At 63.8% G+C, this 110,595-nt stretch carries 113 protein-coding genes, 1 tRNA gene and 1 riboswitch (2 of these 115 cut by a window edge); of the genes, 58 read left to right on the plus strand and 56 right to left on the minus strand.

All coding sequences use genetic code 11. From position 1 onward, the window contains the following. The 6 genes from A6B35_RS01270 to A6B35_RS01295 form a co-directional block, all read left to right on the plus strand. A protein-coding gene (locus A6B35_RS01270) for a response regulator (RefSeq protein WP_006203858.1) crosses the window boundary here: on the plus strand, positions 1–581 show its 3' portion. The gene continues 214 nt to the left of window position 1, outside the view; 581 of the gene's 795 nt are visible here — the last part of the coding sequence; the start codon falls outside the window, past its left edge; the stop codon is at positions 579–581. Between the two features lie 191 nt (positions 582–772). After that, positions 773–937 carry a DUF1328 domain-containing protein gene (locus tag A6B35_RS01275; RefSeq protein ID WP_006203859.1) on the plus strand — a complete coding sequence of 55 codons (165 nt, stop codon included), beginning with the start codon at positions 773–775 and terminating at the stop codon, positions 935–937. A gap of 147 nt (positions 938–1,084) precedes the next feature. Continuing rightward, positions 1,085–2,119, plus strand: coding sequence for a sensor histidine kinase (locus tag A6B35_RS01280; RefSeq protein WP_040583266.1), 1,035 nt, complete (start codon positions 1,085–1,087; stop codon positions 2,117–2,119). A gap of 245 nt (positions 2,120–2,364) precedes the next feature. Next, the gene (locus tag A6B35_RS01285) at positions 2,365–2,538 is read left to right on the plus strand and encodes a hypothetical protein (RefSeq protein WP_006203861.1); all 174 of its coding nucleotides are present in this window, start codon (positions 2,365–2,367) and stop codon (positions 2,536–2,538) included. A 135-nt stretch (positions 2,539–2,673) separates the two neighbouring features. After that, positions 2,674–3,000 carry a hypothetical protein gene (locus A6B35_RS01290; RefSeq protein ID WP_006203862.1) on the plus strand — a complete coding sequence of 109 codons (327 nt, stop codon included), beginning with the start codon at positions 2,674–2,676 and terminating at the stop codon, positions 2,998–3,000. Positions 3,001–3,082: 82 nt separating this feature from the next. Then, positions 3,083–3,325, plus strand: coding sequence for a YMGG-like glycine zipper-containing protein (locus A6B35_RS01295; RefSeq protein WP_006203863.1), 243 nt, complete (start codon positions 3,083–3,085; stop codon positions 3,323–3,325). A 95-nt stretch (positions 3,326–3,420) separates the two neighbouring features. On the opposite strand, the gene A6B35_RS01300 is transcribed toward A6B35_RS01295, so the two are convergent. The 4 genes from A6B35_RS01300 to xylF all read right to left on the minus strand — a co-directional run bounded on the left by A6B35_RS01300 (position 3,421) and on the right by xylF (position 8,508). Further along, positions 3,421–5,040, minus strand: coding sequence for a CHASE domain-containing protein (locus A6B35_RS01300; protein WP_006203866.1), 1,620 nt, complete (start codon positions 5,038–5,040; stop codon positions 3,421–3,423). A gap of 130 nt (positions 5,041–5,170) precedes the next feature. Next, positions 5,171–5,971, minus strand: coding sequence for an ATP-binding cassette domain-containing protein (locus A6B35_RS01305; protein WP_006203867.1), 801 nt, complete (start codon positions 5,969–5,971; stop codon positions 5,171–5,173). A gap of 15 nt (positions 5,972–5,986) precedes the next feature. Continuing rightward, complete coding sequence (locus A6B35_RS01310; RefSeq protein WP_006203868.1) at positions 5,987–7,318, minus strand: sugar ABC transporter permease; 1,332 nt, start codon at positions 7,316–7,318, stop codon at positions 5,987–5,989. Positions 7,319–7,467: 149 nt separating this feature from the next. Then, positions 7,468–8,508, minus strand: a complete 1,041-nt coding sequence (gene xylF / locus A6B35_RS01315) for a D-xylose ABC transporter substrate-binding protein (protein ID WP_006203869.1) — start codon at positions 8,506–8,508, stop codon at positions 7,468–7,470. A gap of 270 nt (positions 8,509–8,778) precedes the next feature. On the opposite strand from xylF, the gene A6B35_RS01320 reads away from it, so the two are divergent. Beyond that, a complete protein-coding gene (locus A6B35_RS01320; RefSeq protein WP_065518135.1) occupies positions 8,779–10,023 on the plus strand; it encodes an ROK family protein in 1,245 nt (414 codons plus the stop codon). A 65-nt stretch (positions 10,024–10,088) separates the two neighbouring features. Here A6B35_RS01320 and phoB read toward each other — a convergent pair whose 3' ends face one another. The 7 genes from phoB to A6B35_RS01355 form a co-directional block, all read right to left on the minus strand. Beyond that, positions 10,089–10,778 carry a phosphate regulon transcriptional regulator PhoB gene (gene phoB / locus A6B35_RS01325; protein ID WP_006203872.1) on the minus strand — a complete coding sequence of 230 codons (690 nt, stop codon included), beginning with the start codon at positions 10,776–10,778 and terminating at the stop codon, positions 10,089–10,091. 16 nt (positions 10,779–10,794) lie between these two features. Beyond that, complete coding sequence (gene phoU, locus A6B35_RS01330; protein ID WP_006203873.1) at positions 10,795–11,505, minus strand: phosphate signaling complex protein PhoU; 711 nt, start codon at positions 11,503–11,505, stop codon at positions 10,795–10,797. Positions 11,506–11,543: 38 nt separating this feature from the next. Then, positions 11,544–12,368 (minus strand): phosphate ABC transporter ATP-binding protein PstB, encoded by an 825-nt coding sequence (pstB, locus tag A6B35_RS01335; protein ID WP_006203874.1) that lies wholly within the window; start codon positions 12,366–12,368, stop codon positions 11,544–11,546. Between the two features lie 15 nt (positions 12,369–12,383). Continuing rightward, on the minus strand, positions 12,384–13,700 hold the full coding sequence (pstA, locus tag A6B35_RS01340; protein WP_006203875.1) for a phosphate ABC transporter permease PstA: 1,317 nt from the start codon (positions 13,698–13,700) through the stop codon (positions 12,384–12,386). Beyond that, the gene (gene pstC, locus A6B35_RS01345) at positions 13,697–15,157 is read right to left on the minus strand and encodes a phosphate ABC transporter permease subunit PstC (protein ID WP_065518136.1); all 1,461 of its coding nucleotides are present in this window, start codon (positions 15,155–15,157) and stop codon (positions 13,697–13,699) included. Before pstC ends, pstA begins: the two co-directional genes overlap by 4 nt. A 98-nt stretch (positions 15,158–15,255) precedes the next feature. Then, positions 15,256–16,284: a PstS family phosphate ABC transporter substrate-binding protein gene (locus tag A6B35_RS01350; RefSeq protein ID WP_006200789.1), complete on the minus strand. Its 1,029-nt coding sequence runs from the start codon at positions 16,282–16,284 to the stop codon at positions 15,256–15,258. A gap of 547 nt (positions 16,285–16,831) precedes the next feature. Continuing rightward, positions 16,832–21,070: a response regulator gene (locus A6B35_RS01355; RefSeq protein WP_006200788.1), complete on the minus strand. Its 4,239-nt coding sequence runs from the start codon at positions 21,068–21,070 to the stop codon at positions 16,832–16,834. Between the two features lie 194 nt (positions 21,071–21,264). Between A6B35_RS01355 and A6B35_RS01360 the strand changes: the two genes are divergently transcribed. Further along, a complete protein-coding gene (locus tag A6B35_RS01360) occupies positions 21,265–21,615 on the plus strand; it encodes a hypothetical protein (RefSeq protein ID WP_085983145.1) in 351 nt (116 codons plus the stop codon). Positions 21,616–21,766: 151 nt separating this feature from the next. Here A6B35_RS01360 and A6B35_RS01365 read toward each other — a convergent pair whose 3' ends face one another. Beyond that, positions 21,767–22,003 (minus strand): hypothetical protein, encoded by a 237-nt coding sequence (locus tag A6B35_RS01365; RefSeq protein ID WP_006200787.1) that lies wholly within the window; start codon positions 22,001–22,003, stop codon positions 21,767–21,769. Here A6B35_RS01365 and A6B35_RS01370 point away from each other — a divergent pair. Both A6B35_RS01370 and A6B35_RS01375 read left to right on the plus strand, forming a co-directional pair. Beyond that, the gene (locus A6B35_RS01370; protein ID WP_065518137.1) at positions 22,002–22,298 is read left to right on the plus strand and encodes a hypothetical protein; all 297 of its coding nucleotides are present in this window, start codon (positions 22,002–22,004) and stop codon (positions 22,296–22,298) included. The two genes, A6B35_RS01365 and A6B35_RS01370, sit on opposite strands and share 2 nt — an antisense overlap. 46 nt (positions 22,299–22,344) lie before the next feature. Then, a complete protein-coding gene (locus A6B35_RS01375; RefSeq protein WP_006200785.1) occupies positions 22,345–22,560 on the plus strand; it encodes a hypothetical protein in 216 nt (71 codons plus the stop codon). A gap of 50 nt (positions 22,561–22,610) precedes the next feature. Here A6B35_RS01375 and A6B35_RS01380 read toward each other — a convergent pair whose 3' ends face one another. From A6B35_RS01380 to A6B35_RS01390, 3 genes are all read right to left on the minus strand, one after another. Beyond that, on the minus strand, positions 22,611–22,937 hold the full coding sequence (locus A6B35_RS01380; RefSeq protein ID WP_006200784.1) for a hypothetical protein: 327 nt from the start codon (positions 22,935–22,937) through the stop codon (positions 22,611–22,613). Positions 22,938–23,282: 345 nt separating this feature from the next. Further along, positions 23,283–24,149: a glutathione S-transferase family protein gene (locus A6B35_RS01385; RefSeq protein WP_006200783.1), complete on the minus strand. Its 867-nt coding sequence runs from the start codon at positions 24,147–24,149 to the stop codon at positions 23,283–23,285. A 23-nt stretch (positions 24,150–24,172) separates the two neighbouring features. Beyond that, on the minus strand, positions 24,173–24,754 hold the full coding sequence (locus A6B35_RS01390; RefSeq protein WP_006200782.1) for a VOC family protein: 582 nt from the start codon (positions 24,752–24,754) through the stop codon (positions 24,173–24,175). A gap of 312 nt (positions 24,755–25,066) precedes the next feature. On the opposite strand from A6B35_RS01390, the gene A6B35_RS01395 reads away from it, so the two are divergent. Next, entirely contained in the window at positions 25,067–27,613 is a 2,547-nt protein-coding gene (locus A6B35_RS01395; protein ID WP_006200781.1) for an AMP-binding protein, read from the plus strand. A gap of 32 nt (positions 27,614–27,645) precedes the next feature. Here the strand turns inward: A6B35_RS01395 and A6B35_RS01400 are convergent. The 3 genes from A6B35_RS01400 to A6B35_RS01410 all read right to left on the minus strand — a co-directional run bounded on the left by A6B35_RS01400 (position 27,646) and on the right by A6B35_RS01410 (position 28,615). Then, positions 27,646–27,720: transfer RNA gene (locus A6B35_RS01400), tRNA-Glu, on the minus strand. A gap of 90 nt (positions 27,721–27,810) precedes the next feature. Next, a complete protein-coding gene (locus A6B35_RS01405; RefSeq protein WP_006200780.1) occupies positions 27,811–28,218 on the minus strand; it encodes a VOC family protein in 408 nt (135 codons plus the stop codon). Positions 28,219–28,231: 13 nt separating this feature from the next. After that, positions 28,232–28,615 carry a hypothetical protein gene (locus tag A6B35_RS01410; RefSeq protein WP_006200779.1) on the minus strand — a complete coding sequence of 128 codons (384 nt, stop codon included), beginning with the start codon at positions 28,613–28,615 and terminating at the stop codon, positions 28,232–28,234. 26 nt (positions 28,616–28,641) lie between these two features. Between A6B35_RS01410 and A6B35_RS01415 the strand changes: the two genes are divergently transcribed. Together A6B35_RS01415 and rpoH are read left to right on the plus strand one after the other, a co-directional pair. Further along, on the plus strand, positions 28,642–29,697 hold the full coding sequence (locus tag A6B35_RS01415; protein ID WP_040582271.1) for an RluA family pseudouridine synthase: 1,056 nt from the start codon (positions 28,642–28,644) through the stop codon (positions 29,695–29,697). A gap of 213 nt (positions 29,698–29,910) precedes the next feature. Then, positions 29,911–30,822 (plus strand): RNA polymerase sigma factor RpoH, encoded by a 912-nt coding sequence (gene rpoH / locus A6B35_RS01420; RefSeq protein ID WP_006200777.1) that lies wholly within the window; start codon positions 29,911–29,913, stop codon positions 30,820–30,822. 139 nt (positions 30,823–30,961) lie between these two features. On the opposite strand, the gene A6B35_RS01425 is transcribed toward rpoH, so the two are convergent. The 3 genes from A6B35_RS01425 to A6B35_RS01435 form a co-directional block, all read right to left on the minus strand. Next, complete coding sequence (locus A6B35_RS01425; protein WP_006200776.1) at positions 30,962–31,621, minus strand: peroxiredoxin; 660 nt, start codon at positions 31,619–31,621, stop codon at positions 30,962–30,964. 188 nt (positions 31,622–31,809) lie between these two features. Further along, positions 31,810–32,175: a cell division protein ZapA gene (locus tag A6B35_RS01430; RefSeq protein WP_006200775.1), complete on the minus strand. Its 366-nt coding sequence runs from the start codon at positions 32,173–32,175 to the stop codon at positions 31,810–31,812. 4 nt (positions 32,176–32,179) lie between these two features. Next, the gene (locus tag A6B35_RS01435) at positions 32,180–32,452 is read right to left on the minus strand and encodes a DUF4164 domain-containing protein (protein WP_006200774.1); all 273 of its coding nucleotides are present in this window, start codon (positions 32,450–32,452) and stop codon (positions 32,180–32,182) included. A 258-nt stretch (positions 32,453–32,710) separates the two neighbouring features. Between A6B35_RS01435 and tkt the strand changes: the two genes are divergently transcribed. The 7 genes from tkt (at position 32,711) to A6B35_RS01470 (ending at position 42,183) form a co-directional block, all read left to right on the plus strand. Next, positions 32,711–34,702 (plus strand): transketolase, encoded by a 1,992-nt coding sequence (tkt, locus tag A6B35_RS01440; RefSeq protein WP_006200773.1) that lies wholly within the window; start codon positions 32,711–32,713, stop codon positions 34,700–34,702. Between the two features lie 156 nt (positions 34,703–34,858). Continuing rightward, positions 34,859–35,869 carry a type I glyceraldehyde-3-phosphate dehydrogenase gene (gap, locus tag A6B35_RS01445; RefSeq protein ID WP_006200772.1) on the plus strand — a complete coding sequence of 337 codons (1,011 nt, stop codon included), beginning with the start codon at positions 34,859–34,861 and terminating at the stop codon, positions 35,867–35,869. Positions 35,870–36,131: 262 nt separating this feature from the next. Next, a complete protein-coding gene (locus tag A6B35_RS01450) occupies positions 36,132–38,015 on the plus strand; it encodes a potassium/proton antiporter (protein ID WP_006200771.1) in 1,884 nt (627 codons plus the stop codon). A 104-nt stretch (positions 38,016–38,119) separates the two neighbouring features. After that, on the plus strand, positions 38,120–39,316 hold the full coding sequence (locus A6B35_RS01455) for a phosphoglycerate kinase (RefSeq protein WP_006200770.1): 1,197 nt from the start codon (positions 38,120–38,122) through the stop codon (positions 39,314–39,316). 140 nt (positions 39,317–39,456) lie between these two features. After that, on the plus strand, positions 39,457–40,482 hold the full coding sequence (locus tag A6B35_RS01460; RefSeq protein ID WP_006200769.1) for a class I fructose-bisphosphate aldolase: 1,026 nt from the start codon (positions 39,457–39,459) through the stop codon (positions 40,480–40,482). Positions 40,483–40,626: 144 nt separating this feature from the next. Beyond that, positions 40,627–41,367: a DUF899 domain-containing protein gene (locus A6B35_RS01465; protein ID WP_006200768.1), complete on the plus strand. Its 741-nt coding sequence runs from the start codon at positions 40,627–40,629 to the stop codon at positions 41,365–41,367. A gap of 84 nt (positions 41,368–41,451) precedes the next feature. Further along, positions 41,452–42,183: an SGNH/GDSL hydrolase family protein gene (locus A6B35_RS01470; protein WP_006200767.1), complete on the plus strand. Its 732-nt coding sequence runs from the start codon at positions 41,452–41,454 to the stop codon at positions 42,181–42,183. An 11-nt stretch (positions 42,184–42,194) separates the two neighbouring features. On the opposite strand, the gene A6B35_RS01475 is transcribed toward A6B35_RS01470, so the two are convergent. Beyond that, positions 42,195–42,356, minus strand: a complete 162-nt coding sequence (locus A6B35_RS01475) for a hypothetical protein (RefSeq protein ID WP_081482086.1) — start codon at positions 42,354–42,356, stop codon at positions 42,195–42,197. 203 nt (positions 42,357–42,559) lie between these two features. On the opposite strand from A6B35_RS01475, the gene A6B35_RS34140 reads away from it, so the two are divergent. The 4 genes from A6B35_RS34140 (at position 42,560) to A6B35_RS01490 (ending at position 44,415) form a co-directional block, all read left to right on the plus strand. Beyond that, complete coding sequence (locus A6B35_RS34140; protein WP_006200765.1) at positions 42,560–42,727, plus strand: hypothetical protein; 168 nt, start codon at positions 42,560–42,562, stop codon at positions 42,725–42,727. A 131-nt stretch (positions 42,728–42,858) separates the two neighbouring features. Then, entirely contained in the window at positions 42,859–43,224 is a 366-nt protein-coding gene (locus A6B35_RS01480; protein ID WP_006200764.1) for a VOC family protein, read from the plus strand. An 8-nt stretch (positions 43,225–43,232) separates the two neighbouring features. Next, a complete protein-coding gene (locus A6B35_RS01485) occupies positions 43,233–43,643 on the plus strand; it encodes a hypothetical protein (protein ID WP_006200763.1) in 411 nt (136 codons plus the stop codon). A gap of 52 nt (positions 43,644–43,695) precedes the next feature. Then, the gene (locus A6B35_RS01490) at positions 43,696–44,415 is read left to right on the plus strand and encodes a helix-turn-helix transcriptional regulator (RefSeq protein ID WP_065518138.1); all 720 of its coding nucleotides are present in this window, start codon (positions 43,696–43,698) and stop codon (positions 44,413–44,415) included. Between the two features lie 66 nt (positions 44,416–44,481). Here A6B35_RS01490 and A6B35_RS01495 read toward each other — a convergent pair whose 3' ends face one another. The 3 genes from A6B35_RS01495 to A6B35_RS01505 form a co-directional block, all read right to left on the minus strand. Beyond that, a complete protein-coding gene (locus A6B35_RS01495) occupies positions 44,482–45,180 on the minus strand; it encodes a DUF1013 domain-containing protein (protein ID WP_006203788.1) in 699 nt (232 codons plus the stop codon). Between the two features lie 318 nt (positions 45,181–45,498). Next, positions 45,499–45,639 (minus strand): DUF1127 domain-containing protein, encoded by a 141-nt coding sequence (locus A6B35_RS01500; protein ID WP_006203790.1) that lies wholly within the window; start codon positions 45,637–45,639, stop codon positions 45,499–45,501. Positions 45,640–45,855: 216 nt separating this feature from the next. Beyond that, positions 45,856–46,866 (minus strand): NAD(P)H-quinone oxidoreductase, encoded by a 1,011-nt coding sequence (locus tag A6B35_RS01505; RefSeq protein ID WP_040583251.1) that lies wholly within the window; start codon positions 46,864–46,866, stop codon positions 45,856–45,858. 109 nt (positions 46,867–46,975) lie between these two features. Between A6B35_RS01505 and A6B35_RS01510 the strand changes: the two genes are divergently transcribed. The 3 genes from A6B35_RS01510 to A6B35_RS01520 all read left to right on the plus strand — a co-directional run bounded on the left by A6B35_RS01510 (position 46,976) and on the right by A6B35_RS01520 (position 48,835). Further along, entirely contained in the window at positions 46,976–47,170 is a 195-nt protein-coding gene (locus A6B35_RS01510) for a DUF1192 domain-containing protein (protein ID WP_006203792.1), read from the plus strand. Positions 47,171–47,268: 98 nt separating this feature from the next. After that, entirely contained in the window at positions 47,269–48,516 is a 1,248-nt protein-coding gene (locus A6B35_RS01515) for an MFS transporter (protein WP_040583253.1), read from the plus strand. Positions 48,517–48,547: 31 nt separating this feature from the next. Beyond that, on the plus strand, positions 48,548–48,835 hold the full coding sequence (locus A6B35_RS01520) for an ArsR/SmtB family transcription factor (RefSeq protein WP_006203795.1): 288 nt from the start codon (positions 48,548–48,550) through the stop codon (positions 48,833–48,835). Positions 48,836–48,867: 32 nt separating this feature from the next. Here A6B35_RS01520 and A6B35_RS01525 read toward each other — a convergent pair whose 3' ends face one another. After that, positions 48,868–49,524, minus strand: a complete 657-nt coding sequence (locus tag A6B35_RS01525; protein WP_006203797.1) for a glutathione S-transferase family protein — start codon at positions 49,522–49,524, stop codon at positions 48,868–48,870. Between the two features lie 144 nt (positions 49,525–49,668). Then, positions 49,669–50,505, minus strand: a complete 837-nt coding sequence (locus A6B35_RS01530) for an alpha/beta fold hydrolase (RefSeq protein WP_006203798.1) — start codon at positions 50,503–50,505, stop codon at positions 49,669–49,671. Positions 50,506–50,605: 100 nt separating this feature from the next. On the opposite strand from A6B35_RS01530, the gene A6B35_RS01535 reads away from it, so the two are divergent. The 3 genes from A6B35_RS01535 to A6B35_RS01545 all read left to right on the plus strand — a co-directional run bounded on the left by A6B35_RS01535 (position 50,606) and on the right by A6B35_RS01545 (position 52,063). Next, positions 50,606–51,127, plus strand: a complete 522-nt coding sequence (locus A6B35_RS01535) for a winged helix-turn-helix transcriptional regulator (RefSeq protein ID WP_006203799.1) — start codon at positions 50,606–50,608, stop codon at positions 51,125–51,127. Positions 51,128–51,206: 79 nt separating this feature from the next. Beyond that, on the plus strand, positions 51,207–51,440 hold the full coding sequence (locus tag A6B35_RS01540; RefSeq protein WP_040583247.1) for a hypothetical protein: 234 nt from the start codon (positions 51,207–51,209) through the stop codon (positions 51,438–51,440). 191 nt (positions 51,441–51,631) lie between these two features. Next, positions 51,632–52,063 (plus strand): GlcG/HbpS family heme-binding protein, encoded by a 432-nt coding sequence (locus A6B35_RS01545; RefSeq protein ID WP_006203802.1) that lies wholly within the window; start codon positions 51,632–51,634, stop codon positions 52,061–52,063. Positions 52,064–52,080: 17 nt separating this feature from the next. On the opposite strand, the gene A6B35_RS01550 is transcribed toward A6B35_RS01545, so the two are convergent. The 4 genes from A6B35_RS01550 to A6B35_RS01565 form a co-directional block, all read right to left on the minus strand. Continuing rightward, on the minus strand, positions 52,081–52,482 hold the full coding sequence (locus A6B35_RS01550) for a hypothetical protein (protein WP_006203803.1): 402 nt from the start codon (positions 52,480–52,482) through the stop codon (positions 52,081–52,083). 255 nt (positions 52,483–52,737) lie between these two features. Beyond that, positions 52,738–53,679, minus strand: coding sequence for a phosphoribosylaminoimidazolesuccinocarboxamide synthase (locus tag A6B35_RS01555; protein WP_006203805.1), 942 nt, complete (start codon positions 53,677–53,679; stop codon positions 52,738–52,740). A gap of 154 nt (positions 53,680–53,833) precedes the next feature. Further along, positions 53,834–54,016: a 50S ribosomal protein L32 gene (gene rpmF, locus A6B35_RS01560; RefSeq protein WP_006203806.1), complete on the minus strand. Its 183-nt coding sequence runs from the start codon at positions 54,014–54,016 to the stop codon at positions 53,834–53,836. 152 nt (positions 54,017–54,168) lie between these two features. Continuing rightward, positions 54,169–54,876, minus strand: coding sequence for a transglycosylase domain-containing protein (locus A6B35_RS01565; protein WP_050900760.1), 708 nt, complete (start codon positions 54,874–54,876; stop codon positions 54,169–54,171). A 129-nt stretch (positions 54,877–55,005) separates the two neighbouring features. Between A6B35_RS01565 and A6B35_RS01570 the strand changes: the two genes are divergently transcribed. Then, positions 55,006–55,923: a polyprenyl synthetase family protein gene (locus A6B35_RS01570; protein ID WP_040583249.1), complete on the plus strand. Its 918-nt coding sequence runs from the start codon at positions 55,006–55,008 to the stop codon at positions 55,921–55,923. 279 nt (positions 55,924–56,202) lie between these two features. Then, positions 56,203–58,545 (plus strand): response regulator, encoded by a 2,343-nt coding sequence (locus tag A6B35_RS01575; protein ID WP_006203809.1) that lies wholly within the window; start codon positions 56,203–56,205, stop codon positions 58,543–58,545. A 51-nt stretch (positions 58,546–58,596) separates the two neighbouring features. Here A6B35_RS01575 and A6B35_RS01580 read toward each other — a convergent pair whose 3' ends face one another. The 4 genes from A6B35_RS01580 to A6B35_RS01595 form a co-directional block, all read right to left on the minus strand. After that, positions 58,597–59,148 carry a chloramphenicol phosphotransferase CPT family protein gene (locus A6B35_RS01580; protein WP_006203810.1) on the minus strand — a complete coding sequence of 184 codons (552 nt, stop codon included), beginning with the start codon at positions 59,146–59,148 and terminating at the stop codon, positions 58,597–58,599. A gap of 38 nt (positions 59,149–59,186) precedes the next feature. Next, a complete protein-coding gene (locus A6B35_RS01585; RefSeq protein ID WP_006203783.1) occupies positions 59,187–60,041 on the minus strand; it encodes a lytic transglycosylase domain-containing protein in 855 nt (284 codons plus the stop codon). A gap of 5 nt (positions 60,042–60,046) precedes the next feature. Next, positions 60,047–61,300: a flavodoxin-dependent (E)-4-hydroxy-3-methylbut-2-enyl-diphosphate synthase gene (ispG, locus tag A6B35_RS01590; protein WP_006203780.1), complete on the minus strand. Its 1,254-nt coding sequence runs from the start codon at positions 61,298–61,300 to the stop codon at positions 60,047–60,049. A 256-nt stretch (positions 61,301–61,556) separates the two neighbouring features. Beyond that, positions 61,557–61,736, minus strand: coding sequence for a YdcH family protein (locus tag A6B35_RS01595; protein WP_006203778.1), 180 nt, complete (start codon positions 61,734–61,736; stop codon positions 61,557–61,559). Between the two features lie 242 nt (positions 61,737–61,978). On the opposite strand from A6B35_RS01595, the gene A6B35_RS01600 reads away from it, so the two are divergent. After that, positions 61,979–62,182 carry a YdcH family protein gene (locus A6B35_RS01600; RefSeq protein WP_006203777.1) on the plus strand — a complete coding sequence of 68 codons (204 nt, stop codon included), beginning with the start codon at positions 61,979–61,981 and terminating at the stop codon, positions 62,180–62,182. Between the two features lie 30 nt (positions 62,183–62,212). Here the strand turns inward: A6B35_RS01600 and A6B35_RS01605 are convergent, their stop codons facing one another. After that, a complete protein-coding gene (locus A6B35_RS01605; protein ID WP_040583241.1) occupies positions 62,213–63,016 on the minus strand; it encodes an IclR family transcriptional regulator in 804 nt (267 codons plus the stop codon). 119 nt (positions 63,017–63,135) lie between these two features. Here A6B35_RS01605 and A6B35_RS01610 point away from each other — a divergent pair, with 119 nt between their 5' ends. The 8 genes from A6B35_RS01610 to A6B35_RS01645 all read left to right on the plus strand — a co-directional run bounded on the left by A6B35_RS01610 (position 63,136) and on the right by A6B35_RS01645 (position 69,580). Beyond that, positions 63,136–64,017, plus strand: a complete 882-nt coding sequence (locus A6B35_RS01610; RefSeq protein ID WP_040583245.1) for a transporter substrate-binding protein — start codon at positions 63,136–63,138, stop codon at positions 64,015–64,017. An 84-nt stretch (positions 64,018–64,101) separates the two neighbouring features. Continuing rightward, positions 64,102–64,767, plus strand: a complete 666-nt coding sequence (locus A6B35_RS01615) for an amino acid ABC transporter permease (RefSeq protein WP_006203774.1) — start codon at positions 64,102–64,104, stop codon at positions 64,765–64,767. Position 64,768: 1 nt separating this feature from the next. Then, the gene (locus A6B35_RS01620) at positions 64,769–65,419 is read left to right on the plus strand and encodes an amino acid ABC transporter permease (protein WP_006203773.1); all 651 of its coding nucleotides are present in this window, start codon (positions 64,769–64,771) and stop codon (positions 65,417–65,419) included. Between the two features lie 5 nt (positions 65,420–65,424). Continuing rightward, a complete protein-coding gene (locus A6B35_RS01625) occupies positions 65,425–66,213 on the plus strand; it encodes an amino acid ABC transporter ATP-binding protein (RefSeq protein WP_006203770.1) in 789 nt (262 codons plus the stop codon). A gap of 35 nt (positions 66,214–66,248) precedes the next feature. Next, on the plus strand, positions 66,249–66,710 hold the full coding sequence (locus A6B35_RS01630; protein ID WP_006203769.1) for a RidA family protein: 462 nt from the start codon (positions 66,249–66,251) through the stop codon (positions 66,708–66,710). Between the two features lie 24 nt (positions 66,711–66,734). Then, a complete protein-coding gene (locus tag A6B35_RS01635; protein WP_006203768.1) occupies positions 66,735–67,940 on the plus strand; it encodes an aminotransferase class V-fold PLP-dependent enzyme in 1,206 nt (401 codons plus the stop codon). Between the two features lie 69 nt (positions 67,941–68,009). After that, on the plus strand, positions 68,010–68,507 hold the full coding sequence (purE, locus tag A6B35_RS01640; protein WP_006203767.1) for a 5-(carboxyamino)imidazole ribonucleotide mutase: 498 nt from the start codon (positions 68,010–68,012) through the stop codon (positions 68,505–68,507). Next, positions 68,504–69,580, plus strand: coding sequence for a 5-(carboxyamino)imidazole ribonucleotide synthase (locus A6B35_RS01645; protein WP_006203766.1), 1,077 nt, complete (start codon positions 68,504–68,506; stop codon positions 69,578–69,580). Before purE ends, A6B35_RS01645 begins: the two co-directional genes overlap by 4 nt. Positions 69,581–69,588: 8 nt before the next feature. Here the strand turns inward: A6B35_RS01645 and A6B35_RS01650 are convergent, their stop codons facing one another. Further along, on the minus strand, positions 69,589–70,011 hold the full coding sequence (locus A6B35_RS01650; protein ID WP_006203765.1) for a lysozyme inhibitor LprI family protein: 423 nt from the start codon (positions 70,009–70,011) through the stop codon (positions 69,589–69,591). A gap of 253 nt (positions 70,012–70,264) precedes the next feature. On the opposite strand from A6B35_RS01650, the gene ykgO reads away from it, so the two are divergent. The 3 genes from ykgO to A6B35_RS01665 all read left to right on the plus strand — a co-directional run bounded on the left by ykgO (position 70,265) and on the right by A6B35_RS01665 (position 72,231). Then, positions 70,265–70,390, plus strand: coding sequence for a type B 50S ribosomal protein L36 (gene ykgO / locus A6B35_RS01655; protein ID WP_006203764.1), 126 nt, complete (start codon positions 70,265–70,267; stop codon positions 70,388–70,390). Positions 70,391–70,505: 115 nt separating this feature from the next. Then, positions 70,506–71,102, plus strand: coding sequence for a tetratricopeptide repeat protein (locus A6B35_RS01660; RefSeq protein WP_006203762.1), 597 nt, complete (start codon positions 70,506–70,508; stop codon positions 71,100–71,102). 70 nt (positions 71,103–71,172) lie between these two features. Continuing rightward, the gene (locus A6B35_RS01665; protein WP_040583243.1) at positions 71,173–72,231 is read left to right on the plus strand and encodes an alpha/beta fold hydrolase; all 1,059 of its coding nucleotides are present in this window, start codon (positions 71,173–71,175) and stop codon (positions 72,229–72,231) included. 80 nt (positions 72,232–72,311) lie between these two features. On the opposite strand, the gene pyk is transcribed toward A6B35_RS01665, so the two are convergent. Both pyk and A6B35_RS01675 read right to left on the minus strand, forming a co-directional pair. After that, entirely contained in the window at positions 72,312–73,748 is a 1,437-nt protein-coding gene (pyk, locus tag A6B35_RS01670; protein ID WP_006203760.1) for a pyruvate kinase, read from the minus strand. Further along, positions 73,745–74,305, minus strand: a complete 561-nt coding sequence (locus A6B35_RS01675; RefSeq protein WP_192182114.1) for a DUF1036 domain-containing protein — start codon at positions 74,303–74,305, stop codon at positions 73,745–73,747. The genes pyk and A6B35_RS01675 overlap by 4 nt, the downstream gene beginning before the upstream one ends. A gap of 179 nt (positions 74,306–74,484) precedes the next feature. On the opposite strand from A6B35_RS01675, the gene A6B35_RS01680 reads away from it, so the two are divergent. Together A6B35_RS01680 and A6B35_RS01685 are read left to right on the plus strand one after the other, a co-directional pair. Further along, a complete protein-coding gene (locus A6B35_RS01680; RefSeq protein WP_006203757.1) occupies positions 74,485–75,282 on the plus strand; it encodes an N-formylglutamate amidohydrolase in 798 nt (265 codons plus the stop codon). 13 nt (positions 75,283–75,295) lie between these two features. Further along, positions 75,296–75,604, plus strand: coding sequence for a DUF1244 domain-containing protein (locus tag A6B35_RS01685; RefSeq protein ID WP_006203755.1), 309 nt, complete (start codon positions 75,296–75,298; stop codon positions 75,602–75,604). A gap of 123 nt (positions 75,605–75,727) precedes the next feature. On the opposite strand, the gene A6B35_RS01690 is transcribed toward A6B35_RS01685, so the two are convergent. Further along, the gene (locus tag A6B35_RS01690; RefSeq protein ID WP_040583240.1) at positions 75,728–76,552 is read right to left on the minus strand and encodes a dienelactone hydrolase family protein; all 825 of its coding nucleotides are present in this window, start codon (positions 76,550–76,552) and stop codon (positions 75,728–75,730) included. Positions 76,553–76,918: 366 nt separating this feature from the next. Here A6B35_RS01690 and A6B35_RS01695 point away from each other — a divergent pair, with 366 nt between their 5' ends. Beyond that, the gene (locus tag A6B35_RS01695) at positions 76,919–78,100 is read left to right on the plus strand and encodes an MFS transporter (protein ID WP_040583238.1); all 1,182 of its coding nucleotides are present in this window, start codon (positions 76,919–76,921) and stop codon (positions 78,098–78,100) included. On the opposite strand, the gene A6B35_RS01700 is transcribed toward A6B35_RS01695, so the two are convergent. Continuing rightward, positions 78,058–78,972: a LysR family transcriptional regulator gene (locus A6B35_RS01700; protein ID WP_006203746.1), complete on the minus strand. Its 915-nt coding sequence runs from the start codon at positions 78,970–78,972 to the stop codon at positions 78,058–78,060. The genes A6B35_RS01695 and A6B35_RS01700 overlap by 43 nt on opposite strands. Positions 78,973–79,067: 95 nt before the next feature. Here A6B35_RS01700 and A6B35_RS01705 point away from each other — a divergent pair, with 95 nt between their 5' ends. After that, complete coding sequence (locus A6B35_RS01705; RefSeq protein WP_006203745.1) at positions 79,068–80,027, plus strand: SDR family oxidoreductase; 960 nt, start codon at positions 79,068–79,070, stop codon at positions 80,025–80,027. A gap of 26 nt (positions 80,028–80,053) precedes the next feature. On the opposite strand, the gene A6B35_RS01710 is transcribed toward A6B35_RS01705, so the two are convergent. The 6 genes from A6B35_RS01710 to A6B35_RS01735 form a co-directional block, all read right to left on the minus strand. Beyond that, positions 80,054–80,212, minus strand: a complete 159-nt coding sequence (locus A6B35_RS01710; protein WP_006203743.1) for a DUF3309 family protein — start codon at positions 80,210–80,212, stop codon at positions 80,054–80,056. Positions 80,213–80,310: 98 nt separating this feature from the next. Beyond that, on the minus strand, positions 80,311–83,487 hold the full coding sequence (locus A6B35_RS01715; RefSeq protein WP_006203742.1) for an efflux RND transporter permease subunit: 3,177 nt from the start codon (positions 83,485–83,487) through the stop codon (positions 80,311–80,313). Positions 83,488–83,563: 76 nt separating this feature from the next. After that, a complete protein-coding gene (locus A6B35_RS01720; protein ID WP_083209827.1) occupies positions 83,564–84,745 on the minus strand; it encodes an efflux RND transporter periplasmic adaptor subunit in 1,182 nt (393 codons plus the stop codon). Positions 84,746–85,053: 308 nt separating this feature from the next. Then, positions 85,054–86,475 carry a coniferyl aldehyde dehydrogenase gene (locus A6B35_RS01725; RefSeq protein ID WP_006202451.1) on the minus strand — a complete coding sequence of 474 codons (1,422 nt, stop codon included), beginning with the start codon at positions 86,473–86,475 and terminating at the stop codon, positions 85,054–85,056. Positions 86,476–86,609: 134 nt separating this feature from the next. After that, a complete protein-coding gene (locus A6B35_RS01730) occupies positions 86,610–87,740 on the minus strand; it encodes a patatin-like phospholipase family protein (protein WP_006202450.1) in 1,131 nt (376 codons plus the stop codon). A 215-nt stretch (positions 87,741–87,955) separates the two neighbouring features. Further along, positions 87,956–89,044, minus strand: a complete 1,089-nt coding sequence (locus tag A6B35_RS01735; protein WP_006202449.1) for a citrate synthase/methylcitrate synthase — start codon at positions 89,042–89,044, stop codon at positions 87,956–87,958. 93 nt (positions 89,045–89,137) lie between these two features. Here A6B35_RS01735 and A6B35_RS01740 point away from each other — a divergent pair, with 93 nt between their 5' ends. Beyond that, positions 89,138–90,283 carry a citrate/2-methylcitrate synthase gene (locus tag A6B35_RS01740; protein WP_006202448.1) on the plus strand — a complete coding sequence of 382 codons (1,146 nt, stop codon included), beginning with the start codon at positions 89,138–89,140 and terminating at the stop codon, positions 90,281–90,283. Between the two features lie 13 nt (positions 90,284–90,296). On the opposite strand, the gene phaR is transcribed toward A6B35_RS01740, so the two are convergent. Continuing rightward, entirely contained in the window at positions 90,297–90,911 is a 615-nt protein-coding gene (gene phaR, locus A6B35_RS01745; RefSeq protein ID WP_006202447.1) for a polyhydroxyalkanoate synthesis repressor PhaR, read from the minus strand. A gap of 302 nt (positions 90,912–91,213) precedes the next feature. Between phaR and A6B35_RS01750 the strand changes: the two genes are divergently transcribed. Beyond that, entirely contained in the window at positions 91,214–92,392 is a 1,179-nt protein-coding gene (locus A6B35_RS01750; protein ID WP_006202446.1) for an acetyl-CoA C-acetyltransferase, read from the plus strand. Between the two features lie 112 nt (positions 92,393–92,504). Further along, positions 92,505–93,230 (plus strand): acetoacetyl-CoA reductase, encoded by a 726-nt coding sequence (gene phbB / locus A6B35_RS01755; RefSeq protein ID WP_006202445.1) that lies wholly within the window; start codon positions 92,505–92,507, stop codon positions 93,228–93,230. Between the two features lie 100 nt (positions 93,231–93,330). Here the strand turns inward: phbB and A6B35_RS01760 are convergent, their stop codons facing one another. Continuing rightward, a complete protein-coding gene (locus A6B35_RS01760) occupies positions 93,331–94,581 on the minus strand; it encodes an FAD-dependent oxidoreductase (protein ID WP_006202444.1) in 1,251 nt (416 codons plus the stop codon). Between the two features lie 83 nt (positions 94,582–94,664). Between A6B35_RS01760 and A6B35_RS01765 the strand changes: the two genes are divergently transcribed. The 5 genes from A6B35_RS01765 to A6B35_RS01785 all read left to right on the plus strand — a co-directional run bounded on the left by A6B35_RS01765 (position 94,665) and on the right by A6B35_RS01785 (position 101,223). After that, a complete protein-coding gene (locus A6B35_RS01765) occupies positions 94,665–95,249 on the plus strand; it encodes a TetR/AcrR family transcriptional regulator (protein ID WP_006202443.1) in 585 nt (194 codons plus the stop codon). 691 nt (positions 95,250–95,940) lie between these two features. Further along, positions 95,941–99,381, plus strand: a complete 3,441-nt coding sequence (locus A6B35_RS01770; RefSeq protein WP_006202442.1) for a helicase-related protein — start codon at positions 95,941–95,943, stop codon at positions 99,379–99,381. Between the two features lie 12 nt (positions 99,382–99,393). Then, complete coding sequence (locus A6B35_RS01775; RefSeq protein WP_006202441.1) at positions 99,394–99,780, plus strand: RNA-binding S4 domain-containing protein; 387 nt, start codon at positions 99,394–99,396, stop codon at positions 99,778–99,780. Between the two features lie 149 nt (positions 99,781–99,929). Next, on the plus strand, positions 99,930–100,268 hold the full coding sequence (fdxA, locus tag A6B35_RS01780; RefSeq protein WP_006202440.1) for a ferredoxin FdxA: 339 nt from the start codon (positions 99,930–99,932) through the stop codon (positions 100,266–100,268). 373 nt (positions 100,269–100,641) lie between these two features. Next, positions 100,642–101,223: a CarD family transcriptional regulator gene (locus A6B35_RS01785; RefSeq protein WP_006202438.1), complete on the plus strand. Its 582-nt coding sequence runs from the start codon at positions 100,642–100,644 to the stop codon at positions 101,221–101,223. 47 nt (positions 101,224–101,270) lie between these two features. On the opposite strand, the gene A6B35_RS01790 is transcribed toward A6B35_RS01785, so the two are convergent. From A6B35_RS01790 to A6B35_RS01800, 3 genes are all read right to left on the minus strand, one after another. Beyond that, entirely contained in the window at positions 101,271–102,032 is a 762-nt protein-coding gene (locus A6B35_RS01790) for an amino acid ABC transporter ATP-binding protein (protein WP_006202437.1), read from the minus strand. After that, positions 102,029–102,709 (minus strand): ABC transporter permease subunit, encoded by a 681-nt coding sequence (locus tag A6B35_RS01795; RefSeq protein WP_006202436.1) that lies wholly within the window; start codon positions 102,707–102,709, stop codon positions 102,029–102,031. The genes A6B35_RS01790 and A6B35_RS01795 overlap by 4 nt, the downstream gene beginning before the upstream one ends. Positions 102,710–102,829: 120 nt before the next feature. After that, positions 102,830–103,603: an amino acid ABC transporter substrate-binding protein gene (locus tag A6B35_RS01800; RefSeq protein ID WP_006202435.1), complete on the minus strand. Its 774-nt coding sequence runs from the start codon at positions 103,601–103,603 to the stop codon at positions 102,830–102,832. 328 nt (positions 103,604–103,931) lie between these two features. Between A6B35_RS01800 and A6B35_RS01805 the strand changes: the two genes are divergently transcribed. After that, the gene (locus tag A6B35_RS01805) at positions 103,932–104,795 is read left to right on the plus strand and encodes an RNA polymerase factor sigma-32 (protein ID WP_006202434.1); all 864 of its coding nucleotides are present in this window, start codon (positions 103,932–103,934) and stop codon (positions 104,793–104,795) included. Positions 104,796–104,813: 18 nt separating this feature from the next. On the opposite strand, the gene A6B35_RS01810 is transcribed toward A6B35_RS01805, so the two are convergent. From A6B35_RS01810 to thiB, 4 genes are all read right to left on the minus strand, one after another. Continuing rightward, a complete protein-coding gene (locus A6B35_RS01810; RefSeq protein WP_006202433.1) occupies positions 104,814–106,283 on the minus strand; it encodes a M48 family metalloprotease in 1,470 nt (489 codons plus the stop codon). 277 nt (positions 106,284–106,560) lie between these two features. Beyond that, a complete protein-coding gene (gene thiQ, locus A6B35_RS01815; RefSeq protein ID WP_006202432.1) occupies positions 106,561–107,325 on the minus strand; it encodes a thiamine ABC transporter ATP-binding protein in 765 nt (254 codons plus the stop codon). Next, positions 107,322–108,932 carry a thiamine/thiamine pyrophosphate ABC transporter permease gene (thiP, locus tag A6B35_RS01820; protein WP_006202431.1) on the minus strand — a complete coding sequence of 537 codons (1,611 nt, stop codon included), beginning with the start codon at positions 108,930–108,932 and terminating at the stop codon, positions 107,322–107,324. The genes thiQ and thiP overlap by 4 nt, the downstream gene beginning before the upstream one ends. Positions 108,933–108,940: 8 nt before the next feature. Further along, positions 108,941–109,939, minus strand: coding sequence for a thiamine ABC transporter substrate binding subunit (gene thiB, locus A6B35_RS01825; RefSeq protein WP_006202430.1), 999 nt, complete (start codon positions 109,937–109,939; stop codon positions 108,941–108,943). 43 nt (positions 109,940–109,982) lie between these two features. Further along, a riboswitch (TPP riboswitch) is annotated at positions 109,983–110,097 on the minus strand. A gap of 133 nt (positions 110,098–110,230) precedes the next feature. On the opposite strand from thiB, the gene A6B35_RS01830 reads away from it, so the two are divergent. Beyond that, positions 110,231–110,595, plus strand: partial view of a thiamine diphosphokinase gene (locus A6B35_RS01830; RefSeq protein ID WP_006202429.1) — the 5' portion only. Its footprint extends 280 nt past the window's final position; only the first 365 of its 645 coding nucleotides appear in the window; the start codon lies at positions 110,231–110,233; the stop codon falls past the right edge of the window.

Here is a 110,595-nt window from a genome sequence, read left to right on the forward strand (position 1 = left end):
CGCAGGAGCATGCCCAGTCGGCATGGGAGCAGCGGGCGGCCGCCAATCTGAACGCGATCGCGCCGCGCCCGCGCCAGGCTTTCCTGCTGGTCGCCGTCGAAGGCTTCAGCGAGGATGAGGCGGCGGAAATCCTCGATGCCGACGAACAGGAATTTTCGGATCTGCTTGCCCAGGCGAGCAACGAGATTTCCCGTCAGGTGGCGACCGACGTGCTGATCATCGAGGACGAGCCGCTGATCGCCATGGACATCGAGGAGATGGTCGAGAGCCTTGGCCATCGGGTCGTTGGAACGGCGCGCACTCATGCCGAGGCGGTGACGTTATTCGGCAAGACGCGGCCGAAGATGGTACTGGCCGACATCCAGCTTGCCGACGGCAGTTCGGGCATCGAAGCGGTGAACGAGATCCTGTCGTCCACATCGGTTCCGGTGATCTTCATCACCGCCTTTCCCGAACGCCTGCTGACCGGCGAACGGCCTGAACCGGCCTTCCTCGTCACCAAGCCGTTCAATCCGGATATGGTCAAGGCGCTGATCAGCCAGGCGCTGTTCTTCGACAGGCAGGCCAAGGCAGCCGCATAGGCCGGGCTCGCGCCATCGGGCGCGGCCCGTTTCCCAGATCAATGACGTCTTGCGCCTCGGCCGCTCGACTGCTGCGCCGCACGGTTGAATTTCACGCTCTGAACGGTTTTCCAGGGATCGTCTTTTTCGGCAAATGGTGGAACAAACACCAACCAACCACGTTTTGCCTCAGCATTGGAAGGAGACGGATCATGCTCTACTGGGCGCTCGTATTTCTTGTCGTGGCGATCATCGCCGGCGCGCTTGGTTTCGGCGGCATCGCCGGCACCTCGGCCGGCATTGCACAGATACTGTTCTTCATCTTTCTCGCCTTCTTGATCATTTCGCTGCTTGCCGGCCTGTTTAGACGGGCGTGAAGGGCAGGCGACCGGACACTGGAAGCCGCACCCCTCAAACGGTTTCCAGCCACCGCCGGGCGGTGCACTCCAACGAGGTGCCGCTCGGCGGACCGTTAAGGGAACTCATTTTAGAGTGAACCGTTCAGCCTGGGTTCGGTGGCAAAAATGCGTTCCAGGGCCCCACACATGAACGACAGCCCGCGGAGTGATGAAATCATCGCTCTGCACCCAGCCGAAAGCGGAATGCAGCTTGGCCGGGCTCTTCTTCACGCGCTGCACAATGCCGGCATTTCGGTTCTCTATCAGGATCGCGAGATGAAGACCGTGTGGGCACGCAACATGCGCGCGCCATGGGCGTCCGACACCGGCGACGGCAACGGCATATTGCCGCCAGCGCAGGCAGAACGCATCGGCGCCGCCAAGCGCAACGTCATCGCCTCAGGCAATCCGGAGCGTCTCGAACTCGGTGTTCCCGCCGAGGACGGCATACGCTGGTTCCAGGTGTGGATCGATGCCGATCACGGCGAAAGCGGCGCCGTCCAGGGTGTCGTCACCACCATGGTGGAAACGACCGAGCAGAAACGCCGCGAGCAGACCTTGAAGACACTGCTGCGCGAGGTCAGCCATCGCTCGAAGAACCTTTTGGCTATCATCCAGAGCATCGCCACCCAGACCGGCCGCTATTCCGAGACACTCGGTGATTTCCTGACGCGCTTTCGCGGCCGGCTGCAATCGCTGGCCTCGTCCCAGGATCTGGTGACGTCCTCCAACTGGCGAGGTGCAGCCCTGCGCGAACTGGTCTCCGGACAGGTTGCGCGCTACGGCTCCGACCCGAAGCGCAGCTTGCGTTTCGAAGGCGAAAACCCGTACCTCAACCCAAATGCCGCCTTGCATATCGGCTTGGCGATGCACGAACTCGCCGTCAATTCGGTGAGCTACGGTGCTCTGTCGCGGCCGGATGGCTTTGTCGAGGTCACGGCCAAACTGACCGCCGCTTCCGCCGACAAGCCTGCTTTGTCTCTGACATGGGCCGAAGCGATCGGCGCCCGTGACCGGCAACCCAAGGAGAAACGTTTCGGCAGCGTTGCGCTCGAGCGCGTCGTGCCGACATCGTTGAACGGAACGGCGACGCTCGAGATCACCGGCGAACGTGTCGAATACCGCCTCGTCGTGCCGCACGGCAATTTCGAAACGGACTGACCGGATATCGCGTGCCCAACGCACGAGAAAGTTGCAGTTGTTAACCGGCTGTTCACCATAAAATTGGATGCTGTCTTGCCCGGATAACGCTGGAATCTGCGACCCGCCGGATGTCCCGCCGCGGTCGCAGCGCAACAGAGCAATTCCGGGAAAGCGCGCAGCGGTTTTCCGTTCGGAATTGCGCAAAAACAAATACTTGGAGCGGGCAGCGTTTCTATCAAAGCCGCTCTAAGGGAGGATTGGTCTTGACGGTTGCCGACATCAACAGGCTTGAGCAAGCCGCCCGCGTCTCGATGAGTGGATTCCAGGATCCCGAGGCCCCGCCCTCGGCTTCGCGGCACTTCCACCCTTTGCTTCACTTCACCGCCGTCGTGCTGGTCGCTGCCGTGGTGCTGGCGGCGGCATGGCACCTGACCTGAACCCGAACACTCTCGCGCTCGTCTGAAATCGCTGCGGGGCCTTTTGAACTGCTGCCTCCAATTGTTGGCTGCCGCGCCGCCGGCGCAGGAACTTTGGCTGATTTCGTCCGTTCTTATGGCGAGAGGTTTGTCGCCATGGAACACATCGCTGCTTTGCTCCTGGTAATCGGCTGCTCGAACACCATGACCGAGTGCCGTGAATTGTCCGTGCCGGTCAGCGTCTTCGAGACCGCCGCGGAATGCACCGCCGAAAGGCCTTTTGCCTTGACCGATGTCCAGGGCCAGGCTGCGCATATCGTTGCCGAGTGCCTCACTGTCGATCCGGCGCTGGAGGATGACTACGACCAGATCGTCTGGAACGTGCGCCCGGACGGCACGCTCGACGCCTCCTTGCAGGTTTCCAACCTGGTGGTTGCATCGAACGCTGCGCGCCCCGAAAAAGACTATCTTAGCCAACAGTAAAATCGGGCGGGCAAACGCCGTTGTTTCATGCTAAATGACGGCTGGTACTCGCTAAAATCAGGACAAAGTGAGGAGAGACTCTATGCGGAAAGTGATTATTGCCATGGTTGCCGTGGTCGCAATCAGCGGCTGCAGCACGACCGAGCAGGACGTAGGCGTCGGCGCCGGTGTCGGCGCATTGGCCGGCGGCCTGATCGGCGGCGGCAGGGGTGCGCTCATCGGCGCAGCCGTCGGTGCCGGATCCGGTCTGCTCGTGCGCAACCTGCGCAATGGCTATTGCCAGTACCGCGACAATCGCGGTCGTCTCTACACGGCCCGCTGCTGATCCGCTTCGGCGTACAAGCACAACAACGGAGACCGGTTCGTCCGGTCTCCGTTTTTCTGCGTGGCGCGGGATGGTCCGCTTGCCGCAGTAGCGATTCAGACCAGCGGGATCCTGATTTTCACCTTCAGCCCGTCGGCGTGAAAGTCGCGCTTGATCGTACCGCGCAATTCGCGCGTGACGTTGAGGTCGATCAGCTTGGTGCCGAAACCGGTCTTGGCCGGCGCTGCCAGTGTCTTGCCCCCTGTTTCACGCCAGTTGAGCGCCAGCGTCCTGTCATGCCCACGGCCCTCGACCGACCAGTCGACCTTGAGCGCGCCCACCGAATTGCCGGCCTCGCCATATTTCAGCGCATTCGTCGCCAGCTCGTGGAAGGTCAGGCCGAGCGCCTGCGTCGTCGTCTCGTCGAGCAGCACCTCCGGCCCCGACAATATCCCCTCGGGAAGCTCCTTGCCGAAGACCTGGCCAAGCTCGATGCGCAGCAGGTCGCCAAGATCGGCCTTCTGCCAGCGCGAGCGCGTCAGCATGTCCTGCGAAGCAGCCATCGCCTGCAGCCTGGCCGAGAAGGACGACGAGAACTCCTTCACGTCAGTGGCGTGCGACGCCGTCTGGCGGGCGATCGCCAGCACCCTTGTGATCGAGTTCTTGATGCGATGCTTCATCTCCTGCAGCATCAGGTCCTTTTCGAGCAGGCTCTTTTCGGTCGTCTCGTGCAACAGCGAAACCGCATCATAGGCCCGCTCCTGAAAGCGGGCCACTAGCGCAATGGCCCCGGCAAGCAGCAAACCGAACAGGCCGAGCATCACCGGAATGGCGCGCGAAGAGGGCTGCGAGAAGGCGCTTGTCGGCCTGAACAGGACGGTCCATTGCCGCCCTGCCACGACGAGCCTGCGGGTGACCAGCAGACGGTCGCCAAATATCGAAACCGGCGGCGTCTCGGACTGGAACAGAAGATTTCCGGCATCCACTTCGCCGTCATAGATCTCGGTGTTGACCGGCAGCAGCGGCGCGCGGCTGAGCGCGACCTGGAACAGGTCGCGGGCGCGGAAGGCCGCATAGAGGAAACCCGCTGTCGAGGCGCGCGTGGCATTGATGACGTCAGGCGCGGTCTCGACATTGAGCCGCACGAAAACCAGGAAGCCGGTGAAGGTCTGCGCGGCACCTGTCCCCTGGCCGAGCTGGATCAGGCCGCTTGCGTGCTGCTGGTCGTCGGCCATCGCCTTTTCGATCGCCGCCCGCCGCACCGGTTCGGTGAACATGTCGAAGCCGATGCTGGCCTGGTTGGACGGGTCCATCGGTTCGAACAGCACGACCGGCGTTCGCCATGGCTGCGTCGTCGCCGGATACACCGCATGCGCGACACCCTGGTCGCGCAGTATGTCGCGCTCGACCGCGGCCTCGTCGCCGGTCTTGGCCAGCCTGAGAAAGCCGATGCCGCGCAGTCCGGCGAAATTGTTGTCGACGTCGAGCGCGCTGAAGAAAGCCTTGAATTCGCCACGCGAGATGTCGCCATTGCGGGCGTCGAACAGCGCCTGGGTCGAGCGCAGCAGCGACAGATGCAGGTCGATGCGGCTCTCGATGCGGCTGAGCGCGTCATCCGCCGTCGCGGCGAACTTGATGCGCGCCGCCTCCTGCGTGGCGAAATACGCAAAACCCGCCATCGTCAGGCTGATCAGCGCGACGGCGATGAAGGCGACGATCGGGAAAAACTTCTTCAATGGATGGCGTTGCCCATGGCGATTCGGACCCTTTTATGGGCAAGTCCCCGCGCCAACACAATGGCGCGGCCAAACCATCATGACGGCTGGCATATCACTTAGAAGACAATTAGCCGGCTTACTTGATGTCTCAGGCGGCGATTTTCAGCGCGCCTGGCCCGGGAATGGCGCCGGGTGGGCACTTGCCGAGGATGATCATGCCGAGCACCTCGTCCTGGGTAACGTCGCTGGTGCGCGCCGTGCCGACGACCTGGCCGTTCTTCATCACGCAGACCCGGTCGGCAAGCTCGAACACGTCGTGGATGTCGTGGCTGATCAGGAAAATACCGATGCCGTCGGCCTTGAGCTGCCTGACCAGTTCGCCGACCTGGGCTGTTTCCTGCGGCCCGAGTGCGGCCGTCGGCTCGTCCATGATCAGGATGCGGGCGTTGAACAGGATGGCGCGCGCGATCGCCACCGACTGCCGCTGGCCGCCCGACAGTTTAACCACCGGTTCCTTGAAGCGCTGAAAGCGCGGATTGAGCCGGCCCATCACCTTGCGCGCCTCGGCTTCCATGGCGACATCGTCTAGCGTGCCCCAACCGGTCATCAGCTCGCGGCCAAGGAAGAGGTTGGCGGCGGCGTCGACATTGTCGGCCAGCGCCAGCGTCTGGTAGATCGTCTCGATGCCGTATTTCTTGGCGTCGCGCGGATTGGAGATCGAGGCCTCCTCGCCATTGACGAAAATCTGGCCCGCATCGCGCTTATAGGCGCCGGACAGGATCTTGATCAGCGTCGACTTGCCGGCGCCATTGTGGCCGAGCAGCGCCACTACCTCGCCTGGGAAGAGATCGATCGACGCATCGTCGACGGCGCGAATGCCGCCGAAGGCGATCGAGATGTTGCGCATGTCGATCAGCGGTGTGCCTGCGGGAGTGGTTTTCTCGGCCATTGTCCTTCTCCTCCCCTAGACGCGCTTGCGATAGACGGTGTCGAGCCAGACGGCGACGACCAGCACGGCGCCGACGACGATGCTCTGCAGCGGCGAGTCGATGCCGAGCAGCACCATGCCGGACTGCAGCGACTGCATCAGCAGTGCGCCGAGCATGGCGCCCAGCACCGTGCCCGAACCGCCGGCCAGCGACGTGCCGCCGATGACGGCGGCGGCGATGACCAGAAGCTCGTCCAGCGTGCCCAGCGCATTGGTCGAGGCATTGAGGCGCGCCGACGAGATCGCCGCGCTGATTGCCGCCAGCACGCCCATGATCATGAACACCTTCATCGTCACCCAGCGGGTGTTGATGCCGGCGAGTTCCGCCGCTTCCGGATTGCCGCCGATGGCGAAGACATAGCGGCCGAAACGGGTGCGCCTTGTGATGAAGGTCATGATGATGCCGACCGCGACCGCCATCAGCACCGGGATGGCAATGCCATGGGCGATGAACAGCCCGCCTTCGGGGATGGTGATGCCGTTCTGCTGCGCATACTGGCGCACGATGCCGACCGGCCACGGATAGGAATTGGCGACCCACACCGCGCCAAGGATGGCGGCGCAGGCGACCAAGCCGAGGAATGTCTCCGCCCATACCGGGCGCAGCGGGAAGTTGAAGCGTTTGCGCTGCGAGCGGCCGTTAAGCAGCGCGAAGGCGACTGCCGCGCAGGCCACGACACCGACGATCCAGCTGGCGGTGGCGCCGATCGAACCGCGTGGCCCGCCGCCCATCAGCTGGAAGGTGGCATCGAGCGGCGCGACCGTGCGGCCGCTGGTGATCAGCCACGCCATGCCGCGCCAGACCAGCAGGCCGCCCAGCGTCACGATGAAGGCAGGCACTTCCATATAGGCGATGATGAAGCCCTGGAATGCGCCGATCAGAAGGCCGAGCGCCACGCCGGCGGCGAGTGCGATGATCCAGAGCCAGGGATTGCCGAGCTGGAAGCCGATGACGCGAACGAGAAATTCGGCCTGCGCCACGCCCATGATCATACCGATCACGCCTTCGACGGAGCCGACCGAAAGGTCAATGTTGCGCATGACGATGACCAGCACCATGCCGGTCGCCATGATCGCCACCGACGAGGTCTGCACCGACAGGTTCCACAGATTGCGCGGTGTCAGGAAAAGCCCGCCGGACAGGATATGGATGCCGATCCAGATGACCAGCAGCGCACCAACCATGCCGAGCATGCGCGTATCGAGTTCGGTTGCCTTGAGAAAGCGCCCGACGGCGCTGAGCTCGGCAGCCCGCGCCCGATCCGCGGTCGCATTGGCGACCGGCGTGTTGGAAGCCGTATCGGTCATGATGTCCTCCCACCGGTCTGCCGTCTGGCGCGGTTGCCGGAAACATGATGCTATTGGCTTTCCCGGCTCAATTGAAGCGGAAAGCCCGTTTGAGAAACGCCGCGGCTTTGGGGCCGCGGCGCCGAACTCGCTACCGGTATCGGCCCGGCTTAGTTGCAGGCCGCGACGCTGCCTGCGGCAACGCCGGCGCAAACCTCGTCCTTCTTGATCCAGCCGGCATCGATGACGACGTTGAGGTTGTCCTTGGTGATCGCCACCGGGGTCAGGAACAGCGACTTGACGGTGTTGCCGCCCGGCGTCGTGAAGTCCGTGGCGCCGGCAATGTCGCCGGTCTTCTTGCCGTCGGCCAGTTGCGAGGCGATCTCGGCGGCGTTCTTGCCGAGTTCGCGCGCGTCCTTCCACACCGACACGGTCTGCGTGCCGAGCGCGATGCGGTTCAGCGCGGCGTGGTCGCCGTCCTGGCCCGAGACCGGAACGGTTCCGGCCAGTCCCTGCGCCGTCAGCGCGGCAACGACGCCGCCGGCGGTGCCGTCATTGGCCGCCACCACCGCATCGACCTTGTTGTCGTTGGCGGTCAGGAACTGTTCCATGTTCTTCTGCGCATTGGCCGGCAGCCAACCGTCGGTATAGGCCTCGCCGACATTCTTGATCTTGCCGCCGTCGATGGCTTCCTTCAGCACTTCCATGGAGCCGGCGAACAGGAAATCGGCGTTCGGATCGGCACCCGAACCCTTGATGAAGACGTAGTTGCCTTCGGGCTTCGCCTTGAACACTTCGCGGGCCTGCATGCGGCCGACTTCCTTGTTGTCGAAGGTTAGATAGAACACGTCCTTGTTCTCGATCAGGCGGTCATAGCCGACGACCGGAATGCCCTCGTCAAGCGCCTTCTGCACCGCCGGCCCGATGGCCGAGGCGTCCTGCGCCAGCACGATCAGCGCATTCGCACCTTGCGAGATCAGGCTTTCGACGTCGGTCAGCTGCTTGCCGGGATTGGACTGCGCGTCGGCGGAAATGTACTTGTCGCCGGCGGCTTCGATCGCTGCCTTCATCGCCGCCTCATCGGTCTTCCAGCGCTCTTCCTGGAAGTTCGACCACGACACGCCGATGACCTTGTCCTTCGCCTGCGCGACGGACGCCAGCGTCAGCGACATGGCGACACCCGCCAGCATGGCGACTGCAAATTTCTTCATGATATCCTCCCTGCGCCGCGCACGGCGCGACAAACTGACCCGAAGGCCGGCACAAGGCTCTATTTTTTCGAGCCTCGAAAAAATACTGATCCAACGCCGAAGCCCTGTCAACATCGATTCTGACGGTTTTTGATGGGCGTTCGAATTTTTTTCGAGTCTCGGAATAAATAAATGACAGGACTTCCCGATTCTGCCAATATTCAGTGAGCGCGTCGACGGCCTTCGACGTTCACGAAAGGCTGCGGCGGCGGCAGGGAGGAGACGCTGGCCATGTCGGTTGGAATCCGCCACGACGATCTACGCCGGCGCAACCGGGCGATGGTGATTTCGGCCGTGCGCAGGGCAGGCCAGCCGTCACGCACCGAGATCGCCGCGACCACCGGCCTCAGCCATTCGACCATTTCGGCGATCTCCTCCGACCTGATCCAGGAAGGCATCCTGACCGAGAGCAAGCCGAGCGAAGCGGCTTCACTGAAGCGCGGCCGGCCACAGGTCGGCCTCGGCCTCAATCCGGAAGCCACCGCGGTGATGACCGTGGTGCTGTCGCTCAACTTCCTCTCCGTCGCCGTCATCGATTATGCCGGACAGGTCATTGCCGAAGAGCAGCGCCGCCTCGACACGCTGACAATGCCGCGCGACGAGCTGATCGGCGAATGCACGGCGATAGTCCGGCGCCGGTTCGAGGATCCCGATCTCGATGTCCGCAGCGTCGCCCGCATCGCGATGGGCATCCAGGGCATCACCGACACCCATGCCCGCGCCATGCTGTGGTCGCCGATCACGCCGCTGACCGACATCCCCTTTGCCGACATTCTGGAAGCCGAGTTCGGCATTCCCGCCACCATGGAAAACGACTGCAACATGATGGCGGTGGCGCTGCAATGGCGCGATCCCGAACGCTACCGCGACGATTTCATCGCCATCCTGCTCTCGCACGGCATTGGCATGGGGCTGGTGCTGAAGGGCGAACTGTTCACCGGCACGCATTCGTCCGGCGGCGAGTTCGGCCACATGATCCACCGGCCGGGCGGCGCGCTCTGCCGCTGCGGACGGCGCGGCTGCGTCGAAGCCTATGCCGGCAACTATGCCATCTGGCGCAACGCCAGGATGATGAGTGAGGATGCCGAACCGACCGATGTCGGCGACGCCGACATGCGCGCGCTCGCCGCCCGGGCGCGCGAAAGCGACGGGCCGGAGCGCGAAGCCTATCGCAAGGCGGGCGAGGCGCTCGGCTTCGGCCTTGGCAGCCTATTCGCGCTGATCGATCCCGCACCCGTCGCCATGGTCGGCGTCAGCGCCGCCGCTTTCGATCTGATCGAACCGGCGCTGCGCGAGGCGATTGCCCAGACCGCCGGCGGCCAGCACTCGAAATCGATCTCCTTCGACACCGAGCCGAATGAGTTGCCGCTGATCCGCGAGGGCTGCGCCATGCGCGCGCTTGGCTTCGTCGACCAGGAGATTTTCGCGCCGGGCGTCCAGCAGCGAACGGGCTCGGCAGGAAAGAACGTGGCTTGATCGCGACTTGAGATGTGTTGAGAGGCCAGGCCGCGCCGTTCGTAGGCCTGAATATCAGCACATACCTAATCTTCCCGGATCGCGTAGCCTGCTCCGCGGATGGTGCGGATGACGTCAGGCATGCGACCATTGTTGACCGCCTTGCGCAGCCGGCCGACATGCACGTCGACCGTGCGCTCGTCGATATAGATCGTCTCGCCCCAGACATTGTCGAGCAGCTGGCTGCGCGAGAACACCCGGCCCGGATGCCGCATCATGAATTCGAGCAGCCGGAACTCGGTCGGCCCGAGCCTGATCTCGCTCTTCTTGCGGTAGACCCGGTGCGACTCGCGGTCGAGCACGATGTCGCCGACCTTGAGCATGCTGGACAGCACTTCCGGCTTGGCGCGGCGCAGCAGCGCCTTCACGCGCGCCATGAACTCCGGCGTCGAAAACGGCTTGACCAGATAGTCGTCGGCGCCGGTGGAGAGGCCGCGCACGCGGTCGCTCTCCTCGCCGCGCGCCGTCAGCATGATGATCGGCAGCCGCTCGGTCTCGGGCCGCATCCTCAGGCGCCGGCAAAGCTCGATGCCGGAAACCGCCGGCACCATCCAGTCGAGCACCAGAAGATCGGGCACGTTCTCCTGCAGGCGGATCTCGGCCTCGTCGCCGCGCGTCACCACCTCGACCTGGTAGCCTTCGGATTCCAGATTGTAGCGGAGCAGCACCCCCAGCGGCTCCTCGTCCTCCACCACCATGATGCGTGGCGCTATCATCAGTCGGTTACCCCTGTCATGCAGCCGGCGCGGACATCGCCGTCTCGTCCTGCTTGGGACGATTGGCGGGCAATTGCGTGCCTGTCAGCACATAGTAGGCGTTCTCGGCAATGTTGGTGACGTGATCGCCGATGCGCTCGAGGTTCTTGGCGCAGAACAGGAGATGCGTGCAGGCCGTGATGTTGCGCGGGTCTTCCATCATGTAGGTCAGCAGCTCACGGAACACCGACGTGTATTTGACGTCGATGCGCTCGTCGTCGTTCCGGAGCTTGGCAAGTGCCGCAGCATCGGCGGCGGCGTATTCCTCGATCACCCCTTGTACCTGGACCAGCACCAGCTGCGCCATCACATCGATGGAGTGCGACAGGTCGCGCGGCGTGACGCTGAGGCCGACGGTGCCGACGCGCTTGGCGATGTTCTTGGCAAGGTCGCCGATGCGCTCGAGATCGCCGGCCATACGGATCGAGCCGACCACGGCGCGCAAATCGTTGGCCATCGGCTGGCGCTTGGCGATCAGCGTTATGGCGCGGTCGTCCAGCTCGCGCTGGCGCGCATCCATGATGGCGTCGTCGGAAACCACGCGCTGCGCCAGCGCATTGTCCGAAGTCAGCAGTGCACGGGTTGCCCCGCCGACCATCGAGCCGGCCAGTTCGCCCATGTCGGAGATCAGCTTGCTGATCGCCCCGAGATCCTCATCGAAAGAGGCGACGGTATGATGTTCACCCATGATCCTGTCCTCGTGCCTGAAAGTTGCCGCCGGACCGCTCAGCCGAACCGGCCGGTGATGTAGTCCTGCGTGCGCTTGTCGTCGGGGTTGGTGAACATCTTGTCGGTGGCGCCCTCCTCGACCAGATAGCCGAGGTGGAACATGGCCGTGCGCTGCGACACACGCGCCGCCTGCTGCATCGAGTGCGTGACGATGACGATCGTGTAATTCTGGCGCAGCTCGTCGATCAGTTCCTCGACGCGGGCTGTGGCGATCGGGTCGAGCGCCGAGCAGGGCTCGTCCATCAGGATCACTTCCGGCGACACGGCGATGGCGCGGGCGATGCACAGGCGCTGCTGCTGGCCGCCGGAAAGGCCGGTGCCGGGCTCTTGCAGGCGGTCCTTCACCTCGTTCCAGATCGCCGCCTTCTTCAGGCTCGATTCGACGATCTGGTCCATGTCGGCCTTGCGCTTGGCCAGCCCGTGGATGCGGGGGCCGTAGGCGACGTTCTCATAGATCGACTTCGGAAACGGATTGGGCTTCTGGAACACCATGCCGACGCGGGCTCTCAGTTCGACGACGTCGATGTTCTTGTCGTAGATGTCCTCTTCGTCCAGGGTGATCTTGCCGGTCACCCGCGCCGAGTCGATGGTGTCGTTCATGCGGTTGAGGCAGCGCAGGAAGGTCGACTTGCCGCAGCCCGAAGGGCCGATCAGCGCCGTCACCTGATTGAGGCGGACGTCGAGATTGACGTCGAACAGCGCCTGCTTGTCGCCATAGAACACGCCGACCTTGTCGCCGCGCATCTTGATCACTTCGTTCGACTTGGCGTTCATCTTGTCGCCCACTGCATTTTCGAGGGACTGTTCGGTCATGATGTTCATACCAGATGCCTTCTTTTACCAGCGCCGTTCGAAGCGGCGCCGCAGCACGATCGCTGTGATGTTCATGGCCATGAGGAAGACGAGCAGGATGATGATGGCGCCCGACATGCGCTCGACGAAGGCACGCTCGGCCTCGTTGGCCCACATGTAGATCTGCACCGGCAGCGCGGTGGCCGGATCGAAAGGCGTCGTCGGATAATCGGCGACGAAGGCCACCATGCCGATCAGCAGCAGCGGCGCGGTTTCACCGAGCGCACGCGCCAGACCGATGATGGTGCCGGTGAGGATGCCGGGGGCGGCAAGCGGCAGGATGTGGTGGAACACCATCTGCATCTTGGACGCGCCAAGGCCGAGCGCTGCCGAGCGGATCGACGGCGGCACGGCGGCAAGCGCGGCGCGCGTCGCGATGATGATCGTCGGCAGAGTCATCAGCGTCAGCACCAGTCCGCCGACAAAAGCGGCCGAGCGTGGCATGCCGAGAAAATTGATGAACACGGCAAGCCCGAGCAGGCCGAAGACGATCGACGGCACCGCCGCCAGATTGTTGATGTTGACTTCGATCAGGTCGGTGAGGCGGTTCTTCTTGGCGAATTCCTCAAGATAGATCGAGGCGGCGACGCCGATCGGCAGCGCCAAAAGTAGCACGATCACCATCATGTAGAACGAGCCGATGATGGCCACGCCCATGCCCGACGTTTCCGGACGGCTGGAGGCGCCATAGGAGAACAAGCCGGTGTTGAAATGCTCGGCCATCACGCCGTCGGCCTTGAGCTTGTTCATCCAGGCGATCTGCTGGTCCGAGACCTTGCGGCGCGCCTCCTCGACACTGAGATCGATCTGGCCCTTGAAGGCGGAGTCGAGATTGGCGGCGGCGAGGATGTTGACGTCGCGCGTCGTGCCGATGACCGACGGGTCGGCGGCGACGATGTCGCGCAGCTGGACGCGGGCGCCTTCCGACAGGAAGCCCTTGAGCTTCATGACCATCGGCTTGTTGCTGGGATCGATGCCGAGCTTGGCGATCAGCGCGCTTTCGGCGAGCTTGGGATAGTTTGCCTTGATCAGCACGCTCGGATCGGTGGCGCGCTTGTTGGACGGATCGATCATCTTCGCGTCGAAATTGATCGGCAGCGTCACCGTCGTCTGCCAGAAGGCGGTGTAGCCCTTCGAGACGATGGTGATGAGCATGATGGCGAGGAACGCCAGGCCGACGGAGATCGCCAGCCCGCCATAGATGCGGAAGCGGCGTTCGGCGGCGTAGCGGGCTTTCAGGCCGATGTCGCGGCGCGGATGGGCCGCCGCCCGGACCATCGTATCCATGGGGATGTCGGTCATTCGTACTGCTCCCGGTATTTGCGCACGATGTACAGCGCGACGATGTTCATCACCAGCGTCAGCGCGAACAGCGTCAGGCCGAGCGCGAAGGCGACCAGCGTCTGTGGCGAATTGAACTCAAGGTCGCCGGTGAGCTGGTTGACGATCTTGACGGTGATGGTGGTCATCGCTTCGAACGGGTTGACGGTGAGGTTGGCGGCGACGCCGGCAGCCAGCACGACGATCATCGTCTCACCGATGGCGCGCGAAGCGGTCAGCAGGATGGCGCCGACGATGCCGGGGAGTGCCGCCGGCAGGATCACCCGCTTGATCGTCTCGGAGCGCGTCGCGCCGAGGCCGAGCGAGCCGTCGCGCATGGCGCGCGGCACCGCGGTGATGATGTCGTCGGACAGTGAGGACACGACCGGGATCAGCATGACGCCCATGACCAGGCCGGCGGTGAAGATGCTCTGGCCCTGGATGAAGGGCGAGCCGCCGGTCAGCGCCGCCGAGAGATCGCGCAGGAACGGCCCGAGCGTGACCACGGCGAAGATGCCGTAGACGATGGTGGGGATGCCGGCGAGCAACTCAAGTGCCGGCTTGACCACCCCGCGCACCTTCGCCGATGCGTATTCGGCCATGTAGACCGCCGACATCAACCCGATGGGCACCGCCACTAGAAGCGCAACGGCGGCGATGTAGAGCGTGCCGGCGAGCAGCGGGATAAGGCCGAACTGACCCCGGCTGCCGCCCGAACCGGCATCGGCGAAACGCGGATCCCACACCGTGCCGAAGAAGAAACTTATCGGCGATACGCTTTCAAAGAAGGTGATCGTCTGGAACAGCATCGACAGCACGATGCCGATGGTGGTCAGGATGGCGATGGTCGAGGCGGCGAGCAGCCCCCACAGCATCAGCGTCTCGACACTGTTCCTGGCGCGCGCCCGCGGTGCGATCTGCCTCAGCGCATAAAGGGCGCCGGCAATCGACAACGCAAGCGTGACGACTGCGCCGAACCATCCGAGCATGCCCTGGACCTTGTTCGTCTCGACGGCGATCGGGATCATGTAGTCCTGTGTATCCGATGCCAGCGCCACGCCCTTGGCGGCAAGCAGCGGCTGCAGCTCGGCAAAGGTGGCGGGCAGCGCGGTGTTGCCGTCGAGCTGGCGCAGGCCCCTGGCCAGGCTCTTCACCAGGCTGACATCAAGTGCCTCGCTGGCAACCTTGCTGTCGGCGGTGCGCTCCGGCAGGACGGCGTGAATGTGGCGGTCGAGATAGAAAGAGGAACCGATGTTCCAGACGGCAAGCAGCAGAAGGGCAGGCAGGACGGCAAGCAGGAAGGCCCACCAGCCGTGGTAATGGGCACGCGAGTGCGGCTTCACCGTGCCGTTTTCGTGCGCCGCGGCACGCTGCCGGCCGATCAGGAACGCAACCACGCCGATGGCGACGACGATGGCGAGTACGAGCAAGGACGACATGGACCCACCCCCGGGGAAGCTTTTAGTCGCCAGCGCCAATGCGGCAGGCGATAAAACCAGGGCGCGGACTTGGTCCGCGCCCTGGCCTGGAAGTTTGACTACATCGACTTTCCGGCGGCGAACGCGTCGCGCTGGGCCTGACGCTCGGCTTCCGGAGCAGCCACGAGGCCGTATTCGGCGAGCGGGCTTTCCGGGCCGACCATCTGGTCGTCGAGGAAGAATTCTACATACTCCTTCAGGCCGGGAACGACGCCGAGATGCGCCTTCTTGACGTAGAAGAACAGCGGGCGCGAAACCGGGTACTTGCCGCTGGCGATCGTCTCGGTCGAAGGCACGATGTCGTCAACGGTGGCGACCTTCAGCTTGTCGGCATTGTTCTCGTAGAAGGAGAGGCCGAACACGCCGACGCCGGTCTTGTTGGAGTCGATGCGAGCGAGCGTCTCGGTGTAGTCGCCGTCGATGTCGACAGCCTTGCCGTCCTTGCGGACCGCGATGCAGGTCTTGCCGATTTCCTTTTCGTCGGCAACGCCGGCGGCCTTGATGGCGTCCTTGTCGCAGCCGGCGTCGAGAAGCTTGGTCTCGAACACTTCGCGGGTGCCGTGCTTTTCACCGGGAATGTAGGCGGCGATGTCCCAGTCGGGCAGCTTCGGATTGACCTGGTTCCACTTGGTGTTCGGATTGTCGACCAGCTTACCGTCGACAACCAGCTTGGCGGCGAGCGCCTTGTAGATGTCGGAGGGAACCAGCGCCCAGTCCGGACCCTTGATGTCGGTGGCGAAGACGATGCCGTCATAGCCGATACGGACTTCCTGGACTTCCTTGACGCCGGCGTCGGCGCAGGACTTCAGTTCGTCCTTCTTGATCGGACGCGAGGAGTTGGCGATGTCGATGGTGTCTTCGCCGACGCCCTTGCAGAATTCCTTGATGCCGGCGCCGCTGCCGCCGGACTCGACCACCGGGGTCTTGAAGTTGGTGAAGGTTTCGCCGAACTGCTCGGCGACGATCTTGGCATAGGGTAGCACGGTCGACGACCCGGCGACCTGGATCTGGTCGCGCGCGGCGGCGAAGCCGGACGACGCGGCGAGCGCAAGCGCTGCGGCCGACGCCGTGAGGAGAAATTTGTTCATGTGGCCTGCTCCTGTTCGGAAGATGGTCTCTCGGCACCCTTGTCCTAGGCGCCCGGTGAGGCCAATAGCTCTCGATTATTACAGTCGCATGACAGTTTCATGTCAGCCCGGTAACGTCGGACGGCCATGTCGGAAACCGCCGGCTTCCAGCCTTGGCGGCGTATCGCAGGTTTGTCGCGGGAATCAGGGACTTGCGGGATTTTCCAGCCTCATCTGCCCTCGGCGGCACGAGCCGCGCCGCCGAGAAAAGAAAAGCCGGACGGAAACGCGTTGCCCGTGGCCAGAGCGTGTCATGGCCGAGCCATCGCCGAAAACAGGTCCGTTGGGGTAGATTGACGCTGTTCTAGTCGGCGGTCGCTGCTCCCGCCCGTAACCGAGGGAGCCAAATTCGATGCACCCATTTTCACGGCTGGTGGCCGGTTTTGGTATGGTGCGATCGCACCATACCTTTGGGTAACCCGGCGTTTCCGGGGCGCCGCGAGCAAATCGCGTGCGGCGGCGACCGCCCATCCAGGGACGGTGCACGGCCGCGCGCGGAGATAAGATGTTAGCCGGCGCTGCGCTGGACCTGACTGTCTGCGCCGATCCAGCGCTCAAGCTTTTCGAGCAGCGCCCTTGGGCTGATCGGCTTGGGCAGATAGTCGTCCATGCCGGCCTCCAGGCAGCGCTCGCGGTCGCCCTTGAGCGCATGCGCGGTGACGCCGACGATCGGCACATGCGTGCCCGTCTCTTCCTCGAGCCGGCGAATGGCGGCTGTCGCCTCCAGCCCGTTCATCTCCGGCATCGACACGTCCATCAGGATCATGCGCGGATTGAGCCTGCCGAAGGCGTCGAGCGCCTTGCGGCCATTGCCGACGATTTCGAAGCCGTAGCCGGTCTCGCCGAGAATCTGGGTGAACACCATCTGGTTCACCTCATTGTCCTCCGCGACCAGAATGTCGAGCCCGCGCTCGCCCGTGGCCCGGACGCGCGCCCGAACCGGCGGCGGTTGCAGTTGGGCCCGCACCGAGGCGGTCGAGGACGGCTGTGCCGTCGACAGCGCCTGAGCGCCCCCGCCGCTCGCCAGGGGCAGTACGCGGTTCGCCTCCTCACTGTGGTGGTGGCGCTGGATGGTGGCCACCAGCGTCTCCAGCAACACCGATGAGCGCGCCGGCTTGATCAGCTGGGCATCGATGCCGAGGTCGCGGTAGCTGGTGTTGGCGAGAGACTGGTCGACGGAGGTCAGCATGATGATCGGCGTATGGGCGAGACCGGCGGTGTTGCGCACGATCCGCGCCATCTCGGCGCCGCTCATGTTGGGCATCTGGTAGTCGAGCACGACGCAGTCGACCGGAACGCCATAGGCGGCGGCTGCGATCAGCACCTTCAGCCCTTCGGCACCGCTTTCGGCCGCGCAGGAATCGAAGGTCCACGACGCCATCTGCTCGCTCAGGATCGACCGGTTGACGGCATTGTCGTCGACGATCAGCACGCGTGCGCCGGTCACGTCCACCGGCATGATCCGTTGCCCGCCTTGCTGCTCTGCCCTGGGCAGCGTCACCGTGAACCAGAAGGTCGAGCCCTTGCCTTCGGCGCTCTCCACGCCGATCTCGCCTTCCATCAGCTCGACCAGCCGCGAGGTGATGGCGAGGCCTAGCCCGGTGCCTTCATGCCGCCTGGTCGACGAGGTGTCGACCTGGTTGAATTTCTCGAAGACGGCTTTCAGCTTCTCCTCGGGAATGCCGATGCCGGTGTCGGTGACCGAGATGGTGAGCTTCGTTCCCGCGGGAACCCGGACGCCGGTGACATCGACCAGCACATGGCCTTCATCGGTGAACTTCACCGCATTGCCAAGCAGGTTGGTAACGATCTGCCTTACGCGCCCGACATCGCCGATGAACTGGCTTTCGAGGCCGGGCTGGACACGCACGATGAGCTCGAGGTCCTTCTCCTTGGCGCGTGTCGACACCAGCGTCGCCACGTCCTCGATGGCCTCGGCAAGGTTGAAGGGCGCCGGGTCTAGCACGAGCTGGCCGGCATCGATCTTGGAGAAATCCAGGATATCGTTGATGATGGTCAAAAGCGCGTTGCCCGACTTGACGATGATGTCGGTGAACGTCTTCTGCTTCGGGTCGAGGTCGGACTTGGCGAGCAGCTCGGCCATGCCGAGCACACCATTCATCGGCGTGCGGATCTCGTGGCTCATATTGGCCAGGAATTCCGACTTGGCGCGGTCGGCAAGCACGGCGCGCTGGCGCGCCTCGCTGAGCTCTGCCTCGCGCTGCTTCAGCTCGGTGATGTCGGTGGTCGAGCCGATCAGGTAGAGCGAGCCGTCGGATGCGATCATCGCTCCCTTGCGGGCGAACTGGTGCCGCACGCTGCCGTCGGCCAGCGTCACTGTCTCCTCGATCTCCTGCGTCTCGCCCGTGCGCAGCACCGCGAGATCGCTGGCGACGAAGGCTTCGCCGTCCGGTCCGAATATCTCGACGTCGGTCTTGCCGGTCGCCTCGTCCTTGGTAAAGCCGGTGAGATCGCACCAGCCCTTGTTGACGTAGAACTGCCTGAGGTCGGAGCGCTTGGCGTAGATCGACACCGGCACGTTGTCGATGAGGCTGCGGAACACCTCGTTCTCGCGCATGCTCTCTTCCAGCGCCCGCTCGCGCGCCTTGACGTCGGTGATGTCGGTGCTGGAACCAACCAGATGCACCGACCCGTCGAGCGCCACCAGCCGGCTCTTGCGCGTCATCAATTGCCGCAGCGTGCCGTCGCGATGGGTAACGGGCTCCTCGACCTCCAAGACCTTGCCGGTGACCACCACCTCTGTGTCGTCATGGCTGTAGCTTTCGGCATCCTTGCTGCCGAACAGCTGGCGGTCGGTTCGCCCGATGACTTCCTCCTTGGCAAGGCCGGTCAACGCGCACCAGGCCTTGTTGACGAATTCGATGCCGAGATCCTGGGCCTTGATGAAGGCCGCCACCGGCAATTCGTCCATGACATGCCGGAACAGGTCGAGCTGGCGCATCGAGTCATGCAGCGCCTTCTCGCGGCTCTTGATATCGGAAATGTCGACGCGCACCCCGATGAAGGTGCCGTCGTCGGTCCGCATGTCGTAGACCTGGTACCAGCGGCCGTCGGGATTGAGGCGCTCGTAGGACGAGTTGGGCAGTCGGTAGCGGGCGAGGATGGCGTCCAGCCAGACGTCGATTTCGCCATCGTAGAGCCTGTCGATCTCGGCATCGCCGCTCAGCCGGAAATAGCCGGCCGAATGTCCCAGTTCCAGCGCCTCGCGGAAGCTGCGACCGGGCTGCCATGCCGGCTTCAGCGCCGGCAGCGTGTCCTGCAGCTTGCGGTTGGCGAAAACGAACTTGTCGTCGCGGTCGTAGATGATGACGGCGGCCGGCAGCGATTCCAGCACGGTGGCAAGGTTCTTGCGGGCCTCCTCTGCTTCCGTCTCGCGCCGCTTGATCACCGCCTCGGCCAGCCGCGATTTCTCCAGCGCCTCGGCGAGCTCGGCCTCGCGATCCTTCATCTCGGTGACATCGACATAGGAGATCAGCCGCTTGCCCCCGGCCAGCGGCGCCAGCGATGCAATCAGCGTACGGCCGTCATTGCGCGGCAATTGCCTGGAGCCTGCCACACCGGCCATGATTTCGGCCTCGCGCTCCACGATGTGGCTCTGCCATACCGCGTCGTCGGTGCCGTAGGGGTCCGTGTCGCGGCTGGCCTGCATCAGCTCGCGGAAACCGCAGCCCATCCCGGCGCGCTTGGGATCGATTTCCCAGAAGTCATAGAAGGCGCGGTTGATCACCTCGGCGCGCATGTCCGCATCGAGGACAAGGACGCCGATCGGCATCTGATCGACCATCGTGCGGAGATTGGCGAAGGTCTCGGTGATCTTGGCGTTGGCGCTTTCGATCTCGGCGTCGCGACGCTTGACCTCGGTGACGTCGTAGTAGGTCAACAGCCGCCTGCCGCCTGACAGGGTGGTGACCGAGAACATCATCGTCCTGCCGTTGGCGTGAAGAAACTCGCGTGGCGCGACGGAACCGGCGCGAATCTCCTCGATACGGGTGGCGAGGTAGCGCTGCCATTGCTGCTCGTCGAGGTCGCCATAGATGCCGTTGCGGCGGTTGAGCTCCATCAGCAGGCTGAACGGAGCACCGACGGTCACGGCGCCGTCCGGAATCCTGGAGAGTTCGCGATAGGCCTTGTTGACGATCAGCGTGTCGAGCCGGGCGTCGAGAAGCACGACGCCCATGTGCATGGCATCCATCGTCCGCTCGAGATCGGCGAGATGCTGTTTGCTGTCCTCGCCGCGTTGCACGCCGTTCTGCCCGAGTTCCTCGAAGGCGCTGGCGAGCGCCGTCACATTGCGGCCCACGCCACGATAGCCGGCAAAGTTGCCCTCGCCGTCGAAGCGTGGCAGGCCGGTGATCGAAACCCAACGGCAATCGCTACGGCCGCCCTTCAGCTCATAGACAAAATCGCGAAACGGCCGCTGCGCCTGCAGATCCTCCAGATGCGCAGCTGCACTTCGGCTGCCCTTCAGCACCTGCTTGAGGAAATCGAAGCGGAAGCGGCCGAGAACGCTGGCGGGTTCAATGCCGGTGGCCGCCTGATAATTGTCCGAAAGCCGGGAAAACCGCAGCTCGGCATCTGTTTCCCAGGTCCAGTCGGCGGCCGCGTCGAGCAGCGCCTCGGGCGAAGCCGCCTGCCCTTCGGGCGCTGCCGCGTCGTCGCCACGCGCAACCGCCTTGCGGGGAGCGTGCTTGCCAGCCGTCCCGACCGTCTCGTCCACTTCCGCCATGCCGCTCCCACCCCCAGGACCGAACCCCCTTCGCGGCCCGTCGGCGGAATGTGCCCGAGAAGCATTAACGGACCGCTAACCATAACAAATCGCAGCCGGCCTCCGGCTCGCATTCCGGACCGGCCCCGACTGCGGCATTGCATCGGTTGTCGGCCACGGCTCAGCCGCGTTATAAGTATATTGGGGTGTTGCTAATGTTCGGACGGTTCCTGCTTGTTTTCCTTTTCCCGGCGCTGCTTGCAGCGGGCGGGTGCGCGCGCAGCGGCGATGGCACCGTGGTCATCCCGAAGCCGCTCGACGTCAGGCGTATCTGGGACAAGCCTCCACCCCATGCGCAAACCAGCCAGTCGCAGGTGGGTGTCTTTCCGGTCGCACCACCGCAGGCACCAGCACGCTCGGCTGCCCGCAGGCTCGCCCCGCCGCCCACCCGGGCAAGACGGGTCACATCCGCTCCTGCGCCCCTCACGTCTTCCGACCCGGCCGCGGTGCTCGCCTGCAGGAATGTCAGCAAACCCGGCACGCGCTACCGCGTCGTCTGCGAATAGATTCGGCGAGCGAGACTTGCCCGAGAGTTTGACTGCACCCTGAAAGATGCAGCGGGTTTCCGTTCGGAGTTGCGCAAAGGACAGTCGCTACAGCAACTCCAGGAAAAGTGCGTAGCAGTTCTCCGTCCGGAGTTTGCGTAAAAACAAAGGGTTAGAGCGATGCCGCGCCCTTCCTGGGTTCCTTTGCGCCAAGCTTCTCCAGGGCGATGCGGACTTGCCGCAATTCGTCCTGCCAGCCGTCATCGTCGCCCATCGGTCCTTCCGATGCCGCGCGCTGCAACCCGCGCGCCTCGGATTCGATGTCACGAAGCCTGGCGATCTTCTGTTCGGTGGTCAGGGACTGGTCCTCGACAATCTCCTGCACCTTCATTTCCCTGAATGTGACCATGGCGATGGCTCCGGTTGGTCGTCTGTCACAACGCGGCAGCCGGCAAGCCGTTCCGGCGGGGAGCCCGCTCACCTGGATCGGGGTGACGGCCGGCCAGCCATCCGTCGAAAAGCCAGTCCGCTGGGAAAAAGGCCGGTCCGACCACCCGCACCGGCCGCGCGCCGGCCAGCTTCTCGATCGCACAAAACTACAGTTTCCTTTCAAGATTGAGACAGGCGAAAGGCAGTGCCGGCGCCACCATCTGCCGGCACGGTCAAGCGTGACCAATTTCACGGTGCTCGGCCGCTTCCTGTGAAACCTTTGTCCGACATCCCGCGTTGTAGGCAAAAAGGAGGGCGAAGATGTCTATCCACTTCACCGTCTCGGGGCTGACAAGGAACCTGATCCACTCGCTTGGACTGGATCATGAGTGGTGGCCAAAAGCCCTGACCCCGGAGCAGAAACTGTTGGTGGAATGCTATCTGGCCGGCCAGATTCCGGAATCGGCCTGGAACGACTACGTGTTCGAGATGCCCGAGCTGGAACGGCACGTCAACGCCAGGCGCGGACGCCATTGAGCCTGCATCGGCCGGTCGCGAAGCGAGCCGCCTGCGCCGGCAGGCGACCGCTATTGCTTCGGTGACTTGAACTGCAGCGTAAACACGTTACCCGCAACGCCCTTGGCAAGCGCCGGCGAAAAGGTCAGCGGCAGGCAGTTCTGCAACGCGGCAGTCGCGGCATCGACAAAGGCCTTGCGCGCCTTTTCGTCACCGGCCACCTTGATGGCCGTCGGCTTGGGCGGGCCGATGAGCGTGCCGTCGCGCCTGAAGCTGAAGCTCAATGTGACCGTCGAATTGCCGGCATCCGCCGGCGGCGTCCAGCACGCCTGGATCGCCGTTGCGACATCGTTCATGGTGTCGAGCGATGCGGCATTCGATTGACCGATTGCCGCCATCAATACTGTTCCCACAATCGTCGACAGTGCTGTGCCGCTTTTCATTTGCAGGTCCTCGTTTCTTCCACCGGTTGCCAGTCCGCACAGGACAACTGAAATCGATGATAGGGTCGGCGCCGGCAATGACAATATGTTTCGCAAGCACTTGATGCAGGCGCCGTTTCGCTGGCCTGCTCATACCTCTCGGGACAGGAACCTCTTGAAAAGCAAAAAGGCCGGCGCATGGCCGACCTTTCCTTCCACATCTCGATCCGCGCCAGTACATCCGTGGTCGCAGGCTGGAGGTGAATTGCCAATCAGTAGACAAGGCTTTGGTTAACGAATTCTTTCTTTCGAACCGCGCCATCACGTCTTGGCTTGCGATTTCACATAGGCGATATAGCCGCGCACGTCGGCGGCCGGCTCGGCATAGGCCTTGCCGAGCTTCTTTTCGACCGCCGCCACATATTCCTTTGCCCATTTGGGCAAGGCGTAGTCGATGACCGCCAGGAACTCGAGCGTTGCCGCCAGACGGATGTCGGCGATCGACGGGTTCTTGCCGCCGATGAACGGCTTGCCGTCCCGGAAGAAGCTGTGAAACACCTCCAGCGGCTCGGCGATCGCGGCCATCGCCGCCTTCTGGGCTTCGGACTTCTTGTCGGGATGGGCGTCGCTGTGGCCGACCTCGCCGGCATATTGCGGGAAGCCGAGGAACGGATAGGTGGCACGCGCCACATAGGGGTAGAGCGTGCCGACCAGGTAGAACATGGCACTGTCGATCATCGCCCGCTTGGCCGGCGCCTTGGGATAGAACTTCTCCAGCCCATGCTTGTTGGAGAGGTATTGCATGATGGCGCAGCTTTCCCACAGCACGCCCCTGGGAAGGCCCTTGTCCTCGATCATCGGCGTCAGATGCGCCGGGTTGCGTGCCATGAATTCCGGCGAGCGGGTGTGGCCCCAAGCGTCGGTCTCCGCGGCATCCAGCCCGGCCGCACGCGCAAACACCCGGACGGTCATGTTGTTGACGCTGGGCTTCAGCATGCTGAGTTTCAACGCGGGTTTCTTCGCCGGCTTGGCTTTTACCTTATGCGCGGCTTTTGCCGTCGCCTTCGCAGCCGGTTTGGCCGCGGCCTTCGCCGACACCTTTGCGGCAGGTTTTGCCGATGCCTTCGCCGGCTTTGCCGCTGTTTTGGCCGTGGGTTTCTTCGCACTCTTCATCGCTGTCTTGGCCATGTGTTCCTCCCTCTGTTTTTGTTTCAGTATGGGTTCTTCGGCGCCCGGCCGTCCGACAAGGTGGCGCGGGAGCGCTCGACCAGCGCCTGGATCGCGTCGGCGAGATGCACTTCCGCAATGTTGTAGTCGCCGCGCGCGACGCGGATCTTGTGCGCTTCCATCAGCACGTCGGCATGGGTGAAGCCTGCCGGCGGTTCGAAGCGGTAGGACGCCAGCTCGATCAACAGCCCAAGCGGATCCTCGAAATAGATCGAATCCATAAAGCCGCGATCCTTGACGCCGCTGTGCTTGATGCCACGCTCGTCGAGCCGGGCGACCGCCTGCAGGAAGGTGACGCGCGACACCGCAAACGCGATGTGGTGGACGCAGCCCGGATCGGTCGGCGTGCGGCGTTTTTCCGGCGTGCGGCTCTCATCGGTGAAGATGGTGATCAGCCTTCCGTCGCCCGGATCGAAATAGAGATGGCTTTCGCTGGCCTTGTCGAGGTTGGGCTGCTCGAAGATGAACGGCATGCCGAGCACGCCTTCCCAAAAATCGATCGAGGTCTGGCGCCCGGCGCCGACCAACGTGATGTGATGGACGCCCTGCGATTGCAGCTTCTGCATTTGGCCTTCCTCCCAGGGAGTTTCCTGCCTTGCCGGAACGCACCGCGTTCCGATTGGCACCTTCGGAACAAGCTCGGCAGCTCGCCCGGATTTGCTCCCCTGCGCCCCATATCCCGCGCACCTTGTGATGCTGCGGCCCGAGGCTTTCGTGACCCGATGCTAATTCAATCGGCCGGGATGCGCCAGAAGCGACCGACAATTGCGGTCGGCCAGTTTCAATAAAATATGATGATTTCAATCAACTAATGTAGTAGCGCCTTCCCGGACCGCGCCTCGGGGCGCGACCGACGGCTAGAATACAGGTTTGGCAAGATGGGATTCACGGAACGGTTTGAGAGCTTCGGCGCCAGTCCTGCGCTGATTTTCCCCGATCGCGAGCCCATCTCGTACCGCGGGCTTGCCCGCCGCGTGGCGGCACAGGCCGCCAGCTTCGGTAGTGAAAAGCGCCTGGTCGCCGTGGTCGCGGAGCCGAGCGAACATGCGGTCATCGCCTATCTGGCGGCTCTGCATGGCGGCCACGCCGTGGCTCTGTTGCCGCCTTGCAAGCCGTCGGTGCTCGATGACTTCGTTGCGGATTTCTCGCCCGATGGCGTATGCAGGTCGGTGGACGGCCGCTTCCGCTGCATGATGGGATCCACCAATCCAGACGGTGGCCTCCACGCCGATCTGGCACTGCTGCTCGGCACCTCGGGCAGCACCGGCAAGAGCCGATACGTCAGATTGTCGGCCGGCGCCGTTCAAGCCAATGCCAGCTCCATCGCCAGCTATCTCGAACTTGAGGAGCGGGACAGCGCGGCACTCATCCTGCCGTTCCACTATTCCTACGGGCTCTCGGTCCTGAATTCGCATCTGATCGCGGGAGCGAGCCTCTACTTCGCGCGCAAAGGCGCATCGGATGCAGGCTTCGCGCGAGAGGTTCGCGATGCCGGCTGCACCAACATCAGCGGCGTCCCCTATTCGTTTGAGCAGATGGATCGGGCGGGTTTCCTGGAGCACGAACTGCCCGCGCTGCGTTTCATGACGGTTGCCGGAGGACGCATGCCGCCGGATCTCGCCACGACATTTCACCGCCATCTCGCCGATCGGCAAAAACGCTTTTTCATGATGTACGGGCAGACCGAGGCGACAGCCAGGATCGCTTACGTCCCTCCGCACCGATTGGAAGGCAATGTCGGGTCCATTGGCATCGCGATCCCGGGCGGCTCACTGCGGCTGGTGGATGACGCCGGCAATTCGATAGAGCAACCAGGCCAGCCCGGAGAACTCGTCTACGGCGGACCGAACATTATGATGGGTTACGCCAGCCAACGTTGCGATCTCGCAAAGGGAGCCGGGATCGCCGAGCTGCGCACCGGCGATATCGCCACAAGGGACAAGAACGGCTTCTTCACGGTGATCGGCCGGCTGAAGCGAATGTCGAAGATTGCCGGCCTGCGCCTCAGCCATGAAGCGATCGAGGCTGCGCTCGACGAAGCCGGGATCGCGGCCGCCGTCGTGGGTGACGATGATCGCATCCTGGCGGTGGTGACATCCGAACACGCAGATGAACAGGTGCTGCCGGTCTTGATGGCGGCAACCGGCTTGCCGCGGCCGCATCTCGAGGTCGAAAGGACGCAATCCCTGCCGCGCCTCGCTTCGGGCAAGGTCGACTATGCTTCGCTGCATGCTCGCCTTCAGGCTTTGCGCCCGCCGCCCCGTGCCGGCGTGCTCGCGGCTTTTGCAAGCGCCTTTTATCCGAGACATGTCGGCGTCGACGACACATTCGAAAGCCTGGGCGGCGACTCCCTTCTCTACGTCCAGCTGTCGCTTGCCTTGGAACGCGAACTCGGCAGCGTTCCGCCGGGTTGGGAGACCATGCGGATTGCCGAGCTCTGCCGCGCCGGACAGCAGCCCGGCGAGCGTCAGTCGGTCGACAGCCAACTTGTCCTGCGCGCCGTCGCCACTCTGATGGTGGTCGTCCATCACGCCTCGCTCTGGCCCATCCCCGGCGGCGCCGCGATCCTGGTCATGCTGGTGGGATACAGCCTGGCGCGTTTCCAGCGACAGAGGCTGTTTGCCGGCGACGTTGCCGGCGTGTTGCGCCCGCTGGCACTTGTGCTCGTACCTTACCTGCCGATCGTGGCGGGGTTTTCGCTCGCCCAGGGTGAGATCCTGTGGCCGTCCTTTTTGCTGATCGGCAATCTTGGCTTCGTCCAGCCACCGCACATGATGCCGTATCTCTACTGGTTCGTGGAAGCCTATGTTCAGATCATGCTTGTCTGGGCCGCCATGTTCGGGCTCCCGAAACTGCGCGCCTTTGCCGGAAGCCACCCATTTGCCTTCGGAATGATCCTGTTGGCGGCCGCGACAGCGGCCAAGTTCCTCGTCCCCCTTCTCTGGAACATTGGCGGCCCGCAGATCTTCACTTTGCCCGACGTCTTCTACCTCACGGCCCTTGGCTGGTGCGTGCACTTCGCCACCTCCCGGCAGAAGCGGCTGACGTTGATCGTGGTGGTGACTTTGTTGTGCCCGGTGCTCGCCTGGATGGGGGGCAACTGGCTCGGCTCCTGGGTGAAATTCGCCTCGGTGTTCGGCGCCGTTCTCGTCCTCATCAACGCCCGGCGCATCGCGTTGCCGAGCGGACTGGTGCAAATGGTCTTGCCGATCGCCGCCGCCAGCTATCACATCTACCTGTTTCACAGGATCGTGCCGGAGTGGCTGCTGCCGAGCCCGGACCTCGCCGTCTCGCAGCCTGTTGTAACGATCGCCGCGGTCGCTATTGGCCTTCTATCCGGACTGGGAGCCTTCGCGTTGCAGCAGCAACTGACCAGATGGCTCGCCCTGCAACAGGCGCGCGCCGGAAGCCTCGCCTTCAATTGAAGACGCCAGGCTGCTGCATGTTCTGATTGTCTTGGTACGCCCAAGGGGAATCGAACCCCTGTTCCCGCCGTGAGAGGGCGGTGTCCTGACCGCTAGACGATGGGCGCGTTCAAGAACCGGCGATATAGGCTGACGGTTGGGAAAAAGCAACTGGGCTTCCGACGTTTGCCGAAAGCCGCGAAATGACTGTTGCAGGTCTAGCGTTTCGGCTCGATCAGGTCCCACAGATTTCCGTAGAGATCGGCGAACACCGCCACCGTGCCGTAAGGCTCATGGCGCGGCGCTTCGCGGAATTCGACACCCTTTTCCGTCATCGCCTGATGATCCCTGGCAAAGTCGGAGGTTTCGAGGAACAGAAAGACGCGGCCGCCGGTCTGGTTGCCGATGCGGCTTGCCTGCGCCGCGTCTGACGCTTCGGCCAGCAGCAGTCTGGCGCCTTCGCCGTCGGCAGGCGTCACCGTGACCCAGCGCTTGCCGTCACCGAGATCGACATCCTCGGTCAGGACAAAGCCCAGCCGCTCGACATACCAGTCGATCGCCTCGTCATAATTCCTGACGACGAGAGCGACTGTCGCCACCCTGCGATGTTCGGCGAACCCGGTCATCGTTGGGGCCCGGTCATTTGTTCCGGATCGCAAAACGGCCGATGATGCGGCGCTCGGCGATGTCGTAGACGAAGATGGTGCGGCTGCCGTCGGCAAGCTCGGCATCGATCGAGATGCGGTTGCCGGACAGCGACTGGCTGACCACCCTCGCGCCGACGGGCAGCACGATGTCGCCGCTGACTGGCTCGCCGGCCGGCACCTGGATGTCGCTGGCCAGCGGCGGGCTGGCGGGTGGCGCGTTGCGGGCTTTGTAGACAAGCGCTCCGATCACCACCATAAGGGCGAGCAACAACAGGCCGAGGTTGATGGCCATGAAGCGCAAGAGTTTCTTCCGCACGCTTTCGACTTCGGGGTCGAGCGGCTTTTCTTGTTCTTCGTCGGCAATTGGCCTGGCCATGGCAAAAATTCCGGAACTTTCTTTCGATGAGCGCTCATAGCGAAGAGGCCCCTGGATTGATAGAGGACCAATTCATAGAGGCCGCGCCGACCGTGCTGGAGGCCGGCACCGAGGCGGCCGGCCAGCGCCTCGACCAGTGGCTGGCCGGAATGCTCGGGCCGGAAATGTCGCGCAACCGGGTGCAGATGCTGATCAAGCAGGGCGCGGTCAGGATTGGCGGCAAGCCTGTCGACGAGGCCAAGCGCAAGCTGGCCGCCGGCGACGTGGTGTCGGTCGTCATGCCGGAGCCGGAGCCGGCCACGCCGCAAGGCGAGGCGATCGCCCTCGACATCCTCTATGAAGATGCCGAGTTGATCGTCATCGACAAGCCGGCCGGGTTGGTCGTCCATCCCGGCGCCGGCAACTGGACCGGCACGCTGGTCAACGCGCTGATCCACCATTGCGGCGACAGCCTGTCCGGCATTGGCGGCGTCAAGCGGCCGGGCATCGTGCATCGGCTGGACAAGGAAACAAGCGGCGTCATGGTCGTCGCCAAGACCGACCGTGCCCACAAGGCGCTGTCGGAGGCCTTTGCCGACCATGGCCGGACCGGCGACCTCCAGCGCGCCTATCTCGCTTTGGTCTGGGGCATCCCGCCGAGGCCGACCGGCAAGGTCGATGCGCCGCTCGGCCGCGCCGCCGACCGCGTGCGCCGCGCCGTGGTGCCGGAAGGCCGCGACGATGCCCGCCACGCCGTCACCCATTTCACCGTGGTCGAGCGCTTTGGCGAGCAGCAGCAGGAGTTCGCGACCGCCAGCCTGGTCGAGTGCCGGCTGGAAACCGGCCGCACCCACCAGATCCGCGTCCACATGGCCCATATCGGCCATCCCGTGGTTGGCGATCCCGATTACGGCCAGGCCTTCCGCACCAAGGCCAACCGTTTGCCCGAGCCGCTGCGAAGCGAGGTCAAGGCATTTCCGCGACAGGCACTGCACGCGCGCCTACTTGAATTTCGCCACCCGGTCACCCATCTGACGATGAGGTTCGAGGCACCGATACCGAGGGACATGGAGGCACTCGTTGGCGGGTTCCGCAAGCTCTGAACCGATCATCAAAATGCTTCAAACCAACCATCAAGAAACCTGACTGGCGTTGTTCACTTTGGCGTGACACACTGTTTCGTGTTGAACAAATGCCTGTCTTTTCTGGTTTTGTTCCTATATACACCAGTTGCCGCGAGCGAGCCTTTTTTGGTGCTCGCGTCACATGCCCGCCGCGTTTCGGGGGCATCACTCCAATAGAGAGGGGGCGCTACCATGGCCCAGTCACTACCCAGTATCGTTTCCGGCGAAGGCGGCCTCAGCCGCTACCTGGAAGAAATCCGCCGCTTTCCGATGCTTCAGCCGCAGGAAGAGTATATGCTCGCCAAGCGCTATGCAGAGCATGAGGACACCACGGCTGCGCACAAGCTCGTCACCAGCCATTTGCGGCTCGTCGCCAAGATCGCCATGGGCTATCGCGGCTACGGCCTGCCGATCGGCGAGGTGATCTCGGAAGGCAATGTCGGCCTGATGCAGGCCGTCAAGAAATTCGAACCGGAGCGCGGCTTCCGGCTCGCCACCTATGCCATGTGGTGGATCAAGGCCTCGATCCAGGAGTACATCCTGCGCTCGTGGAGCCTGGTCAAGATGGGCACCACCGCCAACCAGAAGCGCCTGTTCTTCAACCTGCGCAAGGTGAAGGGCAAGATCCAGGCGCTCGACGATGGCGATTTGAAGCCCGACCAGATCGCCGAGATCGCCACCCGCCTCAACGTGTCCGAGGCGGAAGTGGTGTCGATGAACCGCCGCCTGTCGGGCGACGCTTCGCTCAACGCGCCCATCCGGGCGAGCGAAGGCGAGTCCGGCGAATGGCAGGACTGGCTGGTCGACGACCACGAAAGCCAGGAAGAGATGCTGATCGAGCAGGATGAGCTGGAAAACCGGCGCGCCATGCTGTCCGGCGCTCTTGCCGTGCTCAACGAGCGCGAGCGGCGCATCTTCGAGGCGCGTCGCCTCGCCGAGGAGCCGCTGACGCTGGAAGAGCTGTCGACCGAGTTCGACATCAGCCGCGAGCGCGTGCGCCAGATCGAGGTGCGCGCCTTCGAGAAGGTGCAGGACGCGGTCAAGGCCGCCGCCAAGCGTCAGATGCAGGCGCTGCGCACCATCGAGGCGCAGCCGGCGGCGTAAGGCTGCCGCGCATCGAACAATAACAAAACGGCGGCACCAGGATCTGGCGCCGCCGTTTTTATTTTAGCTCAGCGTCCACGATTGGCGAAGGCGGCGAACCAGCCCTTTCTCCCCGTCTCTATACGGGGAGAAAGAAGGCTCACGCGGTCGGCTGCTTGGTCTTTCTCAGATAGGGCAGGATCGTATCGAAGGCGCCGAAGCGCTTGATCGCGTCTTCGTTGGAGACCGCGACGGTGATGATCACATCCTCGCCCTGCTTCCAGTTGGCCGGCGTCGCCACCTGGTGCTTGGCCGTCAGCTGGATGGAATCGATGACGCGCAGGATCTCGTCGAAGTTGCGGCCGGTGGTCATCGGATAGGTGAGCACCAGCTTGATCTTCTTGTCCGGGCCGATGACGTAGACCGACCGCACCGTGGCATTGTCGGCGGGCGTGCGGCCTTCCGAGGTCTCGCCGGCGCCCGCCGGCAGCATCTCGTAGAGCTTGGCGACCTTGAGTTCCTTGTCGCCGATCAGCGGATATTTCACCACCTGGCCGGTCGCGGTCTTGATGTCGTCCTGCCATTTGTCATGGCTCGAAACCGGGTCGACCGAAATACCGATGATCTTGACGTTGCGTTTTTTGAATTCGCCCTCCAGCCCGGCCATGGTGCCAAGCTCGGTCGTGCAGACCGGCGTGAAGTTCTTCGGATGGCTGAACAGCACCGCCCAGCCGTCGCCGATCCATTCATGGAAGCTGATTGTGCCTTGCGTGGTTTCGGCCGTGAAATCCGGCGCGATGTCGTTGATACGAAGACTCATGATGTGTCCCTACCCTTTGACTTGCCGCCGGCACAGTCAGCCCGCCGGCGCCGCCTGGTCTTCTTAGCACTGTAGGAGCATCCTTAAAACGCTGGCGGACACCGGCGGCCGGGACCTGCGGCGAAAAATTTTCGCCCATTTCGTGGAAATGCGGCAATTCTTCCGGGGCACCCTCAGCCGGGCAGTGCTCAGGCCTTCTTCACCGCCAGGGTGACCGCCAGATCCTCCATGCGCTGGGCCAGCGCACCAAGCGCGCTGGTCAGCACGGAATCGCTCTTGTCGGCCTTGGTCAGCGCCTCGTCGCGCGTCTTGCGCAAGGTCAGCACTTCGCTTTCCATGCCCTTGACGCGTTTTTGCAGCTCCGAGAGCTCGTCCATGACCATGATGCCGGCCATAACGGTCAGCCGCTGGTCGCCGATCTCGCCAAAAGAGTCCTTCAGATGCGAAACATAGCGATCGAAGCGCTCGGCAAGATCGATCAGGTGCTCTTCCTGGCCCTCGTCGCAGGCCATGCGATACTGCTTGCCGTCGATTGAAACCGTAACCTGTGACATGGGCCTACCTGTCCAGCACCGCGCGAATGGTTTCCATCGCGGTCACCAGCCGGCGCGAGACTTCCTTGTTGGCATCTTCCAGCCGTTCGGCGCGCGCTTCGGAATTGTCGAGTTCCTGCGCCAGCCTGGAGCGGTCGGCGTTCATGCGCTGCACCTCGGCCTCGGCTTCCGAATAGTCGCGCTCGTGCTCGAGCTTGGCCGCGACGGCGTTTTCAAGGCCCTCGATGGCTTTACCCAGCCGGGCTATGACTTCCTTGAGCGTCGTTTCCCCGGTCATGGCTTTGTCCTGTACCCTGCCCATCACCGAATCGTTTGCGTTCAGAACGCGTTATTCAGGAAAGATTAGGCGCCGTGTGAAGGCGACGTCAACAAAGCTCTCGCGACTGTCCCCTGCTAACGCTAATGTAGAGGGGTTACGGCATCACAAGCCCGGCAAAAACGCACCGATTTGTTGACTCAAGGGCCGCGCCTGCTATGTGTCGCGCACCCTTCCCAGGCCTCTCCCAAGGCCCCAAACCCCCACCCCGGAGGAAGCATGACCTCGCGTGAACAACATGATCGGATGGCCAATGCGATCCGTTTTCTCTCCATGGACGCCGTCGAGAAGGCAAATTCCGGCCACCCCGGCCTGCCGATGGGCTGCGCCGACATCGCCACGGTGCTGTTCACCCGCTTCCTGAAATTCGACGCCAAGGCTCCGCATTGGGCCGATCGCGACCGCTTCATCCTGTCGGCCGGCCACGGCTCGATGCTGCTCTATTCGCTGCTGCATCTGACCGGCTACGAGGACATGACCCTCGACCAGATCAAGAATTTCCGCCAGCTCGGCTCGAAGACCGCGGGCCACCCGGAATACGGCCATGCCGAGGGCATCGAGACGACTACCGGCCCGCTCGGCCAGGGCCTTGCCAATTCGGTCGGCTTCGCGCTCGGCGAGCGCATCATGAACGCCGCCTTCGGCAACGACCTCGTCGATCACTACACCTATGTGCTGGCCGGCGACGGCTGCCTGATGGAAGGCGTCTCCCAGGAAGCCATCGCGCTGGCAGGCCATCTCAAGCTCAACAAGCTGATCGTGTTCTGGGACAACAACAACATCTCGATCGACGGCCCGGTTTCGCTCGCCGACAACACCGACCAGGTCGCCCGCTTCCAGGCCTCCGGCTGGAACGCCAGCCACATCGACGGCCAGGATCCGGAAGCGATCGCATATGCCATCGAGGCGGCGCGCCATTCCGACAAGCCGACCATGATCGCCTGCAAGACCACCATCGGCTTCGGCGCCCCGACCAAGGCCGGCACCAACAAGGCGCATGGCTCGCCGCTCGGCGCCGAGGAAATCGCCGGCGCAAGGAAGTTCTTCGGCTGGGATTCGGCTCCCTTTGAGATTCCGGCCGACATCCTCGACGCCTGGCGCGCTGTCGGCAAGGCCGGCGTCAAGGCGCGCACCGACTGGGAAGGCCGCCTCGCCAAGGCCGACGCCAAGCTGCAGGCCGAGTTCGAGCGCCGCCTCAGTGGCAAGCTGCCATCGAATTTCGACGCCGTCATCGCCGACTACAAGAAGAAGCTCTCGGCCGACAAGCCGAAGGTCGCCACCCGCAAATCGTCGGAAATGGCGCTCGAAGTGATCAACGGCGCGGTGCCGGAGACCATCGGCGGTTCCGCCGACCTGACCGGCTCCAACAACACCAAGACCAGCCAGACCAAGAACATCACGCCGGACGACTACGGCCAGCGCTACGTCCACTACGGCATCCGCGAGCATGGCATGGCGGCAGCGCTCAACGGGCTGACGCTGCATGGCGGCCTCATCGCCTATGGCGGCACCTTCATGTGCTTCTCCGACTATGCCCGTCCGTCGATGCGCCTTGCTTCGCTGATGGGCATCGGTTCGATCTTCGTCATGACCCATGATTCCATCGGCCTTGGCGAAGACGGCCCGACCCATCAGCCGGTCGAGCATCTGGCGGCACTGCGCGCCATTCCGAACCACAACGTGTTCCGCCCGGCCGACGCGGTCGAAACCGCCGAATGCTGGCAGTTGGCGATCGAATCGAAAAAGACGCCGTCGACGCTGGCGCTGACCCGCCAGAACCTGCCGACGGTGCGCACCGAATACGCCGCCGAGAACCTCAGCAGCAAGGGCGCCTACGAGCTTGCCGCCGCCAGCGGCGAAGCGGCTGTGACGATCTTCGCCACCGGTTCCGAGGTCGAGATCGCGCTTGGTGCCCGCGACTTGCTGGAAAAGCACGGTCATCCGACCCGAGTCGTCTCGGTGCCCTGCTTCGAACTGTTCGACCTGCAGAGCGAAGATTACCGCAAGAAGACGATCGGCAACGCGCCGGTGAAGATCGCCATCGAGGCCGGCATCCGCCAGGGCTGGGATCATCTCATCGGCACCGACGGCATCTTTGTCGGCATGACCGGTTTCGGCGCATCGGGCACGATCGAGCAGCTCTATCCGCATTTCGGCATCACCGCCGACGCGGCCGCGAAGGCGGCGGAAGCCCGCCTGCACGGCAAGTAAGCCATTGAGGGCCGGCGCGCGATTTGCTTCGGGCGATTTCGCGGGCTGGCCCAACCTAATCGATTTAAATCCAGGCCTTGCATGGCTGGATTCTTCGCCCGTCCGCAGCTATGAAGCAGCGGACCCAATCGCCTTCCAGCTCCCAGGGAGAGAAAAATGACCGTCAGAGTTGCCATCAACGGATTTGGCCGCATCGGCCGCAACATCCTGCGCGCCATCCACGAATCCGGCCGCAAGGACATCGACGTCGTCGCCGTCAACGACCTCGGCCCGGTCGAGACCAATGCGCACCTGCTGCGCTATGACAGCGTGCATGGTCGCTTCCCGCATGAAGTGTCGGTGTCCGGCGACCAGATCACCGTCGGCAAGGAGACCTTCAAGGTCACCGCCATCAAGGACCCGACGCAGCTGCCGTGGAAGGAACTCGGCATCGACATCGCGCTCGAATGCACCGGCATCTTCACCGCCCGCGACAAGGCCGCCGCGCACCTGACCGCCGGCGCCAAGCGCGTCCTCGTCTCGGCTCCGGCAGAGGGCGCCGACCTCACGGTCGTCTACGGCATCAACCACGACAAGCTGACCAAGGACCACATCGTCATCTCAAACGCCTCCTGCACCACCAACTGCCTGGCGCCGCTGGCCGCAGTGCTGCACGACGCAGTCGGCATCGAGAAGGGCATGATGACGACGATCCACTCCTACACCGGCGACCAGCCGACGCTGGACACCATGCACAAGGATCTCTACCGCGCCCGCGCCGCAGCCCTCTCGCAGATCCCGACCTCGACCGGCGCCGCCAAGGCGATCGGCCTGGTGCTGCCCGACCTCAAGGGCAAGCTCGACGGCATCTCGATCCGCGTGCCGACCCCGAACGTATCGGTCGTCGACCTCAAGTTCATCGCCAAGCGCGCGACCACCGTGCAGGAAATCAACGAAGCCGTGATCGCCGCCTCCAACGGCAAGCTGAAGGGCATCCTCGGCGTCACCCATCACCCGAACGTCTCGATCGACTTCAACCACGATCCGCACTCCTCGGTCATGGCGCTCGACCAGACCAAGGTCATGGACGGCAACTTTGTTTCGGTGCTGTCCTGGTACGACAATGAATGGGGCTTCTCCAACCGCATGGGCGACACCGCCGTCGCTTTCGGCAAGACCATCGCCTGATCGCAAGGCTCTCTTTTCGAGACCTGAAACGCCCGGCTTTGCCCGGGCGTTTTTCGTTATGCACGACATGATCGTCGCAGCATTCCGGGCGACAGGGAATATCGGGCAGGGTCTGGCTTCCCCTGGATTGTGGCCGAGGCGCCAAACTATCCGGAAATCAGCGGCATAGGCCAAAAAGCCACCCTCCCGCCTTGCACTGGTCACGTCTTCGCCTCACTCTCCCGTAATTCGATGAGGACGCGAATGTGAGGGGCAAATTCGGATGGAGCATGCGATCTATCTCGCGACGCTGATCGGCACCGCGCTTGTCGTTGCCGCTGCGTTTTCGAGCCTGATCGCGTTCCGCTTCGGCGCCCCCCTGCTGCTGCTGTTCCTCTGCATTGGTCTCGCCACCGGAACCGATGGCCTCGGCATCGAATTCGACAATGCGCGGCTGGCTTATTTTGCCGGCTCACTGGCTTTAGCCGTCATCCTGTTCGATTCCGGTTTCGGCACGCCGCTCAACGCCCTGCGCCAGGCGGCCGGGCCGGCGCTGTCGCTGGCGACCTTCGGCGTCATTCTGACCACCGGCCTGTTCGGCGCCGCCGCCTATTACCTGCTCGACCTCAGCTGGCTGGAATCCTTCCTGCTCGGCGCCGCCGTCGCCTCGACCGACGCGGCTGCGGTGTTCTTCCTGCTGCGCGCCGGCGAGATCAATCTGCGCGAACGCGTGCGTGCGACGCTCGAAGTCGAATCCGGCACCAACGATCCAATCGCCATCTTCCTCACCATCACGCTGGTCGAGGTCATTGCCGCCCACGCCAATCCCGAGACCCATGTGCTGGTTACAGACCTGGTGCTCGGCTTCGTGCTCAATATGGGTCTCGGCGCTGTCGTCGGCGGGCTTGGCGGGCTGGCCATCGTGCGCCTCGTCGACCGGCTCAACCTCGACCACGGCCTGCTGCCGATCTTCGTGCTGACCCTGTCGCTGATGGTGTTCGCCGCCGCCGGCGCCATCGGCGGTTCCGGTTTCCTGGCGGTGTATCTGGCGGGGCTGGTCGCCGGCAATTCCGACATCCGCGCCGTCACCATCCTGAAGCGCTTCCAGGACGGCATGTCGTGGCTGGCGCAGATCATCATGTTCCTGATCCTCGGCCTGTTCGCCACGCCCTCGCAATTTCCGGCGATCCTGGTGCCGGCGGTGCTGCTCGGCCTGTTCCTGATCTTCGTCGCCAGGCCGATCGCCGTCTGGCTCTGCCTGATCCCGTTCCGCCTGCCCCGTCCCGAGATCGCCTTTGTCTCCTGGGTCGGTCTGCGTGGCGCGGTGTCGATCCTTTTGGCCATCACGCCGCTGCTCGGCGGCCTGGAAAACGGCCGCACCATTTTCAACACCGCCTTCATCGTCGTGCTGGTATCGCTTGTCATCCAGGGCTGGACCGTCGGACCTCTGGCGCGCCGCCTCGGCCTGATCGTGCCGGCCCGACTTGGGCCGCTGGACAAGGTCGAACTTGAACTGCCGGGCTCGGCCCATCACGAACTGCTCGCCTATCGCGTCGCGCCGGGCAGTCCGGTGGCGCGCGGCGAACGCATCCCGCGCTGGGCCAGGCCCTCGCTGGTGCTGCGCGACGGCCGCTCGATGCGCTTCCAGGACATGGGCCGGCTTGCCGCCGGCGACCACGTCTACATCTTCGTGCCGGATCGCTATCCGCGCCTGCTCGACAAGCTGTTTGCCAGCCGCGCCGTGGTCGACCCCGAGGATGCCGACTTCTTCGGCGCCTTCGCCGTCGATCCGACACGCTCGGCCGCGGAACTGGAAGCCGCCTATTCGCCGGGCCTGACGGAGGCCGAGAGCAAGCTGACCATCGGCGCCCTGGTCACAGAGCGCCTTGGCAACCATGCCGAATATGCCGACCGTGTCCTGCTCGGTCCGATCGAGCTGATCGTGCGCGACGTCGACGACAAGGGCAAGATCACAGGCCTTGGCCTGTCCTTCGAACCGACCGCACCGATGGCGCGCGTGCCGGTGTTCCTGAGCGCCGGCGAAATCCGCGACCGCCTCGCCGCCTTCGTCCGCAGATGGCGCAAGCCGGCCGAAATACCTGCTGCCGAGCTTCAGACGGAGGACGCACCGGGTCCGGCCAATGAAAAGGCCGCGAGCGAAAGCTGATCTTTCGAGGCGACATCATTTTTGCGCGCGCGCCTTCACGCGGGCCTTGCATCGTCGTCGGTGCGGGGTATGGTCCCGGCGATTTTTCGCAAAAAGGGATCAGCATGGCCGGCTTCAAGACACTGGACGACATCGGCAACATCTCCGGCAAGCGCGTGCTGGTGCGCGTCGACCTCAACGTTCCCGTCGCCGACGGCAAGGTCACCGACGTCACCCGCATCGAGCGCATCGCGCCGACCTTGGCCGAATTGTCCGGCAAGGGCGCCAAGGTCATCCTGCTTGCCCATTTCGGCCGTCCCAAGGACGGCCCGACCCCGGAGTTCTCGCTGGAGCCGATCGCCAAGGCGACGGCGGATGTGCTCGGCCGTCCCGTCGGCTTTGCGTCCGACTGTGTTGGTGACACCGCCGCAAGCGCCGTCGCCGCCATGAACAAGGGCGACGTGCTGCTGCTCGAAAACACCCGCTTCTACAAGGCCGAGGAGAAGAACGACCCGGCCTTCACCGAAAAGCTCGCCGCCAATGGCGACATCTTCGTCAACGACGCCTTCTCCGCTGCTCACCGCGCCCATTCGTCGACCGAAGGGCTGGCGCATCTCTTGCCGGCCCATGCCGGCCGCACCATGCAGGCCGAGCTCGACGCGTTGGAGAAGGGCCTCGGCAATCCCGTTCGCCCGGTCGTCGCCATCGTCGGCGGCGCCAAGGTGTCGACCAAGATCGACCTCTTGATGAACCTGGTGAAGAGGGTCGACGCGCTGGTCATCGGCGGCGGCATGGCCAACACCTTCCTCGCCGCGCGCGGCACCGCTGTCGGCAAATCGCTGTGCGAGCACGACCTAGCCACCACCGCCAAGCAGATCATGATCGAGGCGGCCGAAGCCGGCTGCGCCATCATCCTGCCGGTCGACGGCGTCGTTGCCAAAGAATTCAAGGCGGGCGCCGCCAGCGAAACCGTCGCCATATCGGAGGTGCCGGCCGACGGCATGATCCTCGATGTCGGCGAAAAGACCGTGAAGACCGTCGCCGACTGGATCGACCGTGCCGCGACGCTGGTCTGGAACGGCCCCCTCGGCGCCTTCGAGATCGAGCCCTTCGACCACGCAACGGTGGCGGCGGCCAGGCACGCGGCGGCCCGCACCAAGGCCGGCAAGCTGGTCTCGGTGGCCGGCGGCGGCGATACGGTGGCCGCGTTGAACCATGCCGGCGTGGCCGACGACTTCACCTATGTCTCGACCGCCGGCGGCGCCTTCCTGGAATGGATGGAGGGCAAGCCATTGCCGGGCGTCGAGGTGCTGAAGCGCTGAGAGCGTCTGGCTTGGACGATCAATACTAGGAGAGCGCGCCGGGGCGGCCGCAACTTTCAATCGATTCGAGCTTTCCGGCGTCATTTCTTTGGCGGTAATGTTCTGCTGGCGCGGAAACAACACCGTCAAGGAGAAGCAAAATGAGCGAACGTCTCGAAGACATTGCCGCCGCGATCGTCGCCGACGGCAAGGGCCTCTTGGCCGCCGATGAAAGCTCCGGCACAATCAAGAAGCGTTTCGACGTCATCGGCGTCGAATCGACCGCCGACAGCCGCCGCGACTACCGCGAGATGATGTTCCGCGCCAAGGACGCGATGACGAAATACATTTCCGGCGTCATTCTCTACGACGAGACCATCCGCCAGAAGGCCGTCGACGGTACGCCTCTGGTCGACATCATCAAGGCCTCGGGCGCCATCCCCGGCATCAAGGTCGACGCCGGCGCCAAGCCGCTGGCCGGTTTTCCCGGCGACACCATCACCGAAGGCCTCGACGGCCTGCGCGAGCGCCTCGCCGAATACTACAAGATGGGTGCCCGCTTCGCCAAATGGCGCGCGGTGATCGACATCGACGTCGCCAAGGGCGTGCCGTCGGCCACCTCGATCGGCTCCAACGCCCATGCGCTGGCCCGCTATGCTGCACTTTGCCAGGAGGCCGGCATCGTGCCGATCGTCGAGCCGGAGGTGCTGATGGACGGCGCCCACGACATCGACACCTGCTACGAGATCAGCAAGGCGACGCTGACGAAGCTCTACACCGAGCTCTATGCGGCCCGCGTCGTCCTCGAAGGCACCATCCTCAAGCCCAATATGGTTTTGGCCGGCAAGAAGTCGGGCAAGGTAAGCAGCCCGGAGGAAGTCGCCGAACGGACCATAAAACTGTTCCGCGAGACGGTGCCGTCGGCGGTGCCGGGCATCGCCTTCCTCTCCGGCGGGCAATCGGACGAGGAAGCCACCGCCAATCTCAACGCCATCAACGTCATCGGTCCGCATCCGTGGAAACTGAGTTTCTCCTACGGCCGCGCCTTGCAGGCCGCCCCGCAGAAGGCCTGGAGCGGCAAGGCGGAAAATATTGCCGCCGGCCAGGCCGCCTTTGCTCATCGCGCGCGCATGAACTATCTGGCGGCGCTCGGACAATGGCAGCCGGCGCTGGAAAAGGCCGCCTGACCACACCTCGTCTGTGTTGATCCGGACCCGGGCCGTGTGCCCGGGTTTTGTTTGCCCGGTGGTTGCACGCCTTAGAAAGAACTGGCGGTCATGTCGGTTTGCACCGGTGCCGAACGTCCTTGGAGGGAAAACAGGGAGTGGTTCATGCCAAACAACAAGATCGTTTCGCGGGAAGACTGGTTCGAGGCGCACAAGGCACATCTGGTGCGCGAAAAGGAACTGACGCGCTTTCGCGACCGCATCGCCGCCGAGCGCCGCGATTTGCCCTGGCTCAAGATCAGGAAGGACTACGTCTTTGAAACCGGGCAGGGCCCGAAGAAACTGGCCGACCTGTTCGCGGGCAACAGCCAGCTGATCGTGTATCATTTCATGTTCGGGCCGGGCGCCGACTACCGCTGCGAAGGCTGTTCGTACCTCGCCGACCACATCGACGGCGCCAACCTGCATCTCAAACACCACGACGTGTCGCTGGTCGTGGTGTCGCGGGCGCCGCTGGCCGAACTGCTGCCCTACAAGCAGCGCATGGGCTGGAAATTCGACTGGGTGTCGTCCTACGCTTCGGATTTCAATTTCGACATGCAGGTCTCCTTCACCGACAAGCAGATCGCGGCGGGTGACACCACCTACAATTTCGAGACGCGTCCGCGGACATCGAAGGATCTTCCCGGCGCCAGCGTGTTCTACCGCGATGCGACCGGCGACATCTTCCTGACCTTCATGACACGCGCCCGCGGTGGCGACCCGCTGATCGGCGCCTACCACTATCTCGACATGACGCCCAAGGGCCGCAACGAGACTGGTCCCTACAACGGGCTGATGGACTGGGTGCGGCTGCATGACGAATACCAGGAGGGGCCGCAGGCTGAGCACGATTGCTGCCGCTGAAGAGAGCGGCAGGCGCGCAAGCCCGTTCACCTGTGCCGCCGCATGCGCTAAAGGGCTGGTTGTAATCCGTTCAATGGTATCGCCATGCGTTTTCCAGCCCTCCTCACCTGGCTCGCCTTCCCGGTCTATATCTGGCAGGGGCTTGGCGTGCGCCGCCGCACCACCCGCATGCTGCCTGCGCAAGGGCCGGTCATGCATGAAATATCAGGCAGGCAGCCGGCAATCTCGTTGCTGGTACTGGGCGATTCCTCGGCCGCTTCGGTCGGCATCGGCAATTCCGAGGACGGGCTTGCCGCGCAGCTGGCCGCGTTGATCTCGAAAGGCACCGGCCGCGTCGTCCGCTGGCGGGCGGCCGGCTTCAATTCGGCAACGTCGGGCCAGATCCGCGATCATGTCCTGCCCAATCTGTCGGCCGATTCCTGGACGCATATCGTGCTGGCCATCGGCACCAACGACACCAAGAACTTTCATTCGGTGCCGCGCTTCAAGAAGGAGTTCGGCGGCCTGCTCTATGCGCTGCGCGCCAAATGGCCGGAGGCGCGCGTGGTGTGGTCGCCAGTGCTGGAGTTCACCCGCGCGCCTGCCATGCCGCCACTGCTCGGCAAGATCCTCGAAATCCGCGCCACCGAAATGAATCGCATGGGCGAGCGCCTCTGTCTCGAGCGCGGCGCGGTGCCGGCGCCGCGGCTGCCGATCACCAACCCGGAGGCCGGCTTTGCCTCCGACGGTTTTCATGCCTCGGAGGCGGGTTACCGCGCCTGGGCCGAGCATCTGGTCGGCCTGGTGTTGGCGGAAGGGCAAGGCGTGGCGCTGTAGCGGTTGCGCTCCTACCCCCAATGGCCGAGCAGCGCCGTTATCGAGATCGCCGCCATGGCCAGCACCGCCAGCTTCCAGAAATCGCTGCGCCGCCTCAGCCCCGGCCAGCCGAGCGGCTTGATCAGCTGGATTGCCATGATGCCAATGATGACGAGCGCGAGGAGTTTCGACATGCCGCTTTTGACCAGCATCGCGCCCGGCTGTCAAAGCGGTTCTCCGTCATCTCAGCCGGCCGACTCATTCCTGACAAAAGGCCCATTTCCCGGGCAGCCGCACGCCAACCCAAAACCTTCTTCAGCGGCCTGACATCCTCCTGACAGACTGCTGTCAGGAGGGGTGTGCGATGATGCTCTCATCAAAACAGAGGAGAGTCGTCATGAACGGTTTTACGATTTTGCACAGCGTCCAGCACTATGTCGGCAAGATCCGCACGATGCGCAACGAGATCCGCACCCAGCGTTTCATGAACGGTCTGCCGGCGGACATCCGCAAGGACATTGGCTGGCCGGACATGTATGCCAACGGCCGCCACATCGATAGCTGAGATGTTTTTTTGCGCGCCGCGCTTGGCTGCGGAGGCAGTGGCGCCCAGATGTAAGTCGCGGGGCTGCTGAAGGCTCCTGACAGTATGCTGTCAGGAGCGATGCGATAAAGCGGCAACATCAGGAGAAAGATATGGCCTTCATCCCTGCAAAAGCCTCGGCCTGGTTCGAGATTCCCGTCACTGACATGGACCGTGCACGCGCCTTCTATGCGTCGGTGCTGCAGAACGATCTGGTGCTCGAGGAGAGCGGCCCGAATCCGATCGCCATGTTCAGCGCGCAGGAGCGTATGGCGTCTGGCCACGTCTATCCCGGCAAGCCGGCTGTGCCGGGAACCGGCCCGACGATCCATTTGTCGGTGGCCGCGCCGATCGAGGATGCGATGGAGCGGGTAACGCAAAATGGCGGCCAGGTCGTCTCGCCGGCGATCTCCATTCCGGCCGGCACATTCGCCTATTGCCTCGACCCCGACGGCAACAGTTTCGGCCTTTTCGTCTAGGTACGCGCATGGTGAAAAGCTGGAACGACAGGCTGAACACAGCGGGCATCAACGGCATCAAGCCGTCGCCGCGCACGGTGGCCGACGTCGTCGAAGGCCAGTCGATGCTGGTGCCGACGGCGCGCCAGGTCGACGATTTCATCCGCTCCATCCCCGAGGGCGTCGAAATGGATGTCCGTGCCCTGCGCACCGCTTTAGCCATCGAGCACGGTGCCGAAGTGACATGTCCGGTCACCATCGGCTATCATCTGCGCACCGTCGCTGAGGCCGCCAATGAGGATCTGGAGCGCGGCATGTCGCTGAGTGACGTCGCACCGTTCTGGCGGGTGATCGACGCCAGGACGCCGACAACGAGGAAATTGTCCTTCGGCGCGGAGTTCGTCGCCGCGCAGCGCAAGCGCGAAGGGCTGAAACCATAATGCATGTCGCCCGACCACGACATGCATAAAGACAACGCCGAGGGACCATACGATGCGCCGTGCCGACAGGCTCTTCCAGATCGTGCAGCATCTGCGCGGTGGCCGTCTGGTCACTGCCCAGAAGTTGGGCACCTGGCTCGAGGTTTCCGAGCGAACCATCTACCGCGACATCGCCGATCTGCAGTCGACCGGGGTGCCGATCGACGGCGAGGCGGGCGTTGGCTACATGATGAGGGAGGGTTTCGACCTTCCGCCGCTGATGTTCACCCGTGACGAGATCGTGGCACTGGTCGCCGGCGCCCGCATGGTGCGCGCCTTTGGCGGCGCCGCCATGGCCAGGGCCGCCGATGAGGCGCTGGTCAAGATCGGCGCCGTCCTGCCCGACGCCGAGAAGGACCGCATCGCCCGCACCGAGATCCACACGCCGATGTGGGTGGTGAGCGATGCCGCGCGCGAGGCGATCGACCTGATCGAGCGCGCCGTCGAGAAACGCCAGGTGCTGACCATCGATTACTCGGACGAGGCCGGGCGCGGCACCGCGCGCGACATCCGGCCGCTCGGCCTGTGGTTCTGGGGCAAGGTATGGACGCTGGTCGCCTGGTGCGAGATGCGCGACGATTTCCGCGCCTTCCGCATCGACCGCATCGCTTCGGTGGTGATCGCCGGCCGCATCTTCAAGCCGGAACGCGGCAAGCAGCTGGCGGATTTCTACCGGGCGGTGGAGCGCAGCGAAGACTACGGCATGACGCCGGATCGGGCGGCGCGTAGCTGAGCAGCGCGAGACAACCAACAAAAAAGCCCGCTCGAAAGCGGGCTTTTTTGTTGGTTGCCGAGAAGCTTACTCCTCGTCCGCTTCCTCGTCCTTGTCTTTCGACTTCAAGGCCGAAAGCTTGGCGAAGACGGCGTTGGCGTCGAGCTCGGCATCCTCGTCCTTGGGCTTTTCCGGCGCCGGCACCAGCCGTTCGGTCAGCGCCGCCGGCAGCAGCGTGTCGCCGACAGGCTGCGCCTGCTCGCGGCCGCGCGAGGCGCGATTGACTTCCATGTCGAGGTCGATCTGCGAGGCCAGACCCAGAGTCACCGGGTCCATCGGCTGCAGATTGGCCGAATTCCAGTGCTTGCGCTCGCGGATCTGGTCGATCGTCGACTTGGTGGTGCCGACGAGGCGCGAGATCTGCGCGTCCTTCAGCTCGGGATGGTTGCGCACCAGCCACAGGATGGCGTTCGGCCGGTCCTGGCGCTTCGACAGCGGCGTGTAGCGCGGACCCTTGCGCTTGGATTCCGGCACCCGCACCTTGGGGTCGGAGAGCTTCAGACGATGGTTCGGATCCTTCTCTGCGCGCGCGATCTCGTCGCGGGTCAGCTGGCCGGTCATGATCGGGTCCATGCCCTTGATGCCTTGCGCCGATTCGCCGTCGGCGATCGCCTTGACCTCGAGCGGATGCAGTCCGCAGAATTGCGCGATCTGCTCGAAGGAGAGCGCGGTGTTGTCGACCAGCCAGACGGCGGTCGCCTTGGGCATCAGCAGCGTATTGGCCATTTCAAAAATCCTTCTCGTTCGCCCGCGTTCCCGCGCGGGCGGTGGTTTTAGAGCCACCAAAATGGGAAATTCGCGGCCTGTATAACCGCTCCGCTGCCATTTCGCAATGTTTTTGGGAGAGTCGCGGCAAGAGCGGCGACAGAGTAAGGGAACGGCCGATCAGCGATCGGCGGTCATTGCCGCCGCAAAGGGCGGTCCACAAAGACAAAACCCGCCGGACAGGGTCCAGCGGGCTCGGAACCGGCGACGCAAAACTGTCAGCGGCGGCTCTGGCTTCTTTCGGCGGGTCCGGCCTTTCGGGCCGGACCCGCCGGAAAATCAAATCGCCTGGCGGGCGATTCTCTCGATGTCGCCACGGTTGATGCCGAGGTCGTGCAGCTGACGGGCGTTGAGCTTGTTCAGCTCGCGCACGGTTTCGTTGTACATGCGCCAGTTACGGAAAGCGCGGATCGGGTTCATGGTAGTCCTCCATTTGTTGGATCAATTGTTTCGATGCCGCTTAGATAGGCATCGTTGCCCAAGAAATGAACGGACGCTTTTGCATGGCCGCAATGCAATTGTGCATTGCAGCATTAAGCCTTTGTTCAGCTTGTCGGGCCGCCGACACGCACGCCCCCAGGATGTGCCCTGCCGTTCGCAGGCCGCAGGCCGGCATCACCTGAATATCGATACATCCTAGCCGACGTCGAGCACGATCTTGCCGATATGCTCGCCCTCCTCAATCCGCTCATGCGCCCGCCAGGCATCCGTGAGCGGGTAGATCATGTCCATGACCGGCGCTATCCTGCGGGTGCCGAGCAGCGGCCACACCTGCGCCTCGAGCGCGGCGGCGATTGCCGCCTTGAATTCGACGGTGCGTGGCCTGAGCGTCGAGCCGGTATGGGTGAGCCGCTTGACCATGATCTTGGAGAAATCGGCGCTCGCCACGGCGCCGCCCTGCAAGGCGATCTGCACGATGCGGCCTTCTATCGCCGCCGCCTCGTAATTGCGCGCGATGTAGTCGCCGCCGACCATGTCGAGGATCACATTGGCGCCCTTGCCGGCGGTCGCGTCCTTGACCGCGGCGACGAAATCCTCTTCGCGGTAGTTGATCGCCCGGTCGGCACCGAGCTTGAGGCAGGCGTCGCATTTCTCCTCGCTGCCGGCGGTGGTGATGACGTAGGCGCCGAAGGCGGATGCCAGCTGGATCGCCGTGGTGCCGATACCGGACGAGCCGCCATGGACGAGCAGCGTCTCGCCGCTTTTCAGGCCGCCGCGCTCGAAGACATTGTGCCAGACGGTGAAATAGTTCTCCGGCACCGCCGCCGCCTCGGTGTGGGTGAAGCCGGCCGGCAGCGGCAGCACGCTGCCGGCATGCACCTTGACATATTCGGCATAGCCGCCGCCTGGCGTAAGCGCGCAGACCCGGTCGCCGATGCGCCAGCGCGATATCTCGTCGCCAAGGGCCGCCACTTCGCCCGACGCTTCGAGGCCCGGCAGGTCGGACGCGCCGGGTGGCGGCGGGTAGGCGCCCTTGCGCTGCTGCACGTCGGGCCGGTTGACGCCGGCAGCGCGAACCCGGATCAGGATCTCGCCCGGACCGGGCATGGGTACGTCGCGCGTTTCCGGCTTCAGCACCCGTGGGCCGCCGGGCTCGGAAATCGCAATGGCCGTCATCTTCGCCGGAATTTTCTGTGCGCTGGCCATGAACTGTCCCATCATTGGGCCGGTCTTCGCCGGCTGTTTGCATCAGCACCCTTGCCCTATGTATGCTGATTGCCAGATCAGGCAAATGCTGAATCAGGGAGGAGCGACGATGGCGATCTTCGACGACGAACCCAAAAAGAAGGCCCGTCCGCACGAGATCGGACAGGATCTGGCACTGCTTTCGGTCGATGAGTTGTCGGAGCGGATCGGCATCCTGCGCGACGAGATCGCCCGGCTGGAAACCGAGCTCAAGAGCAAGAGCACGACCAAATCCGCTGCCGAGGCACTGTTTCGCCGTGGATGATTTCCACCGATAGGCCTTTCGGGGCGGCAACGCGCCGCTGAAAAGCCCGAATGCCACTGTCTTCAGGGCTGCGCCCGAAATTCCAGCCGGATCAAAACATGTTCGCAACCTACAGGCCGATCCTTTCGCTGCTTCGCGGCACCGCCTTCCTGCTCGCGGCGTCCGGACTGCACGGACTGCTTCTGCCGCTGCGTGGTCAGGTGGAAGGGTTTTCAACGGCATCGCTCGGCCTGATGGGCACGGCCTGGGCAGGCGGCTTCGTCACCGGCTGTTTCTTTGCGCCGCGCATCGTGCGGCGCGCCGGCCATGTCAGGGCCTTCGGCGCCTTTGCCGCGTCGGGAGCTATCGTTGCGCTCCTCACCGGCCTCGTCATCGACGAATATATCTGGATCCTGCTGCGCGCCTTCACCGGCTTCACCATGGCCGGCGCCTTCATGGTCATCGAAAGCTGGCTGAACGAGAAGGCCACCAACGAGAACCGCGGCACCGTCTTCGGCCTCTACATGATGGTCACCTACGCCTCGATCATGGGCGGCCAGATGATCGTTGCAGGCGGCGACGTGAAATCGGCCTCGCTGTTCATGATCACCGGCATATTGTTCTGCCTGTCGCTGATCCCGACCGCCGTCTCGTCGGCTTCGCACCCCAAGCCGCTGCAGGACGTCAAGCTCGACGTCAAAGGGCTCTATGCCAATTCGCCGGTTTCGGCGATCGCCTGCCTGCTGATCGGCATCGCCAATGGCGCCTGGGGCACGCTGGGCGCCGTCTATGGCGCCCGCATCGGCATTTCCACGGCCGAGATCGCGCTGATGATGAGCCTCGTGGTCGTTGCCGGTGCGGCCATGCAGCTTCCAGCCGGGCGGCTTTCCGACAAGACCGACCGCCGTTTCGTGCTGGCCGGCGCTGCCTTCGGCGCGGCATTGTTCGCCATCCTGATCTTCCTGTTCGAACCGCGCTCCAGCCTGTTCGTCATCGTCTTCACCGCCGCCTATGGCGCATTCGCCTACACGCTCTATTCGATCGCCGTGGCGCATGCCAACGACCACGCGCGCGCCGAGGATTTCGTCAAGGTCTCAGGCGGCCTGCTGCTGCTCTATGGCTTCGGCACCATGATCGGCCCCCTGCTGGCGGCCGGCTTGATGGGCTGGTTTCGTCCCGAGGGACTGTTTCTTGCAACCGCCCTCGCGCATCTTTGCCTGGCCGCCTACACGCTGCTGCGCATCAGCCGCCGCGCGCCGGTGCCGATCGAAGATCGCGACGCGTTCACGACGCAACCGGCCGACCGCTCGGTCACGCCGGAAGCCTTGCGGCTCGATCCACGCAGAAAGAATGAAACCAACGGTTGAGATTTCGGGAACTTTGCCCCACAAATAAGGCATGATCTTTTCCGACGCCTTCATGGCGATCGCCGATCCGAACCGGCGCTACCTTCTCGAAGAGCTCCGGCGCGGCCCGAAGACCGTCAACGAACTCGCTGCCGGGCTGCCAGTGTCGCGCCCGGCCGTTTCCCAGCATTTGAAGGTGCTGCTCGACGCGGGCCTGGTCAACGCCAAGGCCGAAGGCACCAGGCGCGTCTATGCGGTGAGCAGCGCCGGCTTCCTCAGATTGAACGTCTGGCTCGACCAGTTCTGGGAAGCCGGGGAGCTTGGGTCGCCCGGAAGCTGAGGCATCGTCGGCCAGGTTTTCGGCGATCGGCGCTAACCGTTGTTGTAGGGAAACAGCTTGAAATAGGGCTGCGCTTCCTCGATCACGCGGGCCACCGACGGCCGCGCGAGCAGGCGGTCGTGGTAACGCTTTACTGCCGGATAATTGTCGCCGAACGGCTCGACCTTGTTGGCATAGAACAAGGCCGGCGCCGCGGCGCAGTCGGCCATGGTGAAGGCATCGCCCACCGCCCATGTCCGCGACTGCATCTCCCGTTCGATGATGGCGTAGGAGCCGCGTAGCTGGGCGCGGGCCTGCTCGACGCCGAACGGATCGGTCTTGCCTTCCGGCCGCAGGCGGTCGCCGACGACCTTCTGCATCGGCTCCTGCACATAGAAATCGTAGAAGCGGTCGGCCAGGCGAACCTGACGGGCAAGATCGATATCGGCCGGGATCAGGTCGACCGGTCCGGGGTAATGCGCGTTGAGGTATTCGATGACGATGGTCGACTCCGGCACCGTATGACCAAGCGCCTCGTCCTGCAGCACCGGCATTTTGCCGGCCGGCGACAGCTTCAGGAAGGCGGCACGCGACTGCTCGTTACCAAGATCGACGATGACGGAGTTGAACGGCGTGCCATTCTCGTAGAGCGCGATGAGCGGCTTCCAGCAGAAGGACGCCAGCGGGTGGAGATGCATGGTCAGGGACATTGTCTGCTCGCTTCTTTCTTAGAGCAATTCCAGGATAGAGCGGTCCTGCGTTTCCGTGAAACGGTGAACCGCTTCGGTCATCGATTTCAATAGTGAGGCACGTGCTTACCTATCGCCGCAAGTCCAACCTGACAGGGACCGCGCTCAGCCTGCCTGGCTATGCGTGGCGATGGCGGCGACGATTTCCGGCCAGTCGTCGGGATGCATCTCATGGCCGCCGCCTTCGATCCGCACCAGCCTCGCGCCGGCAACCGCCTCGGCAAGAGCGGCACCATGCTCGACCGGAAAGATCGGGTCCGCCGTGCCGTGGATGACGAGGAGCGGAGCCTTCATGTCATGCAAGCGGCCCGTCCGGTTCTCACCACCTTGAAGCATGAAGTGGTTGGTCGCGCTCAAAAGGCCACCGGAGCGGTCGTAGTCCTGCTCGACGAACGCCCTCGTCCGTTTCTCGTCGAACGGATGCGCAATGCCGGCGATGGCGCGCGCGTCACGGACCACGAAGCCGATCACCTGGTCACGATCCGCCCAATCGACCTTCGCGCCTTCGGCCGAATGCTCCCGATAGGCATCGGTCGCTCCAGGCAGATGGGACGTGTCCACGCCCATCGGCGAACTGCTGACGACCGTAAGCGTCGCGACGCGCGATGGGTGTTTCAGCGCCACAAGCTGCGCGATCATGCCGCCCATCGACATGCCGACGACATGCGCTCTCTCGACACCATGATCGTCGAGCACACGGATGGCATCATCGGCCATGTCGTCGAATGTGTAGGGTGGCTCGCCCGGCGCATATTTGGTCGACAGCCCGGTATCGCGGTTGTCGTAGCGGATCACGAAGCGGCCCGCATCGGCGAGCTTCCGGCAGAACGCCTCCGGCCACCAGAGCATGGAAGCCATGGCCCCCATGATCAGCAGCACCGCCGGATGCGCCGGATCGCCAAACGCCTGGGATACGATTTCGGGTTGCTTGTCCGTGCTCATGGTTCTCCTCCACTGCATTCAAATCCGATTGCATTTTGCAATCAGTTGCACGATAATAAAACTGATAAGATAATGCAACCAGTTTTTACTGGAGAGTCGCATGAACACCGATCATCGGTCCGGATGCCCGATCAACCTGTCGCTCGAAGTGTTCGGCGACCGCTGGAGCCTGATCATCCTGCGCGACATGATCTTCGGCGGCCGGCGCCATTTTCGCGAACTGCTGAACGGTTCGATCGAGGGCATCGCCTCCAACATCCTTGCCGACCGGCTGAAGCGGCTGATGGAATTGGGCATGCTGACCAAGGCCGACGATCCTTCCCACAAGCAGAAGGCCATCTACAGCCTGACCGAAATGGCGATCAGCCTGGTGCCGATCCTGGCGCATCTCGGCGCCTGGGGCCGTGTCTGGCTGCCGGTCACTGAGGAACTCTCGATCCGCGCCGAGCTTCTGGAAAAGGGCGGCCCACCGATGTGGGAGCAGTTCATGGATGATTTGCGCCACGAGCATCTGGGCGCGCCCGGCCGCGCATCAGGCCCCACCGTGCGCGCAATCTTGCAGGCCGGCTACGAAGCGGTGGTCGCCCGCAAGGCGCTCGGTGCCGTGCGCGACCCGGCCTGACCAACTTATTTTCCCAATTGCGGGCCGGCTCTGCTATCAAGGGCCTGAAAACAATAATTTATGGGATTGGACAACGCTCTTGGTCGAGAACTCTAAGGATACTGCCCGCGCACGGGCAGATTTGCGTTTCAAGAAGCAGGAAGAGGCAGCCACGGTCCGCCAGAAGGCGATGGCTGAATATGTCGCCGAAAGCGACGCCCGCCAGGCCAAGACCAACAAGCTGAGGGCGCTGCGTCTGGCCAAGGAAGCCGAAGACCTCGCCAATGCGGCAGCTGCTCCCGTCAAGAAGCCGGCGCGGGCCAAGAAAAAATAGCCTTTCCTCACCAGCGGTCCGGGAGCGACCGCACGGCGATGGCCATATCGGCGCGTGCCGGTCGCCGGCTCGTTGCATGGTGGCCCTCGCCTTCCATTTCGCCTTTTCACGCGAAGCAATTTCAACCGCAATCGGGATTTCGCATCTCCTGCGGCCGGTCGATGATTGACGCGTTTCAACAGGAGACTGCCATGACCGTACTGACGCTCGCCAAAGCCATCGAGATCATCGGCGCCGCCTTCGCCAAAGGTGCCGAGCTCGAGCTCAAGCCGCTAGGCGTATCGGTCCTCGATGCCGGCGCCCATCTTGTCGCCTTCCAGCGCCAGGACGGCGCATCGTTCCTGCGTCCGCAAATGTCGGCCGGCAAGGCCTATGGAGCACTGGCGATCGGCATGGGCTCGCGCCGCGTCGAAGCCTTCGCCAAGGAGCGGCCGCATCTCGTCGCCGGCATCTCCGACGTATCGGGCGGTCGCGTGCTGCCTGTCGTCGGCGGCGTGCTGATCCGCGACACATCGGGCACCGTCATCGGCGCAGTCGGCATTTCCGGCGACACGTCGGACAATGACGAGGCGGCTGCAATCGCAGGCATCGAAGCAGCCGGCTTCACAGCCGATCCGGGCTGAGGCGCCGGAGCCTGCTTCTAGTTGAGATTGATATCCCGGCTTGCCGAGCGCATCGACACAGAGAAGCCGGCCAGTACATCGAACAGCGCAATCACCATCAGCGTGAAGAACACGGAGTGCGCCGCGCCCTTTACCAACAGGAACTCGACCAGGAAGGCAACGAAGACCAGCGTCGACAAGAGATGATCCAGGATCGAGGCATTCGTCGTACGAACCGCCTTCACCATTTCGGCGAACAGGAAGACCAGCGCGATCAGCACCATCAGGTCGCCAAGCGTCATCGAGAACACCCCGCCCGACATCATGCCGATCGAGAACATCTCGGTTGCCCACGGGTCGTCGCCGCTGCCGAAGATTCCGAGAAGTCCGAGATTGTAGAGCACGAAGGGCAGGATCAGCAGCGGAATGGCACCGAACATTGCGGGTCTCCGGTTGGTGCGTGTCGCCCAAAGGCGGGCTTCGGACAGCGATACGCACGGAAACAACAACTCGAGATGCGCCGCACAGTGCCGCTCAGATACGGCGCGCTCTGATCTCTCACTAGCAGCGCCCGGGCCATTGTCGTCAAGATTTTTCGCGCGCGCAGCGAACACGGACAAAGACCGTCCGAAACAACGGCGTCAGCAGCAACCGGGCTACCAGGTTGCCGTACCCGAAGGGGACTCACCTGGTCGTCAAAAATATCGCTCAAGGTTCGAGCGGATGCGATCCAGCACGGTGTGGCCGGAAGTGTCGGGAAGGAATTTCTTGCCGGTGATTGCCTCATAGGCCTGCGCATAGACGCGCGAAGCCTGGCTGACGACCTCGTCCGGTATCTTCGGTATCGAATCCCTGTAAGGATCGCACCGCGCCGAGACCCACGACCTGATGAAGTCCTTGTCGAAACTCTCCGGCCGCTTGCCGCTTTCGAAGGCTTCTTCGTAGCTCGCCGCGATCCAGTACCGGCTGCTGTCCGGCGTATGGATTTCGTCGGCAAGAATTATGGTGCCGTTCTTGTCGGTGCCGAATTCGTATTTGGTATCGGCGAGGATCAGGCCGCGTTCGGCGGCGCGCGCCTGGCCCCTGGCGAACAACTGCAAGGCGTAGCGCGATACGGTGTCCCACTGCGCCTGCGTGAGAAGGCCCTGTTCGATGATCTCGGCCTTGGACAGAGGTTCATCATGAGCACCGTCCAAGGCCTTGCTGGTCGGCGTGATGATCGCCTCAGCCAGTTTTTCGTTGTCGCGCAAGCCATCAGGCAGGCTGATGCCATACAGGTCCCGCTCACCCTTCCGGTACTTGGTCAATATCGAGGTGCTGGTGGTTCCCGCCAGATAGCCGCGCACGACGATCTCGACCGGCAGGATATTAAGCCGGGTGCCAACGACGACATTTGGGTCGGGGTACTCCAGAACATGGTTCGGACAGATATCGGCGGTTTCCTCGAACCAGTACCGGGCCGTCTGAGTCAGGATCTCGCCCTTGAACGGGATCGAGGTCAGGATGATGTCGAAGGCGCTGAGCCGGTCAGTGGCGATGATGATGCGCCTGCCGTCCGGCAGGTCGTAGTTCTCGCGGACCTTGCCCCTGTAGTGGCCCGGCAATTCGGGAATGAAGGCATCGGACAGAGTGCGCATCGGATCTCCTGCCTTCCGAAGATTGGTGGATTCCATCATCGCATAAGCCCTCGACCCTCAGCATATCAAGCGCGAATGGTGAGGCTTGCCCGACAATGCAAAAAGACCGGCCATTGGCCGGTCTTCTGGGTAGGCGCAAAACCGTGAAAGCTTCTCAGCTTTCCTTCGGCTCCAGAACCTGGCGGCCGCGATACATGCCGGTCTTCAGGTCTATATGGTGCGGACGGCGCATTTCGCCGGAATTCTTGTCCTCGACATAGGTCGGGGCCTTGAGGGCGTCGGCCGAGCGGCGCATGCCGCGCTTGGACGGAGAGGTTTTTCGTTTCGGAACGGCCATGGATATGCTCCACTAGATGGTCAAAATGCCCCGGCTGCCCTCGTGAAAGGGCCGCGTCAGGGGCCGGAATCTGAGAAAGTCGGGTGCCTATACACGCCCTGCGCCGTTTTGGCCAGCACTACCGAGAATTTTTTTAGGCCGAAACAAAGCCGCTAATCCAGGCAGCCGACATAAGCGCCCGACCTACCCGCGCGCCGCTCGATCAAAGAGGCCAGCCGTCTTAAGCCGGGCCCGGGCTTGGCCGGGTTGCGGGCGATCGGGTTGGGCAAGGTGACGGCAAGCAATGCCGCCTGCCGGCGCGACAGCCGTTTTGCCGAAACGCCGAAATGGTGCTGGGCGGCGGCCTCGATGCCATAGATGCCCGGCCCCCACTCGGCGATGTTGAGATAGATCTCCATGATGCGCCGCTTCGACATCACCGCGTCGAAATAGACGGCCAAAGGCAGCTCCACCACCTTGCGCACAGTGCCCAGCGGCTTCGACCACAGATAGAGGTTCTTCACCGTCTGCATGGTGATGGTCGACGCGCCGCGCGTCGCTTCGCCGGCCAGCGCATCGTCGACGACGCCGCGCAATTCGCCGAGATCGACGCCGCGATGGGAGCAGAACTGCCCGTCCTCCGACATGATCACCGAATTGGCCAGCACCGGCGCCACGTCGTCGATCGAGACCCAGCGCCGGTCGTAGCCGGAGAACGTCGCCAGATCCTTCAGCATCAGCGTCGACACAGGATGCACGAAGGACGGCAGATAAAGGAAGGTCAGCACCACGGGTATCAGGGCCAGCACGGCGGCCACGACAATGCCACGCCGGCCCAGGCGCTTGAGACCGGCGCGGTTCAAGCGCCTCGGTCGCGCCATGTCCAGCCCTTCGGTTTCATGATCGACGATCGGTTCCGTCAAGCCGCCCCACCTGCGCTATCAGCTCAACCGGCATAATGGCGAGAGGCTTCTTGCGCAATGTCTGAGTGTCGGCTACCGCTCCCGGGCATGACGAAAGACGACCAAATGGGCTTCGAAATCGTGCTTTCCGCGCGGGCGGCGCCGCTTGAGGCGATGTTGAGGCAGCTCCTCGACGCCCGCACGCTTTCGGGCGAGATCGCCCGGCCGGAGCGGCTGATGGCGGCCATGCGTCACGGCGTGCTGAATGGCGGCAAGCGGCTCCGTCCTTTCCTGGTCATGGAAAGCGCAGCACTCTTCTCCGCCGACGGCGAGGCAGCATTGCGCGTCGCAGCCGCGCTCGAATGCGTGCATTGCTATTCGCTGATCCATGACGATTTGCCGGCCATGGACGATGACGATCTGCGCCGCGGCCAGCCGACCGTGCACAAGGCCTTCGACGACGCCACCGCGATCCTTGCCGGCGACGCGCTTCTGACTTTAGCCTTCGACATCCTGGCCGATGAGGCAACGATGCTGCCGGCGGAGCGCAGGGCAGCCCTGGTGCTGGCGCTTGCCCGCGCCGCCGGTGCCGGCGGCATGGTCGGCGGCCAGACGCTCGACCTCGAGGCCGAGCGCAGCAGGCCGGACGAGGCCGGCATCATCCGGCTGCAGGCGATGAAGACCGGCGCGCTTATCCGCTTCGCCTGCGAGGCAGGCGCCATCATCGGCGGTGCGGCACAAGAGGATCGCGAGAGGCTGGCCGAATTCGGCTCTGCGATCGGGCTCGCCTTCCAGCTTGCCGACGATTTGCTCGACCTGACGGCGGACGCGCACCAGATGGGCAAGGCGACCGGCAAGGACGCGGCCGCCGGCAAGGCGACGCTGGTGGCACTGCACGGCGCCGGCTGGGCGCGCAGCCAGCTCAACGGCCTCGTCGGCCAGGCACATGCGCTGCTCGAACCTTACGGCGAACAAGCGGTGCTGCTGAAGGAAGCGGCAAAGTTCGTGGCGAACCGCAACAGCTGACGTTGCGGCCAGCTGGATGCGCTTAGTCCGGGTTCTCCAGGGTGAGATCCACCTTCTTGGCTGTTTCTGGCCCGTCGTTTCCGTGAAAGGGTGACGACCCGACTGCTCAGAATTGATGCGCCTATCGCCCGGTAGATAACTGTTGCGGCGGCATAGGATCAAAAGCTTTCATTCATCGACATGCAGCCTCGACATCGACGTCCCCGCACGAACGAAATTTTAATGTAAATCAAGCGTAATCCCGACCATTATAATGATGCGTATGTGTTGGGGTTGCGCATGCCGGAATATTCTTCCTTCATCCGGTCGATCCGGGTCCGTTATCTGTCGGGATTGCTGATCTTCGCGCTGGCCTCCGCCGCGGTCATGTTCGCGCTCAACCGCGTCAATTCCTTCCGTCACGACGTCGATGCCCTCAGCGGCAATTTCGTCATCTTCGGCCGCGACCTGCGCAACGCCACCAATTTCGCCGAGACCACCGGCACCGCCTGGCGGGCCGAAACCCGCGACGGGCTGGTGGCGTCGGCCCGAGGCCACTCCGAGCGACTGGCCGGCGAGATCGCGACCCTGACGGCCCAGCTGGCCGCCATAAGATCACGGCTTTCGAAAGACACCCTCAACGAACTCGATTCCGCGTCCGTGAACGGGGACCTGTTCTGGTCGGCGCGCGACATGGTGCGCAACTTCAACCTGATGTCGGTGGCGCAGAAGGTCGATGAATGGAGCTATCGCGAAATCCGCAACCAGAACGACCTGTTTGCCCAGCCGATGCTGGTCCGCGTCCGCACCGCCATGGATGCCGAACGTCATCTGGCGGATGCCTCGAGCGACAGGCTGCTGTTGTGGGCGAGCGGCCTGTTGTTCGCCGTCCTTGCCATTGTCGCCATGTGGGTCTTTCGGCCGATGGAAAAGGCGATCCGCCGTGCCTTCGCCGAATCCGCAGAGTCGCTGTTCAAGGCCGAGGCCGCAGATCGCGCCAAATCCGAATTCCTGGCCAATATGAGCCATGAGATCCGCACGCCGATGAATGGCGTGCTGGGCATGGCCGAGCTGCTGGCCAAGACCGACCTGACCTCGCGCCAGAAGACGTTTACCGACGTCATCGTCAAATCCGGCAATGCGCTGCTCACCATCATCAACGACATCCTCGATTTCTCCAAGATCAACGCCGGCCAGCTGACCCTCGACCCAGCTCCCTTCCGCCTCTCCGAAGCGGTCGAGGATGTCGCGACGCTGGTGTCGGCGCGCGTCGCCGAAAAGAACCTCGAACTGATCGTGCGCGTCGACCCGCGCCTGCCCTCCTTCGTCGTCGGCGACGCCGGCCGTTTCCGGCAGATCATCACCAATCTGCTCGGCAATGCGGTCAAGTTCACCGAAAAGGGCCATGTTCTGGTCGATGTCGGCGGCGACGTGGTCGACGGCGTCATCCAGCTCAAGGTCCGCGTCGAGGACACCGGCATCGGCATTCCGGCCGAGAAGCTGCAAAACGTGTTCGAGAAATTCGCGCAGGTCGACGGTTCCTCGACGCGCCGCCATGAAGGCACCGGGCTCGGCCTGGCCATCGCCGCCCGCCTCGTCGACCTGATGGGCGGCAAGATCGGCGTCGAAAGCGAGATCGGCCGCGGCTCCGTCTTCTGGTTCGCCGTGCCGCTGCCGGCGCACCAGCAGGCCGCGAGCGATGAGATCGTGCCGGTCGATGTTACCGGTGCGCGGGTACTGGTCATCGACGACAACCCGGTCAACCGCGAGATTCTGCTCGAGCAGCTGAAAAGCTGGAGCTTCGACTGCGCGGCCGCCGAAAGCGGTGCCGTCGGCCTGGCCTTCCTCGACCGCGCCAGCCAGCTCGGCGCCTCGGTGGATTGCATCATCCTCGACTACCAGATGCCCGGCATGAACGGCGCCGACGTCGCAAGGGCGATTGCCGCCGACAGCCGCCTTGCCGCCATTCCGGTCGTGCTCTTGACCTCGGTCGACCAGGTCGATTTCGGCAAGATGGTCATCGATTTCGGCATCGCCGCGTATCTGACCAAGCCGGCGCGCTCGGCCATCCTGCTCGGCACCGTCATCTCGGTCATCCAGAAGGCCCGCGCCCAGGTCGGCAAGGCGCGCTTCGTTCGCGAGCCGGCCGCGCCGCAGGCGACACCAGCGGCCGCACCCGCCTTCACCATCATCCGCGGCCCGGCAATCCCGGCGCCGGCCGCGCCGGAGTCGGCCGCGGCAGCCAATGGTCCAATCGACATCCTCATCGCCGAGGACAATGACGTGAACCAGCTGGTGTTCGGCCAGATCCTCAGCGGGTTGGGACTGAGCTATCGTATCGCCGGCAACGGCCGCACCGCGGTCGAGATGTACCGGGCGTTGCGACCGAAGCTGATCCTGATGGACGTTTCGATGCCGGAGATGAACGGCTACGAGGCGACCGGCGCCATCCGCGCGATCGAACAGCAGAGCGGCAGCCATACGCCGATCATCGGCGTCACCGCGCACGCACTGAAGGGCGATCGCGAAAAATGCATCGAGGCCGGCATGGACGACTATCTGCCGAAGCCGGTCTCGCCCGACCGCCTCGGCACCAAGATCGGCACCTGGCTCAGCGAGACGGTGGTGGCGAAGACGGCCTAGCCACGCCATTCATGCCTCGGAGGGGCACCCTTCGCCCAATTTCATGACCGCCTATAGCCGAAATTCCTGTTGGATGCGACGGGCGCATTCGATCGGCGAGAGCAAGCCGGTGTCGATCTCGAGATCGTAGCGGTTGCCCTTGTGGACACGGTCGTATTGCCAGCGCGCCAGGCCAGGCAGCCTGTCGGCACGCTGGGCCTCCCGCGCCTCGAGCAAGGCCAGCGGCGCGAAGACGCCGACCACGTGGAGATCGAAGCCGGACAGCAGCGCCTGATACTCCGACATCTCGTCATCGCAAAGCACGTCATCGACGATGAGGTTGTTGCCCTGCCCGGCCATGGCGGCAACGGCGTGCCGCATGCCTTGCATAGCTCGCCGGCCGACCGGACCTGCCTTGATGACGACGGACGGTTTGCCGTCCTGCCAGACAGTCTCGAAGCAAAAGCCTTGCGCATGGTCCTGCAGCGTCTCGGGCAGCATCTCCAGAAAGGCGTCCATCTGCACATGCAGGAACGGCTCGGCCGTGATCGTCTGCAGCGCCCTGGCGATCGAACTCTTGCCGGCGCTGCCGACGCCGTTGAGCAGGACAATTTTGGCTGTCACGTCAGAACCCCTCCTAGCCAGGATTTGCGATCCACGACCTACCGGTTCCGCACCACGATACAGGCGCCGCCGACGCTTTGCAGTTTCTGGCAAATGACGTTGGCGGCGGCGCGATTGTCGACACCGATGCGGACCGCATAGATGCCGCGCCGCCCGATCGGCGTGCGCACCCGGCTGACGACCGGGTCATGGCCGGAGAGCAGGGCCGGAAACCGGCCCCTCACCCGCAGCCATTGATTGATCGCAGCACCCCGGCGGAAATTTCCAGCCACCTGAACGCCCCATGGCTTGACGTTGATCGAGGCCATCGCCACGGTTCTCGACATGATCACCGGCAGTTTGCGGCAAGCGACGGCGAAGCTCATCTTCTTGTCGAGCGGCTGGATGGTGCCGGCATAGGTGGTGTCGGTGAACTTGTCGGCGGGTTCACCCATGATGTCGAAGACGTAGCTCTCGGTCTCCATCGGCAGGAAGCCGCCGGAACTCAGCCAGCGCGACACGCGGCTCTCGCCGGCATTGTAGGCAGCCGCCGCCAGGCCGAGATTGCCGAAGCCGACCTTCATTTCGGCGAGATATTTGGCGGAAGCCGGGATCGCCTGCTCGATGTCGAAGGAGTTCGCCAACCCTCGCATCTTGGCGGTCCCCGGCATGAACTGGGCGATGCCTTCCGCCCCGACCGGGCTCACCGCATTCGGATCGAAGCGGCTTTCCTTCCAGATCAGGCGGGCGAAAAAGTCCTTGGGCAGGGCATTCTGGTCGGCATGCGCCTCGATCAGGTCGCAGACCCGGTTGATCAATCTCTTGGCGGCGGATTGCGGCGGATCGGCCTCGACAGCCGTCGTCCAGCCCAATCCGCAAAGCAGGACCAGCGTCGCCCTGAGGAAACGCCGCATCAGACCTACTCCGCTGCAGCCTTGCCGTGTTGCCCAAACCGCTGCTCGATATAGTCGGCGACCATCTTCTCGAAATCCGCTGCGATCGAAGGGCCGCGCAGCGTCGCCGCCTTCTTGCCGTCGACGAACACCGGCGCCGTCGGCGTCTCGCCGGTGCCTGGCAGGGATATGCCGATATCGGCATGCTTGGATTCGCCGGGGCCGTTGACGATGCAGCCCATCACCGCGACCTTGAGGTTCTCGACGCCGGGATATTTCTCGCGCCAGACAGGCATGTTCTTCCTGAGGTCGGCCTGGATGTTCTGCGCCAGTTCCTGGAACACGGTCGACGTCGTGCGGCCGCAGCCTGGGCAGGCGGCGACGATCGGCACGAACTGGCGGAAGCCCATGGTCTGCAGCAATTCCTGCGACACCTGCACTTCGCGGGTGCGGTCGCCATTCGGCTCCGGCGTCAGCGAGATGCGGATCGTGTCGCCGATGCCTTGCTGCAGCAGGATGCCCATCGCTGCGGACGAGGCGACAATGCCTTTCGAGCCCATGCCGGCCTCGGTCAGGCCGAGATGCAGCGCGTGGTTGGAGCGGGTGGCGAGTTCGGTGTAGACGGCGATCAGGTCCTGCACGCCGCTGACCTTGGCCGACAGGATGATCTTGTCACGGCCAAGGCCGATCTCCTCGGCCATCTCGGCCGACAGGATCGCCGACTGCACGATCGCTTCACGGGTGACTTCCTGGGCGGTGAGCGGAAAGCCTTGCGCCTGGTTTTCGTCCATCAGCCGGGTCAGCAGCTCCTGGTCGAGCGAACCCCAGTTGACGCCGATACGCACCGGCTTGTCGTATTTGATCGCCATCTCGACGATCGCCGCGAACTGGCGGTCCTTCTTGTCCTTGAAGCCGACATTGCCCGGGTTGATGCGGTATTTGGCCAGCGCCTCGGCGCAAGCCGGATGATCGGCCAGGAGCTTGTGGCCGATATAGTGGAAATCGCCGACCAGCGGCACGTTGATGCCGAGCCGTTGGAGCCGGTCGCGGATGGCCGGCACGGCGGCGGCGCTCTCGTCGCGGTCGACGGTGATGCGCACGATCTCGGAGCCGGCACGATGCAGCGCTGCAACTTGCGCCACGGTCTGGTCGATATCGGCCGTGTCGGTATTGGTCATCGACTGCACGACGACAGGCGCAGCGCCGCCGACGACGACGCCGCCGACGTCGACGCCGACCGACGTGCGGCGCGGGAAAGGAGAGGAAAAATACCCGGTCATGGCCGGCCGCCTCTTAGCTAGAAGGTCCAGGCATGAGGTGGAGGAGCAAAGATGGCTTGTCAATGGCAAGCAGTCGCGGCAAATCGCCGGGAGGCCAGGAAAGCCTGGCGTTCACGAGAGTCGCATTCCGGCTTCGCCGGTGACGACAACAGCGGGATGTTGGATTTCAGAACAAACCACCAACCCCGGCGGCATGACTGCCACCGGAACGTTGATTGCGCACCGAAGGGGGCGCGCGCTGTTTGCTAGTGGAGCGTCAGTGCGTCGTCGGTTTTGCCTTCAGCTTTTCAATCTCGTCCTTGATTGCCAGCTTGCGCCGCTTGAGATTCACGATCTCGAGGTCGTCGACCGAAGGATGGTTCATCGCGTCGGTGATTTCGCGCTCGATGTCGCCGTGTTTCCGCTGCAACTCATCAAGATGGGATGCAAGAGACATGATTGGTTCTCCCTTTCATGGTTTTCCTCGATTGCAGCCGCCAAAATGCGTCCACCGCCAGTTCGCATCTGTGACAGCGCGATGACACTCTGCCACCATCCGCCGTCGATGTCGAATGCCCTGTGGTAGCATTCCACGACAATGTGAAATGTGATAAGGCCTGCGCACCGGTGGCAAAATCCCGCCGGCCCCGCCCAATCAGGCCCATCCTTTGGGCGCCGCTTACGTGCAGACGGTAGATTATGTCCGAACAGGAACAGGCTGAGATCCGCCTCGAATATTCCCGCCTGAAGCAGGAACACGCCGATTTCGACGCCGCCATCAACGCTATGATCGCCATGGGCTGCGACCCGCTGCAGATCCAGCGCATGAAGAAGAAGAAGCTCTTCCTCAAGGATCGGCTGATGGCGCTGGAAGACCGCATCATTCCCGACATCATTGCCTGAGCAGCGTCCGAGCCTCGCGGCTCAAACGCCTCACGCCGCGATGGACAGCCGCGCCGCGCGCTGGCGCAGCAGGACAAGCAGTTCGTCGGTCTTTTCCCTCGACGTGTCGATCGGAACCACCAGGCACATCGTCGCCTCGACCTTGCCCGGAGCCGAGAACACGGGTGCGGCCAGGCATTTCGTGTAGGCGTCGACCAGGCCCGAAGTCACGCAGTAGCCGGTCGATCTGGCCGTCGCGATGTCGGCGATGAAATCGTCGAGCTTGAGCCTGCGTCCGTCCGGCAGCACGAGGTCGTCTTCGGAGACCATGTCCTCGATATCAGCTCTTTCGAGACCGGCCAGCAGCAGCCGTCCGGAAGCCGTCCAGGGCAATGGGATCTGCAGACCGGTGGCCGAGCTGATTCGGAACGGCCTGGTGCCCGGACTGGAATGGACGATCGTGTAGCGGCCGCTTTGCAGCATGCACAATTCGGAGGTCTCGCCGGTCTGGCGCGACAGGTCGTCGACCTCCTGGCGGCCACGCCGGAGCAGGTCGTTGCCGCGCACATAATCCATTCCGTAGAGATAGAGCTTCTTGCCGAAATAGACCCGGTTGCCGTCGCCGGCCATTTCCAGCAGGCCCGCATCCACCAGCGAACGTACCAGCGTATAGGTCGTCGATCGGGGCGCGTTGACGCCCTTGGCGAGGTCGCCAATGCCGATCGCACGCTGCGTCGTATGCAGGAACTCAAATATCTCGAGCACCCGGTTGAGGCCCTTCTCGCGAGAGCCCGGGGTCTTGTCCTCGGTCGGGCTGATGTCCGGCCTATCTGTAACGCCAATACCGTCTTGCATTACTGATTCCTGATGTTAGTATCTGTCTTGTACAAGGTACAGACGTCTTTTGTAAGAGACAAATTGTCAAAAGACACATGTATCTGAAAGGGGAACACAACCACGAAAAGGAGGTCGCCATGAACGATACATCCAAGAGACGTGATTTTCTGAAATTGGGAATGGCCGGGCTCGCCACGGCCGGAGTAATCGGCGCAGCCGCCTCGGTCGATGTCCAGAAGGCGGCGGCACAAGCCGCACCCGACAGCCTGCTGCGCACCGTTCTCGAGCGCGGCAAGCTGATCGTCGGCACCGGAAGCACCAACGCGCCCTGGCATTTCGAAAACGATGCCGGCGAACTCGTCGGCATGGACATCACCATGGGCCACATCCTGGCCAAGGGGCTATTCGACGACCCGACCAAGATCGAGTTCGTCATGCAGGACCCGGCGCAGCGCATTCCGAATGTCACCACCAACAAGGTCGACATCACCATCCAGTTCATGACCATGACCGCCCAGCGCTCGCAGCTGATCAACTTCTCCAGGCCCTACTACGTCGAAGGCGTCGCGCTGCTGACGCTTCCGTCAGCCGAGAACAAGACATTCGACAAGCTGCTCGCCGGCGGTTCGGCAACACGCATTTCCATCCTGCAGAACGTCGATGCCGAGCAGAATGTCCATCTCGTCCTGCCGCAGTCACAGGTGATGCAGATCGACACCCAGGCCAACGTACTGCAGGCGCTGGAATCGAAGCGTGTCGATGCGGCCGCCGTCGATCTCTCGACGGTCCGCTGGCTGGCCTCGCGCAATCCCGACAAATATTTCGATGCCGGCAAGAGCTGGTTCTCGATGCTTTACGGCGCAGCACTGCGGCAAGGCGATCCCGACTGGCTGGCCTTCGTCAACACAGCCTTCGCGACGGCGATGTTCGGTCATGAAACGGCGCTCTACGACGCCGCATTCAAGGACTATTTCGGGCTGGAGCCGCCGGCGCGGCATCCCGGTTTCCCGGTTATCTGACAAAAGCCGGCGGAGGGGCAAGCACGCCCTTCCGCCTCCTTCTCCTCGACAGCGTGATGCCACGCTGGCTATTGAGGCGGACGCATGGGCTATACGCTCAACTTCAACCTGATCTGGCGGCATTTCGACAAGCTCTGGGGCGGGCTGCTGCTCAGTCTTGAGCTCGCCGTCATCTCGATCGCCATCGGCATCGTCATCGGGCTCGTGCTGGCGGTCTGGTATGTTTCGGCCGGGCGCGTCGTGCGGTCGATCATCGCCGCCTATGTCGAATTCATTCGCAACGTGCCGCTGATCCTGCTCGTCTACCTCGTCTTCTACGGCCTGCCGACCGTGGTCGATATCGCCTACAGCGCACCGACCTCGTTCGTCGCCACGCTGTCGCTCTACAGCGGCGCCTATCTGGTCGAGGTGTTTCGCTCAGGCCTCGAAGCCGTGCCGCGCGGACAGCTGGATGCCGGCAAGGCGATCGGCCTGACGCCCTGGCAGCGGCTCATCCATGTACGCCTGCCGACGATGCTGCGCATCACGCTGCCGGCGCTTTCGAACACCTTCCTGTCGCTGTTCAAGGACACCTCCGTCGCCTCGGTCATCTCGGTGCCCGAGCTCACCTACGGCGCCCAGTGGATCAATTTCAACACCTTCCGCATCGTCGAGGTCTATCTGGTGACCACGGCAATGTATCTGCTGACCGGCTATGTGCTGCTTTTCGCGCTCAGGCTCGTCGAGCGTCGGTTCAGGGCGGCGCGCTGACATGCTGGGCCAGATCATCTACGCCTTGCCGTTCCTCGCCGAAGGCTTCGCCGTGACGCTGTGGGTGTCGCTGCTGGTCGTGGTCCTGTCGCTCGTGGCCGGTGTCGTGCTGGGCGTTGGCCTCGTCTACGGTCCGGCGCCGGTGCGCTGGGCAGTGCGCATCTTCAGCGACACCATCCGCGGCATCCCGATCCTGGTGCTGATCTTCTTCGTCTATTACGGCCTGCCGGCCGTCGGGATTCACCTGCAGTCCTTCTGGGCGGCGGTGCTGGCGCTGACCTTGTTCAAGACGGCGCAGGTCGTGGAATATCTGCGCGGCGCCGTCGGCTCCATTCCCAGGGGCCAGTCCGAAGCGGCGATGGCGATCGGGCTGACCTTCCGCCAGCGGCTGGCCTACGTCATCTTTCCGCAGGCCTTCAGGCGCTTCCTGCCGCCCTGGATCAACGGCGTCACCGATGCGGTCAAGGGCAGCGCGCTGGTCTCGCTGCTCGGCATCACCGACCTGATGCAGGCCATCAACCAGGTCATCGGCCGCACCTACGAGGCCATGCCGCTCTATATCCTCGGCGCGCTGGTCTACTTCGCGGTCAACTACGCGCTTTCGCTCGCCAGCCGGCGTCTGGAACAGCGCTTCGCCTTCATTCGGGAATAGCAAGAATGTCCGATGCCTCCAATGCCGCGCTGCTCGATGTGCGTGATGTTTCCAAGGCCTTCGGCACTGTCGAGGTGCTGCGTGCCGTCAGCCTCGAGGTGAAGCGCGGCGAGGTGGTGACCATCATCGGGCCGTCGGGCAGCGGCAAGACCACGCTGCTGCGCTGCGTCAACTTCCTCGAAAGCTACGACAGCGGCTCGATCCGCATCGACGGCAAGGAGGTCGGCTATCGCGATGCCGGGACACGCCAGCACCGCAGCGAGCGCGATCTGGCGGCGATGCGCGCCGAGACCGGAATGGTCTTCCAGAGCTTCAACCTGTTCCCGCATCTGACCGCGGCCGGCAACATCATGCTCGGCCTGCGCAAAGTGCGCGGAAAGAGCGAGGCCGAGGCGCGCCAGATCGCCGAGCACTGGCTCGGCCGGGTCGGCCTCGCCCACAAGGCCGACAGCCTGCCGGCCGAGCTTTCCGGCGGCCAGCAGCAGCGCGTCGGCATAGCCCGCGCGGTCGCCATGGAGCCGAAGATCCTGCTTCTCGACGAGATAACCTCCGCACTCGATCCCGAACTGGTCGGTGAGGTGCTGGCCGTCGTGCGCAGCCTGGCCGAGGACGGCATGACGATGCTGATGGTCACCCATGAAATGGCCTTTGCGCGCGATGCCTCGAGCCGCATCGTCTTCATGGCCGATGGCGGCGTCAGCGCTGTTGGCCCGCCGGCCGAAATCCTGGCGGCGGAAGCGTCAAACGAACGCCTGCGCAGCTTTCTGGCGCGGTTCCGCGCCTCGCATTTCTGACACCGGACAGCGAAAGCTGCCGCAAGGAGCATTTGATGACGCCTTACATCCGGCTCGCCGAGCTGGGCCTGATCCTGCCCGAGCCACCGACGCCGATCGCCAACTTCGTCACCCATGCCGAGAGCGGCCGGCTGATCTTCCTCTCGGGACAGGGGCCGCTGCGCGCCGACGGCACGCTGTGCACCGGCAAGGTGGGCGAAGACGTGACCGTCGAGGAAGCCTACCAGCATGCCCGCCTCACCGGCCTCAACCTGCTTGCCGTCATGCATGCGGCGGCGGGCGACCTCGGCCGCATCGTGCGCGTCGTCAAGCTGCTCGGCTTCGTCAACGCCATCCCGACCTTCAGCGACCATCCAAAGGTGGTCAATGGCTGCTCCGATCTTTTCGCCGAGGTCTTTGATAGGATCGGCGGGCATGCCCGCTCGGCGATCGGCGTCGGCTCGTTGCCGGGCAACATCACCGTCGAAATCGAGGCGGTCGTCGAGATCGCCACCTGATTTGTTAGAAATGGATCTGCCGAGATGAACACCTATTCCGCTGACCGCTCCAACCTGCCAATCCGCGACCGGCTCGGCCTGCGCCCGATCATCAATGTCTCCGGCACCATGACGACGCTCGGCGCCTCGATCATCGTTCCGGAAGCGATCGCGGCAATGGCGGAAATCGCCTCGCAATGGGTCGAGATGGACGATCTGCAGCGCGCCGCTAGCACGGTGATCGCGCGCCTGACCGGCGGCGAGGCCGGCTTCATCACCGCCTGCTGCGCCAGCGGCATCACCATGGCGATCGCCGGCGCGATGACCGGAACCAACCTTTTGGCGATCGAGCGCCTTCCGGACGACACCGAAGGCCTGAAGTCCGAGGTCGTCATCCAGCTTGGCCACATCGTCAATTACGGCGCGCCGATCGACCAGTCGGTCCGGGTGGCCGGCGCCAAGGTCGTGCCCGCCGGCACGGTCAGCGTCACCCAGGACTATCATGTGCGCGAGGCGATCAACGACCGTACGGCCGCCGGGCTCTACGTCGTTGCGCACCACACCGTGCAGTACGGCATGCTGTCGCTGGAGGAATTCTGCGAGATCTGCCACGCCAAGGGCGTCCCGGTGATCGTCGACGCGGCTTCCGAATACGACCTGCGCAGCTTCCTTGCGCGCGGCGCCGACATCGTCGTCTACAGCGGCCACAAATTCCTCTCGGGACCGACCAGCGGCATCGTGACGGGACGCAAGGACCTGGTGCGCACCGCCTATCTGCAGAACCGTGGCGTCGCCAGAGCGATGAAGGTCGGCAAGGAAAGCATCGCCGGCACCATGGCGGCACTCGAGGCCTGGGAGCGGCGCGATCATGCCGGCATTCGCCGGCGCGAGGAAGCAGCGCTCAACCTGTGGCAGGACGCGCTGCAGGGCCTGCCCGGCATCACCGCGCGCATCATCCCCGACCCGACCGCCAATCCACTCGACCGCCTGCAGATCTTTGTTGCGCCCGAGAGCCGCTTCACCGCCGCCGGCCTCGCCTCGGCGCTTGCCGCCGGCTCGCCGCCGATCATCGTGCGCAACCACGAAGTCGAGCGCGGCCATTTCTTCCTCGATCCGTGCAATCTGCATCCCGGCGAGGCGGAAATCGTCGCCGAACGGCTGCGCGCCGTGTTGAGCGCGGCTGAGCGCCCCGCGGATGCCATGAGGCAACCCCGCAAGGAGTCCTCCGGCGCCTTGCGGTGGCCGGATTAGATGCTTCCCGATCCTTGCGACCCTTGGCGAATTCCGCTAAGGCGCGCCTTTGCCGCCGGGAGCAAGCGCTTGAACGATCACCGCGCCGACGTCGCCATCATCATGGGCAGCCAATCCGACTGGGCGACGATGCGCCATGCCGCCGAGACCTTGGAGGCGCTGGGCGTTGCGCACAAGCGCCTGATAATCTCGGCCCACCGCACGCCGGACCGGCTTTATGACTTCGCCAAGGGCGCCAAGGCGGCAGGCTACAAGGTGATCATCGCCGGCGCAGGGGGTGCCGCGCACCTGCCCGGCATGACCGCGGCGATGACGCCGCTGCCCGTATTCGGCGTGCCGGTGGAATCGAAGGCGCTGTCCGGCCAGGACTCGCTGCTGTCCATCGTGCAGATGCCGGCGGGCATTCCCGTCGGCACTTTGGCCATCGGCAAGGCCGGTGCGGCCAACGCGGCACTTCTTGCCGCCGCCGTGCTGGCATTGCACGACGAAGAACTCGCCGACCGGCTGGATGCCTGGCGCGCCGCCCAGACCGCCAAGGTCGCCGCCGAACCCACGGACGCGCCGTGAGCCTGCCGGCGGGATCGACCATCGGCATCATCGGCGGCGGCCAACTCGGCCGCATGCTGGCGATGGCCGCGGCACGCCTCGGCTACCGCACGGTGGTGCTCGAGCCGCAGGCCGATTGCCCGGCGGCCCAAGTCGCCAATCGGCAGATCACGGCCGCCTATGACGATGCCGCCGCACTCGCCGAACTGGCGGCGGCCAGCGCCGTCGTCACCTATGAATTCGAGAACGTCCCGGTCGTTTCAGCCACGGCACTGGCCGCCAAGGTGCCTGTCTATCCGCCCGCGCGGGCGCTGGAAGTGTCGCAGGACCGTTTGGCGGAAAAGAATTTCCTCAACGGCATCGGTATTCCCACGGCGGATTATTGTCCCGTCGACAATGACGGGGAGCTGACGGCGGCGCTGAAGAAATTTAACGGCAGCGGCATCCTGAAGACGCGGCGAATGGGCTATGACGGCAAGGGCCAGCGCGTTTTCCGCAACATGGAAACCGGCGGCTTTGCCGGCACCTGCGAGGCGATGGGCAATGTGCCGCTGATCCTCGAATCCTTCGTCGCTTTCGAGCGTGAAATCTCGGTGATCGCGGCGCGTGGGCTGGGCGGTGGCCTTGCCGCCTACGATCCGGCCGAGAATGTGCATCGCAACGGCATCCTTCACACCTCGACCTTGCCGGCCGCGATAAGGCCTGAAACCGCGGCCGTGGCGCAGGCTGCGGCCGCAAAGATTCTCACGGCGCTCGATTATGTCGGCATCATCGGCGTCGAGTTCTTCGTCCTTGCCGATGGTTCGCTGCTGGCCAACGAGATGGCGCCGCGCGTCCACAATTCCGGCCATTGGACCGAAGCCGCAGCAACCGCCTCACAGTTCGAGCAGCATATCCGCGCCGTCGCCGGCCTGCCGCTGGGATCGCCTGCCCGCCATTCCGACTGCGTCATGGAAAACCTGATCGGCGACGACATCCTGCGCGTTCCGGCCCTGCTCGCCGAGCCCGACCTGATGCTGCATCTCTACGGCAAAGCCGAGGCGCGGCCCGGCCGCAAGATGGGCCATTTCACGCGCGTCAGCCGCCGCGCCTGACGTTTTGTCTATTGGGGATCGTCGCCCTCGTCCTCGTTCGGACTGTCGCAACTCACGTCGCCTTCCTGGCAGTTGGCACCGGAGGTGAGCTGCTTGATCCGCTCATTGGTCAATTCCGTCAGGCATTGCGAAACCTCCATCGGATGGATGGAGCCACCCTCGCTGTCCGCGGTCGTGTACGCGCATTCCGCGTCGCGGAAAGTGATCCAGGCGCGCTGGGCGGTCTGCAGCAGCTTGTTGGACTTGTCGTCGTTGCGGCCGACAAGGTCCTGGTAGGCCGCGTTGAGCTTCGCGTCGGCCGCCTGGTAATCGGCGCCGGCGCAGATGGTCATCATCGACTGGCTGTCGTCGCTGCGGTCGCATTCTTGTGCTTGCGCGGCTGACCCGGCCGCAAGGACCACGAGACAGGCGGACAAAAGAAGGCGGCGCATGGTGTTCTCCGATTTGCTTCGCGGCGACGGCACCATTCCAGCCGGACCCGTATCGCGCAATGCCGCTCGGTGCGGATGGCGAATATTTGATGGGCAAGGTCACTTGCCGCATATCGGAAGCGCTGTTGTGGCTGACTTGCGGTTGACATAGGCAAGGCTCCTCGTTTATGAGCCACGCACAAGTTGAAAGGCGCGTCTTCGGGCGCGCCTTAAAAATTCGGCCCGGACCGGGCCCAGACCGACGGGCAAGACCATGAAGATCAAGAATTCGCTCAAGGCGCTGAAGGCGCGTCATCGCGACAACCAACTGGTTCGTCGCAAGGGACGCATCTACATCATCAACAAGACCGCCCCGCGTTACAAGGCGCGCCAGGGCTGAGTTTTTGCACGCGCGGCTCATGTTGCCGCGCCTGCATGATGTTAATTGCCGGCCTGCCGGCCCTTTCACGCTAAAATCACTTTGACGATCCGCCGTCCGGGGCTAGATTCCGGCGATGCGGATTCTTTTTGCATTGATCCCGGCCCTGCTGCTTTCCGGCATCGCCTTGCCGGCCGCCATCTCACCGGCCTGGGCGGACGATCCTGTCGCGCCTCCGGTTGCCGCGACCAAACAGGCACGCCTCGACCAGCTGTTCGTCGACCTGAGGCGCGAACGCAATGAAAAGGCCGCCGAGCGCATTGCCGGGCGCATCTGGAGCGAATGGTTCCAGTCCGGCAGCGCCTCGATCGACCTGATGATGCAATGGTCGCAGAAGGCCATGGAAAACCAGAAATACGACGTCGCGCTCGATTTCCTCGACCAGGTGGTGACCTTGCAGCCGGCCTATGCCGAAGGCTGGAACCGGCGCGCGACGGTGCATTTCATGATGAAGAACTACGGCAAGTCGATGTCCGACATCGACCGCACGCTGCAACTCGAGCCCCGCCATTTCGGCGCGCTTTCGGGGCTGGCGCAGATCATGGCCGAGACCGGCCACAAGCAGTCGGCGCTTGAAGCCTGGCAGAAGGTGCTTGCCATCTATCCGATGATGCGCAGCGCCCAGGACCAGGTCGGTACGCTGTCGGAAGAGCTTGCCGGCGAAGGCATTTGATGCGCAGGCTTGCAGCACAAAAACCGCTGCGCCCCTGAACTATTTCCGCTCCGCTCCGTACTTCCTGCTCATGAACCTCATCTACGCCGCGTTTGCTTTCCTCCTGGCGCTGGTCTTCGCCTTTGCCGGCGTCACCCGCGCCGGTGCATGGCTGATCGAGCGGCGCAATCCACCGGCCGGCGACTTCGCCGATATCGGCGGCGCGCGCATCCACTATGTCCACGTGCCGGCGCCGGCCGATGCCGACCTGCCGCCGATCGTCTTCATTCACGGCGCCAGCGCCAATCTTGCGGATCAGATGCTGCCGCTGAGGCCCCTGCTCGAAGGCCGCGCCGAGATGCTGTTCCTCGACCGTCCCGGCTTCGGCTGGTCAGGACGCGGCAACAACGAGACCCCGTCGGCGCAGGCCAACACGATTGCGGCGCTGATGGATCGCCTCGGCATCAAAAAGGCGATCGTCGTCGGCCATTCCTTCGGCGGCGTGGTCACCGCGGCCTTCGGGCGCGAGCATGCCGACAGGACGCTTGGCCTGGTCTTCCTTTCGCCCGTCAGCCATCCCTGGCCGGGCGGCGCGACCGCCTGGTACTACAAACTGACGACGGTTCCGGTCGTCGGCCGGCTGTTTTCCGAAACGCTGGCCTATCCGGCGGGAACGCTGCAGATGGACGCCGCCACCACGTGCGTCTTTTCCCCCAACAAGGTGCCGGACGGCTATGTCGCCGCGGCCTCGATCCCCCTGGTGCTGAGGCCCGCCGCCTTCCGCGCCAATGCTGTCGACGTGGCGGGTCTCTACGACTATGTGCTCGACGCCGCGCCGCGCTACCACCACATCAAGGCGCCGACCGTGATCATCTCGGGCGACCGCGACAAGATCGTCTACGCGACGGTCCATTCGGTTGGCCTGGCGCGCGACATTCCCGGCGCCGAACTGGTCTGGGTGCGCAATCTCGGCCACAAGCCCGATTGGATCGCCCCCGATCTCGTCATCGGCGCGATCGGCAAGATCGCCGGCAAGGATCTGGACCTGCAGGCAATGGCAAGGACCGTGGAAGCACGCATCGCCGGCGACACGCAAGGCGCCAAATGTCCCGATCTAAAGGTGCCGGAAGCCGAACTCGCGCCGACCTAGAGCATGATCCCGAAAAGTGGAAACCGGTTTTCGGAAAAGATCATGCTCGAACAAAGATTTCGCAATCGGACAGCCCAGCCTTAGCGGCTCGGCTGCGTCTCCGACCCGACATAGGCGATACGAAGCATATTGGTCGAGCCCGGCGTCCTGAGCGGCACGCCGGCGGTGATGATGACGCGGTCGCCCGGCTTGGCGAACCCTTCGTCGATGGCGATGCGGCAGGCGCGATCGACCATGTCGTCGAGGTCGACCGCATCGGGCGAGACGACGCAATGCGTGCCCCACAGCAGCGACAGCCGCCGCGCCGTATTGAGGATCGGCGAGAGTGCTACGATCGGCACTTGCGGGCGTTCGCGCGCAGCGCGCAGGCCGGTGGTGCCGGAGGCCGTATAGGTGACGATCGCCGACAGTTTCAGCGTCTCGGCGATCTCGCGGGCGGCGAGCGAAATGGCGTCCGCACCCGTCGCTTCCGGTTCAGAACGCTGCGCATTGATGATGCCGGCATAGGTCGGGTCGGTTTCGACCTTGGTGGCGATCCTGTCCATCATCGCCACAGCCTCGACCGGATAGGCGCCGGCCGCCGATTCGGCGGAAAGCATAATGGCGTCGGCGCCTTCGAACACCGCGATCGACACATCCGAGACCTCGGCGCGGGTCGGCACCGGTGCGGTGATCATCGATTCCAGCATCTGCGTGGCGACGACCACCGGCTTGCCGGCGCGGCGCGCCGCGCGCGTGATCTGCTTCTGGATGCCGGGCACGGCTTCGAGCGGCATCTCGACGCCGAGATCACCGCGGGCGACCATCAGGGCGTCGGAGAGCTCGATAATCTCCGACAGCCGGGCGACGGCCTGCGGTTTTTCGATCTTGGCCAAGATCAGCGCCCGGCCGCGCGCGATCTTGCGCGCTTCGGCGAGATCCTCCGGCCGCTGCACGAAGGATAGCGCCACCCAGTCGACGCCGGCACCCAGCACCGCGTCGAGATCCTTGCGGTCCTTCTCGGTCAAGGCGCCGACCGGCAGGTCGGTGTCGGGCAGGCTGACACCCTTCTTGTCGGAAATGGTGGTGCCGGCAACGACCGTGCAGACGATCGACTTGCCGTCACTCTTCACCGCCCTCAGCTCCAGCTTGCCGTCGTCGATCAGCAAACGGTGACCGGCCTCGACCGAGCTCAGGATTTCGGGATGTGGCAGATAGACCCTGCTCGACGTGCCGGGCTCCGGATTGTCGTCGAGCGTGAAGGTCTGGCCGACGGCCAGCACCTCCTTGCCATTGGCGAACTTGCCGACGCGCAGCTTCGGCCCCTGCAGATCGGCGAGGATGCCGATGGGACGACCGACGGCTTCCTCGACAGTGCGGATGCGGCCGACCAGCGTGCGCATCAAATCGTGGTCGGTATGGCTCATATTGATGCGGAAGACATCGGCACCGGCTTCGAACAGCTTCTTCAGCATCTCCTCGGAGGAGGAAGCCGGACCGATGGTGGCGAGGATCTTGACCTTGCGGTTGCGTCTCATTGACTGTTTGTTCCCGGGGCGGGGGTCGCCGGAGCGCCTCCCGTTGCGGGCTCGTCGGTCAGCTGGACCATCCAGCTTGCCTGCTCGCCCGTGTCATATTCCTGAAATCCGGCGCGCTGGAAGCCCCGGGCGACGCAATCGGTTACGCCGGCGATCTTGAACTCTTTTTCGGCCACGCACATGTTGATCGGGCCATCCCAACGCCCGCCGCGCTCGGCGTCTTCTGCATAAAGATAGTAAAACCTTGATGACAGCGGCCCTTCGATCAGCGTCTTGCAGCTCGACCCTTCGATATGCCACCAGCCCTCGGTGATCCAGCCGGCCTTGGCGCGGTAGCCGATGCCGACGCCGACCAGGTTCTGCGTGGCGTTGCAAACGCGGAAGTCGGCGCGGGCGGGCGAGGCCGCAACCATGGCGGTGAGGCCGACGGTGACGATCAGGACCGGCAAGGCAAAGGCACGGCGCATGCGCGGCCTGCCGGCGAAACCCATCCTGAAACCCCTCAAGAACCACATCTGCATCTCTCGACGCCCCTTTTCGGAAAACTCCGGGCGCATGTCAACGCGCCGTTCTGTCCAATTCCAATCGATTTAGAAAGCCCCCGCGGACGATCTGTCGCCTTGTGTCGGATTTTTCGCAGAAACCGTGGCCAAACAACGGCATTGCGCCTGCGCCCTCTTCGTGGAATGACGATACCACCCTCCCCGGAAGCCAGCGACCAGACCATTTTCAGACAATGACCCGATCCACAGTTTTCGCGCCGTTCGATATCGTCGAAGGCGACCGCAAGCGAGGCATCGTGCTTCTTGGCGATCACGCCCGCCGCGAACTGCCGGAAGAGTATGGCAGCCTCGGCCTGCCGGCTAAGGAGTTCGAGCGCCACATCGCCTACGATATCGGCGTCGAGGCCGTGACGCGCGAGCTGGCGGCAATGCTCGGCGTGCCGGCGGTGTTGGCCAATTTCTCGCGGCTCTTGATCGACCCCAATCGCGGCGAGGACGACCCGACGCTGATCCGCCAGCTCTATGACGGCACCATCGTGCCGGGAAATTACCCCATGGCGGCGGAAGAGCGGGAGAGACGGCTCGACAGTTTCTACCGGCCCTATCACGATGCCGTAGGCGCCATGATCGCCTCGGTGGCGCAGGCGTCCGCGAAAGCGCCCTTCATCTTCTCCGTGCACTCCTTCACGCCGGCCATGCAGGGCATCGAGCGCCCATGGCATGTCGGCATATTGTGGGATCTTGACGACCGGGTGGCGCGGCCGCTGATCGACATGCTGGCGGCCGACAAGAGCCTCGTCGTCGGCGACAACGAACCCTATGACGGCGCGTTGCGCGGCGACACAATGTTCAGGCACGCCATCGTCAACGGCTTTGCCCATGCGCTGATCGAGATCCGCCAAGATCTGATCGCCGACAGCAAGGGCGCAATGCAATGGGCCGAACGGCTGGCCCCGATCGTTGACGTGATCGACCGCCGTCCCGATATACATCGGGTGAGAATGTTCGGCTCGCGCACCGGGCCGCTGTGACGGAGAGCCGACAATGACCGAACTCAGCGACGAACAAAGACGCGATTTCGAGGCCGCCGCCTTCCGCCGGCTGGTGGCGCATCTGCGCGAACGCAGCGACGTGCAGAACATCGACCTGATGAACCTCGCCGGCTTCTGCCGCAACTGCCTGTCCAACTGGTATCGCGACGCCGCCGAAACCGAGGGCGTTGCCCTGTCGAAAGACCAGTCGCGCGAGATCATCTACGGCATGCCCTATGCCGAATGGCAGGCGCTCAACCAGACCGAGGCTTCCGACGCCAAGAAGGCGGAATTCGAGGCAAGACGTCCCAGGGATCACTAGAGCAATTCCAGGAAAAGCGCGCAGCGGTTTTCCGTCCGGAATTGCGTGAAAACAAAGAGATAGAGCAGTTCTGCGTTTCCATGAAACGTTGTACCGATCGAGGTCAGCGAACGACGCACTGACTTAGTTCACAAAAACTCCTCGTAGAAAGACACGAACGTCGCTTATCGATTGATCGGCCGCAGCCGCATTGTACTCTTCCCGGTGACCATAGTGCTCGGTGCCGGTCTTGAATCCTGGGGAGACAAATGCGTGACGAGCGCCCTTGAAGACGTCAAGCTGCACGGGGCTTCCCTTGCCGCTGCGATGCGCCATCATCTCCTGGCATTTCTTGGCGGGGGTCCAATCGTCAAGTTCGCCTATCAGGATCAAGGTCGGGACCGCCATGTCGCCATTCGCGGCCGAACAATTCGGATAGTAGGCAATCGCTGCCTTGAACTTGCCCTCCATAAGCCGCTCGGCGCCACCAAGTTGCACGGCCTCGAGCGTTGTGATCCCGCCAGCGGAGAACCCCATCAACGCTATGCGCTGCGGGTCGACAAAACTGTATTTCGATAGGAACTCCAAGGCGCCGTAGGCGTCATAGACGCGATCAACAAAGTGGAGGCCATCACAGGTCTCCTTTATGCCGCGCGTGCTGAAGCTATCGACAACGAGGACGACGTAACCCCAGGAAGACAGCCGCTCGGACCAGGTTTTCTCTCCACCTGGGAATAGACCCGAACATCCGTGGAGGACCACGACAGCCGGGAACTTCCCCTCACCCGGCGGCCGCGTCAGATACCCGTTCAATGGCGTGCCGGGAATGGCTTGGACCACATGCCCGTTTTGTTGCGCAATGCGGACCTGAAACGGCGTTGGCTTCACAGCCGCGCTTTCAAATTGCACCGGCTGGCCAGCATCTGCATGTACGACATAAAGATAGCTGCCAATACAAAGGCTAGCCACACAAACAACCTTTTTAACAGCCTCAAAGGTTTTCTCCGCAATTATTCCGCAGGAGCACGACTGTCTCTTCTCCAGAGGATGAGCGGTTTCGTTATTTTAGTCCACAACTTGCACTCCCATGTCGCGTGATTGTGATCCTGTTGTGATCTCCTTGAGGGACCGCGCGGCTTTCAAGCAGATCCGACTGGGTTTCAGCTTTGCTTACAACGCATGCTGCATGGCTCGCCGGCGCGCCAGGCGACGGGAGGTCCATGACGGCGCTCATGGCGCGGCTTGGCCCAAACACTTTCGGTCCCCGACGCTTGACTGAAAATTGAATCGATCTAATTTCCCGCTCAAAGCCATTTTTGTACCGGATTCTCGACTATGGACGCGCAAAGCCTCATGCAGGCTGCCATTCGCGGGCGGTGGGCTGTGGCCGGCATCTTCCTCGCCAATGGCTTCCTGACCGGCAGTTGGGCGCCGCAGATTCCGGTGTTCCTGACCCGGCTCGACATCTCGAAGTTCACGCTCGGCCTGCTGATCCTGCTCTTCGGCGCCGGCGCGGTGACCGCCATGACCTGGTGCGGCCATCTCATCTCCAGGCATGGTTCGCGCAGCGTGCTGCGCTGGTTCGGCCTGTGCGGCAGTCTCGGCCTGCTGGTCGTGGCGCTGGCGCCCAACGTGCCGCTGGCGTCCATCGCCATGTTCATCTTCGGCGGTTCGATCGGCGGCATGGATGTCGCCATGAACGCCAATGCGGTGGCCGTGGAAAGAAGGCTGTCCCGCGCCATCATGTCGTCCTCGCACGGTTTCTGGAGCCTCGGCGGTTTCGCCGGCGGTGCGCTCGGCGGCTTCGCCATCCAGAACTACGGCCATCTTGCCCATGCGACAGTGGTGACGGTGCTGGCCTTCGCCGTGATCGCGCTGGCTATCGGCTACCTCATCGCTGAGGACAAGCCCGCGGTGGCCGAGCACCAGAAGTTCTCGTTGCCCGGAAATCCGCTGGTCTATCTGGTCGGACTGATGGCCCTGCTGACCATGATTTCCGAGGGCGCAGTGCTCGACTGGGCGGCGCTCTACCTGCAACAGGAACTTGGCGCCGACCTTGCCATCGCCGGCCTCGCCTATGCCGCCTTTTCCGGAGTCATGGCCGTCATGCGCTTCCTTGGCGACGGCGTGCGCAACCGCTTCGGCGCGGTGGCGACGCTGCGCGGCTCAGCGCTTGTCGCCGCCGCCGGCATGCTGGTCGCCGGCCTGTCGCCCTCGCCCTGGCTCGCCATCGCGGCCTTTGCCTTTTGCGGCTTCGGCATCGCCAACATGGTGCCGATCATCTTCTCGGCCGGCGGCAACCAGGAAGGCATGTCGTCCGGCACCGGCATGAGTGTCGTCACCACGATGGGTTACTCAGGCATTCTGGTGGCCCCGTCGGCGATCGGCTTCGTCGCCGAGCATTCGAGCTTCGGACCGATTTTCGTCGCGCTGTCGGGATTGCTTGTCATCGTGCTTTTGATGGCGGGGCTTGCTCACCGTGCCGAATTCGCGCCGGAGCCGGCACCGGCCGAATAACGCTTCAGTTCCTCGTAGAGGAAATCCGCGACGCGGCGGATGCGTACGCTGCTGCGCACATCGCGGTGCATGGCCAGCCATACCGGCAGCACCGGCAGCGTCAGCTCCGGCAGTATCTTCTCCATCATTGGATCGCGGTCGATCAACGGCCCCTGGCCAAAGCCAATGCCGTTTCCCGCCCGCACCGCCTCCCACAGCACGATCTGGTTGTCGGTCCTGAAGCGAAAGGCATTGCGCGTGAGCGAGATGCCGAACTGGGTAAAACCGCGAATGATCTCGTCGCTGCGGTCGAAGCCAATCAGGTCATGCCCGACAAGATCGCCGGGCTCGAGCGGCCGGCCCCGCCGGTCGAGATAGGATGGTGCCGCGCAGAGGCAGAGCGGAATATCGGCGACCTTGCGCGCCACCAGTTCGTTCTGCGCCGGCTTGACCATGCGGATGGCGATATCGGCATCGCGGCGCAACAGGTTCTCGACCTGGTTCGAAGCGACGATCTCGACCTCGATGCCGGGTTCCTCGACACCGAGCCGCGCCGTCATCTGCGGCAGCACACAGGCCGCCACCACTTCGCTGGCAGCGATGCGCACCGTGCCCTCAATCGCCTCGACTGATCCCAGCGCCAGCAGCGAAAAGGCGCTCGCCTGTTCGCTGACGGCCCGACCACGCTCGTAGAGCGTGCTGCCGGCCTCGGTCAGTGCGTAGCCGCGCCGCCCACGCCGGAACAGCGTCACCCCAAGCGCCTGCTCGAGTTCCGCGATATGGCGACCAAGCGTCGGTTGGCTCGCCGCCAGCTTCCGCGCGGCGGCGGACAGGCTGCCGGTTTCAGCCACAGTGACGAAACTCTTGATCAGGTTCCAGTCGATGTCAGTCATTCAAAATTGAATATCAGATCGCCGATCTCAGTCAATTTCCATTCGTTTGCAAAGGCTCCACATTTGGGTCCTCAACGCAAACACGGAGACGAAAAATGACCAAGATCGCAATCCTCGGCGCCAATGGCCGGCTCGGCCGCGTGGTCGCCAGCGCCTTCATCGACGCCGGCTACGACGTCCGCACCGTCACCCGCAGCGGCAAGGTGCCGGCGGAGCTCAAGGGCGCCACGGCTGTCGCCGGCGATGCCCTCGACCGCGACGCGCTGATCCGCGCCACCGAAGGCGTCGACATCATCTTCAATGGCCTGAACCCGATCTACACCGACTGGGGCAAGTGCCTGCCGATGGCCGAAAACGTCATGGCCGCCTGCCGGGCAAATGGCGCCCTGCACCTTGCTCCGGGCAATGTCTACAATTTCGGCTCGCCCATCCCGGCGGTGATTTGGGAAGACACACCGTTCCACCCGACGACCGAAAAGGGCCGCATCCGCATCGCCATGGAGGAACTTTTTCGCCGTGAGGCGGACACTGGGCGTGTACGCACCATCCTGCTCAGGGGCGGCGATTTCTTCGGCGGCACCGGCAGCGGCTCCTGGTTCGATCTGATCGTCGCCGCCAAGATGAACAAGGGCATCTATACAGCACCTGGGCCGGTCGATCTCGTGCATGAATGGGCCTATTTGCCGGATATGGCCAAGGCCTTCGTCGGCCTGGCGCGGAACCTCGACAAGCTCGGGTCCTACGAGGCACTGAACTTTCCGGGACATGCCGTCACCGATCTGGAGATCAAGGCGGCGGCCGAGAAAGCACTCGGGCGTACGCTCAGGCTGACGTCGATGCCATGGTGGGTGCTGCGCGCCGGCAGCCCGTTCGTGGCGATGTGGCGCGAGATCGTCTCGATGTCCTACCTGCGCTTCGAACCGCACAGGCTGGCCTCGGCAAGGCTGGAAGGCATCATTGGTCCGATCCCGCATACGCCGCTGAAGACGGCCGTTGCAGATGCCCTCAACGACATCGGAATTGCGACCGTCGGGGAGAACCGCAAGGCGGCCTGACCACGCCCGCCAGTGGTCGCTTCGGCTCAGATCCTGCCCATCAGCAGCAGGATCAGCAGAACCACCAGAAGAACGCCGACGATGCCCGACGGGCCATAGCCCCAGGCGCGCGAATGCGGCCATGCCGGCACCGCGCCGATCAAAATGAGGATCAGAATGATGATGAGAAGGGTGCTGATCGTCATGAATAGTCTCCCGCCTTGAAGGCCGATATGATGGGACAATGCAAAAGGCCGCCCGTTGTTCCCGGGCGGCCCTTTTTGGTTCGGCTAATCAAATGCAGCTATTCGGCGGCCTTCGGGAAGGCGATTGCCGGTTCGTCGCCCAAGTCTGGTCCTGCCCCCTCAACCGAAATCTCACCCTTGCCGCGTCGGAACAGGCGGCTGAACCAGCCGCGTCGCGCGCCGGGTTTCACCTTGGCGCGGGTGAACACCATCAGCATCGACGGCGTCACCACCAGCGTGAGCAAGGTGGCGAAGGACAGGCCGAAGACGATCGCCGACGACAGCGAAATCCACCATTGCGTCGACGGCGCGTTGATCGTCGTCTCGTGATGGAAGATTTCGAGGCCGAGGCCGAAGGCGATCGGCAGCACGCCGAGGATCGCCGACACCGCCGTGAGCACCACAGGGCGCGCGCGTTCACGGCAGGTCTGCAGCACCGCCTCGACTTTGTCCCAGCCCTCTTCGCGCAACCGGTCGTAGGTGTCGATCAGCACGATGTTGTTGTTCACCACCACACCGGCCAGCGCGATGACGCCAATGCCCGACATGACGATGCCGAAGGCTTCTCCCGTCAGCAGCAGTCCGAGGAACACACCGATCGTCGCCATGACCACGCAGGACAGCACCAGCCAGACACTGGTGAACTTGTTGAACTGCGCGAGAAGCACGAGGAAGATCAGGAAGATCGCGGCACCAAAGGCCTTGCTGAGGAAGGCGCTGGCCTCCGCGCTGTCCTCGTTCGAGCCGGCAAGCTTCCAGCGTATGCCGCTGCCGAGGTTCATGTCGGAGACGGCCTTGGTGACCTCCTGCTGGACGGCCGCCACCTGGGCGCCGGCGGCGACGTTGGCCTGGACGACCACCGTGCGCGCGCCGTCGATGCGGTTGAGCACACCGACCGTCGGCTCCGGCTTGCGGACGACGAAGTTCGAGATCGGCACCGCCCCTTGCGAAGTCTGCACCCTGAGTTCGTCGAGCGTCGACAGCGTGCGTCGGTCCTCTGGCAGGCGCAGCCGGATGTCGACGGCGTCGTCGGCGCCCGCGGGCCTGTATTCGCTGAGCTTCAGCCCGTTGGTCACCAGCTGCACCACGGTGCCGACGGAGGTCGGACTGATGCCGTACTGGGCCGCCTTGGCGCGGTCGACATCGATCGCCCAGTCGACGCCGGGCGGCGGCAGGCCGTCGGAAATGTCGATGACGCCGGACACCTTGGCGATCCGTGCAGCGACGGCCCGCGCCTTATCGTCGAGCCCCTCGGGATCGGCGGCCGAAAGCCTGATCTGGATCGGCTTGCCTGTCGGCGGGCCGGCTTCAGGCACGCGCACTTCGACATCGACGCCGGGAATGCCGGCCATGACGCCGCGCAGATCGTTCAGGATGTCGTTCGCCGATTTGCGTTCGCGCCAGTCGACGAACTCGTACTGGATCACGCCGACCACATCCTCCGGGATGTCCTGGCCACCGCCTTGCGTCTTGCCGACGCGGGTGTACACCGATTTCACGCCCGGCCAGCCGAGCAGTCGGTTCTCCGCCTCCTTGGTCGCGGCGTCCATTTCGGCGAGCGAAAGATTGCCGCGGGCGTGCACGTAGAGCAGACCGTAATCGGGCTCGACATTGGGGAAGAACTCGACGCCGGCGCCGAATTTCGAATAGGCGAAGCCGACACCGAACAGCAAAGCGACGGTGAGCACGAGCACGGTGATGGGGAAGCGAACCGCCTGCTTGACCACGGCCATGTACCAGCCGTCGCGGTTGTCGTCCTCGTGATGTTTCGGCGCCTTGGCAAAGATCGCGCCCAGCGTCGGCGCGAAGACCAGCGCATAGAGCATCGAGGCCGACAGCGTGACGATCAGCGTGATCGGCATGTATTTCATGAAATCGCCGATGATGCCGGGCCAGAACAGCAGCGGCGAGAAGGCGGCGATGCGCGTCATCGTCGCGGCGATCACCGGACCGGCCATGCGCCTTGCAGCAAGCGCGAACGCCTCTTCCTTGGGCATGCCTTCGCTCATCCGCCGTTCGGCGAATTCGGTGACGATGATGGCGTCGTCGACCAGCATGCCGACCGCCAGGATGAGGCTGAAGAGCACGATCATGTTGATCGTGTAGCCCATCATGGCAAGCAGCAGGATGCCGATCAGGAAGGACGATGGAATGGCCAATCCGATCAACAGCGAGGCGCGGCCGGACAGCGCGTAGAGAATGACGATGAACACCAGGATGACGGCGATCATGACGTGGTTCTGCAGGTCGCCGAGCAGCTGGTTGACGAAGACCGACTTGTCCTGCGTGTAGGTGACGTGCATGCCTTCCGGCATCGACTTGATGAAGGTATCCGACACCGCTCGGACATTGGTCAGCGTGTCGATGAGGTTGGCGCCGATGCGCTTCTTCACCTCGATGGCGATGGCCGGCTTGCCGTCGAGCCGGGTCACCGTCTCGGCATCCTTGAAGGTGGAGCGGATGGTGGCGATATCCCTGGCCCGGACGACCGCGTCAGGCGTGGCGACCACCGGCAGATTGGCAACGTCCTCAGGCTTTTCGATCAGCGACGGCACCTTGACGGCGTATTTGCCTTCCGAGCCTTCGATGTTGCCGGCGGCAACCAGGCTGTTGGAGGCAGCGACGCCTTGCACGACCTGGTCGAGCTGCAGCCCATAGGATGACAATTTCATCGGATCGACGACAACTTCGACGAGATCGTCGCGCGCACCCTGCAGCGAGCCTTCGAGCACGCCGGGCACCTCCTCGATGCGGTCGCGCAATTCACGCGCCGCCGCCGTCAGCACCCGCTCCGGCACTTCGCCTGACAGCGTCACCACCAGCACCGGGAATTCGGAAACGTTGACCTCGGTGACCGTCGGCTCCTCGGCCGCTTGCGGCAGGTCGGCCTTGCCGTCCTGCACCTTGCTGCGCGTATCCTGCAGCGCCGTCGCCAGGTTCGTTTGCGGCTGGAACTCGACCAGCACATAACCGCCGCCCTGGAAGGCGGCGGAACGCATCTCCTTGAGCCCCTTCAGGCTCTTCAGCTTGCTTTCCATCGGCCGCAGCAGCAGGCGCTCCGAATCCTCCGGCGAGATGCCCTGATAGATCAGGCTGACATACATCATCGGGATCGGAACGTCGGGCTCCGCTTCCTTCGGCGTCGACTGATAGGCGACCCAGCCGGCGAGCAGGAGGAAGACCAGGACCGAAATGGTCAGCCGGGCGTTGTGGATTGCGAGTCTTACGATATCCATGACTTAGGCCTGCTGTTGCTTTCGGGGGCTGCGCGGCAGCGTGTCGTCGCCGGGGGTGGAACCCCGGCTGACCGAACTATTGCGTGCCGGCTGTCGCCTCGCCGATCAGCTTGTTGATTGTCGCCTGGTCGGCCTCGACCGGTTTGACCAAATCGCCTTCCTTCACCAGCTCCTGGCCGGCAACGATGATGCGCGCATCATCGGGAATGCCGCCGAGCACCAGCCCGTTCGGCGTGTCGTCGACGAGATCGATCGGGAAGAACGCGACCTTGCTGTCCTTGCCGACGGCGCGGATACCGAGATCGCCCTTGTCGCCGAGCGTCACCACCGAGCGCGGCAGCATGATCGCGTCGGTCGGCTGCGCGCTGAGCGCAATCTCCGCCGTCATGCCGGCCGGGATGCTGCCGTCCGCATTGGGGATCGCCACCTCGACGCGGAAGGTGCGGGTCTGCGAGGAGGCATCGCGGCTGATGTAGCGCACTGTGCCGGTGACCTTCTGGTCGTTGACCAGGCGCACATTGGCCTCGTCGCCGATCTTGATGTAGCGCAGGTCGCGCTCGCTGACCTCGCCACGGGCGATGACCGGATCGAGCTTGAGAATGGTCGCCACCTCGCCGCCCGCCATCACAGAACTGCCAACTTCCACCGGCACCCGGTCGATGATGCCATCGAAAGGCGCCTTCACCTCATTGCGACCAAGCTCGGCTTGCATGGCTTCCAGCACCGATTGTGCCAACGTCAGGCTGGAGCGGGCGTTATCGAGCTGCAGCTTGGGCAGATTTCCGGTCTTGGCCAATCGTTCGGCAGCAGCAAGCTCCGCCTGGCGTTGGGCAAGAAGCTGCCTGGCATTGCTGACGGCCGAAAGTTTTTCCTCGGTGGCAAGCATCAGCACGAGGTCGCCGGTCTTGACGTGATCGCCCTGCTTGACCGGCAGTTTGTCGATGATGCCGGCCACCCGCGTCGCCAGCACCGCGCGCTTGTCGGCCTCGGTCAATCCGGAAATGCGGATGGCGCGCGCATAGGTTTTGCGCGGCGGCGTCACCACCGCGACGGTGCGTGGCGCGGCCTTGGGCTGTTCGGCCTCGACGGCCTTCGGCTTGTCGGTGCCCGCCGCCTTGGGCTGATCCGCTTCGCCGGCCTTGGGCTTGTTGTCGGAGGCAGCGCTGCCGACGGACGAGAACGCGCCCGTTCCCATCCAGGCTGCGAATCCGATAAGCACGACAATTGCTGCAAGCTTGTGAAACCTGATTTTCGGCATGTCGTTTTTTCCACTGCGGGTCGGGCCAGGCCGCGTCTTCGAAACGCGGGCGCGTCGCCGATATGGGTGCGCGCAGGGCCATGTTCAATTTGCCGTGAACGGCGAAGCGCGCTTCTACCTCAAGTTTGCATTGCAAAACAGTCAGAAAGTTTGATGGATCATTGCGCCACTGGACAGAGTATGCCCGCCATTCTCCAGCTCTTGGCCGCCCGGCCGCCCGCCTTCACTGGGTCGGGAAGTTCTTTGGCAGCAGGTGTCAGGATGATGCGAAACCTCTCAAGCATTCGACCAAACAGAGGGCAAATCTATCAAGTGATGAGCTTCAACAGGCGGAAAAGCCGCTCGAATGTTTTGCCGTAGGGTGGGCGCAGAAGGGCGCCCGCGCTCAATTTGGACTGGAGGAAAATCGGCTTTTCCTTGCTGAAGGTCCGAAAACCCCATTCGCCGTGATAGGCGCCCATGCCGCTGGCGCCGACGCCGCCGAATGGCTGGCGTTCCTGAACCAGATGCAGCATGCAGTCATTGACCGTGACGCCGCCGGCAATCGTTTCCTGCATCACCCGTTGGCGATTGCCGCTGTCGCGGCCGAACCAGTAGAGCGCCAGCGGACGCTCCGCCCGGTTCACATGCTCGATGGCGTCGTCGACCTTGGCGTATTCGATGATCGGCAGCACCGGCCCGAAAATCTCTTCGCGCATCAGCCGCAGATCCTCGCTTGCGTTCCTGACCAGCGTAGGCAGCATCTTGCGATCCGTATCGCCGAGTCTTTCGCCTGCCGGATTGATCTCGATGACTTCGGCACCACTCTCACGAGCTTCGGCGACCATGTCGCTGAGCCGCTGATGGTGCCGCTCGCTGACGATGGCCGTATAGTCGGGATTGTTGCGTAGGCTCGGATAGAGCCGCGCCACCGCGGCCGCAAACTTCGTGGCAATCATCTCCGACTGCCCTTGCGGAACCAGAAGATAGTCCGGAGCGATGCAGGTCTGGCCTGCGTTCAAAAGCTTGCTGTAGGCGACGCTGGACACGGCTGCGTCGAGGTCGCATGAGGCATCGAAGATGGCGGGCGACTTGCCACCAAGTTCGAGCGTCACTGGCGTGAGGTTCGCTGCCGCGGCCATCGCGACCTGGCGGCCGACCGCCGTCGAACCGGTGAACAGCAAATGATCGAAGGGTATTGACACGAAGGCTTTTCCGACCTCGGCGTCGCCGACAACGACACTCATCTCGTCAGGGGCAAAATGTTCGCCGACCAGATGTTCGAGCAATTCGGAAAATTTCGGCGTCAGTTCGGAGGGCTTGATCAGAACGCGGTTGCCGGCCGCCAGCGCGGCCGTGGCCGGCGCGATGGCAAGCTGGAACGGATAGTTCCAGGGCGAAACGATGCCGACCACGCCGACCGGCTGCGGCAGAAGTCGATTGCGCCCCGGCAGGAACGGCAGGCTGGTGGCGACGCGGCGCTCCCGCATCCATCCGCGCAAATGCGCCAGCGCATGCCTTATCCCGGCGCCGACGACGAACAGTTCGGCAAGACGCGTCTCATGGGCCGACCGGCCGCTGAAATCAGCGTCGATGGCGGAGCAGATCTCGGCCTCATGCTGCTCGGTGAGCGCCAGCAGACGCCTGAGACGATCCTTGCGGACATCAAGGCTCGGGAAAGGCTCTTTCTCGAATGCCCGGCGCTGCGACTCGAACCGTGCGCCAAGGGCATCCTGTCTGGTCTGCAACATCGCAACCTCCCGTTTACGTCTAGGTAAGGTTACATCGCAGCAGTGGCCGAATCCAGCACTTCCCTGGTTCCGTTAGGGAAGAACATCTCTCTGTTCTCGCCGCGAGGCGAGAGGGTGAATTGAAGACCGCGTGCTCAGGCCTGACGGCGTGCCTGCTCGGGCTTCTTGCGCGCCGCCAAAAACTCCTTGACCCGCCGGCCGGGCGCCGGCCCGCGCACCGGCTTGAAGCCGTCGTCGAGCTCGCCGGAGAGGTCGAGCGTCGGCCGCTTGCCGACGGCGTCGTAATTCTCCTCCAGCCAGTCGCTGGCCGCGGTGCGGCCGAGATCGCGCAGATAGGCGAGGAATGCCCATTCGGCATTGACCTTGGACGACGCCGACAGGTCCTTGAACGCCTCGTCGGCGTCGATGCGGTGCATGCGGATGTCGCGGTATTCGCCATGCGGCAGCCGGCCGGCGGCGATCAGTTCCTTGACGAAGGCAATCGAGCGGAATTCGTTCAGCAGCCCGGCATTGAAGGTGATTTCGTCGATGCGGTTCTGGATTTCGTTGGCGCTCTTCGGCGTCCCTTCGCGCACCACCGGATTGATCTGCACCAGGAGCACGTCCTCGGTCGCCGCCGTCTTGAAGAACGGGAACAGCGCCGGATTGCCGCCATAGCCGCCATCCCAATAGGGCACGCCCTTGATCTCGACGGCGCGGAACAATTGCGGCAGGCAGGCCGAGGCCATCACCGTGTCGAGCTCGATCTCGCCGTCGGAAAAGACGCGCAACTGCCCGGTCTCGACATTGGTCGCCGAGATGAACAGCTCCATCGACTGGCAGGCATGCACGTTCTTGAAATCTATCTCCTGTTCGACCACGTCGCGCAGCGGATTGAGCCCGAGCGGGTTGGCGACATAGGGCGAAAACACCCGCGACATGGTGTCGAAGAAGAAATAGCCCGGCGTGTTCTCGATCGACCAGTTGCCCCAGGCGACATCCCACGGCATGCGCTGCACCGGGCTGAAGCGGCCCTTCGCCGCCACTGCGCGCCAGAAATCGTCGAGCTTCTGTCGCGCACCCTCGACACCGCCGCGCACGAAGCCATCGGCCAGCGCCACCGCGTTCATGGCCCCGGCGCTGGTGCCGGAAACGGCTGCTATCTCCAGCCGCCCATCCTCCAGCAGCCGGTCGAGCACGCCCCAGGAAAAGGCGCCATGCGAGCCGCCGCCCTGGAGCGCGATGTTGATCTTCTTTTTTTCCTCCGCCTTGCCGTTCGTCGTCATGGCGTTCCTGTCGGTTTGGATGCCGCGTGCCTCATCCTGCCCGGGAATCGGAACAGTTCGGCTGCGGCGGACCTATGTTGCAGTGCAGCATATAAGTCCTGACCAAGGCAAGAACACGAACACGGTCGCGTGATCACATGAAATTTCGGTCATCGAGAACAACCTCTCCGAATTGAAGCGGAGAGGGCTGTGTTGATCGAAACAGGTTGGAAGACTCAGGCCACCAGATCCGGCACCGGGCCAACATAGCGCGACAGCGGTCGGATCAGCCGCCCGGTCGTCTGCTGCTCGCGCGCATGGGCGACCCAGCCGGCGACGCGCCCGGCAGCAAACACGTTGCTGAATGCCTCGGCAGGAAAACCCGCCGCCTCCAGCAAGAGCGCGGTGTAGAACTCGACATTGGTCTGGATCGAGCGCGACGGCTTGGCCTGCCGCAGCACCTCGAGCGCCGTCTGCTCCACTTTTTCGGCAAAGGCCAGCCGGCGGCCGGTTGCGCCCGCACCACCGAGTTGCCGCACCACCGCCTTCAGCACGTCGGCGCGTGGGTCGCGCACCCGGTAGATGCGATGGCCGAAGCCCATGATGCGCTCGCCGCGCGCGATTTTCGCGCGCAGCCAGCCGGCAGCATTGCCGTCTGCCTCGATCGCGTCGAGCATCTCGATCACCGGACCGGGGGCGCCACCATGCAGTGGCCCCTTGAGCGCGCCGAGACCGGCCAGGATGGCCGAGGTCAGGCCGGCCTGCGTCGAGGCGACCACACGCGTCGCGAAAGTCGATGCGTTGAGGCCGTGGTCGCAGACGGTGACGAGATAGGTGTCGAGGGCCGTGGCCAAGGCAGGCGATGTGTCGGTACCGCTCAGCATCCGTAGCATGTCGGCGGCATGGTCCGCCTGCGGGTTCGGCACGATCGCCGGACTTCCGCGCTTGCCGCGCAGCAAGGCCGGCGTCAGCACCGCCGGCGCCGCGATCAACAGCAAGGCGTCCGTCAGCGTATCGCCGTCCGGCAGCAAGGCGATGCCCGCGCGCATGCCGCTGTAGACATCGAGCGGCACCAGGGCCGGAAGCATCGGCTGCAACCGCTCGAACACTTCGACGCGCGCCCGGCCGATGGCCTGCGCCAGCTTGGCATCATCGGGGAGATCGTCGAAGAAGCCGTCCAGCAGCAGGCGAACCACTTGCGGATAGCGCCAGCGACCGGCCAGCTCCGGCAGCGAATGGCCTCTTATGGTGAGGCGGCCGCCAAGGCCGTCGACATCGGAAAGCACGGTTTCCGCCGCAACCACGTCATCGAGCCCGTTCGCCATGTCTCATCTCCTTGCAGCATTTCTCATCAAGAGATAAGGGTTGGCCAACATGTGAATCAATCTTGATCAATATAATCAATATCAGAGCCCATCATGTCCGAATGGCTATCACGGCAAGAGGCGCTGGAAAGGCTCAACGTCCGGCCGCAGACGCTCTACGCCTATGTCAGCCGTGGCCGCATCGGCATGCGGCCGCATGAGACCGATCCGCGCCGCAGCCAGTACCGCGCCGACGACATTGCAGCCCTGGCCACACGCCGCGCGCGCGGACGCAGCCCCTCGGCCATTGCCGAGAGCGCAATTGCTTGGGGCGAGCCGTCGATCGCGACGGCAATTTCGACCGTTCTGCACGGTCGCCTCATCTATCGCGGTCAGGAGGCCGTTGCGCTCGCCAAATCGGCGACGCTGGAAGAAACCGCCGCCGTGCTCTGGGCTTCGACCGAACCAGTGGCTTTCAAGGCACCGTCGTCTGAGCCGCCTCATCCAGCCGGTCGCGCGTCGGCCTTTGCGCAGCTTGCCATGCTTGCCAGCCAGGGAAGACCTTCGCTGGGACGCAGCGCCGCCTCGCTGTGCACTGAGGCCGCGCAAACAATAGGATCGCTGGCGCGGTCGCTGGGCGCCGCGGCCGGCACGGCGCCTGTGCATCGGCGTCTGGCGCACGGCTGGTCCGTGAATGAAGCCGGCGCGGAAGCGATCCGCTGCGCCCTCGTCCTGCTCGCCGATCATGAACTCAACGCATCGACCTTCACCACCCGTGTTGCGGCCTCGACCGGGGCCTCGACCGCCGCATGCCTGCTGGCGGGCTTGGCGACGCTAACCGGCCCGCGTCACGGCGGCGCCGGCGAAGCGGTGATGCAACTGGCGGAGGATGCGGCAACGCACGGCGCCGATGCGGCGATCCGGCGCTGGCTTGGCCATGACCGGCCCTTGCCGGCGTTCGGCCATCCGCTCTATCCCGATGGCGATCCTCGTGCCACCGCACTTTTGGCAGTCATCCCTGTCGACGAAACGCTGCAACAGCTCGAGAAAGCCGCTATTGCCGCGACCGGCACACACCCCAACGTCGACTTTGCCCTGGCCGCGCTGACACGCAGTTTTGGCTTGCCGCGCGATGCGCCGTTCCAGCTGTTTGCGCTTGGACGCAGCATCGGCTGGGCCGCGCATATGGTCGAACAGATCATGAGCGGCAGCATCATCAGGCCGCGCGGCCGCTATGAGGGGTCCGTGACGAAATTCTAGATCGATCTGGCGCTCACGACATGGTGTCGAGCTTGCGCTGCATGGCGGCGATCTGTTCCTTCAGCTCCTGAAGGTCGTCCGGCTTCTCCGGCGCTTCCTTCCTGGTCGGCTCGGCCGGAGCAGCAGGAGCAGGCCCGTTCGCACCGGCTGACGGGAATGGCGTGAACAGGCGCATCGCGTTCTGGAACATCTCCATGTTGCGGCGCGTCTGCTCCTCCAGCGCCTTGATCGGCGTGGCCATCTTCATCACGTCGATCGGCGACTTGCCGAAGGCGCCCTTCATCTGCTCGCGGAACCGTTCCTGCTCTTTGGAGAAGGCGATCATCGATTGTTCGAGGAAGCTCGGCACGATCATCTGCATCTGGTCGCCGTAGAAGGCGATCAGCTGGCGCAGGAACGGGATCGGCAGCATGTTCTGCCCGTCCTTGTTCTCCAGCTCGAAGATGATCTGTGTCAGCACCGGGTGCGTGATGTCGTCACCGGTCTTGGCGTCCTGGACGGTGAATTCCTCGCCCTTCTTGACCATATCGGCCAGGTCCTCGAGCGTCACATAGGTGCTGGTGCCGGTGTTGTAGAGCCGGCGATTGGCATATTTCTTGATAATGATCGGATCGTCTTTCGCGGCCATCAGTATCCTCCCCGGACACCGGCGCATGTGAGTAAGCAGCCGGTAACGATTGCGCCCTTGCGAGGATATGCGCAAAAGCGTCACAATTCCAAGCGGTTTGTGCAGTGCGGCATCAATTAATGCTGCATGGCAGGCAAAATATGCTGCGCAGCGAAAGGCGTGGCGGTTGCGCTGGCCGCAGGCAGCCTGCTTGCCGCGCATGGCTGGCATGCCTATTTCCGGTTTGACTTGGGTCATGGAACGGGCAAGAAAAGTCCCTAACGATACCCAAAAACACGTCACCTCGAAGTCTGGAGAAGAAAATGTCCAATGCCATCGTTGTCGCCGGCGCGGCACGCACGTCTGTTGGCTCCTTCAACGGCGCCTTCGCCGCCACTCCGGCGCACGAACTCGGCGCCGTCGTCATCCGGGAGTTGCTGTCACGTACCGGTGTCGAGCCGGGCGAGGTCGACGAGGTCATCCTCGGTCAGGTGCTGACCGCCGCCCAAGGCCAGAACCCCGCCCGCCAGGCCTCGATCAACGCCGGCCTGCCCAAGGAGACCACTGCCTGGGGTCTCAACCAGGTTTGCGGCTCGGGCCTGCGCGCCATCGCGCTCGGCATGCAGCAGATCGCCGCCGGCGATGCCAAGGTGATCGTCGCCGGCGGACAGGAATCGATGTCGCTATCGGCGCATGCCCAGCATCTGCGCGCCGGCGTCAAGATGGGCGACTACAAGATGATCGACACCATGATCAAGGACGGGCTGTGGGATGCCTTCAACGGCTACCACATGGGCAACACTGCCGAGAACGTCGCGCGCCAGTTCCAGATCACCCGCGACGACCAGGACCAGTTCGCGCTGGCCTCGCAGAACAAGGCCGAGGCCGCTCAGAAGGCCGGCAAGTTCAAGGACGAGATCGTCGCCTTCACCATCAAGGGCAAGAAGGGCGACACCATCGTCGACCAAGACGAGTACATCCGCCACGGCGCCACCATCGACGCCATGACCAAGCTGAAGCCGGCCTTCGACAAGGACGGCACCGTGACCGCCGCCAACGCCTCCGGCATCAATGACGGCGCGGCCGGGGCGCTGCTGATGAGCGAAGCGGAGGCCGCCAGGCGCGGCATCACCCCGTTGGCGCGCATCGTGTCCTGGGCCACCGCCGGCGTCGATCCGCAGATCATGGGCACCGGGCCCATTCCCGCCTCGCGCAAGGCGCTGGCCAAGGCCGGCTGGTCGGTCGGCGACCTCGACCTGGTCGAGGCCAACGAGGCCTTCGCCGCGCAGGCCTGCGCCGTCAACAAGGACATGGGCTGGGATCCCTCGATCGTCAACGTCAATGGCGGGGCTATCGCCATCGGCCATCCGATCGGCGCTTCGGGTGCCCGCATCTTCAACACGCTGGTTTTCGAAATGCGCCGCCGCGGTGCGAAGAAAGGCCTCGCCACGCTCTGCATCGGCGGCGGCATGGGCGTCGCCATGTGCATCGAAGCGCTCTGAGAAAAGAGTGAAAAGGTGATTGGCAAGTGGTGAATGGCCGACAGCCGACCGTCTTCGACCATTCACCATTCACTATTGACCATTCACCAGAAACTTTAGGGAGGAGGAACGCATGAGCAAGATAGCAATCGTCACGGGCGGGTCGCGCGGCATCGGTGCCGCGGTATCGGTCGCACTGAAGAACGCCGGCTATTCGGTTGCCGCGAACTACGCCGGCAATGACGAGGCGGCGACGAAGTTCACTGCCGAAACCGGCATCAAGACCTACAAATGGTCGGTCGCAGACTATGACGCCTGCGCCGCCGGCATCAAGCAGGTAGAGGCCGATCTCGGCCCGGTTTCCGTGCTCGTCAACAATGCCGGCATCACGCGCGACGGCATGTTCCACAAGATGACGCGCGAGCAGTGGAAGGAAGTCATCGACACCAACCTTTCCGGTGTCTTCAACATGACGCATCCTTTGTGGGGCGGCATGCGCGACCGCAAGTTCGGCCGCGTCATCACCATTTCCTCTATCAACGGCCAGAAGGGCCAGGCCGGCCAGGTCAACTATTCCGCCGCCAAGGCCGGCGACATCGGCTTCTCGAAGGCGCTCGCCCAGGAAGGCGCCCGCGCCGGCATCACCGTCAACATCATCTGCCCGGGCTACATCGCCACCGAGATGGTCAAGGCGATCGACGAGAAGGTTCTCAACGAACGCATCATCCCGCAGATCCCGGTCGGTCGCCTTGGCGAGCCGGAAGAGATCGCGCGCTGCGTCGTCTTCCTGGCTTCCGATGAAGCCGGCTTCATCACCGGCTCGACCATCTCCGCCAATGGCGGACAGTATTTCGCCTGAGGTTTCGAGTCCGTCCGGCGACAACTGATGTACCGGCCCAACGGCCGGTACAGACCGACGCGCCCACGATCGAGGCTTGTTGCCGTGACAATCGCAGTTGTCAGGCGGCAAGCTTCAGCGCTGGTTTGGCTGCGGGCTTGCTGGGGGCAATTGAACCCGGCACACGCGAAGGTGCCGGCAGCCGGGCCAGCGGCGCGCGGCTGAGGCCCGACAATTTCAAGGCCATGCGACGCTTCAGCAATGGATTGAGGTTCATCAGCGAGAGCAGCAGATTGCGGACGAACCGCTTCACCGGATTGCGGGTAAGCGCCATGTGGGTCATCCTGCCTGCCAGCTCAAGCACCTCCTGGGCCGCCGGGCGCCGCAGCGTTTCGTAGAGGTCGAGCTCGGCTTCCACGCGCACGCCGTTCACCACATCGCCGAGCAATTCGCCAAGCACGACCGCGTCGATAATGCCGGTGTTCATGCCCTGTCCCCCTGCCGGGCTGTGCACGTGCGCGGCATCGCCCATGAGGAACAACCGGTCCTTGCGATACGACCGGACCAGGCGGTGATGCACGCGAAACCGCGAACTCCACGCCAGGTCGAGCACCCGCGCGCGCCGGCTGGTGGGCCCACGGCTGTCGAGCAGCGCCTGGATGTCGGCAATCCCTGGCTTTTCCGGCGCGTCATCCATTGTTGCAACGATGCGGTACGACCCGTCCGGAAGCGGCGCCACCACCACCAGCCCGGCCTGCGCAAAGAACAGCGACACTTCCTTCGGCCCGACCGGCCAGTCGAGGCGGACGTCGGCAAGCACGAACGACCCGTCATAGGCAGCGCCGTCGAACTCGATGCCGGTCGCGCTGCGCACCAGGCTGTTCATACCATCGGCGCCGACCACGTAGCGCGCCGATATCAGCGTCTCGCGGCCGTCCTCGGCCACCGTCACACGGGCGCCGTCAGCATCCTGAACAACCGCCTTGGCCTCGACTTCGCGATGAATGACGCTGCCCAGGGCAGCGATCCGCTCGGCGAACACCTGCTCGGTCAGGTTCTGAGGCAGCATCAACAGATAGGGATGCCTTGATGGAAGCTTGCCGAAATCGAGATTGAGCAGCGCCCGGTTGCGGTCGCGGATGGCGAAATTTTGCAGCTTCAGGGCAAGTTCGTCCAGCCGCTCGGTGACACCGAGAGGCTGCAGCGCTTCCAGCGTCTGCGCATGGATGACGCCGGCGCGCGAAGTCTGAAGGCCCTGCGCCAGCTTGTCGATCAGCACGTGATCGACACCGGCCTGGTGCAGCATGATGGACAGCGCCATGCCGGTCGGGCCGGCGCCGATGATCAGGACTTCTGTTGTATCGGGCAACATTTTCTCTCTCCGTTTATCAACAAGTGTTGACTTTCTAATCGACGCCATTGCATTTGTCAACAGGTGTTGGCATATGAATTTTCATGACTCAGAATCAGGCGAAGAAAATCAGCAAGTCGGACCGCACGCGGGCCCATATCCTCGAGGCCGCACGGCTATTGTTCGCCGAGCGCGGCTATGACGGCGCCTCCATCCGCGATGTCGCGGCGCATGCCTCGATCGATCCGGCCATGGTGATCCGCTATTTCCGCAGCAAGGACGAACTGTTCGCCAGGGCGGCGATCGTCGACCTGCATCTGCCGGAGCTGCGGATGATTGACCGAGCCGCCATCGGCGAAACACTGATCAGGCGCTTTCTCGAAATCTGGGAAGGTCCGGCCAGCGGTCCCGGCATGACAATTCTGCTGCGTTCGGCGATGTCCAACGACTATGCTGCCGAAAAGCTGCGCGAGGTGTTTGCCAGCCAGGTGAGGCCAGTGGTTGCGGCGGTCGGCGACCCCGCCGATGCGGGTCGACGAGCCGGTCTCGTCTCAAGCCAGCTGCTGGGTTTGGCGATGTGCCGATACCTGCTGCGGCTTCCTCCGGTCGTCGCCCTCTCCCACGACGAGATCATCCGGAATGTCGGCCCTGCCTTGCAGCGCTATGTGACGGAAGAGGATCTGTCCTGAAGCAGCCGTTTTGGCATTGCTGGCCGAGCCTGGTCGTGGTGCTATGATCGGGCCGACCGGTGCACCCAACACCGATCTGTGCCGGAGCGGCACGCAAAAGTTAACGGCACGGCCGCTGGCTGTGCACAACGCCTCTGACAAGCTGTGACTTCTCGGTGGATAACCTGTTCACAACACAAGCTGTTGGGGTGAACAAACCGGGAAAATCCCGACATCGCTGATTCGTCGCCGATTCGTTCCGGCTTTGGCCGAAACGTTAACGGCGAGGCCCGAAAATCGCGGCCAAACGTTTAAGGTCCGTTAGGAAAAGTCAAGGATTTCATAATGTTGACCGAGGTCGACCTGGGTGCGGCGATCGTTCCCCGGCAAAGGTTAACAGCGTTGTTCTCGTTGCATAAATCGGGCCAGTTTAGCGATTCAGCATGTGGTGAGACTCGCCACCCAAAAATCCACATATAGCCGTGAACAAAACCTGAATCAGCCAGAGTCAGTGATTCGTCGCCGATTCGTTCCAGACTCGTTCCAACTCTTAACCGAGACCGGATTTCGCGCGAGCCGGACGGCTCTTCGCCCCATCTGCGGAACATTCCGCTTTCGCTCCGCGCCTGAAATCCTTATGTGTCGGCTGTCACACGCGCCAGCACTGGCGTGCTCCCCGGCAACGAGCGGCAGAAGCGTTATTTCCGAGCCGATGAACATCCAACCGAAACACTCCCAGCCGCTGATCCTTTCGGGCCGCGACGTGACGGCCGTGCTCGGCCCGACCAACACCGGCAAGACCCATCTCGCCATCGAACGCATGGTGGCGCATGAAAGCGGAGTCATCGGCCTGCCGCTCAGGCTGCTGGCGCGCGAAGTCTACACGCGCGTCTGCGAAAAGGTCGGCGCTCACAAGGTGGCGCTCATCACCGGCGAGGAGAAGATCCAGCCGGTTGGCGCCAGATATTCGGTCTGCACCGTCGAAGCCATGCCGCGCGAGACCGACGCCGCCTTCGTCGCCATCGACGAGGTCCAGCTCGCCGGCGATCTCGAGCGCGGCCACATCTTCACCGACCGCATCCTGCATCTGCGCGGCCGCCAGGAAACGCTGCTCTTGGGCGCGGCCACCATGCACGGCATCCTGCAGCGCCTGCTGAAGGGCGTCTCGGTGGTGACGCGGCCTCGGCTGTCGCATCTGGCCTATGCCGGCTCGAAGAAGCTGACCCGTCTGCCCAGGCGCACGGCGATCGTCGCGTTCTCGGCGGATGAGGTCTATGCCATCGCCGAATTGATCCGTCGCCAGCAGGGCGGTGCCGCCGTCGTACTCGGCGCGCTCTCGCCGCGCACCCGCAACGCCCAGGTGGCGCTGTTCCAGTCCGGTGATGTCGATTACCTCGTCGCCACCGACGCCATCGGCATGGGCCTCAACCTCGACCTCGACCATGTCGCCTTCGCCCAGAACCGCAAGTTCGACGGCTATCAGTTTCGCGACCTCACATCCGCCGAACTCGGCCAGATTGCCGGCCGCGCCGGCCGCCATCTGCGCGACGGCACGTTCGGCGTCACCGGCCAGGTCGACCCGCTGGATGAAGAACTGGTCAAGAAAATCGAAGGCCACGATTTCGACCCGGTGAAGGTGCTGCAATGGCGCACCGCCGATTTCGATTTCGCCAGCCTCGATGCGCTGAAGCGCTCGATCGAGACCAACGCGCCGGTCGAGGGCCTGACGCGGGCGCTGCCGGCGGTCGACGCGCAGGCGCTCGAGCACCTGTCGCGCGACGAGGACATCCGCGCTCTGGCAACCGACACCAGACGGGTGGCGCTGCTGTGGGAAGCCTGCGCGCTCCCCGACTACAGGAAGATCGCGCCGGCCCAGCATTCCGACCTCATCGCCTCGATATATATGGACCTCGCCCGGCATGGTCATGTCGACGAGAGCTACATGGCCGAACAGGTGCGGCGCGCCGACACGACGGACGGCGACATCGACACGCTGTCGCACCGGATCGCCCAGATCCGCACATGGACTTTCGTTTCCAATCGGCCCGGCTGGCTGGCCGATCAGGCACACTGGCAGGAAAAGACGCGCGAAATCGAAGACAGATTGTCGGATGCGCTGCATGAGCGGTTGACGAAACGCTTCGTAGACCGCAGGACTTCCGTCCTCATGCGGCGCCTTAGAGAAAATACCATGCCTGAAGCCGAAATTAGCCCTACCGGAACCGTCCTTGTCGAAGGCCATCATGTCGGCGAGTTGCAAGGGTTCCGCTTCACCGCCGACCAGAGCGCCGGTGGCGAGGATGCCAAGGCCGTGCGCACGGCGGCACAGAAGGCTTTAGCTACCGAATTCGAGGCGCGCGCCGAACGCTTCGGCGCCTGCGCCAATGGCGACATCGCGCTCGGCTCCGACGGCACACTGCGCTGGATCGGCGCGCCGGTCGGCACGCTGGTCGCCGGCGACGAGCCGCTGAAGCCGCGCCTTGTCCTGTTGGCCGACGAGCAGCTTACCGGTCCCGCCCGCGACAAGGTCGCGGCGCGCGCCGAGCGCTTCGTCAACTTCCAGGTCGAATCCCTGCTGAAGCCGCTGGTCGACTTGAAGAACGCCGACCAGATCACCGGCATCGGCCGCGGCATCGCCTTCCAGCTGGTCGAGAATTTCGGCCTCATCAACCGCCGCGACATCGCCGAAGAGATGAAGTCGCTCGATCAGGAAGGCCGCGCCGCATTGCGCCGGCTGGGCGTGCGTTTCGGCGCCTACCATGTCTTCGTGCCGGCGCTGGTCAAGCCGGCGCCTGCCGGACTGGTGACATTGCTTTGGGCATTGAAGAATGACGGCAAGGACAAGCCGGGTTTTGGCGACGTGGTTCACGCCCTGGCGTCGGGCCGCACCTCGGTGGTCATCGATCCGACCTTCGACAAATCCTTCTACAAACTCGCCGGCTACCGCAATCTCGGCCGCCGCGCGGTCCGCGTCGACATCCTCGAGCGGCTGGCCGACCTGATCCGTCCGGCGACCAACTGGAAGCCGGGCCTCGGACAGCGCCCCGATGGCGCCTATGACGGCAACGCCTTCATGGTGACGCCGCCGATGATGTCGATCCTCGGCGCCACCGCCGACGACATGGAAGAGATCCTCAAGGGTCTCGGCTACCGCGCCGAACCGAAGCCTGCCGCCGAAGTCAAGGCGCGGCTCGAAGCGCAGGACAATGCCGCGCGCGAGGCAGCCGCAGCCAAACTGGCAGCGGAAGAGGCGGCGAAGGCCGAGCAGGCTGTGGCGGCGGAAGCCGTTGCCGACACCGTCGCCCAGACCACGGCCGATGGTTCGGAGCCCGATGCGGCTGCCATTGTAGAGGCTACGGCTGAAATTCCTGCGGAGCCCGTCGCTGACGCAGCTGCGGGGGCTGTTGCCGACGCGCAGCCGCAGACGCCCGCAGAGGCCACGGACGACGCGCCGCCAGTAGCCGAAGCCGTTGCTGCAGAAGGGCCCGCCGAAACAGAGGCTGAGCCAGAAGCAAAGCCCGAAGCTGCCGAGGTTGAGACCGCACCGGCAGAGCCGACGGCGGATTCCGAAGCTGTCGAAGTCGATGCCGCATCGGCAGTACCGGTCGCCGAGACTTCATCTACAAGCGAAGACACAACGGCCGCGGAAACCGCCACCGGCGAGCCCGCTCCAGACGCTGAAGAACCAAAACCAATCCTTTTGTGGCGGCAGGGTCGTTTCGAGCAGCGCCCACGTCACCGCCATCACGACAACCGCCGGGACAATCGTCCGCGCAACGGGCAGGCTTCGCAGGGCCGCAGCGATGCGCCGGCAGGCGCTGAAGCCGCCTCCGGCAGCCGGCCGCCTCAGGAGGGTCGCCGCGAACAGCGCGAAGGTGCCGGCAAACCGCGCTTTGATCGCAGCAAGTTCAAGCCGAGGCCGCAGCCTCAGGGCGAGGCCGGAGAACGGCGCGAAGGCAAGCCGCAGGGCGAGCGTCCCGATCGTCGCGAGAGCCGGCCCGATTGGAAGGGCGGCAGGCCGGACGGCAAGGGCAGCGCACAGGGTGGCAAGCCTGCATTCCAGGCAAAGCCGCGCGAGGAGCGTCCGGTGCGTTTCGATCCGGACTCGCCCTTCGCCAAGCTCGCCGCCCTGCGCGACCAACTGAAGAAGTAAGTCAAAGGTCCGATGGTTGCCGAAGGCCGCCAGAGAATCGACAAATGGCTGTTCTTTTCCCGCGCGGTGAAATCGCGCTCGCTGGCGGCGAAGCTAGTGGTCGCCGGACGCGTGCGCATCAATCGCGACAAAGCAGCGCAGGCCTCGGATCTGGTCAAGCCTGGCGACGTCCTGACCATCACGCTGGAGCGCCGCATCTTCGTCTGGAAGGTGGTCGGCGTGGGGGTCCGGCGCGGCCCGGCCGAAGAAGCACGCCTGCTTTACGAAGACATGTCGCCACCGCCAGCACCGAAGGGCGAGGCCGTTCCGGATGCGATTCCGGCGCTGCGCGACGCTGGCAGCGGCAGGCCGACCAAGAAGCAGCGACGGGAAACTGACCGGCTCATCGGCGAGGACTGAAGGCACGACCGACTTTCGTCAGGGTCGCGCTCTGGAATTCCATTCCGGAAGCGCCGACACCGGTGAGAATGGCCGCCCTTGCCAGCGGCAGGCAAAGGCGGTACCTCACCAAAAAAGCCCAACAAAAATGGACGTCCCGGAGCCGACCGATGACCTACGTCGTGACCGACAATTGCATAAAATGCAAATACATGGACTGTATCGAGGTCTGTCCGGTCGACTGTTTTTACGAAGGCGAGAACATGCTCGTCATCCACCCCGACGAGTGCATCGACTGCGGCGTCTGCGAACCGGAGTGCCCGGCCGACGCGATCAAGCCCGATACGGAACCGGGCCTTGAAAAATGGCTGCAGGTCAACACCGAATACGCCGAGAAGTGGCCCAACATCACCGCCAAGAAAGAGCCGCCGGCAGACGCCAAGACCTTCGATGGCGAGGCCGGCAAGTTCGAGAAATATTTCTCCGCCGAGCCCGGCGAAGGCGACTGACGGTCGCGCCGGTTCGACCGGCGTGACGTTGCGTAACGGGCATGAGACACGAACTGCCTTGACAGGCGGTGATGGCCCGTTGCCTTCGCGAATGCAGCAAAACCTTGATTCTTCCGACTTTTTGTGCTACATCAGCCAAACATGCCGGTGACACAACATCGATTTATGGCGAAAGCGCCCCAAATCACTGAAAGGTGAACTTCTCAATCCGGACCAGAGCGATCTGGGGCAGGCGGTCGCGATATTGCGGTTTGCCGGTCCCGGCTTTTCCGGATGGGTTCGTCTGTTGTGCGGCTAACGGTCGGCCACCCCGATCGCGCGAAGTTTCAGCCGGCGCCGCCATGCCGGCGCTACAACAAGGAGTTCAGGGCGTATGGCATCGATCACCCCGCAGAAGAAGTCCACCGCAGCGCGTCACGGTTTCAAGACCGGCGAGTTCATTGTCTATCCGGCGCATGGCGTCGGCCAGATCGTGTCGATCGACGAGCAGGAAGTGGCAGGCCACAAGCTGGAACTCTTCGTCATCGACTTCCAGAAGGACAAGATGCGCCTGAAGGTGCCGGTCGCCAAGGCGACCTCCATCGGTATGCGCAAGCTTTCGGAAGAGGACTATGTCGACCGCGCGCTGAAGGTGGTGCAGGGCCGTGCGCGCATCAAGCGCACCATGTGGTCGCGCCGCGCCCAGGAATATGACGCGAAGATCAACTCGGGCGACCTGATTTCCATCTCGGAAGTGGTGCGCGACCTCTACCGCGCCGACAACCAGCCGGAGCAGTCCTATTCCGAGCGCCAGCTTTACGAGGCGGCACTCGACCGCATGGCGCGCGAGATCGCGGCCGTCAACCGCATGTCGGAGACCGAAGCGGTGCGCCTCATCGAGGTGAACCTCAACAAGGGTCCGAAGCGCGGCGCCAAGGCCGACAACGAGGAAGCCGAGCAGGAAGAAGCTGCCTGAGCTTTTCGCTCTTTGAATCAGGAAAACCCGGCCTCGCGCCGGGTTTTTTATTGGGACTCGCCCGCCTCCTGCTTCAGCGTGGCGATGAAGCGCTTGGTGCGCTGATGCTCCGGGGTAGAAAACACCACGGAAGCCGGACCCTTCTCGACGACGACACCGGCATCGAGAAAGACCACTTCCTGCGCGATCTTGGAAGCGAGCCTGAGGTCGTGCGTCGCCATCACCATCGTCGTGCCTTCGCTTGCGAGCTGACCAAGCACGTCGACCACTTCCTGCGCCAGCTCCGGGTCGAGCGCCGAGGTCGGCTCGTCGCAGAGCAGCACCTTCGGCGACGGCGCCAGCGCCCGCGCGATGGCCACCCGCTGCTGCTGGCCGCCCGACAGCGTCGCCGGCCAGGCATCGGCCTTGTGCGCCATGCCGACCTTCTCGAGCAGGGCCATCGCCCGTTCGCGCGCCCTCTCAACCGGCCATTTCAGCACCGTCACCAGCCCTTCCATGACGTTCTCGATCGCGGTGCGGTGCGGAAACAGCTGGAAGTTCTGGAACACCATGCCGGTCTGCAGCCGCAGGCGCCGGATATCCCGAGTGGCGACCTTGATGCCCGGGCGGAATTCCAGCGTCTCATCGCCGATGCGCACCGTGCCGGAGGTCGGGATCTCCAGCAGGTTGATGCAGCGCAGGAGCGTGCTCTTGCCGCCGCCGGAGGGGCCGACAAGGGCGGTGACGCTGCCCTCCTCGATGGCGACGGTGACGCCCTTCAGCACAAGATTGTCGCCGAAGCGCTTCTCGATATTGGTGAGGCCGATCATGAGCGCGCCTCCAGGAAACCGCCATAGCGGTTGAGCCTGGCTTCCAGCCGCGTCTGCAGCGCCGACAGCACCGAGCTCAGCGCCAGATAGAGCGCCGCCGCCTCGACATAGAGGATCAGCGGCTCATAGGTGGTGGCAACAATGCGCTGCGCCGCCTGGAACATTTCCGGCACCGTGATTGCGGCAGCCAGCGACGTATCCTTGACCAGCGAGATGAAGGTGTTGGACAGCGGCGGCACTGCGACGCGTCCGGCTTGCGGAAGGATCGTGCGCCGCATCGCCTGGCTCCAGCTCATGCCGATCGAATAGGCCGCCTCCCACTGCCCCTTCGGCACCGAACCGATAGCGGCGCGGATGATCTCCGACGTATAGGCGCCGATGTTGAGCGTGAAGCCGATCAGCGCCGCCGGAAAGGCGTCGAGCAATATTCCGACCGACGGCAGGCCGTAGAAGATCAGGAACAGCTGCACCAGAAGCGGCGTGCCGCGGAAAATCCAGACGTAGAAACGGGCCACGGCAACCAACGGCTTCGGGCCAAACAGCCTGATCAGCGCCGTGACCAGTCCGGCGGCGAGGCCGAAGGCAAACGACAGCAGCGTCAGCGGCACGGTGAAGATCAGCGCCGCCCACAACAGCGTCGGCAAGGAGTCCAGCATCAGTTGCAGCCAGTGCGGCACAGAAGGCCTCCTTGCCAGATCATCTACGGTGCATCGCCCGCATCCGTCGAGGCGCGGACACAGGGCCGGATATCATGCGAAAACCGGCGAGCCGGTATCGGCCCGCCCGAGAAGATGCGTTTACTGCGAGACGTCCTGGCCGAAATAGGTGTCGGCGATCTTCTTGTACGTGCCGTCAGCCTTGATGTCGGCCAGCGCCTTGTTGATGGCGGCGACCAGCTCCGGATCGCCCTTGCGTACGATCACGCCGGAATAGTCGGCGTTCTCTTCCTGCGCCGCGATCTTCACATTGGCGTCGGGCTTGTGCTTCTTGAAGTCGAGGAAGGACAGGCTGTCATTGATGGTGGCGTCCGCACGTCCGGTGAGCAGCAGCTGGATCGACTGGTCGAAGCCGTCCGTACCGACGAGCTCGGCGCCGTTGGTCTCGGCGAGCTTGCCGAAGTTCGAGGTCAGCGACTGTGCCGACTTCTTGCCCTTGAGATCGGCGAAGCTCTTGATGTCAGCGTTGTCGCCGCGAACGATCAGCACCGCCTTGGAGGCGATGTAGGGATCGGAGAAGTCGTACTTCGCCTTGCGCGCATCGGTGATGCCAACCTCGTTGATGACGGCGTCATAGCGGTTGGCGTCGAGCCCAGCGATCAGCCCGTCCCACTTGCCTTCGAGGAATTCGACTTTCACGCCGAGCTTGTCGGCGATCGCCTTGGCGATCTCGACGTCGAAGCCGACAAGCGCGCCGGAAGCGTCATGATAGGTGAAGGGCGCGTAGGTGCCTTCCGTGCCGACCTTGAAGACGCCAGCCTGCTTGATCTGGTCGAGATTGGCGCCGGCATGGCCGGCGGTGACCGCCAGAACCTGCAGCGTTCCGGCAACGATGAGCGAAGTGAGCCATTTCATTTTTCTGTGATCCCGTCTTGGCCGGTGGTCGGCGCTTTGTGAAGGGCTGGAAACTGGCAGATGCAGCTCGGCAAAATAAGGAATCGAATTTCAAAGATGGGCCATTCCAGAAATCCCATTCTCAAAATCCGCACCGACGAACGCGGCGCAAACCTTCAGCGTTCCCGCTTCGCTCCACTCCGTTCAATACCGCAGGGTGATCGCGCCGGGAACATTCCTCGGCGTGGCGAGTTTTGCTGTTGTAGGGCGCAGCGCCGACATTTCAACCGAAGCGCCGACAAGATCGCGGTGGCGAGCCCGCCGGCAAGACCCGGAACAGGAGCGCGGCATGATCGAAGACACGGCAGGACGAACCATGGTCCGCGCGGCGATGAAGGCTCCTTATCTCGAGCGCGAGGAGGAGCATCTTCTGGCCTTGCGCTGGAAGGAAGATAACGACCAGCAGGCGCTGCACCGGATCACCGTTGCGCATATGCGGCTGGTCATTTCCATGGCCTCGCGGTTTCGCCACTACGGCCTGCCGCTCGGCGACCTGATCCAGGAGGGTCATGTCGGCCTGCTGGAAGCCGCGGCGCGTTTCGAGCCAGACCGCGAGGTGCGGTTTTCGACCTATGCGACATGGTGGATCCGCGCTTCGATGCAGGACTACATCCTGCGCAACTGGTCGATCGTGCGCGGCGGCACCAGCTCGGCGCAAAAGGCGCTGTTCTTCAACCTGCGGCGCCTGCGCGCCCGGCTGGCGAACGGCGCCGAACCGATCTCCAACGCCTCGCTCTACCGCGAAGTTTCCGTCGCGCTCGGCGTCTCCGAGGCCGACGTGGCAATGATGGATTCCCGCCTCTCGGCTCCCGACTCTTCGCTCAACGCGCCGCTTGCCGACGATGCCGGCACGGCCGAGCGCATGGATTTCCTGATTTCGGACGATCCCTTGCCGGATGAAATCGTCGGCGACACGATCGACATCGAACGCCGCTCGCTTTGGCTCAAGGCAGCGCTCGGCGCGCTCAATGCCCGCGAACTCAGGATCATCGAGCAGCGTCGTCTGACCGACGAGGGCGCAACGCTTGAGTCGCTTGGCGAAGCGCTCGGCATTTCCAAGGAACGCGTCCGCCAGATCGAAGCCCGCGCCATGGAAAAGCTGAAGGTTGCGCTGGTCGAGCAGAACCCGGAGTTCATGGCGACAGCCGCCTGAACCTTGCCGTCCTGAACCTTATCTATCCGTGACGATCTTGACCTTGTCGCCGGTCGAAACGGCGGCACCCGGCGACATCGCGTTGAGCACCCTGAACAGGTCGAGCTTGCGGTCGACGCCGACCATCTGCGCGGCGAGCGAGCCCATGGTCTGCCCCGCCTGCACCGTGACGACGCGGATATGCAGCGGCTTCAGCGCCGCCTTCTCGGCCGCGCTGAGGATGCGGAACGAGCCGCTCACCGAGCGCGCCACCGGATCGAGCGTCGTGCTGGCTGAGGGTGCCGCCGTCAGCAGACGGTAGACTTGGCCGCCGGCGCGGATCACCGCGATGTCGAACTGCCAGCCGTCGGCGCCGGCATGCGCTGTTGCCGCCTCGTTGCCGTTGATGGTTTCCTGCTTCACGCTCGCATCGTCGAGGCCGGCCACCCAGCCGCTGCGGATATAGTCGGTCAGCGGGCGGTTCTTGTCGATCGAAACGCCGTCGAAGCGGATCGCCATGTCGCCCGGGCCGGTCGCCGTCACGGCGGCGGCCGAATTGTCGATGACGAAGCCGTCGGGCACCGTGAACGACACGCCGAGGCCAGGATGCAGGAAGGTCTGGCCGCGCACATAGCCTTCTTCCGGCGTATCGCCGTAAAGCAGGCCGTCTATGCCGGCGAGGAAGGCATCGCGGTCGCGCGTGCCAACGCCCGGCGGGCCGAACTGACGGGCATGCCGCTGTGCCAGGTCGATGCGCTGCGGCGTGTTGGGGTGCGTCGCCAGGAAGTCGAGGCTGGCATCGGTGGCGCCGCTGATCGAGCGGAAATCGGTATAGGCCGACATCGACTGCAGGAAGCGGCCGGCGGCGTAAGGGTCATAACCCGCCTCGCCGACCGACTTGATGCCGATGGCATCGGCCTCGAGTTCCTGGTTGCGCGAGAACTGCGCAAGCCTGAGCTTGCCGCGGATGAGTGCGGCCTTGGCGGTCGGGCTGTCGCCGAGCACATCGGAGACGACCTTGGTCGCCAGCCCTTCCTCGGCCTCCAGCTGCTGCCGCTGCAGGCCGTGATTGGCGGTGACATGGCCCATCTCGTGCGCGATGACGGCGGCAAGCTCGGCCGAATCATTGGCCAGAGCCAGCAGGCCGCGCGTGACGTAGAGATAGCCGCCAGGCAGCGCGAAGGCGTTGACGTTGGGCGAATTGAGGATGGTGATGCGATAGGTCTGGGTCGGGTTGGCAGACACCACGGTCAGGCTGCCGACGACCTTGGCCACCATACGTTCAAGCTTGGGATCGGAATATTCCCCGCCATAGGTGGCGAGGATGCGCGGATGCTGCGCCTTCGCCATCTCGGCGAGCTTGCTGTTAGCGACGACGTTGTCGACGGTGACGGGCCTGTCGGACGGCTGGAAACCGGATTCCTGCACATCCGGCGGCGTGAACATCTGGCAGCTTGCCAGCGCCACGGCCAAGCCGGCCAGCGCAAGGAATCGCGCCAGCGGCTTCATCAACAGTCTGTCCTTGCCGGTCGGCAGATCGGCGTCCCTTCTCTCGTTTGCGGCAAATCACGGCCTATGCCGGACCAGTATGGCCGGACCTAGCCACACTCCTCCGGTCAAGGCAAGCAAACGCCGCATCGTCCAAACCCGGTTTGGCCGTAAATTATGTCCGCTTCCGGGCAATATCTCGTGAACCGGCAGTAATGCACGTCGCCCAAAAGTGTGCTGCGGTTTTGGGGCAACGACATGCACAAACAAGAATCGAAAGCACGTCGCACGATCCCATTCAATCGCGACGCGCTTTTGCCGGTCCCGAACCGATATAGCGCCGGAAGGCTTCCGGTCCAGAGCCATCGAAGAAATCCGCCGCCGGCCCCGCCGCGGCGACCGTGCCATTGTCGAGAAACACCATATCTTGGCCGATGCGGCGCGCATCTTCGGGCTGGTGGGTGACGAACAGAACCGTCATCTTCCGCTCGGCATGGACACTGGCCAAAAGATCCAGCATGTCGTCGCGCAAGGCCGGTCCGAGCGAGGCGAATGGTTCGTCGAGCAGAAGCACCGGCCGGTCGCGCACCAGCACGCGGGCAAGTGCGACGCGCTGCCGCTCGCCACCGGAGAGCTCGCGCGGCAGGCGGTTTTCCTTGCCGGCAAGGCCGACGCGCTGGAGTGCCCCGGCGATCGCCTCGCGGTCGGCGCCGCTTAGGCCGAGCGATGGCGAACGGCCGAGCCCGACATTGCGCTCCACAGAGAGATGGGCAAACAGATTGTTTTCCTGGAACACCATCGACACCGGCCGGGCCGAAGGCGGGGCGGCGCTGACATTCAACTCGACGATCAGCACGCGGCCCGACCCTGGCGCCTCGAAACCGGCCACCAGATTGAGCAAAGTCGATTTTCCGGAGCCGCTTGGCCCCATGATGGCGGTGATCCTGGAAGCGGCAAACTCGACATCGAAGAGAAACGACGCCTCGCCATAGCTGAACGAGACCTTGTCCAGCCGCACCGTTGCCCCGTGTTTCACTTCGGCGCCATCAGGGATGGGCGTCATGCTCGTTCTCCCCGCCCCAGCCGGTCCGCGACAAGCACGAGCGCCAGGCAAACCATGCCTAGCAGCAAGGCCAGCCCGGCGGCGTCCGCGGTCCGGTAACTGCCCATGCGCGCCAGCAATAGATAAGGCAAGGTCTGCACCGAATCGCTGCCGAACAGCGCGATGACGCCGAGGTCACCGAGCGACAAGGCCATGGCGAAGGCGAAGGCTGTGGCCAGAGGCCGCCTGAGCGACGGCCAGTCGACCAGAATGAGCCGGCTCCAGCCTGAGATGCCAAGTTGTGCGCAAAGCCGTTCGTGGCGTTCGCTCGCCGCATCATAGGCGGGGCGCACGGCGCGGATGGCGAAGGGCATTGCCATCACCGCATTGACGGCGACGACCATGACAGGGGCGACGGCAAAGACGTCGCTGACCGTACGCAACAGCAGGAACCAGCCGGCACCGACGACGATGGGCGGCACCACCAGCACAAAGCCGGCACCGGTGTCGGTGGCATGTTCAAGCAGCGTCCGAGGACCGGCGCCGCGCATCAGCGCGAGTGCCCGCCGCGCCATGATGAGCGACAACGACAGCGCCACCGCAAGAACCGCCGAGAGCAAGGCAAGGACGACGCTGGTCAGCGTCGCCTGTCGCACGGCAGCCTCGCCCGCCAGCCGGCCGAGATCGGCGCCAAGCCCGGCTGCCAGCGTCGCTGCCATCGGCCCGGCGACGAACAGCAAAGCCAGACTGATCAAGGCGGCGTTCAACGCCGTCTCGGCCGTGCCGGCGGAAAGATAGCGGCGCGGCGCCACCGGCAGATTGGCATCGCCAACCGTGTTGGCACCGAGCCGCATCAAGGCCAGCACCACGACAAAGGTCAGAGCGATCTGCAGCAGCGTCAGCGTCACCGCTCGGGCCGGATCGAAATCGAAGCGCAGCGCCTGGTAGATGGCGACCTCCAGCGTCGTGGCGGCCGGCCCGCCGCCCAACGTCAGCACGATGGTGAAGGAGGTGATGCAGAGCATGAAGACAAGCCCGGCAATGCCGGGGAGTGCCGCGCGCAGCGCCGGCCATTCGATCAGCCGGAAGGCGGGTCTTGCGCCCATGCCGAGCTGGCTCGCCAGCCGCCATTGGTTGGCCGGCACCGTCCCCAGCGCCTCCAGGAACAGCCTTGTGGCCAAAGGCAGGTTGAAGAAGACATGGGCGACGAGAATGCCTGACAGCCCGTAGATGCCCGGCCAGCTCTCGCCGCCGAGCAAGCCGTCGAAATAGCCGGCATTGCCGTAGAGCGCCAGGATGCCGAGCGCCGCGACGATGGCCGGCAGTGCCAACGGCAAAGCGAAGAGCTGCAAGATCAGGCCGCGGCCGAAAAAGCTCGGATGCCGCGACAGGGCGCGTGCCACGAACAGCGCCGGCACGACGGAGAGCAGCGTCGACAAAATCGCCTGCCAGAGCGTGAAGCGGGCGACACGCAGGAGATAGGGATCGAAGGCTGACGCGGCACCGGACAGGTCGCGCGCGCCTTCGAGGATGAGCCCGGCGAACGCGCCGCCGATCAGCAGCGCGATTGCCGCGAGCGCGACGATGCCGGCGCTGACGCGGAAATCGGTCGAACGCGCCGGTACCATCCCGACCCCTACTTGCTCATCACCGCCAGCCATTCGTCGACCCAGGCCTTGCGGTTGGCAGCAACCTCATCCGGGCTGAACAGCAAGGTTTTGGTCGGCTTGACCAGCCTGTCGAAGGCCGGGTTGAGCGGCTTGTCAGTCTTGCCGGCCGGGAACATCCAGTTGGTCTCGGGAATGACATTCTGGAACTTCGGTCCGGTCATGAAGGCGATGAACTTTTCCGCCAGCGGGTTCTTGGCGCCGGTCGTGGTGATGCCGGCAACCTCGATCTGCAGATACTCGCCTTCCTCGAAGGACGCCGCCTGGTAGCGCTCGGTGTTTTCGGCGACCATGTGGTAGGCCGGCGACGTCGTGTAGGACAGCACCATCGGCGCTTCGCCCTTGGTGAACAGGCCGTATGCCTCGCTCCAGCCCGGCGTCACTGTCAGCACCTTCGACTTGAGCTTGGCCCAGGCCTCCGGCGCCTTGTCGCCATAGACCGACTTGACCCAGAGCAGCAGGCCGAGGCCCGGTGTCGAGGTGCGCGGATCCTGGATGACGATCTTGTCGGTTGCATCGCCTTCGACCAGTTCCTTCAGGCTCTTCGGTGGCGTCTTCATCTTTTCGGTATCGTAGACGACGGCGAAATAGCCATAGTCGAACGGCACGAAGGTGTCGTCGCTCCAGCCGCCCGGCACGTTGACATCGGACACCGCGCCATGCGGCGCGAACAGGCCGGTGGCCTTGGCTTCGGTCGTCAGGTTGGTGTCGAGGCCGAGCACGATGTCGGCCTTGGTCGAGGCCCCTTCGAGCTTGACGCGGTTGAGCAGCGCGACGCCATCGGCGACCGAGACGAAGTCGAGTGTGCAGCCGCATTCGGCCTCGAATTCCTTCTTCACCGCCGGACCCGGACCCCACTCGGCGGTGAAACTCTCATAGGTGTAGACGGTGAGCTTGTCCTGCGCTTGCGCGGGTACAGTAACAGCCAGGGTGATTGCTGAGATCAGTGCGTATAAGAGCGTGCGCATCGGCGCCTCCTTCGTTCGTGTTGAAAGGAATTGAGGCGTCGGGTTGTCCGAAACGTCTAATCCCTCCGCCGGTACAAACCGGATCAGGTTCAGCGGGTTGGCTGGTTTGCCTCTCAGCCGGTCCGCAAAGATCGCGTCCGGCACCCCGTTAGAGCGTTTCGACACATAGGCCCGGCCGATGTGGCGTGCAAGCGGAACTTTGCAGGGCATCCGGTGCATGTTGCCAAAGACGCGACGCACTTAAGGCCCGGCCTTCCGTTTCGTAGGCAGGGCTGGTAAGGGCCACGAGATATGAGCACATTCACCATCCTGCTTGGCGGCGATCTCATCCGCACGCCACTGCTCGACCGCCAGATCGAGGGCACGCGCGTCATCGCCGCCGACGCCGGCATCGGCCATGCCCGCATGCTGGGAGTGATGCCCGAACTCTGGGTCGGCGATTTCGATTCCGTGCCGGCGGATTTGCCGGACGATCTGGCCGCCGTGCCGCGCCAAGTGTTTCCGCCCGAGAAAGACCAGACCGACGGCGAACTGGCGATATCAGCCGCACTCGAACGCGGCGCCACCAGTCTGGTTCTCGCCGGCGCCTTCGGCGGCAAGCGTGCCGACCACGCCTTCCTGCACCTGGCCCTCGCGGTGCGCTTGGCCGAAAGCGG

This window comes from Mesorhizobium amorphae CCNWGS0123 (genome assembly GCF_001686985.1).
Classification (GTDB): domain Bacteria; phylum Pseudomonadota; class Alphaproteobacteria; order Rhizobiales; family Rhizobiaceae; genus Mesorhizobium; species Mesorhizobium amorphae.

What these genes read in the sequence shown, in the direction of transcription:
- A6B35_RS01275 (WP_006203859.1), top strand. Translation starts at nt 773, where the DNA reads ATGCTCTACTGGGCGCTCGTATTTCTTGTCGTGGCGATCATCGCCGGC.
- A6B35_RS01280 (WP_040583266.1), top strand. Translation starts at nt 1,085, where the DNA reads ATGCGTTCCAGGGCCCCACACATGAACGACAGCCCGCGGAGTGATGAA.
- A6B35_RS01290 (WP_006203862.1), top strand. Translation starts at nt 2,674, where the DNA reads ATGGAACACATCGCTGCTTTGCTCCTGGTAATCGGCTGCTCGAACACC.
- A6B35_RS01295 (WP_006203863.1), top strand. Translation starts at nt 3,083, where the DNA reads ATGCGGAAAGTGATTATTGCCATGGTTGCCGTGGTCGCAATCAGCGGC.
- A6B35_RS01305 (WP_006203867.1), bottom strand. Translation starts at nt 5,971, where the DNA reads ATGGCCGAGAAAACCACTCCCGCAGGCACACCGCTGATCGACATGCGC.
- A6B35_RS01310 (WP_006203868.1), bottom strand. Translation starts at nt 7,318, where the DNA reads ATGACCGATACGGCTTCCAACACGCCGGTCGCCAATGCGACCGCGGAT.
- xylF (WP_006203869.1), bottom strand. Translation starts at nt 8,508, where the DNA reads ATGAAGAAATTTGCAGTCGCCATGCTGGCGGGTGTCGCCATGTCGCTG.
- A6B35_RS01320 (WP_065518135.1), top strand. Translation starts at nt 8,779, where the DNA reads ATGTCGGTTGGAATCCGCCACGACGATCTACGCCGGCGCAACCGGGCG.
- phoB (WP_006203872.1), bottom strand. Translation starts at nt 10,778, where the DNA reads ATGATAGCGCCACGCATCATGGTGGTGGAGGACGAGGAGCCGCTGGGG.
- phoU (WP_006203873.1), bottom strand. Translation starts at nt 11,505, where the DNA reads ATGGGTGAACATCATACCGTCGCCTCTTTCGATGAGGATCTCGGGGCG.
- pstB (WP_006203874.1), bottom strand. Translation starts at nt 12,368, where the DNA reads ATGAACATCATGACCGAACAGTCCCTCGAAAATGCAGTGGGCGACAAG.
- pstA (WP_006203875.1), bottom strand. Translation starts at nt 13,700, where the DNA reads ATGACCGACATCCCCATGGATACGATGGTCCGGGCGGCGGCCCATCCG.
- pstC (WP_065518136.1), bottom strand. Translation starts at nt 15,157, where the DNA reads ATGTCGTCCTTGCTCGTACTCGCCATCGTCGTCGCCATCGGCGTGGTT.
- A6B35_RS01350 (WP_006200789.1), bottom strand. Translation starts at nt 16,284, where the DNA reads ATGAACAAATTTCTCCTCACGGCGTCGGCCGCAGCGCTTGCGCTCGCC.
- A6B35_RS01355 (WP_006200788.1), bottom strand. Translation starts at nt 21,070, where the DNA reads ATGGCGGAAGTGGACGAGACGGTCGGGACGGCTGGCAAGCACGCTCCC.
- A6B35_RS01360 (WP_085983145.1), top strand. Translation starts at nt 21,265, where the DNA reads ATGTTCGGACGGTTCCTGCTTGTTTTCCTTTTCCCGGCGCTGCTTGCA.
- A6B35_RS01370 (WP_065518137.1), top strand. Translation starts at nt 22,002, where the DNA reads ATGGCGATGGCTCCGGTTGGTCGTCTGTCACAACGCGGCAGCCGGCAA.
- A6B35_RS01365 (WP_006200787.1), bottom strand. Translation starts at nt 22,003, where the DNA reads ATGGTCACATTCAGGGAAATGAAGGTGCAGGAGATTGTCGAGGACCAG.
- A6B35_RS01375 (WP_006200785.1), top strand. Translation starts at nt 22,345, where the DNA reads ATGTCTATCCACTTCACCGTCTCGGGGCTGACAAGGAACCTGATCCAC.
- A6B35_RS01380 (WP_006200784.1), bottom strand. Translation starts at nt 22,937, where the DNA reads ATGGCGGCAATCGGTCAATCGAATGCCGCATCGCTCGACACCATGAAC.
- A6B35_RS01385 (WP_006200783.1), bottom strand. Translation starts at nt 24,149, where the DNA reads ATGGCCAAGACAGCGATGAAGAGTGCGAAGAAACCCACGGCCAAAACA.
- A6B35_RS01390 (WP_006200782.1), bottom strand. Translation starts at nt 24,754, where the DNA reads ATGCAGAAGCTGCAATCGCAGGGCGTCCATCACATCACGTTGGTCGGC.
- A6B35_RS01395 (WP_006200781.1), top strand. Translation starts at nt 25,067, where the DNA reads ATGGGATTCACGGAACGGTTTGAGAGCTTCGGCGCCAGTCCTGCGCTG.
- A6B35_RS01405 (WP_006200780.1), bottom strand. Translation starts at nt 28,218, where the DNA reads ATGACCGGGTTCGCCGAACATCGCAGGGTGGCGACAGTCGCTCTCGTC.
- A6B35_RS01410 (WP_006200779.1), bottom strand. Translation starts at nt 28,615, where the DNA reads ATGGCCAGGCCAATTGCCGACGAAGAACAAGAAAAGCCGCTCGACCCC.
- A6B35_RS01415 (WP_040582271.1), top strand. Translation starts at nt 28,642, where the DNA reads ATGAGCGCTCATAGCGAAGAGGCCCCTGGATTGATAGAGGACCAATTC.
- rpoH (WP_006200777.1), top strand. Translation starts at nt 29,911, where the DNA reads ATGGCCCAGTCACTACCCAGTATCGTTTCCGGCGAAGGCGGCCTCAGC.
- A6B35_RS01425 (WP_006200776.1), bottom strand. Translation starts at nt 31,621, where the DNA reads ATGAGTCTTCGTATCAACGACATCGCGCCGGATTTCACGGCCGAAACC.
- A6B35_RS01430 (WP_006200775.1), bottom strand. Translation starts at nt 32,175, where the DNA reads ATGTCACAGGTTACGGTTTCAATCGACGGCAAGCAGTATCGCATGGCC.
- A6B35_RS01435 (WP_006200774.1), bottom strand. Translation starts at nt 32,452, where the DNA reads ATGACCGGGGAAACGACGCTCAAGGAAGTCATAGCCCGGCTGGGTAAA.
- tkt (WP_006200773.1), top strand. Translation starts at nt 32,711, where the DNA reads ATGACCTCGCGTGAACAACATGATCGGATGGCCAATGCGATCCGTTTT.
- gap (WP_006200772.1), top strand. Translation starts at nt 34,859, where the DNA reads ATGACCGTCAGAGTTGCCATCAACGGATTTGGCCGCATCGGCCGCAAC.
- A6B35_RS01450 (WP_006200771.1), top strand. Translation starts at nt 36,132, where the DNA reads ATGGAGCATGCGATCTATCTCGCGACGCTGATCGGCACCGCGCTTGTC.
- A6B35_RS01455 (WP_006200770.1), top strand. Translation starts at nt 38,120, where the DNA reads ATGGCCGGCTTCAAGACACTGGACGACATCGGCAACATCTCCGGCAAG.
- A6B35_RS01460 (WP_006200769.1), top strand. Translation starts at nt 39,457, where the DNA reads ATGAGCGAACGTCTCGAAGACATTGCCGCCGCGATCGTCGCCGACGGC.
- A6B35_RS01465 (WP_006200768.1), top strand. Translation starts at nt 40,627, where the DNA reads ATGCCAAACAACAAGATCGTTTCGCGGGAAGACTGGTTCGAGGCGCAC.
- A6B35_RS01470 (WP_006200767.1), top strand. Translation starts at nt 41,452, where the DNA reads ATGCGTTTTCCAGCCCTCCTCACCTGGCTCGCCTTCCCGGTCTATATC.
- A6B35_RS01475 (WP_081482086.1), bottom strand. Translation starts at nt 42,356, where the DNA reads ATGTCGAAACTCCTCGCGCTCGTCATCATTGGCATCATGGCAATCCAG.
- A6B35_RS34140 (WP_006200765.1), top strand. Translation starts at nt 42,560, where the DNA reads ATGAACGGTTTTACGATTTTGCACAGCGTCCAGCACTATGTCGGCAAG.
- A6B35_RS01480 (WP_006200764.1), top strand. Translation starts at nt 42,859, where the DNA reads ATGGCCTTCATCCCTGCAAAAGCCTCGGCCTGGTTCGAGATTCCCGTC.
- A6B35_RS01485 (WP_006200763.1), top strand. Translation starts at nt 43,233, where the DNA reads ATGGTGAAAAGCTGGAACGACAGGCTGAACACAGCGGGCATCAACGGC.
- A6B35_RS01490 (WP_065518138.1), top strand. Translation starts at nt 43,696, where the DNA reads ATGCGCCGTGCCGACAGGCTCTTCCAGATCGTGCAGCATCTGCGCGGT.
- A6B35_RS01495 (WP_006203788.1), bottom strand. Translation starts at nt 45,180, where the DNA reads ATGGCCAATACGCTGCTGATGCCCAAGGCGACCGCCGTCTGGCTGGTC.
- A6B35_RS01500 (WP_006203790.1), bottom strand. Translation starts at nt 45,639, where the DNA reads ATGAACCCGATCCGCGCTTTCCGTAACTGGCGCATGTACAACGAAACC.
- A6B35_RS01505 (WP_040583251.1), bottom strand. Translation starts at nt 46,866, where the DNA reads ATGGCCAGCGCACAGAAAATTCCGGCGAAGATGACGGCCATTGCGATT.
- A6B35_RS01510 (WP_006203792.1), top strand. Translation starts at nt 46,976, where the DNA reads ATGGCGATCTTCGACGACGAACCCAAAAAGAAGGCCCGTCCGCACGAG.
- A6B35_RS01515 (WP_040583253.1), top strand. Translation starts at nt 47,269, where the DNA reads ATGTTCGCAACCTACAGGCCGATCCTTTCGCTGCTTCGCGGCACCGCC.
- A6B35_RS01520 (WP_006203795.1), top strand. Translation starts at nt 48,548, where the DNA reads ATGATCTTTTCCGACGCCTTCATGGCGATCGCCGATCCGAACCGGCGC.
- A6B35_RS01525 (WP_006203797.1), bottom strand. Translation starts at nt 49,524, where the DNA reads ATGTCCCTGACCATGCATCTCCACCCGCTGGCGTCCTTCTGCTGGAAG.
- A6B35_RS01530 (WP_006203798.1), bottom strand. Translation starts at nt 50,505, where the DNA reads ATGAGCACGGACAAGCAACCCGAAATCGTATCCCAGGCGTTTGGCGAT.
- A6B35_RS01535 (WP_006203799.1), top strand. Translation starts at nt 50,606, where the DNA reads ATGAACACCGATCATCGGTCCGGATGCCCGATCAACCTGTCGCTCGAA.
- A6B35_RS01545 (WP_006203802.1), top strand. Translation starts at nt 51,632, where the DNA reads ATGACCGTACTGACGCTCGCCAAAGCCATCGAGATCATCGGCGCCGCC.
- A6B35_RS01550 (WP_006203803.1), bottom strand. Translation starts at nt 52,482, where the DNA reads ATGTTCGGTGCCATTCCGCTGCTGATCCTGCCCTTCGTGCTCTACAAT.
- A6B35_RS01555 (WP_006203805.1), bottom strand. Translation starts at nt 53,679, where the DNA reads ATGCGCACTCTGTCCGATGCCTTCATTCCCGAATTGCCGGGCCACTAC.
- rpmF (WP_006203806.1), bottom strand. Translation starts at nt 54,016, where the DNA reads ATGGCCGTTCCGAAACGAAAAACCTCTCCGTCCAAGCGCGGCATGCGC.
- A6B35_RS01565 (WP_050900760.1), bottom strand. Translation starts at nt 54,876, where the DNA reads ATGGCGCGACCGAGGCGCTTGAACCGCGCCGGTCTCAAGCGCCTGGGC.
- A6B35_RS01570 (WP_040583249.1), top strand. Translation starts at nt 55,006, where the DNA reads ATGACGAAAGACGACCAAATGGGCTTCGAAATCGTGCTTTCCGCGCGG.
- A6B35_RS01575 (WP_006203809.1), top strand. Translation starts at nt 56,203, where the DNA reads ATGCCGGAATATTCTTCCTTCATCCGGTCGATCCGGGTCCGTTATCTG.
- A6B35_RS01585 (WP_006203783.1), bottom strand. Translation starts at nt 60,041, where the DNA reads ATGCGGCGTTTCCTCAGGGCGACGCTGGTCCTGCTTTGCGGATTGGGC.
- ispG (WP_006203780.1), bottom strand. Translation starts at nt 61,300, where the DNA reads ATGACCGGGTATTTTTCCTCTCCTTTCCCGCGCCGCACGTCGGTCGGC.
- A6B35_RS01595 (WP_006203778.1), bottom strand. Translation starts at nt 61,736, where the DNA reads ATGTCTCTTGCATCCCATCTTGATGAGTTGCAGCGGAAACACGGCGAC.
- A6B35_RS01600 (WP_006203777.1), top strand. Translation starts at nt 61,979, where the DNA reads ATGTCCGAACAGGAACAGGCTGAGATCCGCCTCGAATATTCCCGCCTG.
- A6B35_RS01605 (WP_040583241.1), bottom strand. Translation starts at nt 63,016, where the DNA reads ATGCAAGACGGTATTGGCGTTACAGATAGGCCGGACATCAGCCCGACC.
- A6B35_RS01610 (WP_040583245.1), top strand. Translation starts at nt 63,136, where the DNA reads ATGAACGATACATCCAAGAGACGTGATTTTCTGAAATTGGGAATGGCC.
- A6B35_RS01615 (WP_006203774.1), top strand. Translation starts at nt 64,102, where the DNA reads ATGGGCTATACGCTCAACTTCAACCTGATCTGGCGGCATTTCGACAAG.
- A6B35_RS01620 (WP_006203773.1), top strand. Translation starts at nt 64,769, where the DNA reads ATGCTGGGCCAGATCATCTACGCCTTGCCGTTCCTCGCCGAAGGCTTC.
- A6B35_RS01625 (WP_006203770.1), top strand. Translation starts at nt 65,425, where the DNA reads ATGTCCGATGCCTCCAATGCCGCGCTGCTCGATGTGCGTGATGTTTCC.
- A6B35_RS01630 (WP_006203769.1), top strand. Translation starts at nt 66,249, where the DNA reads ATGACGCCTTACATCCGGCTCGCCGAGCTGGGCCTGATCCTGCCCGAG.
- A6B35_RS01635 (WP_006203768.1), top strand. Translation starts at nt 66,735, where the DNA reads ATGAACACCTATTCCGCTGACCGCTCCAACCTGCCAATCCGCGACCGG.
- A6B35_RS01650 (WP_006203765.1), bottom strand. Translation starts at nt 70,011, where the DNA reads ATGCGCCGCCTTCTTTTGTCCGCCTGTCTCGTGGTCCTTGCGGCCGGG.
- ykgO (WP_006203764.1), top strand. Translation starts at nt 70,265, where the DNA reads ATGAAGATCAAGAATTCGCTCAAGGCGCTGAAGGCGCGTCATCGCGAC.
- A6B35_RS01660 (WP_006203762.1), top strand. Translation starts at nt 70,506, where the DNA reads ATGCGGATTCTTTTTGCATTGATCCCGGCCCTGCTGCTTTCCGGCATC.
- A6B35_RS01665 (WP_040583243.1), top strand. Translation starts at nt 71,173, where the DNA reads ATGAACCTCATCTACGCCGCGTTTGCTTTCCTCCTGGCGCTGGTCTTC.
- pyk (WP_006203760.1), bottom strand. Translation starts at nt 73,748, where the DNA reads ATGAGACGCAACCGCAAGGTCAAGATCCTCGCCACCATCGGTCCGGCT.
- A6B35_RS01675 (WP_192182114.1), bottom strand. Translation starts at nt 74,305, where the DNA reads ATGCGCCCGGAGTTTTCCGAAAAGGGGCGTCGAGAGATGCAGATGTGG.
- A6B35_RS01680 (WP_006203757.1), top strand. Translation starts at nt 74,485, where the DNA reads ATGACCCGATCCACAGTTTTCGCGCCGTTCGATATCGTCGAAGGCGAC.
- A6B35_RS01685 (WP_006203755.1), top strand. Translation starts at nt 75,296, where the DNA reads ATGACCGAACTCAGCGACGAACAAAGACGCGATTTCGAGGCCGCCGCC.
- A6B35_RS01695 (WP_040583238.1), top strand. Translation starts at nt 76,919, where the DNA reads ATGGACGCGCAAAGCCTCATGCAGGCTGCCATTCGCGGGCGGTGGGCT.
- A6B35_RS01700 (WP_006203746.1), bottom strand. Translation starts at nt 78,972, where the DNA reads ATGACTGACATCGACTGGAACCTGATCAAGAGTTTCGTCACTGTGGCT.
- A6B35_RS01705 (WP_006203745.1), top strand. Translation starts at nt 79,068, where the DNA reads ATGACCAAGATCGCAATCCTCGGCGCCAATGGCCGGCTCGGCCGCGTG.
- A6B35_RS01710 (WP_006203743.1), bottom strand. Translation starts at nt 80,212, where the DNA reads ATGACGATCAGCACCCTTCTCATCATCATTCTGATCCTCATTTTGATC.
- A6B35_RS01715 (WP_006203742.1), bottom strand. Translation starts at nt 83,487, where the DNA reads ATGGATATCGTAAGACTCGCAATCCACAACGCCCGGCTGACCATTTCG.
- A6B35_RS01720 (WP_083209827.1), bottom strand. Translation starts at nt 84,745, where the DNA reads ATGCCGAAAATCAGGTTTCACAAGCTTGCAGCAATTGTCGTGCTTATC.
- A6B35_RS01725 (WP_006202451.1), bottom strand. Translation starts at nt 86,475, where the DNA reads ATGTTGCAGACCAGACAGGATGCCCTTGGCGCACGGTTCGAGTCGCAG.
- A6B35_RS01730 (WP_006202450.1), bottom strand. Translation starts at nt 87,740, where the DNA reads ATGACGACGAACGGCAAGGCGGAGGAAAAAAAGAAGATCAACATCGCG.
- A6B35_RS01735 (WP_006202449.1), bottom strand. Translation starts at nt 89,044, where the DNA reads ATGGCGAACGGGCTCGATGACGTGGTTGCGGCGGAAACCGTGCTTTCC.
- A6B35_RS01740 (WP_006202448.1), top strand. Translation starts at nt 89,138, where the DNA reads ATGTCCGAATGGCTATCACGGCAAGAGGCGCTGGAAAGGCTCAACGTC.
- phaR (WP_006202447.1), bottom strand. Translation starts at nt 90,911, where the DNA reads ATGGCCGCGAAAGACGATCCGATCATTATCAAGAAATATGCCAATCGC.
- A6B35_RS01750 (WP_006202446.1), top strand. Translation starts at nt 91,214, where the DNA reads ATGTCCAATGCCATCGTTGTCGCCGGCGCGGCACGCACGTCTGTTGGC.
- phbB (WP_006202445.1), top strand. Translation starts at nt 92,505, where the DNA reads ATGAGCAAGATAGCAATCGTCACGGGCGGGTCGCGCGGCATCGGTGCC.
- A6B35_RS01760 (WP_006202444.1), bottom strand. Translation starts at nt 94,581, where the DNA reads ATGTTGCCCGATACAACAGAAGTCCTGATCATCGGCGCCGGCCCGACC.
- A6B35_RS01765 (WP_006202443.1), top strand. Translation starts at nt 94,665, where the DNA reads ATGACTCAGAATCAGGCGAAGAAAATCAGCAAGTCGGACCGCACGCGG.
- A6B35_RS01770 (WP_006202442.1), top strand. Translation starts at nt 95,941, where the DNA reads ATGAACATCCAACCGAAACACTCCCAGCCGCTGATCCTTTCGGGCCGC.
- A6B35_RS01775 (WP_006202441.1), top strand. Translation starts at nt 99,394, where the DNA reads ATGGTTGCCGAAGGCCGCCAGAGAATCGACAAATGGCTGTTCTTTTCC.
- fdxA (WP_006202440.1), top strand. Translation starts at nt 99,930, where the DNA reads ATGACCTACGTCGTGACCGACAATTGCATAAAATGCAAATACATGGAC.
- A6B35_RS01785 (WP_006202438.1), top strand. Translation starts at nt 100,642, where the DNA reads ATGGCATCGATCACCCCGCAGAAGAAGTCCACCGCAGCGCGTCACGGT.
- A6B35_RS01790 (WP_006202437.1), bottom strand. Translation starts at nt 102,032, where the DNA reads ATGATCGGCCTCACCAATATCGAGAAGCGCTTCGGCGACAATCTTGTG.
- A6B35_RS01800 (WP_006202435.1), bottom strand. Translation starts at nt 103,603, where the DNA reads ATGAAATGGCTCACTTCGCTCATCGTTGCCGGAACGCTGCAGGTTCTG.
- A6B35_RS01805 (WP_006202434.1), top strand. Translation starts at nt 103,932, where the DNA reads ATGATCGAAGACACGGCAGGACGAACCATGGTCCGCGCGGCGATGAAG.
- A6B35_RS01810 (WP_006202433.1), bottom strand. Translation starts at nt 106,283, where the DNA reads ATGAAGCCGCTGGCGCGATTCCTTGCGCTGGCCGGCTTGGCCGTGGCG.
- thiQ (WP_006202432.1), bottom strand. Translation starts at nt 107,325, where the DNA reads ATGACGCCCATCCCTGATGGCGCCGAAGTGAAACACGGGGCAACGGTG.
- thiP (WP_006202431.1), bottom strand. Translation starts at nt 108,932, where the DNA reads ATGGTACCGGCGCGTTCGACCGATTTCCGCGTCAGCGCCGGCATCGTC.
- thiB (WP_006202430.1), bottom strand. Translation starts at nt 109,939, where the DNA reads ATGCGCACGCTCTTATACGCACTGATCTCAGCAATCACCCTGGCTGTT.